Here is a 115,343-nt window from a genome sequence, read left to right as displayed (position 1 = left end):
AAGGGCGACTTCGACCACTACCCGGAGCAGGCGTTCCTCTCCATCGGTGGTCTGGAGGACCTGGAGAAGGCGTACAAGAAGCTCACCGGCAAGTGATCGGTGGGGACGGCGCCGCCGCGTCGTCCCGCGCCGGACACGGCGCGACGTTCGGGGCCGGACCTCCACCACGGAGGTCCGGCCCCGACGTGTCTTCCGGCAGGGCCGGACCTCCGGGTGGGTGTCGCGGACGGCGCGGGCGTCCTGTCGCGCGCCGCCCTTGGCTCCACCCGGCCGTTCGCCGTCACCCTGCCCTGGCAGGGCACGGGCGGGGCCTGCCGCGGCGATGGGTTCGCGCCGCCGCCCAGGCGACCAGGGCGGGAGCGGCGACCAAGGGGGACCACCGCCCTCAGCGGACGAGCTCGACCACGTCCGTCCCGCCCTCGCGGCTGACCTCGACCTGCACGGCCTCCGCCGGCAGCAGGGCCGCTCCGCGGTCGGACTCCACCGCCTGCCACGGACCGTCCGGGGTGGTGCGGTACCTCAGTTCGGCCTGGTAGGAGAGCACGACCCAGCCCTCGTCGTCCGGGAGCCGGACGGAGAGCTGCACCGGGTCGTCGGGCCGGGTCGGGCCGCCGTAGGCGAAGTCGTCGACCTCGGTGAGGTTGTCGTCGGTGAACACGACGGCGTGCGCCTCGCCGTGCTGGACGCGGTTCCACTGCTCGCCGATGGTGGCGATCCTGCCGTCGGTCATGCGCACGATGACGAGGAAGCTGCCGAAGACGCCCCCGCTGTGGTGGTTGATCAGGTCCGCGCGGCCGGAGTCCCGGAGCGCGCGTTGGGTCCTGTCCATCAGGTCCAGCTCGCGCTCGCTGTCGGGGTGGCTGGGCGCTGCCGTGATCCGCTCACAGCTTTCCCCGCCGTTCTCACCGGTCTCGCACCGCCAGTTGTCCGGGCTGTCCAGGGCTTCCTCCTCGGCCAGCCGTTCCTGGTAGGTCAGGGCGGGTCGGCTGGCGACCGGTAGGTAGAAGAAGGTGAGGCTCTCGTTCCAGTTCGAGTCCAGCGAACGGGGCCGGAGGAAGTGCTGCGCCGCGCCCGGATCGAGCGCGGCCGCCCTGCTCTCGGAGGTGAGCACCGCCAGTGGGGGCCGGCGCTCGAGTTCCTCGGGTATCAGGGTGTCCGGAACCTCCGTCGCGGCGACGACGTCGTGCGCATGGCTGTCCGCTGGCAGCTGCCGCAGGATGAGGCCGTCCTCGGCGACCAGTTCCTCCCACTGGCGGGTGACCTCACCTGTGCTCCCGTCGATGTCGGGCCCCGTGGAGAGGTGCAGCGGTTCGGGGCCGGGCAGGCCGATCAGGGTGCGGTCGTCCTCGCCGAACAGGTACAGCTGGCCCTTGCCCTCGTCGCGGCCCACGGAGAGCAGGTGCAGCTCGCCGTCCTCCGGCGACTGTGCGACCAGGCCCAGCATGTCGTAGCTCTCGTCGTCGCCCGGGGGGGCATGGCGCTGGACGAAGATCGCGGCCGGGCCGGACGGGGTGGTGGTCGCGGCCACCAGGTGGGGGTCGCCGCGGCCACCCTCGTCGAGGCCCGCCCTGATGTCCAGGAAGAGCGGCAGTTCATCCCGCCAGGTCGTGCTCGCTCGCGCGACGAAGTCCCGGTCGTCGGCGAGGTCGCCCCGGGTGGGCACGTCGAACCAGCTCCTCGCGACGGCGGGGGCACCCTCGCCGCCCAGCACCTCGGTGGTGGTGAGGTTCATCGTCGTCAGGGCTCCGCCGGTCACGACGAGGGCCGCTGCCAGGGCGACAGCCGTGACGCCGGTCCGCCGCCGCCGACGCCGGCGGGCACGCGCGCCCCCGATGACCTCCTCGGCCAACCGGGTCGGCGGTCGGAGCCCGTCAGTGGTCTCCCGCATGGCCTCCCGGAGCGAGTCCTCGTCGATCATCGCTGTCCTCCCGCTGGAGTGGTGGTCAACCGGGCCGCTCCTGGCCCGTCCGGTCGCAGGGCTTCGCGCATCCGCGCGAGCCCGCGCGAGGTCTGGCTCTTCACCGTGCCGATCCCGCAGCCGAGCACCTCGGCCACCTGCCGCTCGCTGAGGTCGTCGAAGAACCGCAGCACGATGACGGCTCGCATCCTCGGTGGCAGGCTGGCGAGCAGCGGTGCGATCTGGTCGGCCGTGACGACGGCCTCCTCCGGCCCGTCCACCGCGGGAGCGAGCTGGCCTGGTGCCAGCGGTGTCTCCCGCACCCGGCGGGACAGCCGGCGCCAGCGGTTGGCGGCGGTGTTGGCCAGCGCGCCCCTGGCGTAGGCCTCGGGGGAGCCGGTGATGCGGGGCCAGCGGGGGTACATGCGCTCCAGCACGTCCTGGAGCAGGTCCCGTGCGGCCTCCGGGTCCCCGCCGGCCAGCAGGTAGGCCGTTCTGAGGAGCGCCGGGGAACGGTGGACGACGAAGTCGGTGAACTCCGTGTCCCAGTCCTTGTTCTTTCCTGTCACGGACCACCTCGGTGGTTGGCGGAGCACTGTCACCCGACCTGACACCGTGCCGGTCCCGGTGGTTGCGAGGGGAGGTGTTCGACGGGCCCGGCGCCGGGGTTCTGGTCGCCGGGGAGGGAACGGGGCAGCTGGGCCAGCGGTCGTCGACGGCCCGGTGTCCCCGGCCGGCCGGACGGTGTCCACGCCGCGCCGGCGGGAGTGGCGTGGACACGTCGGGTCGCGCCCCGCTCCGGGCGGTCAGCCGGCGAGGGGCACGACGACGGGCTCGCCGTCCTCCGGAATCACCTCGACCCCGGATCGGGGGTGGCGACCTGGACGGCCTCGCTGTCCACGTCTTCGGGCAGTTCGGTGACCGCCACCGCGCCCTGGACGTCCAGCTCACGCCAGTCCCGCTCGCCCCGGGCGTCCTCGGTCCACCACCGGCGGGTCGAGACGTGCGGCTCGGGCTCCGGCCGGGGGTCGATGACGAGGAGGGTGCGGTCGTCCTCGCCGATCAGGAACCCCGAGGGGATGATCTGCTGGGTACCGGGAACGCGGTGGCCGAGATCCTCGCCGAGGACGCGGAGCTCGCCGGTCTCCGCGTCCGGTCCGACCAGGCCGACCAGGGTGCTCACCTGGTCCTCGCCCGTGACGACCCGTTCGCTGGTAGGAGCACGCGTTGGCCGATCACGGCCACCGTTCCGCCAGGTGTGGTGCCCGCCACGGCACCTGGGGACGCCGGGGATCTCTTCCGTCCGGCCCTGCCGCAGGTTCCACGAAGTGGGGAACCCACTCCCGTCACCCCTCCAGCACCTCGGAGGAGGTCGTGCGCTCCGGCGAGGTCACCCGCTGCCGGGTGCCCGTACCGGGGGCCACCAGGATCGTGGCCGACGCGACCCTCGCCCAGGGCCGTGGCTACCGGCGACGCCGTCGCCTCGGCCTCGTGACTGGCACGGTCGGGCTGCCGGCGGTGGAGCTGGCGGCGTTCCTCTGGCCAGCCTCCGCGACCCGGCCCCGTCCCGAAGCCGGGTGGGAGTGTGCGGTCGGAGCCGGCGGGGGCCAGTACCCGCCGCGGTTCCCCAACGTCCATGGGGTGTCTCCTCCGACCGGGACGCGGGGGCGTTCTCCCCGGCGGGCAGGGAGAGTGAGGGAGAGGGCGGCCCTTCGCGCCTTGGTTGTCCCCTGCCTGGTGCGGGACACCGCGCAGCCGGGCGAGTGCCCGCGCGGTCTGGCTCCGTGACCGTGCCCCTGGAGGCCCAGAGGGCCGTGGCGGTCCGTTCTTCCGTCAGGTCCTCGGAGAAGCGGAGCACGATCACCGCCCGCTGTCGGGGCGGCAGCGTGGCCCGCGCGCGTGACCTCGTCGGGCCGGACCAGCTCGGGTTCTGGTCCATGTTCGCCCCCGTCGCCCCTGTCCTCCCACGGCGTCTCCCGGCCCCCCGTCGGGAGAGGTGGCGCCAGCGGTTGGCCGTGGCGTTGGCGAGCGTCGCCCGCGCGTGGGCCCCAGGGGAACCGGCGACGGACCGCCACCTCGGGTACGTCCGGGCGAGGACGTCCTGGAGCGGGTCCTCGGCAGCCGGGGGCGTCCCCGCCGGTGAGCAGGTACGCGGTGCGCGGCAGGGCGCGCGATCCGTGGACGACGAAGCCGTGGAACTCCCGGTCCTGCCGGTGCACCGGCGGCTCCCGTCTCCTGTCAGTGGGTACATCGGGTCAGGACACCGGGAGGGCGGCGGAGGTTGCCTGTCCCGTTGTCTAGACTGCACGCAACCAGCCGATGAAGGAGATGCGCGTGGCCGAGATGACCGTCGAACTCGTCGCTGTCGAGCGTCGCCTCTGGTCCGGGACGGCGACCTCCGTGGTGGCCGAGACGACCGAGGGGGAGATCGGCATCCTGCCCCGGCACGAGCCGCTGCTCGGTCAGCTCGTCGAGGGTGGTGTGTTCCGCGTGACCACCACCGATGGGGAGCGGATCAACGCGGCGGTGCACGGCGGGTTCCTGTCCGTGACCGGGGACCGGGTGAGCGTGCTCGCCGAGGACGCCCAGCTCTCCCACGAGATCGACATCGAGCAGGCGAAGCTCGAGGCGGAGAGCGAGGACTCGGTGATCCGGGCGAAAGCCCGGGGCAAGCTCCGAGCGGCCGGGCAGGCTGTCTGAGAAGCCGAGATACGGGCGGGCCGAGCCGTGTGGGTGATCGAGACCATCGGGGTGGGCCTGTTCGTGGCCGTGGTGGTCCTGGCAGTCCTGATCACCCGGCGGATCCGGCTGTTGCGCCGGATCGGTGGGGTCGACGTGGCCCTGCGGTCGCGCGTGGATGACACGCCCCGGGGCTGGCACCTGGGTGTCGGACACTACCGGGGCGGTGACTTCCGCTGGTACCGCGTGTTGAGCCTCCGCTCCGGGCCGGACCGGGTGTTGCGGCGGACCGGCCTGGAGATCGCCAGCCGCCGCTCCCCGACGGCGCCGGAGGCCTACGCCATGCCACCGGGTTCCACGGTCCTGCACTGCACCGGGGCCGAGGGGGACCTCGAGGTCGAGCTGGCGATGGGGCCGGATGCGTTGACCGGGTTCCTGTCGTGGTTGGAGTCGTCCCCTCCCGGCCGTTCGGTGCCCTGGGCGTCCTGAGCCCCGCACCGCCCGGTGTGCGTTACTCCCGTGGGATGAACCAGCGCGCCGCCGCCCGCCGTGTCGGAGTGGGTGCGGCCGCGTCGCTGGGACCGCGGTCGAGGAGCGCGCCGCCGTCCCTGGTCGGGTGCCGCGCCCCGAGCGATCTCGGTGACGTCACCCGTCCCGGCCTCCTCGGGAGGGCGCGTTCCGGCGGCCGGTGTTCGCCTCCCGTACCGCCCTCGGCGCGGTCAGCTCGCGCCCCGCGCGTCGGGTTCCTCGGGGCGGGCGGTCGCGCGACCGCTGGCGGTGCCGGCCCGCCGTGCCGTGACCCGCCCACGGCGGGGGAGGAGTTCGGGCCCAGGGAGCCGATGCCGCCGCTCCTTCGCCGCTGTCCTCAGGCCTGGCCGCTGCCGGGCTTCCACAGCACGTCCCCGTCGGGGTTGCAGACCCGGGCGAGGATGAACAGGAGGTCGGACAACCGGTTCAGGTAGCGGGCGGTGAGGATGTTGCAGCGTTCCGGGTCGGTCTCCAGCAGCGCCCACACCGCCCGCTCGGCCCGGCGGGTCACCGTCCGGGCGGTGTGCAGCAGCGCGGCCGCCGGCGTCCCGCCGGGCAGGATGAACGAGTCGAGCTTGCCGAGCCGTGCGTTGAAGTCGTCGCACCACCCCTCCAGGCGGTCGACGGCGGCCTGGGTGACGCGCAGCGGCGGGTACCTGGGGTCGGGCACGATCGGGGTGCACAGGTCCGCTCCGACGTCGAAGAGGTCGTTCTGGATCGTGCGGAGCACCTCGGTGACGTCCTCGGGGGGAGCGCCGAGTGCCAGGGCGGTCCCGATCGCCGCGTTGGCCTCGTCGACGTCGGCGTAGGCCACGAGCCTCGGGTCCGTCTTGCGCACCTGGCTCGAGTCGCCGAGACGGCTCATGCCGTCGTCACCGGTCCTGGTGTAGATCCTGTTCAGGTGCACCGACATGTCGGGCAGCCTACGGAGGCGTCGCCCGTCTGGCCAGCGTCGCACGGTCGGACCCGCCACGTCCGGTGGCCGTCGCGGACGGCCGAGGAGTCGACCATTACGCTGGCTGGCCGTGAGTGAGCACTTCCGGGTTCGTGGCGGCGCGCGGTTGGTGGGAACCGTCGACGTGGTCGGCGCCAAGAACAGCGTCCTGAAACTGATGGCGGCCGCACTGCTGGCCGAGGGAACCACCACCATCACCAACTGCCCCGAGATCCTGGACGTCCCGTTGATGGGCGATGTCCTGCGGAATCTCGGGTGCGAGGTGACCATCGACGGCGGGACGGTGCGCATCACGACGCCCGCCCAGCCGGACCACCGTGCCGACTTCGCGTCGATGAGCAAGCTCCGCGCCTCGGTGTGCGTGCTGGGGCCGCTGGTGGGCCGGTGCCGCCGGGCCGTGGTCGCGTTGCCCGGTGGGGACGCGATCGGCTCGCGGCCGCTGGACATGCACCAGGCGGGGCTCCGGAAGCTGGGCGCGCGCAGCGAGATCGAACACGGGTGCGTTGTGGCCGAGGCGGAGGGGTTGCACGGCGCGCAGATCTGGCTGGACTTCCCCAGCGTGGGCGCCACGGAGAACATCCTGATGGCGGCCGTGTTGGCGGACGGCACCACGGTGATCGACAACGCGGCCCGGGAGCCCGAGATCATCGATCTCTGCGCGATGCTCCAGCAGATGGGGGCGAAGATCGAGGGGGCGGGCACGTCGACCCTCACCGTGCACGGCGTCACGGCGCTCCAGCCGACCCAGCACCGGGTGATCGGCGACCGCATCGTGGGCGCGACCTGGGCGCTTGCCGCCGGGGCCACGCGAGGGGACATCACCGTGCGCGGCGTCGACCCGCACCACCTGGACCTCGTGCTGGAGAAGCTGCGGATGGCCGGCGCGGAGGTCACCGTCGGGGACGAGGAGTTCCGGGTCGTCATGTCCGGACGGCCCTCGGCGGTGGACTTCGTGACGTTGCCCTACCCGGGGTTCGCCACCGACCTCCAGCCGTTCGCGGTGGTGCTGGCCGCGGTCGCCGACGGCACGTCGATGATCACCGAGAACGTCTTCGAGGCCCGGTTCCGCTTCATCGACGAGATGGTCCGGTTGGGGGCCGATGCCAGGACGGATGGCCACCACGCCGTGATCAGGGGCGTGGAGCGGTTGTCGAGCGCGCCGGTGTGGGCGTCCGACATCCGGGCGGGCGCCGGTCTCGTGCTGGCCGGGCTGTGCTCGGAGGGCGTCACGGAGGTGTGGGACGTGTTCCACATCGACCGGGGCTACCCGAGGTTCGTCGAGAACCTGCGTGGGCTCGGCGCGGACGTCGAGCGGGTGTCGGAGCCCCCGCAGCGCTGAGCGGCATTCTCCGGGGTCGGACCGGTGCCTCCGGTCCGGGCCCCGCCGGGAGCCGGGCGGGGCGTCTGGGCGCCGGTGAGGGCCGGCGTGGCGCCCCTCAGCCCGAGGGTCGCCCGGGCCGCGGCCTCCAGCACGCGCTCGGTCGGCGCGTGGCCCCACTTCTCACGTTCCCGCGGGCTCTGGTGATGCGGGTCAGGCCGTTCGTGGCGGAGTTGGACCGTTCTCGTGGGTGCGGGTGGGGACGTGCTTGGCCGGAGCGGACTTCGCCGAGCGAACCTCCCGGTGCCGTGACGCTCCCAGGATGACCGGAACGAGCACCCCGGCGGCGACCGCGGTCGCGCCGACGATCCTGGCGGGCCCGGGGCGGGCGAGGCCTCGGGCCCGACCATCCCGGGGCGGTGGTGCGGGGCGAGGCTCCGTGTGTCGAGGTGCGCTCGGTCGGTGGCGACCGGCCAGGTCAGTGGGCGTTCGGTCCCGGCGGTGGTGCGCGGGCAGCTCGCACGGCGTGGCCCACGCTGCTCCCGGGAGTCTCCGCCCAGGCCCGGCCCGTCGTCGTTCGACGGTCGCTCGACCCCCTCGCCGCGTCGCCCGTCGGTTCGGCATGCGTTGGTGCCCGGTCCAGTGATCCTCCGGGTTCGGCGGGCGTCCCGAGGCCCACGGCCGTGTCCGGGTGCCGGTGGCGGACGGTCACGTGCTCGTGCGGTGGCCGCCGCCGTTGACCGGGCCGTGGCGAGGTGACGGCGCTCGAGCCCTCGGGCGCGTTGGACACGGCCCCGGGCGCTGTCCTCACGTGCCCGGGCGGCTGGCGGACCCGATCCGCGAGGCATCCGCCATCCGCCATCCCCCCGAGGCACCAACCGACCAGGCGCGTCGATCGACGCGAGACGACCGCCCTCGGAGAGCCCGGCGGTACCTCTCGGCGGGCCCGTGGCCTCGCCCCGGGAGTGGGATGTCGTGTCCGCTCCCGCCGTCGGGCGGGAGCGCCTGGGGGAGCGGGACGCACCCGACGCGAGTACCCATCCGCGCGGCGTTCCACACGTATTCTTCCCGCATGCATTGCCGGATCGTTTCCTGATCGCGTCCGGTCTGTTTCCCTGGCGGGGAACGCGGCGCCGCTCACGAAACGTGGTCGTTCTCCTTCGGTGCGCAGTCCTCGCGTGCGCGGCCGATCGTAATCAAAACGAGACCCATATAGCACAACGTTCGCACGATGTCAGCCGAATGGGTGAATCTGCTGGTAACGCAGAGTTTTTCCCGTGGCGATCTTTGTCGCTCGCGGGGTGAATCGTGAATCTCGTTCCGATAACGTCGCCTGACCGTGTGAACGGTCGTCTTTGACCGGGGGGATGACGCGGCCTAGGTTCGGAGCGCCGGGTCACCCGGGTAATCGGGAACCCGGCGTCACCTGTTACCAAGTAGGGAGCGGCCCGCTGTGTCTGCTGCGAACGTCAACCGACGAAACTTCCTCCGGGGTGCGGCAGGCGGATTGCTGGTGGTCGGACTCGGCACGGGACTCGCGACCGGTTGCAGTCGAGTGGATCTCGAGGCCACCACGGAGGGCGGGAGCCTGCTCGACGAGCTCCGGAGCCGAGGCAACGTCCGCATGGGATTCGCCAACGAGCGGCCCTTCGCCTACATCGACAGCGAGGGGAACCTCACCGGCCAGGCCTCCGAGGTCGGGAAGACCATCTTCCGCCGGCTCGGGGTCGAGGAGTTCGTCCCGAAGCTCGCCGACTTCAGCTCGCTGATCCCCGGTCTCAACGCGGGCCTGTTCGACGTGATCGCCGCCGGCATGTACATCACCCCCGCGCGCTGCGAGCAGATCCGCTTCACGAACCCGGACTACAACGCCCCCTACAACCTGCTGCTGCCCGAGGGCAATCCCAAGGGGCTGGGCACGGTCGAGGACTTCGTGCGGCGCGACGACGCGGTGATCGGGGTCATCGTGGGCGGCGTCGAGCAGGGCATCGCCCGGGACATCGGGGTGCCGGACAGCCGCATCGTGGTGTTCCCGGACCAGCCCTCCGGTTTCGACGGCGTCCTGGCGGGTCGAGCGGACGCCTTCCTGCTCACCGGCCTCTCGCTGCGCTCCGCGCTGGAGGCCCGCCCCGGCACCCCGCTGGAACTCGGGCCTCCGTTCGTCGCCGTCGTCGACGGGGTGGAGCAGCACGGCGCCGGCGCTTTCGGCTTCCGGCAGGACCAGGGGAACATCGTCAACGACTTCAACCGCGAACTCGCCGACATGAAGAGCTCGGGAGAACTGCTGGAAATCGTCGAGCCGTTCGGTTTCACCGAGGCAGAGATGACTGATCTGACCGCCGACGAACTGTGCAGCGCGCCGGTGTCCTGACGAGAAGGAGTTCGCGCAGATGTCCGCGGGTCTCTGGAACTACATGTTCGAAGGGTTGCTTGTCACCCTTCAGCTCACGATATTCGGGGCGATACTGGGACTGGTGTTCGCCTTCGCGGCCGGGTTGGCCCGGCTCAGCGGGAACAAACTGTTGCGGGGAATGGGATTCGCCTACACCGAGGCTTTCCGGGGGCTCTCGGCACTGGTGGTGCTGTTCTGGTTGATCTTCGTGCTCCCGACGGTCTTCGGGGTCCAGTTGGCGCCGCTGTTCGCCGGTGTCCTCGCGCTCTCGCTCAACATCGGTGCCTACGGCGCCGAGGTGGTGCGCGGGGCGGTGCGGGCGGTACCGCAGGGGCAGATCGAGGCGGCGATCGCGCTCAACTTCACGCCGTGGCAGCGGATGCGCAAGGTCATCCTCCCGCAGGCGGTCGTGGCGATGATCCCCTCCTTCAGCAACAACCTCATCGAGCTGCTCAAGGCCACCGCGCTGGTCTCGGTCGTCTTCCTGTCCGACCTCACCTTCGGTGCGCAGCTGGTGCGGGCCTCCACCGGTAACACCGCTGGCACCTTCGGTCTGCTCCTGGTCGCCTACGGCCTGATCGCCCTGGTCTTCACCACGCTCATGCGGCTCCTCGAACGGCGTGCCGCCGCCTCGCTTGGCCGGACCGTGCCGCCGGGCATGATCGCCCGCATCTTCCGCAGGACGGAGGCCTCCGCATGAACTGGGACTGGCAGATCTTCTGGGACTCCTTCCCCCGGCTGCTCGACGGGCTGGTCATCGCGCTCCAGGCGACCGTCGTCGGCTACCTGATCGCACTGGTGCTCGGCCTGGTCTTCGCCCTGCTGCGGCGCAGCCGGCTGGTCTGGGTCTCCGCTCCGGTGGGGCTGGTCGTGGAGTTCATCCGGTCCACGCCGCTGCTCGTGCAGCTGTTCTTCCTCTTCTACGTGCTGCCGCAGTTCGACGTGCACCTCTCCACCCTGATGACCGGTGCCATCGGACTGGGCGTGCACTACGCCACCTACATCTCGGAGGTCTACCGGGCTGGCATCGACGGGGTGCCCCAGGGGCAGTGGGAGGCGGCGAAGGCGCTGAACCTGCCGGCTCGCCGCACCTGGACGAGCGTGATCCTGCCGCAGGCGATCCCGCGTTCGGCGCCGGCGCTGGGCAACTACGTGATCGCGATGTTCAAGGACACCCCGCAGCTCATCGTCATCACGCTCCCGGAGATGCTGACCACCGCCCAGGGCATCGGGTCGGAGACCTTCCGCTACCCGGAACCCATCACCGTCGCCGGCATCCTCTACCTGGCGACCGCCCTGGTGATGTCGTGGATCGCCCGCATCTTCGAGCGCCGTTTCGGCACCGTCCGCGCGGCCTGATCCGCCGCCAGCCCCACCCCACCGTTCTTCGTGAGACCGAGAGGATTCGACATGACCGAGCCCAGCGCCGCGGCGGCCGGCTCGCCGGGGGAGAAAGCGACCACCGACGACGGGTTCATCGTCTTCGACCAGATCAGCAAGCGCTTCGGGAAGAACGTCGTCCTCGACGACCTGTCGTTCTCGGTCGGGTCCGGGGAGCGGGTGACGCTGATCGGGCCGAGCGGTTCGGGGAAGACCACCATCCTTCGGATGCTCATGACGCTGACCAAGCCAGACTCCGGCACCATCAGGGTGGGGGAGGACTACCTCTACCACGAGGAGCGGAACGGCGAGCTGGTCAAGGCCGGGGAGCAGCACGTCCGCAAGGTCCGAGGTCGGATCACGATGGTGTTCCAGCAGTACAACCTGTTCCCGAACATGCGGGTCCTGCGCAACGTCACCGAGGCCCCGGTGCACGTCCTCGGCCGCTCGCAGGACGAGGCGGAGGAGCGGGCGAAGGAACTGCTCGACATGGTGGGGCTCGGTGACAAGCTCCGGGCGTACCCGTCGCAGCTCTCCGGTGGTCAGCAGCAGCGGGTAGCGATCGCCAGGGCGCTGGCCATGGACCCGGACATCCTGCTGCTCGACGAGGTCACCTCGGCGCTGGACCCCGAGCTGGCCGCCGAGGTGCTCGACGTGCTGCGCGACATCGCGAAGAGCAGTGACATCACCATGCTCTGCGTCACCCACGCGATGAAGTTCGCCCGGGACGTCTCCCACCGGGTGCTCATGTTCGACCAGGGGAAGATCATCGAGGCGGCTCCGCCGGCCGAGATCTTCGACGACCCCAAGCAGGAGCGCACCAGGACCTTCCTGGAGTCCGTGCTCGACGAGACCTGAGCGGGTGCGGGCGTCGGTCAGTCAGCGACGCCGACGCCCGCCCGGTGCAGCAGGAGCAGGGAGTACGCCGCGATGGACTGGGCGTCGGTGATCTCGCCGGTGGCCACCATCTCCCGGAACCGCTCGTGGGTGAACCAGGCTGCACGCATGTCCTGCTCCTCGTGTTCCCGCTGGTGCACGCCGATGGTGAGTTCGGTGGCCAGGAAGACCGCGCCGCGCTGGCTGCTCAGCCCCGGCGCGAGGTCGAGCGTGCCGAGTTCGGTCAGCCGACCCGCCCGCAGGCCGGTCTCCTCGCGGAGTTCGCGTTCGGCCAGTTCCCTCGGCGGGAGTTCCAGTTGGTCCGGGGCGGTGCCCTGCGGGAACTCCCAGCACCGCCGACCCAGTGGGTAGCGGAACTGCTCCACGAGGAACAACCGTTCCCCGTCCTCCGGGATCACCAGCGCGAACGGTGGCTTGTCGATGACCCCGTAGATCCCGACCGAACCGTCTTGGCGCCGGATGGTGTCCTCTCGGATGCTCATCCACGGGTTCGCGTACACCTGGCGGCTGTCGAGCGTGTCCACGGCCGATGATCCTGCCTCCTGGCGAGGAGGGTGCCAAGTCCGGGGGTGGTGCTTCCGCGACCCACGAACCCCGCTCCGCTGTGGAGACCGTGCTCCGGTTGGAGCAGTCCCCGCCACCACTCGTGAACGGTTCCTTGGCCGAACGGGTGAGACCCCTCATTCGAAGGGGTACAGCCCCGCCCGACGAACGCGAAGGCATTCCGCAACCAGCCGGTCGAATGTCAATCTTTCCCTTACGAATAGTCGGTCCTGTTGGAAATTTCCTGACGGATCGACGGGGAGGAGTGGCAATGAACGACTCATGGTCCAGGGCGGTGGCGTTCCTGGGGGCGGTGGCGCTCGTCGCGGCCCTGCCAGGAACGGCACTCGCGACGGAAGGCCCACGCGGGGACGTGCTGGGCACCGAGAACCCCGACGCGGTGCCCGGCCGGTACATCGTGGTCCTGGACGACACGGTCTCCGCCCAGGACGTCGTGGGAACCGCCGGTGATCTGGCCGCCAAGTTCGGCGGCTCCGTGGAGATGACCTACCGGACGGCGCTGCGCGGGTTCGCCGTCAGCCTGGACGACGCCGAGGCGCCGCTGCTGGCCGCCGAACCCGGTGTCGCGCTCGTCGAGCAGGACCAGCGGGTTCGGCTCACCGATGTCCAGGAGGGCCCCACCTGGGGCCTGGACCGCATCGACCAGCGGGAACTCCCCCTCGACGAGGCCTACGAGTACCAGTCGACCGCGGAGGGGGTGTCCGTCTACGTCCTCGACACCGGCATCAACCACGGGCACGTCGACTTCGGTGGCCGAGCCCAACTCGGGTTCGACGCGGTCGACGACGGCCAGGAGGGCGAGGACTGCAACGGCCACGGCACCCACGTCGCGGGAACCATCGGCGGCGAGGAGTACGGGGTGGCCAAGGGCGTCGACCTCTACTCGGTGCGCGTGCTCGGATGCGACGGCTCCGGCACGAGCTCCGGCGTGATCGCGGGCATCGACTGGGTCACCGAGAACGCCGAGACGCCCGCCGTGGCCAACATGAGCCTGGGTAGCGCCGGGGCCACCGCCATCGACGAGGCCGTCGCCAACTCCGTGGCCGCCGGCGTCACCTACGTCGTGGCCGGGGGCAACTCCAACACCGACGCCTGCGGGACCTCACCGGCCCGGGTCGAGGAAGCCGTGACGGTCGGGGCCACCGACGCCGAGGACGGCCGCGCCTACTTCTCCAACTGGGGGGAGTGCCTCGACCTGTTCGCCCCCGGCGTCGACATCACCTCGGCCTGGATCGACGGGGAGGACGCCACCAACACCATCAGCGGGACGTCGATGGCCTCACCCCACGTCGCGGGCGCCGCCGCCCTCCTCCTGGCCGAGAGCCCCGAGGCCACTCCCGAGGAGATCGCGGCGGCCCTCACCGACGCCGCGACGCCGGACGTGGTCGAGGACCCGCAGGCGGGTTCGCCCAACCTCCTCCTCTACACCGGGCAGTGACGGCGAGCCGGCCGGCGGGGCGCGCGCGACGGCGCCGACGGGGCATCTAGGCTGTGCCGGGTGCGTCTCGTGATCGCTCAGTGCCAGGTGGACTACGTCGGCCGGCTCACCGCCCATCTGCCGAAGGCCACCAGGCTCCTGCTGATCAAGGCGGACGGGTCCGTGTCGGTCCACTCCGACGACCGCGCGTACAAACCGCTGAACTGGATGAGCCCGCCCTGCTGGCTGATCGAGGACCCCGACGTGTGGACCGTGCAGAACAAGGCCGGCGAGAAGCTCGTCATCACCATCAGCGAGGTCCTGCACGACAGCAAGCACGAGCTGGGCCCGGAGCCGGGCCTGGTCAAGGACGGTGTCGAGGCGCACCTCCAGGAGCTGCTCGCCGAGCACGTCACCACCCTCGGGGATGGCTGGTCGCTGGTGCGCCGCGAGTACCCGACGGCCATCGGCCCGGTCGACCTGCTCTGCCGCGACGACGCGGGGGCCACGGTCGCCGTGGAGATCAAGCGTCGCGGTGAGATCGACGGGGTCGAACAGCTGACCCGGTACCTGGACCTGCTCAACCGGGATCCCCTGCTGGCGCCGGTGCGGGGTGTCTTCGCCGCGCAGATCATCAGGCCCCAGGCGCGGGTGCTGGCCGAGGACCGGGGCATCCGCTGCGTCACCCTCGACTACGACGCCCTGCGGGGCATCGAACCGGACGAGTTCCGCCTCTTCTGAGCGCGGGGCGTCGGGAACACGGGCGTCCGCATCGGCCCTAGCCTGGGGGGATGCCCGTCCAACCGGAGCCAGGCCACGCCCCCGCGCACCCGGTGCGCGGGCTGCTCGTCTTCGTCGCGGCCGTCGCGGCGACCGCCGTGGTCGGCTCGCTCGCCTCAAGATCCGCGGCCGAGGACTACGCGGCGCTCGAACTGCCGTCCTGGGCCCCGCCCTCCTGGCTCTTCGGGCCCGTGTGGACGGCGCTCTACGTGTTGATCGCCGTCTCGGGCTGGCTGGTGTGGCGGCGGCACGGCGTCACCGGAGCCCGTACCGCGCTCGGGTTGTACGGCGCCCAGCTCGTGTTGAACGCCGCGTGGACGCCGCTGTTCTTCGCCGCCGGACGTTACGGCCTCGCGTTGGTCGACATCGTGGTGCTGTTCCTCGTCGTCGCCGTCCTCGTGGGCCTGTTCGCCCGGCTCCACCGCACGGCGGCTGTGCTGCTGGTGCCCTACCTGCTCTGGGTGGGGTTCGCGGCCCTGCTGAACGCCGCGGTCTGGTCGCTCAACACGTGAGCGCCGCTGACCCGTTCGCGACCGCCGAACCAGGTCGGGACCAGTGGGAACGGTGGACACGGACGGCCTGACGCGCGCCTCCCCGCCCCTCGTGGGTGACGAGCTGTGGGGTTCCACGCCCTGTCCCGCCGTGCTGCTCGGGCGCGACGGCACCCCGCGGGCCCCCAACGGCTTCCCCGCCGCTGACGTGGGTGCCCGGTTCGACCAGGGCAACCGGCGTGGTTGGTCGACGCGCACTCCCGTTTCCTCACCGCTGATCACCCACCCGCACCGGGAGGGCCCCGACGTCGTGGCGCTCTCCCGCTCGATCGCCACCCGCCTCCCCACCGCGCACGCGACCGTCACCGCCTGCCATGCCGACGGACTGCCCGTCATCGTCGGCGGAGCCCCCTGCGGCGCGGACGGCCGCTACGCCGAACCGCTCGGAGCGCACGCCTGGGCCCGGGACGCCCGCGAGGCGGCCGACCTCCTCGCGGCGCGGCGGCCACCACCGCCGACCTCCCCCGCCACCCCGTCGACGACCTCCCGCGCCTGGTGGCGCGGGAGTGCACGATGGTCGCGCGGCGTGCCACGGGCCTCGTCCGGACCACCTGCGCGCGGCTGGAGGATCTGTTCCCGGCTGTCACCGAGCACACCGAACGGCAGCGCCAGCACACCGCCGAGGACGTGGGTCCACATCATCGGCTTCCTGGTGACCGCGCCCTACCTCGGCGGTGACGAGCTCTTCCACGGTTTCCTCGACTGGGCGTCGGACGTGCTCGCCGCGCGCGACGTCCCCCTCACGTTCCTGGTGACGACCCTCGACCCGCTCGCCACCGAACTCCGGGAGCCCCCCGCGCGGCGGCCATCCCCAGCGGCGGTGGATCCAGGTGGGACGGCGGACGAGCCCGAGCCGGTGAACCGACGGGCCGCCCTCACCGCCTCCCCGGCCGCCCGTGCGCGCCCCCGTCCGGGCGGGGGCTGGAACGGGCCGAGAGGTCTCGCCCGCCGGCGCGGCCCTCGACGGGCTGGCCGCGCGCGGGGACCAGCGCGGACGCGCACCCAGCGGAGTCCTCCACTTCCCGTACGGGACCGAACGCGCTCCCCGCGCGAGCCGGGGGACCACGGTTGGCCGTAGTGGACCCACCGGCGCCGACGACCGGCTAGCGTGCGGACGTGCCTGTGCGTCGAACCGGTCCCGCCTCCTCGTTCCTGGGAGCGGCCGTGCTCATGTCCCTGGTGGCGGCCGGCTGCGGAGCGGCACCCGACCTGACCAAGACCGTCTCGGCCAGGAGCACGGTCCCGATGGAACCCGCCCCGGTCGATCCGGGGGTCGCGGCGGAGTGGACCGGACCACAGGACCCGGCGTTGACCCTGGACGCCCAACGGCGGGTCGATCCGTGCGCGCTGGTCGACCCCGCGGCCCTCGCCCCGTTGGCCGACGACCTGACCCTGTCCAACTCCGGCTGGGACCGCTGCTACGGGTACAAGCTCCTGGAGGAACGTTCCCTGAACGTGTCCCTCCAGCTCGGGGACAACGCGCTCCTCTTCGCGCAGGAGGCTGCCGAGGACATCGCCGGCCTCCCCACCTACCTGCAGTCGATGAGCAGCGGGTCCGGCGGGAACTGCACGGTGCGGCTGCTCACCAGCGAGGGCGAACACCCCCGCGCGCTGACCGTGCTGGTCGACGGCCCCGGCGAGGATCTGTGCGACCAGGGCGGCGAACTGGCCCGCGTGGCGGTCGAACGACTCCGTGAGGGTCCCCCGCTGTTGGACACCCCGGACGGCACCCTGCTGGAACGGGACCCCTGCGCCCTGCTGGCCCCGGACGTGGTGGAGGACGTCCTGGGACCCGATCAGGAGTCGCGGCCGGACGGCCTGTACCGGTGCCGCTGGGGAGCCCCGGCGGGCCCGTCCCTCCTCGTCGAGTTCGCGCAGGGGTCGGACCCCGCCGACGACGACGTCACCGAGGAGGTGGAGGTGGCCGGCGCGGTCGCCTACCGCGAACGGTCCGAAATCGTCTACCCCCAGTGCGAGATCAGCTGGTTGCACCGAACCACCGGCGGCGGCGCGTACGAGTCCGAGATCGTCCGGGTGGTGATGGACGACGTCCTGCGGGACGGGGCCGACGTCTGCGCCGGCGCGCTCGCCGCGGCCCAGGAGGTCAGGCCAGAGCTGCCGCCCTCGGCCTGACTCACGGGGTGTTCCCCGCCCACCCCGCCCATCACCCGTTCGTCGGATCTTCACCACGGCCCCACGCCAACGGGTGCGCAATGGGGGGTGTCCGGAAGATGATCTGTCACGACCGCGACGTGTCCGGCGCGCGAACTGGGCTGACGGCCCGCGACGCTCCCCGGTCCCTGGGAGGATGCACCATGCCGAACCCCGTGCCAGGCCAGGACAACAGCGTGGCGGGGGTGTCCGGGGGCGGCTGCGGGACGGTCACCGGCGAGTCGGTGACGGGGCCGGGAGCGCGGCGCTTCACCTCCGTCGACCCCCGCACCGGGGAGACCGTCGGCCACTACCCGCTGCGGACACCCGAGGAGGTCGAGGACACCGTCGCCTCGGCGCGCGCCGCCGGCGAGTGGTGGTCCGGGCTGGGGTTCGGCGGCCGTGCCGCCCGGCTCGCCGCCTGGCGCCGCCACCTCGTCCGCCACTTCGACGAGCTGGCGCACCTCGTCTGCGCCGAGACCGGGAAGCCGGTCGACGACGCCCGGGTCGAGGTGGCGATGGCCGTCGAACACCTCAGCTGGGCGGCTCGGCACGCGGAGCGGGTGCTGGGGCGCCGGCGGGTGCCGTCCGGGTGGCTGATGAACAACCAGGTCTCCACGGTCGAGTACCTCCCGCTCGGCGTCGTCGGCGTCATCGGGCCCTGGAACTTCCCCGTGCTCACCCCGATGGGCAGCATCGCCTACGCGCTCGCCGCCGGGAACACGGTCGTGTTCAAACCCAGCGAGCTCACGCCCGGGGTGGGGCGGTGGCTGGCGGCCTCACTCGCCGAGAGCGTGCCGGAGCGCGAACTGCTCCACACCGTCACCGGGGCTGGCGACACCGGCGCGGCGCTGTGCGCCTCCGGGGTGGACAAGATCTCCTTCACGGGCTCGGCGAGCACGGGCCGGGCCGTCCTCCACGCCTGCGCCGACAGCCTCACACCAGTCGTGCTCGAATGCGGGGGGAAGGACGCCCTCATCGTCGGGGAGGGCGCTGACCTGGGACGCGCCGCCGACGCCGCCGTGTGGGGCGGGCTGTCCAACGCCGGCCAGATCTGCGTGTCGGTGGAACGGATCTACGTGGTGGAGGCCGTCGCGGAGGAGTTCCTCCGACTGCTCGTCGAACGGGTGGCCCGGGTGCGACCCGGCGGTGAACCCCACGCCGACTACGGGCCGATGACCGACCCGGCCCTGGTCGAGGTCGTGCGCCGCCAGCTCGCCGAGGCGCTGGAGCGGGGAGGCAGGGCGCTGGTCGGCGGCGTGGAGTCCGTACGGCCGCCGTACGTCGAGCCGGTGGTGCTGGTCGACGTGCCGGAGGAGGCGCTGGTCAGTTCGGAGGAGACCTTCGGGCCGGTCCTCGTCGTCCACCGCGTTCCCGATCTCGACACCGCCGTCGCCCGGGCCAACTCCGGACGCCACGCGCTGGGAGCGGCCGTCTTCGCCGGTCCGGCCGGAGCGGACCTCGCGCCCCGGCTGCGAGCGGGCATGGTGGCGGTGGACGGCGTCCTCACCTTCGCCGCCGTTCCCGCTCTCCCCTTCGGGGGTTCCGGCGAGTCGGGTTTCGGCCGGGTGCACGGGGAGGACGGCCTCCGCGGTTTCGCCAGGGCGCAGTCGGTGGTGCGGCGGCGGTTCCGCCCCCTGCTGAACCCGATGACCTTCACGGGGCGGGCCAGGGCCGTGCGGCGGCTGGGCCGGCTCCTGCGCCTGCGCTACCGGCGGTGACTCCCGGCGGCGCCGTCGTCCCGTGTCCGCATCCGCCCCGGCCGGCCACCCGACCCGACACCTCTGGCACCGGTAGGGTCACCGTGGTGACGGCCGTCACCCGGTCAGGGGGCGGGCGTGGGGCCTGCCCGGACGAGCCGGGCGGGTCGACAGGGAGGTTCGACGCGTGAAGAAGATCCTCAACGATCCCTCGACCGTGGTGACCGACGCGCTCCGAGGTCTGGCCCTGGCTCATCCCGAGCTGCTCAGGGTGAGCACCGACCCCGCCGTGGTCACCCGGGTGGAGCCGACCCCGCCGGGCGCCGTCGCGGTCGTGTCCGGAGGCGGCTCGGGGCACGAACCGCTGCACTCCGGGTTCGTCGGCCCGGGCATGTTGGCGGCCGCCTGCCCCGGCCCGGTGTTCACCTCACCCACCCCCGACCAGGTGGTCGCCGCGGTGCGGGAGGTGGAGGCGGGCGGGGGCGCGCTGCTCGTGGTGAAGAACTACACGGGCGACGTGCTCAACTTCGAGACGGCCGCCGAGCTGCTCGAGGCCGAGGGCGTCGAGGTGCGGACGGTGGTGGTCGACGACGACGTGGCCGTCACGGACTCCTCCTTCACCGCGGGGCGGCGGGGAGTGGGGGGAACCGTCCTCGTCGAGAAGATCGTCGGTGCGGCCGCCGCCCGGGGGGACTCCCTCGACCGGTGCGCCGAGATCGCGGGCCGGGTGAACTCCCAGGTGCGGTCGATGGGGCTGGCGCTGTCGCCCTGCGTCGTGCCCCACGTCGGCCGGCCCAGTTTCGAGTTGGGCGAGGACGAGATCGAGATCGGGATCGGCATCCACGGTGAACCGGGGCGGGAGCGCATCCCGCTCGAACCCGCGGACGGCCTGGTCCGCCGGCTCCTGGAGCCCGTGCTCGACGACCTGCCGTTCGCCTCGGGGGACGAGGTCCTGCTGTTCACCAACTCGATGGGCGGAACTCCCCCGCTGGAGCTGTACCTGGCCCACGGGATCGCCGAACGCCTGCTCGCCGAACGGGGGATCAGGGTGCGCCGCAGCCTGGTCGGCCCCTACGTGACCAGCCTTGAGATGCGGGGCATCAGCGTGAGCGTGCTCCGGTTGGACGACGAACTGACCGCGCTGTGGGACGCCCCCGTGCGCACCACCGCGCTGAACTGGGGGTCCTGATGGGGTGCGGGGTGGACGAGGTGGTGGCGGCCTTCCACCGGGTCGCCGAGGTGATCACCGCGCACCGCGACGAACTGGTCGACCTCGACCGGGCGATCGGGGACGGTGATCACGGCGAGAACCTCACCCGAGGCTTCACCGCGGTCCGCGCGAGCTTGGACGAGGGTGAGCACGGCAGTCCCGCCGAGGTGCTCAAACTGGTGGCCAGCACCCTGATCTCCACGGTCGGTGGCGCCGCCGGCCCCCTCTACGGCACGGCCCTGCTCCGAGCCGCCAAGGCGGTGCCCGACCGGGTGGAACTCGGCCCCGAGGACGTCGCCGCCGCGCTCGCCGCCGCCCTGGAGGGCGTCGTCGCCAGGGGACGCGCGGAGGCGGGCGACAAGACCATGGTGGACGCGCTGGTCCCGGCGGTCGCGGCGGCGGAACGTGCGGTCGGCGACGGCGGGGACACCCGAGCCGTGCTGGCCGCCGCCTCCGCCGCGGCCGAGACCGGCGCGCGGGAGACCGCCCCCCTCGTCGCCAGGAAGGGACGGGCGTCCTACCTGGGAGAACGCAGCGCCGGTCATCTCGACCCCGGTGCGCGCTCGACCGCCCTGGTGCTGGGCGCGTTCGCCTCGCCCGGCCCCAGCCCCAGCCGAACCCCGGGGAAGGAGTGCGAGGGATGAGAGTGGCGGTGGTCCTCGTGTCCCACAGCCGGGCACTGGCGGAGGGACTGGCCGAACTCGCCGGCCAGATGGCACCGGACGTGCGGCTGGAGGCCGTGGGCGGGCTGCCGGGAGGAGGCCTGGGCACCGACTTCGACGCGGTCTCCACGGCCGTCGCGGACGCCGACCAGGGGGCCGGCCTCGTCGTGCTCTACGACCTGGGCAGCGCCCGGATGACCGCCGAGCTGGCGGCGGAGAGCGTGGGCGATCCAGACCGGGTCCTGCTCGTCGACGCGCCCTTCGTGGAGGGCGCCGTTGCCGCCGCCGTGGCCGCCCAGAACGGCGGCGAACTCGCCACGGTCGGCGCGGCGGCGGTGGCGGCGGCACCCGGCCCGGAAGCGCGGGGACCGGCCCTCACCGGGCCGGCGGCCGAAGGGGCGGTCGAGACCGCTGAGGTCCGGGCCGAGACGTTCGTTCTGCGCAACGAGGTCGGGCTCCACGCGCGGCCCGCCGCCCTGCTCACCAGGAGCATCGCCGGCCTGGACGCGGACGTGCGGGTGCGCTTCGGTGACGGGGAGGTGGACGCCGCCAGCGTGCTGGCCCTGATGGGACTCGGCGCCGGCCGGGGGGACACCGTGACCGTGTCGGCCACCGGACCGGACGCCGAGACCGCGCTGAGGCGGGTGACGGACCTGGTCGAGCGGAACTTCGACGAGTGAACCGCGCCGATCCGCCGAGGGAGTCGACGCGAGGTCATCCGAGGGGGAACCGTCCGACGCACGCCTACGCGCCGGGCCGGGAGCAGGTCGCTCAGCCGAGGTCAGCCGCAGCATCCCCCGCCGCAGCAGCCTCCCCCGGCCGGCGTCGCAGCGGCGGCCCCGGCCGGCGCTGCGCCGCCCCCTCGGGCCAGGGCCACCGTCGAGAGGAGTTTCACGGTGTCGTCGTGACCCACCGGGCAGCGAGCCGGGTCGGAGGCGGCGCTCATCGGCCGCTGGACCTCGAAGGTCGTGGCGCACTCACGGCAGCGGAACTCGTAGCTGGGCACGCCGCCATCATCGCAGAACGGAGCCGGTCGAGGCTCCTGCCGGCGTCCCCGCCCCTCAGCCGGTCACGGTGGCCGAGGACTCGGTGCGGGCGCCGGGGCGACTACCGTGGTCGTCCGTGCCGCGCCGCAACCGATCCCCGAAGTCCGCCGTCCGAGGTCGGGCCACCGCCGCGCGCCCGTTGTCGGCGGGGGTGGGGTCCGCCCAGCGGGTCTCCGGGCCCGACGGTGACTGGATGGTGCGCACCGTTCCCGGTTCCCAGGCGGTGAAGACCTACCGGTGCCCGGGCTGCGACCACGAGATCCGCGCCGGCATCCCCCACGTGGTGGCCTGGCCCGCCGACGAGTACGGCAGCGCCGAGGAACGTCGGCACTGGCACAACGGGTGCTGGCAGGCGCGCGGCAGGCGGGGCCCGACCCGGCGGTGGTGGTAGGGAACGGGTGTTCGTGACCCGTGTCCCGGTGGCCCGGATCACCCCGGCCACCGCGGCCGGTGATGGCACGATCGAGTGTTGATGAGTACACAGATCCGGGCGGGCACGGTACTGCCCGCACGCCGGGAGCCGCTCACCCTGCACACCGCCGACGACCTGCGCCTGGTCGGGGAGCTCGCGATGCCCGAGCGGAGGGCCCCGGTGGCGACGCTGGTCTGCCTGCACCCGCTGCCCACCCACGGCGGGATGATGGATTCGCACGTCTACCGCAAGGCCGCCTGGCGGTTGCCCGCGCTCGCCGACATCGCGGTGCTGCGGTTCAACACGAGGGGAACGGAGAGCGCGGCGGGGCGGAGCGAGGGCGAGTTCTCCCACGGGGACGCCGAGCGGCACGACGTGGTCGCGGCCCTGGAGTACGCCGAGTTCGAGGACCTGCCCAACGTCTGGTTGCTGGGCTGGTCCTTCGGTACCGACCTCGCGCTCATGCACGGCTGCGACCCGCTGGTGCGGGGTGCGATCCTGCTGTCCCCGCCCCTCCGGTACAGCCGCGAGGAGCACCTGCGGGTGTGGGCCGAGTCGGGCAAGCCGGTGCACGCGCTCGTGCCCGAGTTCGACGACTACCTGCGCCCGCCCGCCGCCCACGAGCGCTTCCAGGCGATCCCCGGGGCCAGGGTGGTGCCCTTCGAGGGAGCCAAGCACCTCTGGGTCGGTCGCGCCGACGACGTCCTCGACGAAATCGTCTCCATCGTGGCCCCGGACGTGCCGACCCCACTGCCCCGCAGCTGGGACGGGCCGTACGAGACCCACCAGTTCACCGTCCACCAGTCCTGACCCGCCCGTCGGATCGGCCGCTCCGGTCGCTGCGTCCGCGTCGCCGGGGGGAGGATGGCCGGCGTACCGACGGAAGGGACCGAGGATGACACCGCCCCTGGTGCTGCTGCACGCCTTCCCCGTGGACGCCCGGATGTGGGGCGGCGTCCGCCCGCTGCTCGGGCCCGGCCGGCGGGTGTTCGCCCCCGACCAGCGGGGACTGGGCGGTCGCCCCCTGACCCGGGACGGCGACGTGCCCCAGCCCGATCTCGACGTCGTCGCCGACGACGTCCTCGCCGAGCTGGATGCCCAGGGGGTCAGGCGCGTCGTGGTGGGTGGCTGTTCGATGGGCGGTTACGTGGCGATGGCGCTGCTGCGGCGTGCCCCGGGGCGGGTCGCCGGTCTGGTGCTGGTGGGCACGCGGGCCGGCGCCGACGGTCCCGAACAGCGCGCCAACCGGCTGCGGGTGGCGGACCGGCTCGAACGCGAGGGCGCGACCGGCTGGTCGGCCGAGTCGGCCGTGGAGGGACTGCTCGGGCCGACCACGCGGGCGTCCCGGCCGGAGGTGGTCCGCGCGGTCCGGGGTTGGGCGCGCGAGCAGTCGCCGGCCGGCGTGGCGTGGGCGCAGCGGGCCATGGCGTCTCGGCGGGACTCGCGCGCGCTGCTGGCCGCCGCCACGGTGCCCGTGCTCGTCGTGGCGGGCCAGGAGGACGGCGTGGTCCCCGTCGGTGAGCACCGCGCCCTGGCGGGAGACATCGCGGGCTCCGCGCTGCGGGTGGTGCCGGGAGCCGGGCACCTCGCCCCCGTCGAGGACCCGGTCGGTTTCGCCGGATGCCTCGTCCCGTGGCTCGACGAGGTGGCGTCGGCGGGGGAGTGAGCCGTTCCTCCGACCAGGGAACTCCCACCCGCCTCGGGTGGTGTGCTCGTCGACGGCCCCCGGTGGTGGTCGCCGCCGCTGGGAGGTGGGAACGCACGGAACGGATGGTCGGGCCTGGGGGCGGGCGGTGGGAGGAGGACCTCCAGCTGGCGCGCTCGGAACGCCGCGAGGGGCCCCGGAACCGGGACCCCTCGCGGTGGTGGTGCGGCCTGTCGCGCGGCTACTGCTGCTTGGGAGCGGGCAACACGGTGGTCTCATCCCCGTGCCCCTGGCTCGCCTCGGCTCCCTGCTCCTCGGCGGGCTGCTGCTCCGGTTCCCGCTCGTCCTCCGGCGTGGGCAACCGCATGATCCTGGTGCCGTCGTCCGAGGTCACCGCCGCGTCGGCGTCGGAGCTCCCGGTGGCCGGGGTGGCCGGCTCCTCCCCGGTGGCCCGCTCGTCCTCGGCCCGGGGGATCGCCATCACCGTGGTGCCCTCGTTGTCCGCACCGGCCCCGTCGGCCGGCGTGGCCTCGGCGCCGGTGGCCGTCTCCGCCGCGACCTGGTCGTTCGCTGGGGGTGGGGCCGGCGTCTCCTGGGTCACCTGTGCGTCGGTGGCCTGCTGGGGGGCAGGGGGCGCCGGCGGGTGGGGCTGTTCCAACCGCACCTGCGAGACCGCGTCCTGCGGAGCGGAGGGCACGTTCACCGGCACCGACGCCGACTGGTCCCAGACCCGGGTCCGCTGGTGGGGGTGGCGCTGGATGACCGTCTCCTCCGCCCCGTTGTGCTGCTGGTGCGGCGGCTGCTTGGCGGGCGCCCAGCCGGGCACCGGCGGGCCGGCGGGCACCGGGTGGAAGTGGGGCCGGGGGAAGTGCTGCGTGGGCGGGTCGTGACGTGACTGCGAACCGGCCGGCAGCGCGGGCGGCTCGACCGGCTGCTGGTCCTCGTCGGCGAGGTCGAGCAGGGGGCCGGCCTCGACGAAGACCGCCCGGATCGCCTTGAGCTGCTGGGCCAGCCGGCCTCGCGTCTGGCGCAGGGTGTCGACCTGGCGCTGGGCCTGGCCGATCCGCCGGTTGGCCTCCTCCGTGGCCTCCCGCACCCGGCGGTGCGCCTCGTTCGTGCTCTCCTGGAGCCGCCGGTTGGCCTCCTCGGTGGCCTCCCTGACCCGCCGCTCGGCCTCCGCCTTGCTGTGGGCCTCCTGCTCGGCCAGCGTGCGCATCGCCTCGTTGCGGCGGGACGACATCGCCATCTCGAAGTCGTCCTCGACCTGCTTGCGCCGGGCGTCGGCCTCGGCGTCGGCCGCCTGGCGGGTCTGCTCGGCCTGCCGCAGGTACTCCTGGGCGTCGTGCTCGCCCTTCTGCCGGATCGACTCGCCCTCCTGGCGGAGCCGCTGGGCCTCCGCCTCGCCCTGCCGGCGGATGTTCTCGGCGTCCTGCCGAATGCGGTCCGCGTCGGCCTCCCCCTGCTGGAGGACCTCCTGCGCGGCGGCACGGATGCGCTCACCCTCCTGGTTGGCCTTGTCCAGGGTGGCGCGGTGCTCCGCCTCCATCTCGGCGCGACGCGTGTCGTTCTCGGCGATGAGCCGCTCGTACTGGTTCCGGAGGCCGGTGGCCTCCTTCTCGGCCTTGGCCTGCATCTCGGCCGCGTCGGTCTCGGCGCGGGCGCGGATCTCGTTGGCCTCCTCCTGCGCCAGCCGGAGCATTCGCTGGAGGCGTTCGCTCATCCCCTCCAGACTGGTGGGGGGCTGGCTCATCCGCTCCAGTTGGGAGTGGAGGCTCTCGATCTCGGAGCGGGCCGCCTCCAACTGGCGGGCCAGGTCGCCCGCCTGCGACAGGGCCGCGTTCCGGTCGGCCGCGAGGATGCGGAGATCGGCGTCCAACCGCTCGAGGTGCTCGTCGACCTGAGCGCGGTCGTAACCACGTTTGGCGACGTCAAAGCCGGAGCCAAGGGGTAGTAGGTCACGGTCGTCGGCAAGGCCCATGAGTGTCACGCTACCTGGATGGCCGGAGGGTTCGGGGTATCTCCCCGCCATTGTGGTTCACGTGTCCCGAGTTCGCCGGACGACGAGACCGCACGGGTTGACCGGTTGGCCAACCAAGGCGCATCCTGGGGTAGTTCCTGCAGGAACGGAGGTGGAGACCATGACTGGAAAGTGGTCACGTTGGCAGGACTGGGCAGCGTTCGCGCTCGGTGTCTACACGGTCATCTCGACCATCTGGCTGGACGTCACCGCGGGCACGGCGTGGACCATGATCGTGCTCGGCGCGCTGCTGGCGATCAGCGGTCTGTGGTCGCTCTCGGCGCCCGGTTCGGTCGCCAGCGAGTGGACCCACATGCTCTTCGGGGTCCTGTTGTTCCTGGCGCCCTGGGTCATCGGGTACACGGACCAGGGCGGCGCGGCGTGGACCTCGTGGATCGTGGGTGTGCTGGCGGTCCTGGTGAGCGCGGCGGCGCTGCCCGAGGCGAACACCGCTCACCGGGGGGTGATGGCCCACTGAGTGGATGCCGCCGGCCACACCGGCGGCGGTGTCCCCGCGCCCGGCGTGCCCATAACGTGTCCAGTGCCGAGAAGGCGGACCCGTTGTGGGCACGACCGGCGTATGGGGAGGGACAACGGTGAGCGTGGCGGACGCGGCGGCAGGCTCGACGAGGAGCGGCAGGGTGCGGCGGACAGGCCAGCGGGACGGTGTCGGGGCGCGGGAGCGCATCCTGACCGCCGCCGGCGAGCTGTTCGCCGAATCGGGTTTCGACGCCACGCCCACCTCGCGGATCGCCGAACGGGCGGAGGTCCCCAAGGGGCTGGTGCACTACTACTTCCGCCGCAAGCAGGACCTGCTGGCGGCCCTCATCGAACGCCTGCCAGACGTGCGGGTGGACCTGACCTCGGTCGTCGTCCCCGGGGACGTCGCCACCAGCCTGCGCCAGTTGGTGGCCGCGCTCGACCGAGGTCTCGACGCGTCACCGCTGCTGTCCCACCTGCTCTGGCGGGAGACCGACACCCATCCGGCCGTCCGGGACGCGCTGGATGCGCGGCTGCGCGGGATCGTCTCCCAGATCCGGGAGGTGCTCATCGCCGCGCGGGAAGCGACCGGGGGGCCGGCGGCGGAGACGGCGCTCGTCGGGGAGGGAAGGGTCGGGGCCCGGGAGGGGAGCGACGACATCGAGAGCGCGGCGGCGTTGCTGGCGCTGGCGGTCAGCTACCGCCACTCGGTGGCCCGGCACACCCAGCCGGCGGACGTGCTGGACCGGGAGTTGGACTTCGTCGCGCGGGCGCTGGAAAGCGGGTGAACACCGAGCGCGGAGAGGGGACGCGCCCGGTCGACCGTCGGGCGGTCCCGTCCGGGGTGCGCGGTCCTCGTCGGCACGCCGGCGGTCCCGGCCGGACGGAGTAGGTCACTGATCGAGGTGGAGTAGTGGTGGCCGCCCGGCCCTGGGCCGTTCGAGTGAGGTCCTGCTGGGGCGCATGGTGAAATATTCACGTTGCATGCACGATTCGTGTCCGAAGCCCACGTCAGGTGGGCCGCTCGGACGGAGTAGTCATGCGCATACCGAGTACCGGACGTGATCCCGCCGCCAGGTGGCGGAGACGAACGACGGCCGTCGCGCTGGTGGCCCTGCTGCCCGTGACCGCCTCCGGAGCGGCCGACGGTGAGGAGCGGGCCGGCACCACCGTCACCCTCCCCGGCCTCTCCGAGGAAGTGGAGATCCTCGTCGACGAGTGGGGGATCCCGCACATCTTCGCCGCCAACACCGACGACCTCTACCTGGCGCAGGGGTTCAACGCGGCCCGCGACCGGCTCTTCCAGATCGACCTGTGGCGGAAACGCGGACTCGGCGAGCTGTCCTCGGACCTGGGGCCCGACTACGTCGAACAGGACAGGGCCGCCCGGCTCTTCCTCTACGACGGCGACATGGAGGCCGAGTGGGCGAGCTACGGACCGGACGCCGAACGCACCGTGACGGCCTTCGTCACCGGGATCAACGCCTACGTCGACTGGCTGGAGGAGAACCCCGACCAGCTCCCACCCGAGTTCGCCGAACTCGGGTACGAGCCCTCCCGGTGGGCCCCGGAGGACGTCGTCCGGATCCGCAGCCACGGGCTCACCAGGAACCTCACCAGTGAGGTCGCCCGGGCGCGCGTCGCGTGCGCCGAGGGCACCGACGCCGACCTGGTGCGCCGTGGCCTCGAACCGGACTGGACCACCGAGGTCCCCGACGGGCTCGACCCCTGCGCCATCGGGGACGAGGTGCTCGACACGTTCCGGTTGGCAACCAGCGGGGTCGCGTTCTCCGACGGGGAGGTGCGGGTCCTCGAGGCGGAGGACCCGACCGTGGTGGGCAGCAACAACTGGGTGGTCGCGCCCGAACGGACGAGCACCGGGCGCCCGATCCTCGCCAACGACCCGCACCGCGCCTACTCCGCCCCGGCCCTCCGGTACGTCACGCACCTGTCCGCACCCGGGCTGGACGTGATCGGCGCCGGTGAGCCCGCACTGCCCGGCGTGTCCATCGGGCACAACGGCACCGCGGCCTTCGGCCTGACGATCTTCTCCATCGACCAGGAGGACCTCTACGTCTACGAACTCGATCCCGCCGACCACGACCGGTACCGCTACGGGGACGGGTGGGAACGCGTGGAGGTCGAGGAACAGCGGATCGAGGTCGCCGGAGAGGACGCGGTGACCGTCGAGACGCGGCACACCCGGCACGGTCCCCTCATCCACGTCGACGAGGACCGCGACCTCGGGTACGCGGTGCGAACGGCGTGGAGCGAACCGGGGATGTCCCCCTACCTCGGCAGCCTCGCCTACCAGGGGGCCCGGAGCTTCGACGAGTTCGAGGAGGCGATGCGGACGTGGGGAGCGCCGACGGAGAACCAGGTGTACGCCGACGTCTCCGGTGAGATCGGTTGGGTGCCCGGCGGCCTCGCGCCGGAACGCTCCGGCTACGACGGTCTGCTGCCCGTCCCGGGAGACGGCCGCTACGAGTGGACGGGTTTCCACGACGGGGCCGAGCTGCCGCGTTCGCGCAATCCCGCCGAGGGGTACGTGGCGACCGCCAACGAGATGAACCTGCCACCGGACTTCCCGCACGAGGAGTACGGGCTGGGGTACGAGTGGACCAACCCGTTCCGGTTCCAGCGCATCACCGAGGTGCTCGCCCAGGACACCGACCACGGTCTGGCCGACTCGGCCGCCCTCCAGCTCGACCAGCTGTCCCTGCCCGCGCGACGGATCACCGCGCTGCTGCCCGGGCTGGAGCCCGGGGACGCGATCACCAGCCGAGCCCGCGACCTCCTCGTCGGGTGGGACCACGTGGAGACCGCGGACTCGGGCCCGGCGGCCCTGTTCGAGGTGTGGTTGTCCCGGCACCTCGGTCCGGAGTTCGTCCGCCTGGCCGCTCCGGAGGCAGCGGAGATCATCGAACAACCCGACACCCTGGTGTTGGTGGAGGAGCTGGAGAACCCGGGCCGCTGGCTCGACCAGGAGGAACGCGACGAGCTGCTGCTCACCACGCTGCGCGCGGCCTACCGGGAGACCGGTGAGCTGTTGGGCGGCAACGACCGGCGGTGGGAGTGGGGGCGGTTGCAGCACACGCTCTTCGCGCACCCCGTCGGACGGGGCGGCGCGGAAGACGACCCGGCCAGCCTCGACGTGGGGCCCTTCCCCCGGGGCGGCTCCAAGGACACCGTGAACCAGTCCTCCTACCGGGTCTCCGACTTCCGCCAGACCAACGGCCCGTCGTTCCGCATGGTCCTCGACGTCGGCGAGTGGGACCGCTCCCTCGTGATCAACGGGCCAGGCCAGTCCGGTGACCCGGACAGCCCGCACTACCGCGACCACGCCGAGCCGTGGCGCGACGGCGAGTTCGTCCCCCTGCTCTACAGCCGGGCCGAGATCGAACGGCACGTGGGCGAACGGATCGTCCTGCTGCCCGGCTGAGCCCGGTCCCGCCCTGGGGTGAGCGGCGGCCAGTGGGAGGTGCGGTTCCACCGCCGGTCACCCCGGTCACGGGCCGGTCCCGCCGGTCCGGTTTCCTCCTGCTGGGTGATTTCCGGACCGGATCGCCGACGGGGCTCGCACCGACCGGCCCGCCGTACGGGTGACGGCCCTTCCCCGGTGGTCGGACGGGGAGGGGCCCCGGGCCGGTGCCGCCGCGCCCTCCCCGGTCACGGGAGCGCGGACTTGGGAGGTTCGACGAGTTCGATCAGGACACCCCCGGCCGCCTTCGGGTGAACGAAGTTGATGCGCGAACCCCCGGTGCCCCGCCTGGCCTCCTCGTAGAGGAGGCGGACGCCCTTGTGGCGCAGCGCCGTGCTGATCGCGTCGATGTCCCACACCCGGTAGGCCAGTTGTTGCAGGCCCGGGCCCCGCCGGTCGAGGAAGGACGCGATCGGCGAGTCCGCGCTGAGCGGGGCCAGCAGTTGGAGCGCCGCGCCGTCCCCCGCGTCCCCCGCCGCCCTGAGCATCGCCTCCCTGGTGCCCTGTTCCTCGTTCGACTCGATGTGCACGACCCTGAGACCAAAGGTGTCGCGGTAGAAGGCGATGGCCTCCTCGAGGTCGGCGACGGCGACACCGACGTGGTCGATGGCGGTGACGAACTGGCTGAGTTCCTCCGGCATTCCAGGAGGGTATGTGGCGCGGATCTCGATTACGGTGCCAGTGTGACCTTCTCGATCGTCGCCAGGGACCCGGTGACCGGTGAACTGGGCGCCGCCGTCGCCAGCGGTGTCCTCGCCATCGGCGCGAGGGCGCTCGCCGTCGAACCAGGGCTGGCGGCGGTGGTCGTGCAGGGCGCCGCGGGCGCCGACCAGCTCCACGCCGTCCTCGACCGGCTCCGCGAGGGGAACGAGCCGGAAGAGGCGGTGCGCGCGGCTGGGCTCAGCGCGGAGATGCAGTGCGGTGTCGTCACCCCGTCGGAGAGCACCAGTTGGACCGGCGACGCCTGCCCCGGTGCCGCCGGAGGCGTCGCGCTGCCCGAGGTCGCCGTCCAGGGCAACCTGCTGACCTCCACGGAGGTGTGGGAGGCGGCCCGCGAGACCTTCCACACCACCACCGGTCCGCTGCACCGCCGACTCGTCGCCTCGCTCCGCGCCGGGCAGCAGGCCGGGGGCGACGCCCGGGGGCAGCAGTCCGTGGCGCTCGTCGTCCGCGCCGCCGGGGGGACCGAACCGCTGCCGCTGGACCTCAGGGTCGACGACCACCGCGACCCGCTGCGCGAACTCGGCCGCCTCCTGGACGTCCACCACGCCCACGACCTGATCGCCAGCGGCTCGTCCGTGCTGCACGAGGACATCGACATGGCGCGCCGCCTCGTCGACGCCTCGGCCCGGTTGCCCGGCGACGCCCTGCTGGCCGGCTGGGCGGCGGTCGGCGCCTTGGTGCACGGCCTGCCGGAGGCGGCGCTGCTGGTGAACGCGGCCCGCTCGCAGACCCCGAGGTTCGCCGCGCTCTGCGCCCTGCGCGCCTCCCACGGGGGGCCGCTGGCCCCCGCCTGGAACAAGCTGGCCGAACTGGGCTGAGGCGGGGCCGTCCCCTCGGGCCGGCCGCCCCTCGCCGTGGCCACGAGCCCGTCCGCCGCTGCCGTTCCCCGGCTTCCGGCCACCCCTCCCCCGAGGCGCGCACCAACGGGGCCGGCCCCACCCGGTGCGCCCACCGCCTCCCGTGACGACGTGTGTGGTCGCCGTCACCCCTCGTCGGTCCTGGCGGGGCCGGTAGGGTCCGGATCAGTCGTAGGCGGAGGAACGAGGGAGAACATCCGTGACCGGTTCCGTCATCGTCGCCGGAGCCCGCACCCCGATCGGGCGGCTGCTGGGTTCGCTCAAGGATCAGTCCGCCGCCCAGCTGGGCGGCGTCGCCATCAGGGCCGCGTTGGACCGGTCGGGAGTGACCCCCGACCAGGTCCAGTACGTGATCATGGGACAGGTGCTCACCGCGGGAGCCGGGCAGATCCCCGCCCGGCAGGCGGCGGTCGCCGCGGGCATCCCGATGGACGTGCCCGCCCTGACCATCAACAAGGTCTGCCTCTCGGGGCTCGACGCCATCGCCCTGGCCGACCAACTCATCCGAGCCGGTGAGTTCGACGTGGTGGTGGCCGGCGGGCAGGAGTCGATGTCCCAGGCACCCCACCTCCTGCCGAACTCCCGGACCGGGACGAAGTACGGGGACGCCGTGCTCCGCGACCACATGGCCCACGACGGCCTCTTCTGCGCCTTCGACCAGGTGGCGATGGGGGAGTCGACCGAGCGGTACAACTCCCGGTACGGCCTGGCCCGCGCCGAGCAGGACGCCTTCGCGGCGGCCTCGCACCAGCGCGCCGCCGCCGCCACCGCCGCCGGGGTCCTCGCCGAGGAGATCGTCCCCGTCGAGCTCCCGGGACGTCGGGGCGCACCGGGCGTGGTCGTCGATCGTGACGAGGGCATCCGCCCGGACACCACCGCCGAGGGCCTCGCGGCGCTGCGGCCGGCCTTCGCCACCGACGGGACCATCACGGCGGGCTCCGCCTCCCAGATCTCCGACGGGGCGGCGGCCGTGGTGGTCATGAGCCGGGCCAGGGCGGAGGAGCTCGGCCTGGAGTGGATCGCCGAGATCGGCCCGCACGGGGTGGTCGCCGGCCCGGACGCCAGCCTCCACGAACAGCCTTCCCGGGCGATCGCGGCCGCCTGCCGGCGAGCCGGTGTCACCCCGGCCGATCTCGACCTCGTCGAGATCAACGAGGCGTTCGCGGCGGTGGGCCTGGTATCGGCGAGGGAGCTCGGCGTGGACCTGGACCGGGTCAACGTCAACGGGGGTGCCATCGCCCTCGGCCACCCGATCGGGATGTCCGGTGCCCGACTGGTCCTCCACCTGGCGCTCGAACTCCGGCGGCGCGGTGGCGGCCTCGGCGCCGCCGGTCTCTGCGGCGGGGGCGGGCAGGGGGACGCGTTGCTGCTGCGCGTCCCGGAGGCGGACCGGGCCGAGCGATGAGCCACGCCGAGGTGGACGACCTGGTCCAGCGGGCGCGCGCGGGACAGCCGAGGGCACTGGGTCGGCTCATCTCCCTGGTGGAGGACGCCAGCCCTCGGCTGCGGGACGTGGCGGCCGAGCTCACGCCCCACACGGGACACGCCCGAGTGATCGGGCTGACCGGTCCACCGGGAGTGGGGAAGTCCACGTCCACCTCGGCGCTGGTCACGGCCCTACGAGCCCAGGGGAGGACGGTGGGGGTCTTGGCTGTCGACCCCTCCTCCCCCTTCTCCGGTGGTGCGCTCCTGGGTGACCGGGTCCGCATGCAGGACCACGCGCTGGACCCGGGGGTGTTCATCCGCTCGATGGCGACGCGAGGTCACCTCGGCGGGCTCGCCTGGGCCACGCCGCAGGCGCTGCGCGTCCTCGACGCCGCCGGCTTCGACGTCATCCTCGTCGAGACGGTGGGCGTCGGGCAGTCGGAGGTCGACGTCATCTCCCTGGCGGACACCACCCTGGTCCTGCTGGCTCCCGGCATGGGCGACGGCATCCAGGCGGCGAAGGCGGGCATCCTCGAGGTCGCGGACGTGTTCGTGGTCAACAAGGCCGACCGTGAGGGCACCGACCAGACCGTCCGCGAGCTCAAGCACATGATCTCCCTGGGCCGCCGGGAGAAGGAGGGGCCGAGTTGGCGTCCGCCGATCGTGCGGACCGTCGCATCCCGGGCGGAGGGGATGACCGAGCTCGTCGCGGCTGTCGACGAACACCACGACTGGATGCGGGAACACGGAGAGCTCAGTGCCCGGCGGCGGCGGCGAGCCGCCAGTGAGGTCGAGGCGATCGCGGTCGAGGAGTTGCGGGGCCGGCTGGGGGATGTGCGGGGCGGCTCCGCGCTGGTCGACCTCGCCGACCGGGTGCTGGCCGGGCGGACCGACCCCTACACGGCGGCGGACGAGCTGGTCGCGGGCCTGCGGCCACGGCGATGAGCCGCCCGCGCGTTCCGGACGTGTGACATCCCGGTTCCGGCCGGACCGAAGACGCGAACGGGCCGGCCGGGCGGTGCTCGCCGGCGGGTGGCGGCGGTAGCCGCCCTGCTCAGATCCGCGGTCGAGCACCCGCTCTCCCTCGCTTGCGCGGGGCTTACAGGGCGCCAGCCACTCCTGCGGCGAGGGTCGTCGGCTCACCCCCGCTTGCGCGGGGCTTACCCTGCGGCCCTCGCCGCGCGGATGACGCGGTCCGGCTCACCCCCGCTTGCGCGGGGCTTACCGACCCGGAGCAGGTCGGGGAGCGTGCGGATGCGGCTCACCCCCGCTTGCGCGGGGCTTACCCCGCCGGCTCCTCGTCCCGGTCGGCCGCCGGCGGCTCACCCCCGCTTGCGCGGGGCTTACCCCAGCGGATGGCGGACATCCGAATGGAAGGCCGGCTCACCCCCGCTTGCGCGGGGCTTACACGTGGTCGGCCAGCACGCGCATCAGGCCGCTCGGCTCACCCCCGCTTGCGCGGGGCTTACCGCTGCCTGACCACCGGCTGACCGTGGTGCCCCGGCTCACCCCCGCTTGCGCGGGGCTTACAACTACCACCACCGCTGATGCGCCTCGAGGAACGGCTCACCCCCGCTTGCGCGGGGCTTACGCCCACCCGGCGAACCGCACCGGACCGAACGCCGGCTCACCCCCGCTTGCGCGGGGCTTACGGCGCCGCCTGCCGGGACACCGACCCCGAACTGGCTCACCCCCGCTTGCGCGGGGCTTACGTGTACCGTCGGATGTCCATCGCACCCACGGCCGGCTCACCCCCGCTTGCGCGGGGCTTACGCTGCCGCGCTGATCGGCCACATGGGTGTCACCGGCTCACCCCCGCTTGCGCGGGGCTTACAACTCGGGCAGGCCCTCGGGGAGCGACGCCGGCGGCTCACCCCCGCTTGCGCGGGGCTTACTTCTACGGTGGCCCGTTCGGCCGCCGCCCACGCGGCTCACCCCCGCTTGCGCGGGGCTTACCCTTCGCGACCAGCGCGAATGGAGCGCCGTTATCATTTCTTGACCTTGCGGTCTCGATGATCAGCCTACTCCCGCTCAGTCCCGTCGCGTGGTGGCACGCCGCCCAGAACGGATCGCCGCCGGCGCGGCCAGTCGGCTGCTCCTCCACCATCGTCCACGTCGCCCCCTGTTCCCGGTGCTCGTTCACGAGCTCACGGCGTCGTGCTCCTGGCCGACGGGTGCCACCCACTCCATGACCGTCGTGGAACCGGCGGCCGGACCCGGGTGCGGCGTCCTCCCGTCCTCGACCGTCCGGGCCCGTGCCAGGTCGTTCCTCCTGCCCACGACGGGTAACCAGTCCAGGCTCGCGAGCGGGTCCGCGACGCGCAGCGCGGGGTCGTCCATCGCGAAGGTCCTGGCCGGTCCGGGCCCGGTCGTCCTGGTCTCGAACCGCACCGTCACCCTGCCGACCCCCGCTCCCTGCACCCACCCGTGCCCGTGCTCGGGGTGGCGGACGTCGTCACCCGCCGCCCAACCACGGCCGCCACGGTCACGACCGCCCGGGAGCGGGGCCGTGTCCGGTCGAGGGGTGGGTCCGGCGTCGGTCGCCTCGTCCGGTCCGGTCTCCTCGTCCGGGTGCGGCTCAGGGACGGCGGTTGGCGGCGCGGGGAACAGGGACTCCTGCTCCGCCGTCGTCAGCCCAGCCAGGGACACCCCCACCAGCCGGACAGGTGTGCCGGGAGGAACGGCGGAGCTCACCAGTCGTCGGGCCATCGCGGAGAGCGACGACAGGTCCGAGGTGGCGGCGCGGACGGTCTCCGAACGGCTGACGGTGGCGAAGTCCGCGCTGCGGACCTTCACCGTCACCGTCCTGGCGGCGCGGTGCGAGCGCACCAGCCTCTGGTGCGCGGCGCTCGTCATCGAGACGGCCGCGCTCTCCAGCGCGCCGCCGTCCACCAGGTCCGTGTCGAAGGTCGTCTCGGCGCTGACCTGCTTCACCTCGGCGCGTTCCGCCACCGGCCTGGGATCCCTGCCGTGGGCGAGGTCGTGCAGCTCCCGGCCGACGGCCGTCCCGAGCAGCGCGGTGACGGTGGCGGGATCGAGGTCGGCGAACTCACCGAGCGTCTGCACCCCGATCCGCCGCAACTTGCCCTCGGAGACCGGGCCGATCCCCCACAGCGCCCGGACCGGAAGATCACGCAGTACCGCGCGTTGCTCCTCCGGAGTTACCACGAGCAGACCGTCGGGTTTGGCCAGATCCGAGGCGATCTTGGCCACCGACTTGCCCGAGCCGGCCCCGATCGAGGCCACCATGCCCACCTCGGAGTGGATGCGGGCACGCAGCTCGGCCAGGACGCGGCGCACCTCGTCGGCCTGGGCCCCGGCCAGCGAGCCGGGTTCGATGAACGCCTCGTCCAGCGAGACCTGCTCCGCCACCGGGCTGAACCGGCGCACCAGGTCGAAGACCCGGGCGCTGACGGCCTGGTAGACGGTGAAGCGAGGCGGGATGACGGTCGCCACCGGGCAGAGCCGCCTGGCGTGGGCCATCGACATCGCCGACCGCGCGCCGTAGGCCCGGGCCTCGTAACTCGCTCCCGCCACGGTGCCCCGAGGCCCCGCACCGCCGACCAGCACGGGCGACTCCCGGAGGGTGGGGCGGGTCAGCTGCTCGACGGAGGAGAAGAACGCGTCCATGTCGAGGTGCGCCACCCACCGCCCGCTCCCGCTCGCCGTCACCACCGGTCCATTACACCCCCTGACCCCGACGGTGCCCCTCGAACGGGCCGGGCGGATCGATCCGGGGACGGGCCGGGCGGGTCGGTTTCGGCGGTGCTCCGAGGTGCGCGCCGGCCGGTGCCGGTCGCGTCGCGCCGCACCGTTGGAAGGGGCGGGCGCGTTCCCTGTCCGGGGGTGTCGGCCGCGCCCGGTCTCAGTCCTCGGGGGGAGGTGGCGTCTCCCCTGAGCCTCTGGGGATCAGCCGCACCGGCAGGACGACCCGTTGCGGCGGTGAACCGTCCCCCGCCATCCGGGAGAACAGCAGCTCCGCGCCCGTTCGTCCCAACTCTGGCACGTCCTGGCTGATGACCGTGATCGGCGGAGCCATCAGGTCGGCCAGCTCGAAGTCGTCGAAGCCGACCAGGGCGGGGCGGTGGGAACGGCCTCGGAGGGCGCGCAGCAGACCGACGGTGATCCGGTTGTTGCCGGCGATGACCGCTGTCGCCCTGGCCGCGCCGCCGCTGATGCGGGAGAGGCCGCAGGTCAGCGTGGTCTCGTCGTGCGGCCCCATGAAGACGAGCCGTTCGTCGAAGGGGAGGCCGGCTGAGGCGTGCCCCTCCCGGTAGCCGCGCACCCGTTCGCCCGCCGTGTAGATGTGGGGCGAGTCCCCGAAGAACGCGATCCGCCGGTGGCCGTGCCGCACCAGGTGGGCCACCGCCTCGGCGACACCGCCCTGGTTGTCCACCAACACGGTGTCGGCGGCGATGTCCCCCGGCGGCCGGTCCAGGAACACGATGGGGGTGCCCGCCCGCATCTCCGGTACGAGGTAGCCGTGCTGGACCCCGGAGGGGACCAGCAACATCCCGTCGACCCGGCGGGAGCAGAACTCCAACGCCAGTTCGCGCTCCCGGACGTGGCTCTCGTCGGAGGAACCGGCGAGGACCTGGTGGTCGTGTTTCCTCGCCACCTCCTCGACCGCTCTCGTCACCTGGGAATAGAAGGGGTTGGCCACGTCCTCCAGCAACAGGCCGAGCGTTCCCGTCGCCGAGCCGCGACGCAGATTCCGGGCACCGAGATTACGGCGGAATCCGAGTTGATCGATTGCCGACAGGACGATTTCCGCAGTGGACGGATGTACTCCGGGCTCGTTGTTCACCACCCGGGAAACGGTTTTGATGCTCACGTCGGCCAGTCGTGCCACGTCGTTCATGGTCGCACGTCGGTGGCGTCGTAATCCCTCGGGCAAGGTCGTCACAGCTAGCTCATCTCACCCGGTAGACGCTTCGCTGTCAACAGTTCGACGGATCACCGGCCGGCTGGGCCCATTCCCGGCGACCGTTTACGCCAATAGCACAGCTTTATCGATTAAGTAGCTGCCGGGTTATGGCTGAGTGGGGCCTGAAGGGAAACCTCGCATTGCGTCAAGTCGTCACGCCAGCGGGTCGGAGAAAGTAGGGCGGTCAGCCGAATTCGTCCGACGCTGTCCTCGATAGCGGGAGCAATGTCGCCGGCCGGGGTGGGCCGACGGCGACCCGGTCGCCCGGTGACGTGGGGCACTGAGCACACTGGGGACCGCCGGGGTCGTCGCCCGGCGCCACCGAGCCCCAGGAGGAGTGCAGTGTTCACCACGCCGGTCGGTCGCTTCCGCCTCGCAGCCCTGGCGGAGGCCGCCTCCTGGGTCGGGCTGCTCGTCGGCATGTTCTTCAAGTACGTCGTGGTGCACAACGACGTGGGGGTGGCGATCTTCGGCCGGGTCCACGCGGTGCTCTTCATCCTCTACGTCGTCGTGGCCCTGGTCACCGCCCGCGCGTTGAGGTGGAACCTGGTGACCCTCTTCTGGGCGCTGGTGGCGAGCGTGCCCCCGCTGGGAACCGTGCTGTTCGAGCGCTGGGCCACCAGGAAGGGGAAGCTGGCCGACCCCGGCGCGGTCAGGGCGCCCCTCGACGAGCGTGCCGCCGCGTGAGGCGACTCACCCCTCGGCCGGCTCGCGGCTGAAGTCCCCGTGCGCCAGCCGGACGCCGGTGAGCAGCTGGGTCAACTGGGTCATCTCCTGCTCGTTCAGGCCCCGCATCCCGAAGTTCACCGAGGTCACGGCGGTGGTGGCCGCCTCCATCCGTCCCCGCCCCGCGTCGGTGATCTCCACCAGCGTGGTCCGCCGGTCGGTGGGGTGCGGTGTCCTGCGCACCAGCTTGTCCCGTTCGAGCCGGTCGACGATGTTGGTGACGCTGGTGGGGTGCAACTGGAGCCGCTCGCCCATCACCCTCATCGGGAGGGCCCCCCGCCGGGAGAAGGTCAACAGCACCAGTGCCTCGTACCGGGCGAAGGTGAGGCTCAGGGGACGCAGCGCACCGTCGACCGCCGACTGGAGGAGCTGCTGCACCCGCATCACGCTGGTGACCGCGGCCATCGTGCTCGAGGGCCCGATGCGCGAGGCCCACAGTTCGGCGGCGCGCGCGATCGGATCGAACGGAAGTGGTTGCTGGGCGGTCATGACAACTGACGCTAGCAGCGTCGGAGGTGGGCCCGACCGCTTGGCGGGTCCCGGACCCACCGGGTAGCCCGGGAACGGAGGCGCCGGAACCGCCGGCGCCCGAACAGGAGGTGCGTGCTCATGTTGGTCGCCTTCAGCGTCAGCCCCACGGGTGGTGCCAGGGGGGAGGAGAGCCCGGAGAGCGTCAGCGGCGCGGTGAGCGAGGCGGTGCGGATCGTGCGGGACTCCGGACTCCCGTACGAGCTGTCCTCGATGTACACCACCGTTGAGGGGGAGTGGGACGAGGTCATGGACGTGGTCCGACGCGCCACCGACGCCGTGCTCGCGCGGGCGCCCCGCGCGTCCCTGGTCATCAAGGCCGACATCCGCCCCGGTTTCACCGGGCAACTGCGGGCCAAGGTCGAGCGGGTGGAGCGCCGGTTGGCCGGGGAGGGCTGACCCGGGACGGCCGCCCCCGCCGCTCGGGCTGTGATCACCGCCGGTCGTCGGCACACTGATGACGGCGCACCGGGGTCCGTCGATCGACGCGGGCACGAGCGGAGGTCAGGATGTCGGAACGCGGAACGGGGCGGGACCCCCGACCAGACGACCCCGAACCCGGCCGCCGGCGCTGGCGGGAGCGCTACGAGGCCGCCGCCGCCTCGGGCCGGGTCCCGGACGTCGACGTCACCACCCTGTCCGGAGTTCCGGTGCACCCCGTCTACGGCCCCCCGGAAGGGGGCGTCGTCCCCGGTTTCGACCGCATCGGTTGGCCCGGGGAGTTCCCGTTCACCCGGGGGCCTCACACGACGGGGTACCGGGAGAAGCCCTGGACGATCCGCCAGTTCGCGGGTTTCGGCACCGCGCGCCAGACCAACGAGCGGTATCGGACGATCCTGGCCCAGGGGGGCGGCGGTCTCTCCGTCGCGTTCGACATGCCGACCCTCATGGGCCGAGACTCCGACGACGAGCGCGCGCGGGGCGAGGTCGGGCACTGCGGGGTGGCCGTCGACTCCGCCGCCGACACCGATCTGCTGTTCGAGGGCATCCCCCTCGACCAGGTCACCACCTCGATGACCATCTCCGGGCCGGCGGTGCCCGTCTTCTGCATGTACCTGGTGTCGGCCGAGCGACAGGGCGTGGACGTCGGGGCGCTCAACGGCACCCTCCAGACCGACATCTTCAAGGAGTACATCGCGCAGAAGGAGTGGCTCTTCGGGCCGGAACCACACCTCCGGCTGATCGGTGACCTCCTGGAGTACTGCGTGCGGAACACCCCCGACTACAAGCCCCTCTCGATCTCCGGCTACCACATCAGGGAGGCGGGGGCGACCGCCGCGCAGGAACTCGCCTTCACCCTCGCCGACGGGTTCGGGTACGTGGAACTCGGTCTCGCGCGCGGACTGGACGTCGACCGGTTCGCCCCCGGCCTCAGCTTCTTCTTCGACGCCCACATCGACTTCTTCGAGGAGATCGCGAAGTTCCGCGCCGCGCGGCGCACCTGGGCCCGCTGGCTGCGCGACGTCTACGGTGCCACCACCGAGAAGGCGCAGCGGATGCGGTTCCACACCCAGACCGCCGGCGTGTCGCTCACCGCCCAGCAGCCGGACAACAACATCGTCCGGACGGCGGTCGAGGCGATGGCCGCCGTGCTGGGCGGCACCAACTCCCTGCACACCAACGCCCTCGACGAGGTGCTGGCCCTCCCCGGTGAGCGCGCCGCGCGGATCGCCCTCCGCACCCAGCAGGTCATCGCCGAGGAGACCGGGATCACCAACGTCGCCGACCCCCTCGGCGGCTCCTGGTACGTGGAGACCCTCACCGACAGGTTGGAGGAGGAGGCGGAACGGATCTTCGGCCGGATCCGGGACATGGCGGCCAGCGCCGTCCCGTCGGGCGAGCACCCGATCGGCGAGATGACCTCGGGGATCCTGCGCGGCATCGAGGACGGCTGGTTCGCCGGGGAGATCGCCGACGCCGCCTTCGCGCACCAGCGGGCACTGGAACGGGGTGACCGGCGGCTGGTCGGGGTGAACCGCCACGTCGAACCCACCGAGGGGGATCTGGAGATCCTCCGGGTCAGCGACGAGGTCGAACGCGAGCAGCAGCGGGTCCTGGCCGCGAGGAAGACGGCCCGGCGGCAGCGCGTGGTGGCGGAGGCGCTCGCCGAGCTCGTCAGGGCGGCGCGCGGCGAGGACAACCTGATCGAGCCCATGTTGGCGGCGGTGCGGGCGGAAGCGACCCTGGGGGAGATCTGCGGTGCCCTCCGCGCCGAGTGGGGCGACTACACCGAACCGGCCCGGTTCTGACCCGGCCGCCTCCGGGAACCGGATCGCTGACCTCGCGGCGGGGGATCCGCGCTCCGTGCCAGGATGGGGGACGTGACGAGGCCAGATCCACGCCAGACCGCAGCTCTGTCCGCCGCGCTGTCCGGTGCGGTCGATCTTTCCGCAGTGAAGGCCAGAGCCGACGCGGCCAGGCAGCAGACCCAGACCCCGGCGTCCCCGGCAGGGGGCCCCGGTGCCGGGAACGGGACCCCCGGCACCTCCTCCCCCCACGTCATCGACGTCACGGAGGCCGACTTCCAGACGGCGGTGCTGGAACGCTCCCTCCAGGTCCCGGTGGTCGTCGACCTCTGGGCCACCTGGTGCGGGCCGTGCAAACAGCTGTCGCCGGTGCTCGAGAAGCTGGCGGCTGCCGCGAACGGCGCCTGGGTGCTCGCGAAGGTCGACGTTGACGCCAACCCGCGCATCGCCCAGGTGTTCGGGGTCCAGTCGGTGCCGACCGTGGTCGCCATCGCCGGGGGACAGCCTGTCGACGCCTTCGCCGGCGCCCAGCCCGAGCCCCAGATCCGCGAGTGGATCGGCTCGCTGCTCGACGCGCTGCGCGACAAGCTGCCGGGCATCAGCGCCGCCGAACAGGGTGCCACCCCGGCGGAGGAGCCGACCGAGCCGGAGGTTCCGGAGGACCCCCGGTTCACCGAGGCCGAGGCCGCGTTGGACAGGGGTGACTTCGACGCGGCCGAGCGGGCGTACCAGCACATCCTGGACACCGAGCCCGCCAACGAGCAGGCCAGGGACGCGCTCAACCAGGTCCGCTTCCTCGCCAGGGCGCAGGCTGCCGACCCGTCCTCGGTCGAGCGTGCCGCCGCCGCGCCCGACGATGTCGACGCCCAGTTGGCGGCGGCCGACTACGAGCTGTCCGCCCAGCAGGAGGTGGCGGCGTTCGACCGGCTGATCGAACTGGTCCGGCGGACCAGCGGCGAGGACCGCGACCGGGTCCGGACACACCTCGTCGAGCTCTTCGAACTGTTCCCCGCCTCCGACGAGCGGGTCGTCGCGGCGCGGCGAGCGCTCGCCAGCGCGCTGTTCTGAGCGTCGTCGCCAAGGGTGTGGTGGTTCGCCGAGGAGGATGAACCACCACACCCCGGCCCGTGCGGCGGAGGTGGCGGTGGCGACCGGCGCGCGCAGCGTCGCCCGGCGGCCCCCGTGGCAGGTGTGCGCGAGGACGCCCTCCGCACGAGGTCGGCCGCCTGCCGGACGCCCACGCCACCGCTCCCCGGGCGAGCCCGTCGAGGACCAAGCCGCCCGGGCGCGGCCGCCGACCCCGGCCCGCCAAGCCGGTTCGCGGGTGGCGGCGAGGAAGAAGTCGGGACCCGGGCGGACGTCCCGGTGCGGGGCGTGGGAGCCGGTGGCCATGGGCTGGACCCGTCGGTCACCCCCGGCGCCGGAGCCTGATCACCCGCTGAACTCGTCGAGGCAGGTGTCCATCCCGTCCTCGAAACCGATGCGCAACGACTCCACCCGGGCGAAACCGGCGGGAATGCTCTCGCCGTCGATGTCCGCGGCGATCAGGCTCCCCTCCGTGAGCAGCTCGGCGATCGCCTCGTCCAGGTCGCCGGGGGAGATCCGGACCCGACCTGGTCGCGGCGCGCCGTCCGGCAGCAGTTCGCCGGCCCACGCGCCGACCAGGCAGGCCGTGCGCAACCCGGCCTCGTCCCCGCGCAACGGCAGCCCCTGCCATGCCTGGACCCAGAGCGCGTACCGGGAGGCGATCTCGGCGAACGCGGCGAAGTCGCCGATACCGCTGTCGCCCTGCCGCCTCGGTGCGGTCCCGATCACCTGGAGCGCCGCCAGGTCCAGGGAGATCACGTCCTCCGCCTCGCAGAACGCCACCGGAGCGGTGTTCCCGCACGACACGCCCTGGTAGTCCAGCGCCGGCCCGTCGCCGAACCGGGCGAACACCTCGCGGAGGGAACCGGCGACGTGTTCGACGTTCTCCTCCACGATCGGCAGTTCACCGGAGTTGGCGTCGCCCTCCGCGAACTCCAGCTGCGTGATGCGCCCCTCCAACTCCTCGATGTCCATCTCCGCGCAGCGGGACGGCCCGTCGGTGAAGCCGAAGGTGAACGCCGAGACCCGGTCGAAGGCACTGCCGTGGGCCCGGGGTGCGAGGTAGTCCGTCCCCGCCTGGTCCCTGATGAAGAACAGGGTCGCGAGGATGGCGTTCAGTCCCTCGCCGGTGGAGATCTCGAAGAACGGGGACTCCCCGTCGGCGACGTAGCGGAAGTAGGCGCCCGCGTAGCAGTCCGCCTGCTGCTCGGCGAGGATCGTGGGCATCGCCGGCCCCATCTGACCCGCCTTGTACTGGACCGCGTGCCCCATCTCGTGGGCGATGACCGTGACCACCGCCATCTCGCTGAAGGTGTTGCGGAGCTCGGGGAGCAGGACGCCCCGGTCCCAGGCGATCGAGTCGTCCGACGGGCAGTAGAAGGCGTTGGGCACGCCCGTCGTGTCCATGCCGCACACCAGAACGCCCTGCCCGTTCGCGTCGTAGGACAGCAGCGTCGCCACCGGTTCGAAGGTCAGCCCTGGGAAGGTCGCGGGGAACTCGACCTCCCAGTAGTCGTACAGGTCGGTCACCGCGGCGAGCGCCAGTTGGTCCAGCGGGCCCCCGTCGCTGTTCAGGGCGGTGGCCCTGATGGGGGGAGTCGAGGCCCTCGGGCCGCTGGGGCCGCTCGTGATGGGCAGCCCGGCCGCCTCGTCCGGGCTGATCCGCTCCAGGGCCGACGCCGTCCCGACGACCTCCCGGTGCCCGCAGGCCACCAGGACCACCAGGCCCACGACGAGCGCGGCCACGATCCTGGCGGGGGACGGCGTTCTGGATGAGCTGGCCACTGCCACGCTGCTCCTGTCAGAGGTTGGGCCACGACGGGAGGCGGTTCCGACCCGGCTCGGTGGCACAGGCGGATCTCCCGGGCCAGCAGGCTACTTTCCCGGGTCGGCGTCCACTGTCGGTTTCGCGCTTTTCGCCGCCCAGCGGGACCGTGCGTCACCGCCGCCGAGCGGTGCGCGATCGACGTCCCTCGCCAGCCGAGGGGGCGGGACGCGCGGCCGGGAACCCGAGGGTCCGAGCGGATCAGTCGGAGGGGGCCAACCAGACGACACCGCTGGCGGGCAGCCGCGGCACGACCGACACCGGTCCGCCGTGCCACGGGCTGTCCTGCGCGACGAGGGCCCGGGTCGCGGGCCCTCGGCCGGGAGCGGTCGAACGCGCCTCGCACCCCCGTCGACCCGTCGCGGGACGGCCGGGGCGTTCGGCGCCCGGGATGGCGGCGGGTGGCGGCGTCCGACCCCGCAGGGCGCCTCGGCGGCCCCTCATCGGAAAGAGATTCACTGGGTACTGCCCGTGACTGGATGCTGGGTAACGCGCGCTCGGCGGTTCGGTGCCACGGGATGGGGCCGGGCCCGGTCGCTGCTGGACAACGGGCACGGCGCGTCGCGGGCTCCGGTCGGCCAAGGCCGGGGGTTGCCCAGGGCGCCCCGGCTCGTCAACCGCGTTCGACTGACCCCCTAGGGCTGGGGTTGATCACGGACAGTCACCCACAGGGAGCACGAAACCTGCGGCGCGCCCGGCGAGGCGTTGTGATGGGTACGCACCGGTCCGCTCGAGCGAGGTCGGGAGGTACGGCATGGACGTGGCGATCATCGGGGCCGGCGAGATGGCACGTGGGCTGGCCGGTCGGCTGGCCCCGGCCGCCCACTCCGTCACGGTGTACGGGCGCACGACCCGCGCCGCCGAGCGGCTCGTGACCGCGGTGGCGCGGGACGACCACGCGGTGCGACCCGCGACCCTCGGCGACCCCGTCACCGCCGACCTGCTGGTTCTCGCGGTCCCCTTCGCGGCGGCCCCCGCCATCATCGCCCAGTACGGGGAGCACCTCCCCGGCCGCGTGCTGGTGGACGTGAGCAACCCGGACCAGGGGCTGCCCGGGGCGGGTGCGTCCCCGGAGCCGGGTCCGGCGTCGGCGGCGGAGGAACTGGCCCGGCTGGTCCCCGCGGGCACCGTGGTGGTGAAGGCGTTCAACACCGTCACCGCCGGCGCGCTCCTCGGCCCGGGCCTGGTGGACGTCTTCGTCGCCACGGACGACGAACAGGCCCGGGTCGATCTCTTCACCCTGGTCCGGGCGGCGGGGATGCTGCCGCTGAACGCGGGCGGCCTGCGCGGGGCTCGGGAACTGGAGGGGATGGGGCGGCTGCACCTGGTCGTCCGCCGGGCACTCGGTACCGCCGCGCACAGCTCCTTCGCCCTGCGGATGGTCGGCTGAGCTCGAGCTCGTGCCGGCCCTCTCCGGCCGAGCTGGCCGGAGCCCGTCGAGCCGGGCCGACGCCGAACGGTGGTGGAGGTCAGTCCACCCTCGGCACCGGGCCGGTCGCCGCGGCCCGGGAGGACGCCGCCGGGTCGTCCGTGGACGCCCTCCCCGCGTCGTCCACGGCCCTGGCCGGTGCCTCCACCCGGCCGACCTCGGCGCCGCTCGCCGTGTCCACCCAGCTCAGGTGGCTGACCGGCTCGCGGTCCTGGGGGGTCGCCGTGACCGTGGACTCCCGTTCCGTGTCCTGGGACACCGTGTCGTGGGTCGCCGACCCGCCGGCGGCCGCCGCCCGCGCCGCCTTCCGCCGTGACCAGAGGCCGCCCGAGCGCAACCAGTTCGCCGCCGGTTCCTCGACGAGGCGGGTCAACGCCCAACCCAGGACGACCGCCACCACGAGCATGGCACCCGACTGGGCCATGGGCGGCCAGCCCGCCTCGGACAGCTGGTACATGACGCTGTAGCCGATGTTGTGGTTGACCAGGTAGACGCAGTAGGAGATCCCGGCGAGCCAGATGATGGGCCGCATCACCGGGTGGTAGTAGTCCTTGCCCCGGGCGGCCAGCGCGATGCCCACGGTGGCGATCGCGACCCACAACGTCGAGTCGATGTCGTCGTGGTGGAACTCGTGGGCCCACACCGCCGCCGGCACCAGCAACAGCGTCGCCCAGTTCCCCCGCCGGTTACCCCAGAGCCACAGGGCGGCGCCGGCGGCGAACAGGTGCGCCCGGTAGGCGCCTCCGGCGGACAGCAGGGAACGGACCTCCTGGGCCAGACCCGGCTCGGTGAGCGTCAGCTTGGCCACCACCGGCAGGGTGATGGCCGCCGCCAGCACCAGGTGCAGACGCCACCCGTGCCCCCACCGACGCGGCCACAGCAGCGCCGCGACGCAGAACATGATGATCTGCACCGGCACGGTCCAGTAGCTGCCGTCGGTCCTGGCGATCCCCTCGACGAAACCCGGGGGGAGCACCAGCATGGTGCCGATCATCGAGGTGAAGCTGCGCTGGAGCGACTCGGGGCCGATCAGGTGGGTGATGATCTGGGTGAGGAGGGTGGCGACCAGGAAGGCCGGGAGCATCCGGGCCAACCGGTTCCGGAGCAGTGTTCCCGGGCCCTTGGAACTCAGCGTCTGGCAGACGAAGTAGCCGGAGATCATCATCATGATCGCCGCGCCCGACTGGATGCTGAACTCCCACGGGCGCCGCTCCAGTTCGGACACCAGGAACGGTCCGCCCCAGGTCGCGTGCTGGACGATGACGAAGATGATGGCGAAACCGCGGAGCAGGTCCCAGCTGGTCTGCCGGCGCTTGGGGCGGTCGGTGCCTGCGGCCGGTGCGGCCGGGACGCTGGCCATGCTCTCACTCCCCAGAGGATGTGGTCACGGGTTGTCAACTGCCACCGTCGTGGCGCGTCCGCCCGGCCCGTCGCCCTGGGGGCGGGCGGCCGTGGTGGAGCAGCAGCACGAGGGACGTCAGCAGCCGCCGGGTGGCGTTCTCGCCAGCCGCGGATCTTGTGGTGCCGTGTGGCGGCCGAAGTTACCGCATGACCGGAGGCCCTGACGCGGAGGCCAGCCAATCGCGACCCCCTCGTTATCGCTGTTCACCCCCTGGTGGGTGTCGAATCCCCCAGGTTGGGGTGTTCGCTCGCTGTCAGTCGCGGTGCGCGGCGCACCTCGCACGACCGGGTGGCGGGGCCGCGCGGCATCGCGGTCGAGGGCTCCCGGGGGGAGGACCCGGGGCCAACGCGCGGGCCGCGCGGTGGGCGGCTCGTGGGGGTGCGCGTTCGACGCCCGCACCAGGGGCCCGGCCCGTGCGGTAGGCTGACCGGGAACGCGGCGAACCGCCTCGGCTGAGGCAGGCTGATCACGCGCCGGGACCCGTGGGACGTTGTCCACCCGCGAACGGCGCGGACCCGATGTCGACTGCCTGGACAGCATGGTGCGGCCCCGCGCCGAGTGCGCCATGAGCGCTGGCGTAGGATGCCCTGCGGTGCCGAACGCCGACAGGCCAGGATTTCTGACAAGGTAAGGTTTTCGATTATGCCTCCCAAGCAGCGTAAGACGTTCGAAGCGACGTTGGAGCTCGAAGCTGGCAACGCTGCCATGGTCGACCTCGGTAAGATGCTCGGCCCGACCGGCGCGAACACCCGCCAGATCAAGCTCGAGTACGACGAGGCCACCTCGGCCCAGCGTGGCGAGATCGCTCCCGTGGTCATCACGGTGTACGAGGACCGCAGCTACTCCCTGCGGTACAAGACCCCGCCGACGAGCTTCCTGATCCGCAAGGCCCTGGGGGTCACCACGGGCCACGCCAAGCCGGGCCACGGCTCCGGTGGCTCCCTGACCCAGGAGCAGGTTCGGCAGATCGCCGAGCGCAAGATGCCCGACCTGAACGCGACCAGCATCGAGGCCGCCATCAAGGTCGTCACCGGTTCCGCGCGGTCGATGGGCGTCTCCGTCGCCGACTGACCTGTCGTTCGGTCCAGCCTGAGCGACGACGTGCCGCACACAGCCCGTCCGGGTACTCCCGGGCGGGCTGTGTGGTGTTCGCCGGGGGGGCGGCGCGATGGTCGTCCTGCTCGCGGGCGTCCCGGGTTCCCCGCCCGTTCGTCCCTCGTCCGGTCGATGTCGCCTGGCCTCGGGCGCGGACCGACGGGAGGCGTCGGTGCCGCCCCGCACCGGGGTGGCCGGGGCTCGAATCCAGGGGCGGGGCGGCCAAGCCCCTCGTCCCGGGGTCGACTGACCTCGGGGCGGGTCCCCGATGTCGCCGTTCCGCGTCGGTCCGTTCGCCGGCTCGGCTACCTCCCCGCGCCCTGGGCCACCCGGCCCGGTCCCGCGGCTTCCGGTGGTGGACCCCGCGTGGTCGGTGGCCGCCGTGTCGAACGGTGCGAGTGGGCGGCGTCGACGTCAGTCGAACACCGCGCGCCGTGGGGCGCGGCGCGGCGGGTGGGCTTCGTCCTCGTCCGGGCGTGCGCCGACCGCCACGGCCGGGGCATGCCTTCGGCTCACTTCCCGATCCACCGACGGGACGAAAGTTGGGAGCGCTCCCAGGTGTCGGTCGCGCCGGGTAGGCCGGTGTAGGGAGCCGTCGGCCGAGCGGGTGCCGCCCCGCGCGCCGGGGTGCGCGACCGAACGGAGCAGGGAAAGGCTCGTGCTCGGCCGGACAGCGGAGCCCTCTCACCCGTCTGTCGCGGGCGGTAAGCGAAATATCACTTTGCGCGACATTCGGGGTTTACACCGTGTTGCGCAAGAATTACGATCAGGGCCTGGGAGCGCTCCCATCACGACACGTCTCATCGACTCGACGCCCCGCGTCCGACGAGGTTTCACGTGAGGAGTAGCCGTGACGAACGGCCCGTTACGCAGACGTACGTGCCTGACCGCAGCGATCTCGCTGTTGACGGTGACCGCGCTCGGAGCCACCCCGCCCGCGCTGGCCGACACCGGCGGAGCGGAACCGAGGACCGGCCAGTTCAACTACGGTGAGGCACTCCAGAAGTCGATCTGGTTCTACGACGCGCAGCGCTCCGGGGTGCTGCCCGCCGACAACAGGGTCAGCTGGCGCGGCGACTCGGCCGTGGACGACGGCTCCGACGTGGGCCTCGACCTCAGCGGCGGGTTCTACGACGCCGGGGACCACGTGAAGTTCGGCTTCCCGTTCGCCTACACCATGACGATGCTCGCCTGGGGAGCCGTCGAGGAGCCCGACGCGTACGCCGAGTCGGGCCAGCTGGAACACCTCAGGGACAACCTGCGCTGGGGGACCGACTACATCCTGCGGGCGCACCCGGAACCCGACGTGCTGTACGGACAGGTCGGCGACGGCCATCTCGACCACTCCTTCTGGGGGCCGGCCGAGGCGATGACGATGGAACGGCCCGCCTTCCGGATCGACCCCAGCTGCCCCGGCTCCGACCTCGCCGGGGAGACGGCGGCGGCCCTCGCCGCGTCCTCGCTCGTGTTCGCCGACTCCGACCCGGCCTACGCGGAGACCCTCGTCGAGCACGCGCGGCAGCTGTACGACTTCGCCGACACCCACCGTGGTGTCTACTCCGACTGCATCACCAACGCGCAGGACTTCTACAACTCCTGGGGCGGCTACCAGGACGAGCTGGTCTGGGGCGCCATCTGGCTCCACCGCGCCACCGGCGAGCGGTCCTACCTGGACAAGGCTCGTCAGGAGTACGAGCTGTTGCCGGACCCGAACGGCTGGAAATCCTACGGCTGGACGCAGTCCTGGTCGGACAAGGCCTACGGCAGCTACGTGCTGATGGCCCAGCTCACCGGCGAGCAGCGGTACGTGGAGGACGCCAACCGGTGGCTGGACTTCTGGACGGTCGGGGTCAACGGTGACCGGGTCGACTACTCCCCGGGCGGGCAGGCGGTGCTCGACACCTGGGGCTCGCTCCGATACGCGACCACGACGGCCTTCGCCGCGCTGGTGCACAGCGAGACGGTGAGCGACCCGGCGCTGCGCCAGCGGTACCACGACTTCGGTGTCCGCCAGGTCGACTACGCCCTCGGCGACAACCCCCGCCAGTCCAGCTACGTGGTCGGTTTCGGTGAGAACCCGCCGGTCAACCCCCACCACCGCTCCGCCCACGGGTCCACCACCGACGACATCGACGTCCCCGCGACCAACACCCACGTGTTGTACGGGGCGCTGGTCGGCGGCCCGGCCCTGCCAGACGACCAGTACGTGGACGACCGCACCGACTACGTCTCCAACGAGGTCGCCCTGGACTACAACGCCGGGTTCACTTCGGCCCTGGTCAAGCTCTACGCCGAGTACGGCGGCGACCCGCTGCCCGACTTCCCGCCCTCCGGTGGCGGCACGGGCTGAGGACACCGGTGGCCGGTCGGCCGCCCTCCTGACTCCGGTGCGGAACGTGCTGCGCGCCCACGCGTTCCGCACCGGACCCCAACCCCCAGTCGCGGTCATCCAGCACGAGAGCGCTCATTCGATCCGGCGGCGGAGACGAACCGGTTGACCGCGACTGCGGGGACCCGTCTGCCCGGAGGGAGGCGCTCGCCCGGGAGCGCCCGTTCCCGGTGAAGGTCCAGTGACGAGTGGAGGACATCCCTGCCATGACAGCGTCCACGTTACGGCGGAGGTCGGTGAGAAAGGCGCCCGTCCTCGCGGCGGCGGCCCTCCTGACCACCGCGATGGTGCCGGTGACCTCGGGGGCGGCCTTCGGCGGCGCCCCGGCCGACGACCTGCCGGCCGACGTCGAGGTCGAGCCCCGCCAGCCCTCCGAGTACGAGGCGGCCTTCCTCGACCAGTACGAGAAGATCAAGGACCCGGCCAGCGGCTACTTCCGCGAGTTCGACGGGCTGCTGGTGCCCTACCACTCGGTCGAGACGTTGTTGGTGGAGGCACCCGACCACGGCCACCAGACCACCTCCGAGGCGTTCAGCTACTACCTGTGGCTGGAGGCGAGCTACGGCAGGGTGACCGGTGACTGGGAGCCGTTCAACGCGGCCTGGGAGTCGCTGGAGCGCTTCGCCATCCCGGGGACCGAGGACCAACCGACGAACTCCTCCTACGACCCCGGGAGCCCCGCGACTTACGCGGCCGAGCACCCCTCGCCCACGCAGTACCCCGCACTGCTCCGCCAGGACGTGCCGGTCGGTGAGGACCCGCTGGCCAGCGAGCTGAGCGCCACCTACGGCACCGACGAGATCTACGGCATGCACTGGCTGCTCGACGTGGACAACGTCTACGGCTACGGCTTCTGCGGCGACGGGACCGACGACGAGCCGGCCTTCATCAACACCTACCAGCGCGGTTCGGGCGAGTCGGTGTGGGAGACCGTTCCGCACCCCTCCTGCGAGACCTTCGAGTTCGGCGGGGAGAACGGCTTCCTCGACCTCTTCACCGACGACCAGGCCTACTCCCCGCAGTGGCGCTACACCAACGCCCCCGACGCCGACGCCAGGGCCGTCCAGGTCGCCTACCTGGCGCAGACCTGGGCCGAGGAGCAGGGGCAGGCGGGAGCGGTCGCCGACACCGTGGCCGACGCCGCGAAGATGGGTGACTACCTGCGGTACTCGATGTACGACAAGTACTTCAAGCAGATCGGCGACTGCACCAGCGAGACCGGGTGCCCGGGAGCGCAGGGCAAGGACAGCGCGCACTACCTGCTGTCCTGGTACTACTCGTGGGGCGGGGCCCTGGCCGACGCCCAGTACCCGTGGGCGTTCCGCATCGGCTCCAGCGCCTCCCACCAGGGCTACCAGAACGTCCTGGCCGCCTGGGCGCTGTCCGAGGTCGACGGGCTGATCCCCGAGTCACCGACCGCCCAGGAGGACTGGGCCACCAGCCTCGACCGCCAACTGGAGTTCCTGCGGTGGCTCCAGTCCGCCGACGGTGGCATCGCCGGCGGCGCCACCAACAGCTGGCAGGGCGACTACTCCGACCCTGGAGCGGACCACCCCACCTTCTACGGGATGGCCTACGACTGGCAGCCGGTGTGGAACGACCCGCCGAGCAACAACTGGTTCGGTTTCCAGGTGTGGGACATGGAGCGGGTGGCCCAGTACCACCACATCACCGGCGACGAGCGCGCCGGCGAGATCCTCGACAACTGGATCCCCTGGGCCATCGAGCACACCACGGTCGGAACCGGGGGCGACTTCGGGGTGCCGAGCAACCTCTCGTGGAGCGGGGAGCCCGACACCTGGGACGCCGCCAACCCGGGTGACAACGCGTCGCTGCGGGTGAGCGTGGTGGACCAGAGCCAGGACGTCGGCGTGGCCGCGGGTCTGGCCAAGACGCTGCTCTACTACGCGGCCGCCACCGGCGACAGCGCCGCCCTGGCGACCGGGGAGGGGCTGCTCGACGCGCTGTTGGCGAACCAGACCGACCTCGGTATCGCCACCGAGGAGACCCGGGAGGACTACTCGCGGTTCGATGAGACCGGGGACCAGCAGCTCTACATCCCCAACGGCTGGACCGGCACGATGCCCAACGGGGACGTGATCGACTCCGACTCCACCTTCGGGTCCATCCGCAGCTTCTACCAGGACGACCCCGACTGGCCGCAGGTGCAGGCCTACCTGGACGGCGGACCGGCGCCGACCTTCACCTACCACCGGTTCTGGGCGCAGACGGACATCGCGACCGCCTTCGCGACCCACGCCGAACTCTTCGGCTGACCCGTTGACCGGGGCGCCATCCGCTCAACGGCGAGCGGGTGGCGCCCCACTCCGTCCTGGGTGGCCTGCCGGGGTCGACCTGGTCCGGGTCGGGCGCCGGCTCACACCGAGCCGCGCAACACCAGCTCGTTGGGGAGGATGACCGGTTCGCTGGTCGTGCTCCCGCCCTCGATGAGGGTCAACAACATGCGGGTCATCTCGCGCCCCATCAGTTCCGTCGGCTGTCGTACCGAGGTCAGTGGGGGGTCGGTGTGCCTGGCCGTCTCGGAGTCGTCGAACCCGATGATGGCGACGTCGTCCGGGACCCGTCGCCCGGCCGCCCGCAGCGCGCGCAACGCGCCGACGGCCATCATGTCGCTCGCGGCGAACACGGCGTCCAGCTCGGGGTCGCGTTCGAGCAGCTGGCGCATCGCCCGTTCGCCGCTCTCCTGGCTGAAGTCGCCGAAGGCGCACAGGTCACGGGGGACTCCCCGCCGCCCGCGGAGGGCCTTGCGGTAGCCGGCGAGCCGGTCCACCCCCACCGACATGTCCTGCGGTCCGGTGATCGCCGCGATGCGGCGGCGACCGCGCTCGTAGAGATGGGCGGTCGCGGCGCGCGCGCCCTCGACGTTGTCGGAGTCGACGTAGGGGAGGGAGGGGTGTGAGAGCTGCGGACGGCCGGACATGACCACCGGCGTGCCGTTCTCCATCAGCCGCCACGGCAGCGGATCGTCCCCGTGCACGGAGACCAGGACGGCCCCGTCGACGTGACCGTTGCGGACGTACTGCTCGACCTGGGCGTGTTCCCGGGCCGTCCAGGCCATCACCAGCACCAGTTGGAGACCGCTGGCGGACAGTTCCTTGCTGACACCCCGCAGCAGACTGCCGAAGAAGGGCTCGGTGAAGACGCGGGACTCCGGTTCGGAGACGACGAAGGCCACCGAGTCGGCGCGACGGGTGGCGAGGCTCCTGGCGGCCCGGTTGGGAACGTAACCCAGTTGCTGCACGGCCTCCAGCACCGACGCTCGAGCGGCCTCGCTGACCTGGGGGGAACCGTTGACCACACGGGAGACCGTCCCCCGGGACACCCCCGCGGCCGCCGCCACCTGTTCCAGGGTGGGACGGGCACTCCCGTTCCCGCTGCGTGTGGCTTCCACCACTGATGTACCTCCCCGACTAGCGCCTACCCAAGGGGCCGTTCCGAGCCCCGCTGGCCAACCGACTGGTGGTGGGCCAGCGAGGTGCTCCCCGCCCCGCCCCCGTGGTGGGTGTGAGCGCTCCTACCGCCGATGGTAGGCCACCCGGACCACTGGAACCGAGACGACGAACGCCCTGGTGGTGGAGTGGTCACGGTGCGTGAGGCCCCGCGTCGAGCCTACTCGTGAGAGCGCTCCCGGGCTAGTTGGCGCCGGGGCAAGCGACGAGCGCCACGTTGGAGGGTGACCACAAAGGACCACTGGTTCGTTTGTCTCTCCATCGAGGACTTTTCGAGCAGGTCAGCGTGCGGTTTCGATGGGTGGGTCGACCCCGGAGCGTGATCTTCAGGTCACGGGCCTGCAACAGTGCTTGACAGTGGGGCGTGTCACTCGAAGACTGGTCAAGCGAATTTGGGAGCGCTCACATGAGGTGTGGCGCCGTCGTTCCTCGAGCAGGTCGACCGTCGCACCCACCAACAGGGAGTTCGAGGTGCGTGATTCAACGATGCGTCACTTATCCAGGACAACGCTGACCGTTTCGGCCGGGATGGCGGCCGTGCTGACGCTGGCCTCGTGCGGTGGTGGCGGGGGAGGTGGTGGCGGCGGCGACGGTGAGATCGAGCTGACCATCGCGACCTTCGGCTCGATGGGCTACGAGGCCCTGCTGGAGGAGTACGAGGAGCAGAACCCGGGCATCACCATCGTCCAGCAGCACACCGGACGGTCCCCCGCCCACCACCAGAACCTGTTCCAGAAGCTCGGCGCCGGATCGGGACTGTCCGACATCGAGGCCGTGGAGGAGGGGCACATGGCCCGGGCCCGGGGTGCCTCCTCCCGCTTCAACGACCTCACCGAGATCGGTCCCGAGGGGCTCGAGGACCGCTGGCAGGAGTGGAAGTACGCCGGCGGTCAGGACGCCGAGGGCCGGTTGATCGGCTATGGGACCGACATGGGCCCGCTGGCGATGTGCTACCGACAGGACCTCTTCGAGGAGGCTGGCCTGCCCTCCGACCCGGAGGAGGTGGCTCCCCTCTTCGAGACCTGGGAGGCCTACTTCGAGGCCGGCGACGAGTTCACCTCGGCCGACATCGGCTCCGCCTGGTTCGACAACGGCAGCCAGGTCTTCAACGCCATGAACAACCAGCTCGAGTTCGGCTACTACGACGCCGAGGACAACCTGATCGTCGAGAGCAACGAGGACGTCCGGCACAACTGGGACCGGATGACCGCGGCGGTCGAGGGCGGCCAGTCCGCCGGGCTGGCGGCGTTCAGCAACGAGTGGGAGAGCGGGTTCGCCGACTCGGCGTTCGCGACCAAGACCTGCCCCGCGTGGATGATGGGGCCGATCAAGGAGCACTCCGGCGAGGAGCACGCCGGGCAGTGGGCCATCAGCCCGACCTTCCCCGACGGCGGCGGCAACTGGGGCGGCACCTACCTGACGGTGCCCACCCAGAGCGAGCACCCCGAGGAGGCGGCGGAGCTGGCGGCCTGGCTCACCGCCCCCGAGCAGCAGATCCGCGCCTTCGTGGCGGAGGGCCCGTTCCCGGCGCAGGTCGAGGCCCTCGACATGGAGGAGCTGCTGGAGCACCGCGACGACTACTTCGCCACCCCGGACGTCGGACCGCTCTTCTCGGAGGCGGCCAAGCGGATCGAGCGGGCGCAGTACAAGGGCCCGAGCGACGGCGACCTGCAGGACAACGTCTTCGGACCGGCCATCCAGACCATCGAGCAGGGACTGGCCAGCCCGGACGAGGCGTGGGAGCAGGCGGTACGCGGCGCCAACGAACTGGAGGGCTGACCGCGACCTCCCGGACGGGGCGCCGTGACGGCGCCCCGTCCGCTCCACGACCGTCATCCGTCCGCCGCGTCCGCGCAGCCCCTACCGAGGAGGGGAGTTGGCCGATCTGCGCTCCGAGACCGCCGAGGCGTCCCGGAAACCGTCTCCACCGCCCGGAGGCCGTTCAGGCTCCGGTAAGAACGACCTGACCCTGCGACAGCGCCTCTACCGCTTCGACGTCAAGTCGGCGCCCTACTTCTACATCGCGCCGTTCTTCATCGTCTTCGGCCTGGTCGGCCTGTTCCCGCTGCTCTTCACCGCCTACGTCTCGCTGTTCGACTGGGACATGCTGGCGGACGAACAGCAGTTCGTGGGGCTCGACAACTACGCCAGGCTGATCGAGTCGGACCAGTTCTGGAAGGCGCTGGTCAACACCATCAGCATCTTCCTGCTGTCCACCGGTCCGCAGCTGGTGATCGCGGTGCTGCTGGCCGTGCTGCTGGACGCGAGGATCCGCGCCCGCACCGGCTTCCGCGTCAGCGTGCTGATCCCGTACGTGGTGAGCCTCGTCGCCCTGGGCATCATCTTCAGCAACCTGTTCGGGCACAACTACGGTCTGATCAACAACGTGCTGGAGTTCTTCGGTTTCGACCGGATCAACTGGCACAGCGACCGCTTCGCCAGCCACGTCGCCATCGCCACGATGGTGAACTGGCGGTGGACCGGGTACAACGCGCTCATCATCCTGGCCGCCATGCAGGCCATCCCCCGGGACCTCTACGAGGCCGCGGTCGTCGACGGGGCCGGGCCCTTCCGCCGGTTCTTCAGCGTCACGATGCCGCTGCTGCGGCCCACGCTGATCTTCGTCGTGATCACCTCGACCATCGGTGGTCTCCAGATCTTCACCGAGCCCAAGCTGTTCAGCGACATCCCGGGCTCGAACAACGGCGGGTCGGACAACCAGTTCCAGACCATCACCCTGTTCATGTACCAGGCCGGATTCGAGCGTTTCGACCTCGGGTACGCCTCGGCGATCGCCTGGACGCTGTTCCTGCTGATCGTCGTGATCGCGCTGATCAACTTCCTGATCACCCGCCGGATCGCCTCGACCGGGGAGGAACGTCGATGAGTACCCAGACCGCTCCCCGGCCACCGAGGACCCGACGCCGCGCGTCCGAGGGAGGAGAACACGCCTCCCTGATCAGCCGGCCGCGCTTCCTGACCTACGGCCTGCTGCTCGCGTTCGTCCTCGGGTCGGTCTTCCCGCTCTGGTGGTCGTTCATCGTCGCCAGCCACGAGAGCTCCGTGGTGCGGGAACGCATCCCGCCCCTGCTGCCCGGTGCGAACTTCTTCTCCCACGCCGCCGAGGTGTTCGACACCGTTCCCTTCTGGCTGGCGTTGGGCAACAGCCTGATCGTGGCCACCACGGTGACGGTCTCGGTGGTGCTCTTCGGGACCCTCGCCGGCTACGCCTTCGCCCGGCTGCGGTTCAGGGGGAGCGGCGCCCTGTTCGCCTTCGTGGTCGCCACGCTGGCGGTACCCACCCAGCTGGGCATCATCCCCCTCTACATCGCGATGACCTCCTACGGCTGGCAGGGCCAGCTCGCCGCCGTGATCGTCCCGAACCTCGTGACCGCGTTCGGCGTGTTCTGGATGCGCCAGTACCTGGTCGGAGCGCTGCCCCACGAACTGCTGGAGGCCGCGAGGGTCGATGGGTGCAGCATGATCAGGACCTTCTGGCACGTGGTCCTGCCGATCGCCCGCCCCGCGGCCGCGATCCTCGGCCTGTTCACCTTCATGCACTCCTGGAACGACTTCCTCTGGCCCCTCGTGGTCCTGGACGCGCAGAACCCGACCGTGCAGGTGGCCCTGGAACGGCTCCAGGCCGGCTACTACACCAACTACTCGCTGGTGCTGGCCGGGACGACGCTGGCCACGATCCCGATCCTCCTGGTCTTCGTCATCTTCGGGAAGCAGATCGTCGCCAACATCGCCCAGGGAGCGGTGAAGGGATGAGCGGGCCCGCGGGGCCCGACCGCCGACCGGACGCGCCTCCGGTCGGCGCCTTCCCCGCGGGGTTCACCTGATCTCTCCGCCGCAGACACACCAGCGAGCAACACCGAGCCAAGGACGGAGGCGAGGGGCGCTCCCCGGCGATCGGCCGGGGACGGCGCGCCCCCACAACGAGATGACGGAACACACTGCCCAGGACCCGGCCGCGAGTTCGGCCGCCATCACGTTCCCGGAGGGATTCCTCTGGGGAGCGTCCACCGCGTCCTTCCAGATCGAGGGCTCCACCACCGCCGACGGGCGCACCGACTCCATCTGGGACGTCCTCTGCAGGAAACCCGGCGCGGTGGCCAACGCGGACACCGGTGACCCGGCGGCGGACCACTACCGCCGGGTGTCCGAGGACGTCGCGCTGATGGCGGATCTCGGACTGGCCACCTACCGGTTCTCCGTCGCGTGGCCGCGGGTGCGACCGGACGGTGGGTCGGTCAACCAGCGGGGCCTGGACTTCTACCGGGGTCTGGTCGACGAGCTGCTGGAACGCGACATCGTTCCGTGGATCACCCTCTACCACTGGGACCTCCCGCAGGCCCTGGAGGAACGGGGCGGGTGGACGAACCGGGACACCGCCTACCGCTTCGCCGAGTACGCCGACACGGTGGTCACCGCGCTCGGTGACCGGGTGCCCTACTGGACCACGCTGAACGAGCCCTTCTGCGCGGCGTTCCTCGGGTACGCCTCCGGAGAGCACGCCCCGGGGCGGACCGAGCCGGACGCCGCGGTCGCCGCCGTGCACCACCTGCTGGTGGCCCACGGTCTCGGCACGGCGCTGATCAGGGCGCGGCGGCCCGACGTCAAGCTGGGCATCACGCTGAACCCCGCGCCCATCGTGCCGGCGGACCCGGACGACCCGGTGGACGTCGCCGCCGCCAGGCGGGTGGACCTGGTGCGCAACCGCGTCTTCCTCGAACCGCTGTTCCGGGGCGAGTACCCGGAGGACGCCCACACGCAGTTCGACCAGTTCGGGTTCTCCGAACTCGTGCGGGACGGTGACCTGAAGCTCATCTCCCAGCCGATCGACCTGTTGGGCGTGAACTTCTACCACGACGAGGTCGTCTCCGGGCACGGCGGGACGGAGGCGCCCTCGCTGGACGGACGTCCCACACCCCTCGTGGGCGCGGCCCCCTTCAGCAATCCCGAGCGCGACCTGCCCAGGACCGCGATGGGTTGGCCGGTCGACCCCCGGGGGCTGACCGACCTGTTGCTGCGACTGCACCGGGAGTACCCGGGCGTTCCGCTCTACGTCACGGAGAACGGCGCGGCCTACCTGGACACGGTGGCGGAGGACGGCCAGGTCCATGACGAGGACCGCACCCGGTACCTCGACGGGCACCTGCGAGCCGTGCACGACGCCATCGAGCAGGGCGTCGACCTGCGCGGGTACTGCTGCTGGTCGCTGCTGGACAACTTCGAGTGGGCCTGGGGCTACGACCAGCGGTTCGGTGTCGTCCACGTCGACTACAAGACGCAGGAACGGACCGTCAAGGACAGCGGCAGGTTCTTCGCCCGCGTGATCAGGGCCAACGGGATACCCGGCTCCGGCGACTGAGGACAGGCGCGGCCGGGCCGGCGCGGGGGCGCCCGAGGGTCATGACCCGGGTGCCCCCGCCCGCCATCCACCGAAGTCGGCGGACCGGGGAGGCCGCCACCCGGAACACACCGCCCCACCGCTCGTCCGCTCCCTCCGGCTCGCGCCGGCTCCCGGTCGGCGAGTTCCACGGGCGAGGGCCAGCGCCCCTCCCGCCACCCGGCGGGAGCTCCCGGTCGGGCCGGTCCCGAGCGGGACCGACCAGCCGCCGGAGCGCCGCCGGAGCGCCGCTGGACGTCCCGTGGACCGCGCTCGGTGCCGGAGGTGCCGCCCGGACGCCGTCCCCGGCACGGGCCGGGTCCTCCCGGCGCACCCGCCGCGCCGACGCCCCGCGCGCCCCGAGCCCGGTGCGGCCGGGGGCCGCCCGAGGTGCCCGGGACCCGGTGGCGGTGGCGACGACCGCGTCCAGGGCGTTCCCCCGATGATCGTCAGTCGGGGTGACAACCGGTTCCCGACTCCCTCCTCCGGAGGAATCCTCCCGTGCCCGGGGGGAGCCGCTCGCGCGCACCGCGCGGGAAGTGTGACCGCTCCGTGTCACCAATCGGGTGCCCTGCGTGCCCGTTCGCGAGATCATCAGGGCCAGGTTCACGGTGCCGCCGCGCGGCACACCCCGGTCCCGAGCCCCAACCGCCGCCCGGGGGCCTCGCCGATGGGAGTCCTGATGACCACGACAGCACGCCTCGGGACCGGGCAGCGGCCCGGGGTCCTCGTCGTCCTGCTGCTCGGTTCGACCCTGAGCGTGATGGCGGGCGCCATCCTGGGGCCGGTGATCGAGGTGCTGCGCGCCGACCTGGCCGTCACGGGAACGGCGGCGGGCCTGGTGCTCACCGCCCACTCCCTGGCGATCGCGCTCGCGAGCCCCCTGGTGGGATGGGTCATGGACCGCTGGGGGGTGCGCCGCCCGTTGGTGGTGGGGCTCCTGGTGTACGGCTTGGCCGGGGGAGCCGGGCTGGTGGTCGAGTCCTACACCCAGCTGCTGGTCACCCGCCTGGTCTTCGGTCTGGGGGCGGCGGCGGTCTTCACGGGGACGACGGTGGCGGTCCTCATGCTCTACCAGGGGACGGCCCGCGACCGCGTCGTGGGATGGCGGTCGACGGCCGTCAGCATGGGGGGTGTGCTCTGGCCGCTGATCGGGGGAGCCGCGGGCGCGGTCTCCTGGCACGGCCCGTTCGCCGTCTACCTCGTCGGAGTCCCGATCGCGATCGCGACCCTGGTGGTGCTCCCGGAGGTGCCCGCGCCGGCCCGGGGCGGTGGAGGTGGAGGACTGGTCTCGCTGCTGCGTGTGCCGCGCCTGATGGCGTACTGCGGGCTGCTCCTGGTACTGGCGATGTTGATGCTCGTCGTCGCGGTCTTCCTGCCCCAACGGCTCGCCCAGGTCGGCGTGCACAACCCCTTCGTCGTGTCGGTCTTCAGCGCGGTCCTCGCGGTCGCGATGAGCCTCGTGGGCCTGGGGTACGCCCGGATCCGGGGACGCCTCCGGTACCCGGCGATGCTGCGGGTCGCGGTGGTGGGCTGGAGTGGCGGCTTCCTCTGCCTCGGCCTGACCGACTCACCGCCGCTCATCCTGCTCGCCGTGATCGTCTTCGGTCTGGGCATGGGGCTGGCGATGCCCGCCCTCACCGTGCTGATCGCGGATGCCGCACCGCCAGCCGCACGGGCGCAGGCCGCTTCGTTGACCGGGACCGCCACCTTCGCGGGCCAGTTCGCCGCGCCGCTGCTGTTCGGTCCCCTGATGGAGGCGACCTCGATCAGGGCTGGTTTCCTGTCCGCCGCCGGCCTGTCGGTGATCCTGGTGGTGGGCCTGCTGTTCCTGCCGGCGGAGGCGCGGCAGGTGGAGGCGGCGGGCGAACCGGCGGAGGCCGCCTCGGCGACCCCGCGCGGCGCGGCCTCGGGAGAGGCGGGGAGCTGACGGAGCTGGGCACGAGGGGCGGTGGGAGCTCCGCTCCCGCCGGGGTGACCGGCTCGGGGCGCGCTTCCAGCCCTCGTCCGGGGCATGGCGTCCCGCCACCGGCGAGAACCGGGAAGGCGGAACGGTCCACCGGCCCAGCTGTTTGTCCGGCATTTGGAGCAATGGAATTCCTCGGGTGGGGGAGTATTCGTTCCGGCGTCCCCGGGAAGGAACGGAGAATTCGGGCGGAACGCACTCGAGGGCATCACGTGGTGGCTCCGCCCGACTCTCCGCCCGCCCCGAACCGGCACTGCCGGGAGTGGCGGGGGAATTCGGTTCCCCGGGCGTCGGCCCGGCGGCGAACACACCTCGCGCGGTGGCGTGAGGCCTCGACCTGCCAGCCGCCGGCCCCTCCGCCATCGAGATCCGCGCAGGCGGAGGGCGCCAGGTCATCGGTGGTCGACCGGTGGTCCGCGCCGTGCGGGTCCTGCCGGAAGCAGGCGTACCACCGCCCGAAACTCCTCCTTCTGGGTGAAACGCGGCCGAATGTCGACGAGGAGTGCGCCATTATCTTCCGCTTGTGGAGAATCGCACGCCGAGGCGCAAAGAGGGCCGATCGCGGCCACGTCTCCCGGGTGTGACGCGAGTGGGGGAGTAGCGTGTCCCTCTCCGGTTTCCGGTGTGACCGGATTCCGGTGGCCACCCGCGCCGGAGAACCGGGAAAACGAGGAAAGAGGCCGGCGTGGCTGGCCGGAAAGGGAGTGCGCAGTGCGGGTCCCACCGTTCGTGACCGCCGTGCTCGGCACCGCGCTCGCGGTGTCCCTCACGGCCTGTGGTTCGAACTCGGACTACCTGCCGACCCGGGCCGAGGCCGAGGACCTGGGTGAGGAGAGCCAGCAGGTCGCCGAGGAACTCGCGGCCGAGCTGGGCATCCCGGACGTCTCCGGTGAGTCGGACGACCTGTACGTCTTCCTGCCCAAGTCGTTGGACAACCCGTACTGGGACGACGCCAGGGCCGGGATGGAGGACGCTGCGGAACGGCTCGGGGTCCGGGCGGAGTTCGTCGGCCCCCAGACCACCGACGTCGGCCAGCAGGTGCAGATGTTCGAGGCCGCCCTCGCCCGGCAGCCCAAGGGCATCGCGATCTCGCCGAACGACCCGGCGTCCGTCCTGGGCACCATCGCCACCGCGCGGGACATGGGCATCGAGGTCATCGCCTGGGACTCGCCCGTGCCCGACAGCGAGGCTCGTGGCTACATCGGGACCGACAACACCAACGCCGGGCGGACCTTCGGTGAGCAGCTGCTGGAGCAGATCGGCGGGGAGGGCGAGATCGCCGTGATCGTCGGCTCGCTCGGCGCGGTGAACAGCCAGCAGCGGCTGACCGGGTTGCGCGAGGTCGTCGAGGCCGACCCCGACGTGGAGATCGTCGCGATCGAGGAGTCGGGCGACGCCATCGCCGAGGCGACCAGCAAGACCGAGGCGATCCTGGCCGCGCACCCCGACGTCGCGGCGATCGTCGGCGTCAACGGTGGCGACGCGCCCGGAGCCGCGACCGCCCTCCAGCAGACGGGGCGGTGCGGCGAAGTGCTGGTCGCGGGCTTCGACGCGATCCCCCAGGCCAGGGACCTGATGCGCAACGACTGCATCCAGCTGCTCGTCTCCCAGCGGCCCTACGGGATGACGGCGGCGGCCCTCCAACTGCTGGTCGCGATGGCCCAGGACGCGGACGTGGACGAGACCGAGCTGGACACCGGCGTCGTCGCCATCACCAAGGAGACGCTCCCCGACTTCGAGCGGACCATCTCGTGAGCGCGGCACCCGAGGCGGAACCGCCCACGGACGACCCACCGGCCCCCGGCGTCGAACCCCTGGTGCGGATGACCGGGATCGTGAAGACCTACCCGGGCGTGCGCGCCCTCGACTCGGTGGACCTGGAGGTCCGGCCCGGCGAGGTGATGGGCCTGGTCGGTGAGAACGGGGCCGGGAAGTCCACCCTGCTCAAGGTGCTCGCCGGCGTGGTGAGCCCCGACGAGGGCGAGGTGCTCGTCGAGGGGCGTCCCGTCCGGATGAGCGGCCCCCGGGACGCCCAGCGGCTGGGGCTGGCGGTGATCCACCAGGAACTCACCCTCGCCCCGCACCTCTCCGTCGCCGAGAACATCCTGGTCGCCGCCGAGCCGACCCGGTTCGGGATGCTCGACCGCCGGGAGATGGAACGGCGGACCGAGGCGGCGCTGTCCGAGCTGGGCATCCAGCTCGACCCGTGGGTCGAGGTGGAACGGCTGTCCCTGGCCAGGCGGCAACTCGTCGAGGTCGCCCGCGCGCTGGCCGCGAAGGCACGGCTCATCGTCATGGACGAACCGACCTCGGCACTCACCGAGGACGAGGTGGACCGGCTCCTCGCGGTCGTCAGGAGGCTGCGGGACTCCGGCGTCTCGATCGTGTACGTGAGCCACCGGATGCGGGAGATCTTCGAGGTCTGCGACCGCATCACCGTGCTGCGGGACGGGCGGCACACCGGTCTGTCGCGCGCGGACGACACCGACCCGGACGCCCTCGTCGCCAGGATGGTCGGCCGGGAGATCACCCAGCTCTACGGGGAGCGGTCCGACCAGGCCCGGGACGAGGTCGTGCTCGAGGTCCGCAACCTCTCCTCCGGGGATCGGGTGCGTGACGTCTCCCTGGCGGTGCGCGCCGGGGAGATCGTCGGCCTGGCCGGCCTGGTGGGCTCGGGGCGGACCGAGACCGCGCGGGCCGTCTTCGGCGCCGACCCCCACCAGGGTGAGATCCTGCTGCGGGGCCGGCCGGTGCGCTTCGGCCACCCGAAGGAGGCCCTGGCGGAGGGGGTCTGCTACCTCTCCGAGGACCGCAAGGCCACCGGGCTCTTCCTGGAGATGTCGGTCCGGCGCAACATCGCCGTGACGGTCCCGAGGACGATCGCGCCGAAGGGGTGGTTCCGGCCTCGGGCGGAACGCGACGTGGCCGACAGGTTCCGCACGTCGTTGCGGATCGCGTGCCCCAGCGTCGACTCCCTCGTCGGAGGGCTCTCCGGCGGGAACCAGCAGAAGGTCGCGCTGGCCAAGTGGCTGGCGACCGAGCCATCGGTCCTCCTGCTCGACGAGCCGACCCGGGGAGTCGACGTCGGGGCGAAGGCGGAGATCTACCGGATCATCCGGGAACTCGCTGCGGCCGGCGTCGCGGTCCTGATGATCTCCAGCGAGCTACCCGAGGTGATCGGGATGAGTGACCGGATCGTGGTGCTCTCCGCCGGACGGACGGCGGGCGAGCTGACCGCGGACGAGGCCACGGAGGAAGCCATCGTGGCGCTGGCCACCGGAATCGGCACCCCGGCGACGGGCTGAGGAGCGAACACCATGTCCACGACCACGACGCCCACCGCCGACCCGGACCGGACCGGCTCCTCCGGCGCCAGCACGCGCCGAACCGACTCGCCGTGGCTGCGGCCCTTCCGGGGCAGGGAGTCGGGGCTGCTGCTGGTGGTGCTGGGGATCCTGGCCTTCCTGGCGATCAGGACCGACACCTTCGTCACCGTCGACAACCTGCTCGTGGTGGCCAGGCAGGCCGCCCTCGTCGCGATCATCGCGGTGGGCATGACCTTCGTGATCGCCACCGGCGGCATCGACCTCTCGGTGGGCTCCGTCGTCGCGCTGACCTCGGTGGCGACCGGGTTCTGGGTGATCTCGGCGGACCTCCCCTACATCGTCGCGATCCCGCTGTCCCTGGCCACCGGTCTGGCCTGCGGGCTGCTCAACGGCGCCCTGATCGTGCTCACGAAGGTCCCGCCCTTCATCATCACCCTGGGCATGTTGGGCATCGCCCGCGGCGTGGCCCTGGGCTTGACCAGCGGTTCCACCCAGACGGGCTTCGCTCCGCCCTTCCTGGGCATCGGGCAGGGGTCCTGGTTGGGCCTTCCCGTGCCGGTGTGGGTGGCGCTGGTGGTCGCGGTCGTGGCGCACCTGGTCCTGACCAGGACGACGATCGGGCGGCACGTCTACTTCACCGGGTCGAACGAACCCGCCGCGGTCCTCTCCGGGATCCGGGTCCAACGGGTCAAGATGTTCGTCTACGTGGTCGCGGGCTCGCTGGCCGCCCTGTCGAGCCTGTTGGAGACCGCGCGGCTGTCGGTGGCCCAGCCCAGCACCGGAGTCGGTTACGAGTTGACCGCGATCGGTGCCGTCGTCATCGGCGGCGCGAGCCTGTTCGGCGGCCGAGGAACGGTGCTCGGCGCGGTGCTCGGCGCGGTGTTGCTCAGCCTGATCACCAACGGCCTGATCGCCCTCCAGGTGAGCGCCTACTGGCAGCAGGCGATCCAGGGAGCGGTGATCATCCTCGCGGTGGCGCTCAACGAGTGGCGGGGCCGGCGGGCCGTCGCCGCCGGGCGGGCGGGGGACACGTAGGCGGTCGGCCGAGGCCGCCGTCCTCGGACCACGGCGCCCCCTCGGCGGCCGTGGCCGGGTTGACCCAGGCGGCGGCGTTCCTCCCCGCTTCGGCCAGGCGGGGCTCCGGCGCACGACCGGGGGCGGCCGTGGGCTCGTGCCACCCGGTCGCCCCGCGCGACGACGTCGTTCCCGTGAACAGGGTTCCGGCACTCCGTCGGGCGTGCTCGTGAGCCACGAGCATCCGTCGGGGCCTCCCCCGGGTGAGCCGGGTGGGAGCGATCAGCGGTCCGCGCTGGCCCGAGCCGCCGCGTCCGCCGCCCGGCGGCGCGGCGGGTGGTCCCGCCCGCCGTACTCCCCCGACCGGGTGAACAGGTGGGGCTGTTCCTCACCCGGTCAGCTCGAACGCGCGGCTGGGCTTCGGTCGCGGGGGGCGGTGCCCCTACGGTGGCGGAACCGCGCGGGCGCGTCGTCCCAGACCGAGGAGAGCGTCGACCGGGCCGCGTTCCCCGTTCTCGGCACACGGTCTCCGCCTCCGCTCCGCCGGCGCCGCGCCCGTCCGGGGAGGTGGGCCGCCGTGCCCGGGCGGCCCTGCCGCGCCGCGAGGCGCCAGCACGACGAAGGAGAGAGACACGCGTGACGAGCAAGCGAGTGGCCGTCATCCCCGGCGACGGCATCGGGCCCGAGGTGACCAGCGAGGCGATCGCCGTCGTCGAGGCGACCGGGGCTCCGGTCGAGTTCGAGGAGTTCGGCATCAACTCGGGCCGGTGGCACCGAGGGGAGGACCTCATCGGAGAGGAGGAACTCGAGCGCCTCGACACCAGCGCGGGCATCCTGCTCGGGGCCGTCGGCGACCCGGCCGTCCCCTCCGGCGTGTTGGAACGCGACATCCTGCTCAGGCTGCGGTTCCGCTACGACCTGGGAGTCAACCTGAGGCCGGTCCGCCTCCTCCCCGGTGCCAGGAGCCCGTTGCGCGCGGCGAACGCCGAGAGCGTGGACATGGTCTTCGTGCGGGAGAACACCGAGGGGCCCTACGCGGGGACCGGGGGGTCGTTCCGCGTCGACACCCCCGACGAGTTGGCGCTCCAGGACTCGGTGAACACCAGGAGGGCCGTGACCAGGGCGGTGCGGTACGCCTTCGAGCTCGCCGCGGCGCGACGCGGTCACCTGACCTGGATCCACAAGACGAACGTGCTGACCCACGCCGGGAGGCTGTGGGCGAAGGTCGTCGAGGAGCAGCACCAGCGCTTCCCCCAGGTCGAGGTGGCCTACCAGCACGCCGACGCGACCTGCATTCACCTGGTCCAGGACCCGGGGCGTTTCGACGTGGCCGTCACCGACAACCTGTTCGGTGACCTGGTCACCGACCTCGGTGGGGCGGTGGCGGGCGGCATCGGGTTCCTGCCCTCGGCCAACATCGCCCCGGACAACCAGCACCCGGGGTTGTTCGAGCCGGTGCACGGGTCCGCACCGGACATCGCGGGGCTGGGGGTGGCCAACCCCACGGGGTCGATCCTGTCCGCGGCCCTGCTGCTGCGCGAGATCGGGTTCGAGGAACAGGCCACCGCCATCGAGAAGGCGGTCAACGCGGCGGGAACCGCCGGGCGGCTGTCCGGCAAGACCCGGGAGATCTCCTCGGCCGTGGTCGAGCACCTCGACCGCTGACCGCCGGGCCTGCGGGCGGCACCCTCGGCCCGCACCCCGCCGCGATCGCGGGTGGACGGTGCCGTGAGCTGGCCAGCCCCGGTTGCCCGGGGACGACAGGGACTCGGTGGGAGACCCGGGGGTCGCGGTCGGCCCGTGGCGGGGCCCCTCGCGACTCCCGGGTTGGAGTCACCCGGTGCGTACACCAGTTATCACCTAGGGTGACCAATTTCGGGGTGGAGTCTCGACCGAGGGTGATCGGTGCTCACAGGGTGCTGCGTGATCGGATGAACGCGCATACTGTGAGTGCCGACATCGACACGGAGGTCAGCATGGAACAGGGCCCGCCCGGCGTGGACCTCTCCCAACCCAACCCCGCGCGCATGTACGACTACGCCCTCGGGGGGGCGCACAACTTCGCGATCGACCGGGACGCCTTCGACCGGCTCGCGGAGATCGACCCCGACGCGCCGCTGGTCGGGAGGACGAACCGCGCCTTCCTCCGCCGCGCCGTGCGCTACTGCCTCGACCAGGGCGTTCGGCAGTTCCTCGACCTCGGCTCCGGCATCCCCACCGAGGGCAACGTGCACGAGATCGCGCAGACCGCCGCCCCCGACGCCCGCGTGGTCTACGTCGACAACGAGCCGGTCGCGGTCAGCCACACCCGGCAGATCCTGCGCGACAACGATCGCGCCGACATCGTCCCGGCCGACATGCGTGACGTCCGAGGGGTACTCGCGGCGCCCGAGACCCGGCGGCAACTCGACCTCGACCAGCCGGTCGCCCTGATGATGGTCGCGGTGCTGCACTACGTGTCCGACCAGGACGATCCCGCCGCGATCATCGCCGCCTACCGGGACCGCCTCCCCCCGGGCAGCGTGCTGGTGCTCTCCCACACCACCTCGGACCAGGCGAACCCCCACCTCGTGGCCGAGCTGAGACGTCTGTTCGGCGACTCACCCAACCCGGTGACCCATCGCACGAAGGCGGAGGTGCGGGCGTTGTTGGACGGCACCCAGCTGGTGGAACCGGGCCTGGTCTGGACACCCCTGTGGCGGCCGGACGGCCGGGAACTGCTCGACGACGAACCGCACCGCTCGGGCACCTACGCGGCGGTCGCGGCGCTCTGAGCCCGCGCACGGCCCCACCCGTCAAGCCCCCGCCCGGGGCGACCGATGGTTGCGGGAGGACGGCGGTCGAGGAGGTGCCCGTGGTGCGGCTCAGGTGGTACCGGGCGGCTCCCCCGCCCGACCTCCCCGTCCGTCAGGTGCACGGCTTCCTCTTCGCGCCGGACGGGCGCGCGTTTCTCCGGGTCGACGGCGCCCGGCACGGCCTGCCCGGTGGCAAACGGGAACTCGAGGACGCGGGCCCGGCCGCCACCCTGCGCCGGGAGACCTGGGAGGAGGTCACCCTGGAGATCGGGGCGCCTCGCTACCTCGGGTACCAGCTCGTGGTGGACGGCGGCACCCACCGCTACGCGCAGGTCAGGATGGTGGCGCTGATCACGCGGATCCACCCGGTGGCGCCGGACCTGGACAACGGGCGGACGTACCGCCGCCTGCTGGTGGACCCCCGCCGGGTCGGTGACCTGTTGGGATGGGGGCGTCGGGGCAGCCGGCAGGCGGCGGCCGCCAGGCAACGAGCGGTCGTCGAGTTCGCGCTGCCCACCCTCGACCTCCCGCCCGACGGCGAGGTCTGAGGCCGGGACGCCCGACCGGGTTCGCGGTGTCGCGGGTCGGGAGGCCGGCGGGCACCCCACCCCGAGCGCGGGGTGGTCCCGACCAGGCGCCCCGCGACGCCAGCGCGCCCCGGCTCCAGCCCGGAGCGGAACGCGCCCCGTGGGCGGACCAGGGGGTGCGGCGCCCGCCATCTCGATGGCGCGCCACCCCCCGCCGGTGCGTGTCCCGGGTGCCAGGGCGCCCGCCGCGCGGCGTCCTCAGCCGGTGGGAGGGCGCGCACGGCCGGCGCTGGCGGGGCCGCGCCGCACCGCCGCCGCCGCCGCCGAACCGCCGACCACCCGGAGCCGTCCACCTCCACGCCGGTGGCGGAGTAGCCGCCGCTCAGCCCGCCCCCAGCCCGTAGACCCGCCGCGCCGTCCCCCCGAACACCGCCGCGCGTTCGGCCGCGCCCAACTCCCGGGTGAGCTCCTCCGCGGTCGCCACGACCGTGCCGTACTCCGCCGCGAGCAGGCAGACCGGCCAGTCCGAACCGAACAGCACCCGGTGCGGTCCGAAGGCGTCCAGGGCGACCGTGACGTACGGGCGGAGGTCCTCCACCGACCACCGCTCGTGATCGGCCTCCGTGACCAGCCCGGAGAGCTTGCAGCAGACGTTGGGCGAGCGGGCGAGGCGGCGGAGGTCCGACTCCCAGTCCCGCACCGCGCCACGGGCGATCGCCGGCTTGGACAGGTGGTCCAGCACGAAGGTCAGGTCCGGCGACGCGGAGACGGTCTCGACGGCGGCCGGGAGCTGCCGGGGCAGGGTGAGCAGGTCGAAGACCAGGCCCGCGTCGGCCACGGCCCGCAGCCCCCGCCGCACCTCCGGCCGGCACAGCCACCGCTCGTCGACCTCGTCCTGGACTCCGTGGCGGACCCCGACCAACCGGCGGCCACCCGGCAGGCCCCGGAGCCGTTCCAGCTCGTCCGCCACACCACCGCCGGCCAGGTCGACCCAGCCGACCACGCCGGACACGAGGTCGTCCGAGTCGGCCAGGGCCAGCAGCTCCTCGGTCTCGCCCGGGTCCGGAACTGTCTGCACGAGCACCGTCGCGGTCACACCGCGCGCCTCGGCGACGGGCCGGAGGTCGCCCAGGGTGAAGTCCCGGTGGATCGCCGCCATCCCGACCGGGTCGATCCACGGCTGCGGGCGGTCGCCCAGCCGCCACACGTGGTGGTGGGCGTCCACCCGACCCGCCGGCGGGTCGGCCGGGGGAGCGGCGCGCTCCGCCTCGCCGTGGCGGCCACCTCGTCCCGGGCCGTCCACGACGGGCTCGCCGGGTCGTGCACCCGCCTCGGTCGTTCCGGAGCCGAGCACCGTGTGCCGGGCCGCCCCGAGACCCGGCCACGGCCGGGCGGCGGCCTCCTCCCCCGGGCCGGGCGCCTCCGCCGCCTCCCCGGACGCGATGGCGTCCAACTCGGCCCACAGCCCGGCCGGGACAGGGGTGGCGAGCAGGTCCACGTTCTCCCGCACCTCCCGAGCCGATCGCATGCCGACCAGGACGCTGCTCACGGCGGGGTCGCGGAGCGGGAACCGGAGCGCCGCCGCGACGAGGGGCACGTCCCAGCGCCGGCACGCCGCCGCCAGCCGCCGCGCGCGGCGCAGCACCGGTTCGGGGGCCGGTGCGTAGTCGAACGTCGCACCCGGCCTGGGGTCGGCGAGGATACCGCTGTTGAACACCCCGCCCACGATCACGTCGACTCCGCGCCGGGCGCAGGCGGGCAGCAGGTCGGTCCCGGCCGTGCGGTCCAGGAGGCTGTAGCGGCCGGCGACGAGCACCGCGTCGATGTCGGTCTCGCTGACGAACCGGCTGAGCAGCGGGGTGTGGTTCATCCCCACCCCGATGGCCCGTACGACCCCCTCGGACCGCAACCGCTCCAGCTCCGGGTAGGCGTGGTCGAGGGCGTCCCGGGCGAAGTCGTCGGGGTCGTGGATGAGGACCAGGTCGAAGCGGTCCAGGCCGGTCCGTTCGAGGCTCTCGGTGAGCGAGCGGCGCACCCCGGTCGCGGAGTAGTCGCGCACCCGGCGCAGCGCGGGCTCCCCGGCGAACATGGACGTCTCCCGGGCACCGCCGTCCGCGACCAGCAGGCGACCCACCTTGGTGGACACCGCGAACTCGTGACGCGGCAGATCGCTGAGGAACGCGCCGAGCCGGCGTTCGGCCCGGCCCGCGCCGTAGTGGGGCGCGACGTCGAAGTAGCGGAGCCCGCACCGCCAGGCGGTCTCGAGCGTCCGCTCCGCCTCCTCGTCGGACACCTCCGCGTAGAGCCCGCCCAGCGCCGCCGCCCCGAAACCGACCCGGCCGATCCCCGAGCTCCGGAGCCGCCAGCCTCCCCGGCTGGCCGTCCTCGCCTCACCACCCGTCACCGGGAGCCGCCCCTGACGCGGGGGCGTGGACGCAGACCCGCCATCCCACCGTCCACCTCCAGGGCCGTCCCGGTGGTGGAACCCGCGAGTGGGCTGGCCAGCGACGCGACGGCGAAGGCCACCTCGTCCGCCGACACGAGCCGGCCCAGTGGTTGCCGAGCCTCCAGGGCCGCCCGTTCCGCCACCGGGTCCTCGGCCGCGTCGAGCAGCCGAGCCACCCACGGGGTGTCGACGGTCCCCGGGTTCACGCAGTTCACCCGGACCCCGTCCGCGAGGTGATCGACGGCCATCGCCCGCGTCAGCGCGAGGACGGCGCCCTTCGAGGCCGAGTACAGCGCGCGGTGCGGGAGCCCGGCCGTCGCCGCGATCGAGCAGGTGTTCACGATCGACGCGGCGGGGGAGTGGCGCAGGTGGGGGAGCGCCGCCCGGGAGACACGGGCGACCCCGGTCACGTTGACGTCGAACACCCGTGCCCACTCCGCGTCCGGGTTGTCCTCGACCGTGCCGGCCGCGCCGATCCCGGCGTTGTTCACGAGCACATCCAGCCGGTCGTGGCGGGCCACGACCGAGGTCACCGCGGCCCGCACCGACTCGTCGTCGGTGACGTCGGCGTGCACGGTCGTCAGGGGTTCCGGTGCGCGGCCCGCCCTGTCGAGCGCGATCACGGTGGCGCCCCGGGCGGCGAGGAGCTGGCCCGTCGCCAGCCCGATGCCGGAGACCCCTCCGGTCACCACGGCCACCAGTCCGGTGAAGTCCTGCGGGAACGTCGACTGGGACATCTCACTCCTCCATCAGGAAAACCTGTTCGGCCGGCGCCCACCACTCGCCGGGTCCCGCGCTCGCCAGCGGACGCTGGCAGGGGTCGGTCAGCCGCCACCACCGCTGGGTGACCGGGTCCTCGGCCATCGACGCCAGATCGGCCGCCAGGTCCGTCCCGTGGTACTCGAAATAGGAGAACAACAGGTCGTCCCGCAGGTGGATCGAGTAGTTGCGGATGTTGGCGTGCCGGATCCGATCGAGTACGGCGGGCCAGACCTCCTCGTGCAGGCGGCGGTACTCGGCGAGCATCTCGGGGCGAACCCGGATGACCTGGGCGACTCGTCGCATCCGCACCTCCGGTGGCCCGCCCGACGTCACGGGCGGGCTGCTCGATCGTGATGGCGAGGCGGCCCCCGGCCCTCGGAGCCCGATCGAACCCGGGACAGCGGGGACCAGCGACCGTCGTGGTTCGACGCTACAAGCCGTGTCGAGAGACATCCGGTGTCTGTCCGGCCTTGGCCAGGACCGGACACCCGCCGATCAGTGGCCGGACCCGTGGTGGACCCGGGATCAGGTGTTCCAGCTCGCCAGTGGAAGGGGCAAAGACATCTGATGAGTGGGTGGGGGTCCGGTGGCGGGGTAGGGCAGGGAGGTCCGGGCGGGTGGGCAGGGACGCGGACGCGCCGGGGCGGAGGCCGCAGGGGACGGCAATGCTCATTCGAATGTGAGAGGAAAGTGAGGAAAGTGAGCGTGCCGGCATTCGCCCTTTTCGTCAGCGGTGCGCTGGTCACGTGACCGCCACGCCACCTGGGAACACCGCTCGTGACGAACTCCCCGATCACGGGACTCCGCGTCCTCATCGGGGCCGACCGCGTTCGGCGGGCCGCGCCCGGGATCCGGAACGAAAACAGCGGTGTGGTCGGTGGGAACCCGACCACACCAGCGGCCACTCCGGGTGGTTCCCCGGCGGGCTTCCCCCTATTCGGATCCCGGTTTCCGGGGGCCGGCGGCACGGCGCAGTTCTCCGATGGACCGTTCGGCGGAGCTCGACAATGTCGCCGGATGCGAATTGATCGCGCGCACGACGAGGTCGCGTGCCCGGGCGCGTTCGCGGTCCGGGCACGCGACCAGTAGGGGTGGAGAACGACTCGGTGGCGGAAGCGAATCCGCGTTGGCCGTACCGGGACGGTCACCGGTCCGCCGAAAAGAGGGCGGGTGGGGAAGTTGCCGGCATCAGCTCGGCGATGTCGGGTGGTGGCGCCTTTTCGCTGGTCGGGCTCGCGTGGCCGTGTCCAGGAGCCGCGCATTGCCCCCGGTCCGCCCGGGCGACTTCCGGCATTCCGGGCGGATCCGATCTCCGGTCCGGGCTGGCGAGTTCGGACGGGTGGTGCCGGCGTCGGATCGTCAGGGCCGGCGGGGTTCGGGTATGCGCGGCCATTCCGGAAGCCACAACGCGCTGGGCGGGGACGTGATCCGGTAAGGCGAGTTCCGTTCCCCCGGATCGGGGAGGCACAGCAGCTCGATCGCCGTGTCCGCGAAAGTGCCCTCGTACTTCCACACCACCCTTCCCGCGGGCCGGTCACGGCCGTCTCCGCGTTCGTCCCGGAACCGGCAGGCCGTGGCGTCGTCCTCGCCCCGGATATGAATCCAGTCGATGTAGCCCGGCCAGCCAAAGGACGCCATCAGGGTGTGGGGCACCTCGGCATCTCCCGGCGCCGGCATGAACAGGAAGCCACGGTCCATCATTCGTTTCAGCAGGTCATCCACGGTGGGCATCCTTTCCATCCGCCTTCCCGCGTGGCGCGACCCGACGGCTGTCCCGATCTGTGCACCAATCCGCCGCAGGGCTGCTGACCAGCGGGTTCGGTGCTCTCGGATGGTTGTTGACCGTCGTGTTCGGCCGTTGTCCAGTGCCTGAAGACGGCAGCACGGAACCAATTCGGGAGGAAGTCCGCCCCCGAAACGATCTTTTCCTTTTCGTCGTGGTTGGCGAACTCGGCCTGTTCGAACCGGTCGCCGTGCTGTCATCCGATGTTGCTTCGGTACGCGCCCACCCGCCCCGCGAACCCTCCCCGGCGGCGGCTCGCGGCGGTGCCTTTGTGACCGAAGCCGGGGTGTGGAACGTGTCGGACAGTGCGCTGATAACGCATCGTGAGCGCGTGATAGCGAGAATAGCACGGAAGTTCTTATTCGCACACAACACGTAAGAGGTCGGGTGTCAGCTAGTCCGAAGTCACTCGCCGGGGGAGGGCAAACCATGCCGTGAACAGTGCGATTAACCGGAAACCCGTGGCCCCCTCGCGAGGTGCTCGACAGTGTTCCGTCCGCGCCGCAAACGCCACCGCCCGCCGTTCTCCCGATAAAAAGCGTCCGCCGGCACCCGCAGTGGGAGCCCCCGGCTCGTCGGCAATCCCGCGCTATCCGGGCCCGTGGTCGACCGGGCGGACCAGAACGACGTGTGCCACCCGGTGGAATGGGGGTGCGGTGAAACGGGCGCCGTTTGGGATGGTGTGCGCTGCCGCCCAGAGCCCTGCCGATCGGGGGTCCCGTCCCGAGAATGGGTCGCCGCTCGGTGGGTCGAAAGGTGCGGACCGCGACGGCGACCGGTCCGACCCCCATCAGATCCAGAACCGTCCATCACGAAATGCGCTGGGCGAAGCGGACATCGTCACCTGGGCCGCGAACCGGGCCGCCGCCTGCTCCCTTCGCTTTGCTGGCCGGCATCCCGGCACGGCCCGGCGAGTGCGGGAAAACCCACATCGACTCCGGGGCCTCCCCAGCCCTGGGCACGGAATTCGGCCGAGGATCAACCCGCCCGGGCTCCTCGGCCCCGACCGGGGCCGGTGGATTCGGTGACGCTCCTGGCCCGGGTGTGCTCGTTGTCCTCTCCCGGCTCGAGGAGAACACGCGATCGACGAGCTCACCCGGATCCGCATCGGCGTCAACGGGTGCGCGGGGAAAAGCGTGGTGGCGGAATAGGGGGCGGCCGAATGGGAGCGGCCAGCACCAGGTGGTTCCAGTCGGACGTCGTCGAACGAGGGCCCCCGTCCGACGAGAACGCTGTCGGAGGGGGCTGGGCCCCCACAGGGCGGCGGGGCGGGCCACGGGTCGGGGTCGAGGGGAGGGGCGGGCCCCGGCGAGGGGCCCCGGACCTCCCGGCCCCCGGGCGGACCGTGCGGGAACAGGTCCTGTGGAGGAGCCGCGACAGGACCGGCGACCCGGGAGGTCAGCTCGCGGGCTGCTGGGGCGCCGGCGAGCCAGGATGTGCCGGCGGCGTGGCGCTCCCCGCGAGTGTGGATCTCGTGGTTCCGCCCCGAGGGCGTTCCCACCGGCACCGGGCTGGCCGTGTCGGCCGGCCTGGGACGAGCGGATGACCGTCGGCGGCGGAGGGGGCACCCGGGGAGCCGATCCGCCACGACCCCGGCACCCGGTTGAGCTCGCATCGGAGCGGCCACCGGTGCGCCGTCCCCGGCGCGGTCGGGGGCGAGGACCGGCAGCGTCCCCGACCGGACACGGCCACCGGGACCGCCGAGGCGCGGAGGTCACCCGCCGGTGGTCGTCGCCCCCTCGTCCTCGGTCAGCGCTCGGTGAGCGACGAGGGTCCCGCCGGCCAACGCGGCCGGCATGACCAGGAGTGCCGCGAAGGGCACCAGGAGCAGCAGGTAGGTGGGCAGCGCGAACCCCCACGCGCGCATCCGGTTCCGCCGCAGGCAGCGGTGACGCTCCCCGAGGGTGCGGCCACGGCGACCGAAGGGGACGGCCGTCATCTCCAGCCCCAGCAGCCAGCCGTTGACCAGGACACCCAGCACGAGGGCCAGCACCGAACCGACGACGGGGATGAGGCCGATGAGGAACAGGGGTATCGCGACCAGGACCGCGATGAGCACCAGTAGCGCTGTCTCGCCCAGTCCCACCGAGAAGGAGCGCCACCAGGACGCCTCCTCCGACTCGGGAACGCCTCCCAGGTCGTCCTCGACGCGCTCGGCGATCGCCTCGTAGAACGGTCCGCCGATCGCCAGCGCGATCCCGGTGAAGCTGAGCATCGACACGGTCAGCGCCAGGGCCACCACCGCCACGCCGGCGGCGACGCGCACCAACGCCCGAAGGGGAGCCGCCCAGTCGTCGGCGAACGGCGTGACCAGCGCGGCGAGGTCCCCGGAGTAGTACACCAGGGCGGCGATGGCGCCGAGCAGGAGCACCGAGGTCAGCAGGGCGGGCAACGCGCCGAGCAGCAGAAGGCGTGGTGTGCGCGTCACCAGCCCGAACCCGCGCCCCAGCATGCCCACGCCGCTGAGGAAGTTCCGAACTCCGTTGATCATCGGCGGAGCATAGGACAGCGGTCGCGGAGCGCCCGTGAGGTTTTCCCCGGACCGCTGCCGAGCGGTTCGAGCCCTGGTGTCAGTCCCTCGCGAGGTCGCGGGCACGGCGGTCCAGCAACGCCGCCGACTCCTGGTCGGACAGCGCCATCCCCCCGACGCGTTCGGCCGCCAGCCGGTAGGGGGCGGCGCGCCCCGCTCCGTCGAGGACGGTGGTCCCCGCGGCGAGGTCCAACCTGACCAGCGGGGGTACCCGCTCCGACTCCAGCAACTGGAAGTCCCCGACGGCGAGGAGGGCGGCCAGCCTCGCGGTCGGCACGACCTGGACGCGCACGTGGGGGAGCTTCACCAGCTCCAACAGGTGCCACAGCTGACCGGCCAACACGGCGGGGCCGGCCCGGCCCAGGTCGGGACCCGGACGCACCGCCGGCTCGCCGAGGAGGACCCGCAGGGTGGGGGGGCGTGGCCGGTGCAGGATCTCCTGGCGTTCGAGCCGGGCGGCGACCTCCGCCTCCACGACCGACGTCGGAGTGCCCCGTGCCGTCAGCCAGGCGCGCGCGTACTCCGCCGTGCGCACCACCTCGGGTACCAGGAACGCCGAGGCCTCGACGATCGAGCTGGTGTCCGCATCGGACGGCTCCGTCCCGTCCGGTGGGTTCGGCGCGGCCCACCGCCGGCGTTCCCGGCGCCGTTCCGCCAGTTCCAGGAGTTCCGCCGTCACGCTGACGAACTCCCCGGCCCCCACCCCGACCTCCGTCAGGTAGGCGGCCGCCTGCGCGGCGGTGGGCAGCGTGTCCCCGCGTTCCCACCCGCCGACGACGCCGACGGGGACACCCACCCTCGTCGCCACGGTGCGGGGGGACATCCCGGCGGCCAACCGGGCCTGCCGGAGGCGGGCGCCCACCGCCCGGGAGCGGAGTGACCGCCCGCTGCTGCTGGCCATCCGGCAACGCTAGTCAGCTGCGTCCTGACACCGGAACGGTTCAGCCTCGGATTGACTCCTTCGGTGGATCCCCTCGGCGGGCGACCGGCGGCTCACGGCCGCCGACCGGCCCGGCGGAAAACGGTTCGATCGGCGGGCAACCCCCTCAGTACCGTGCGAGGACGACCGCCCGCACGTTCCCAGGAGCCCGCGAATGCCCGCTTCCGCACTACCGAACGTGACCCGCCCCGACTCCTGGACGGTGGTGGTCAGGGAACGCGACGTGCGCGGCGAGGACACGACACGCGCCGCCGACGCCGTCGTCGCCGAGTGGGACGCCCACGACTGGCCAGCGGGGCTGCTCAGCAGGGCGTGCCTGCGCAGCGTCACCGGCAACACGCTGCTCGAGTACGAGCAGTGGGCCGACCCCCGGCCGGGGGGCACGGGGGCCGAGGACACGCGCCCCCCGGAACCCGCGCGAGCGGGAACCGCGTACCAGCTCTACCGCAGCAGCGTGACCGACCTCCGCGAGCCCACCGGCTGCGCCGTCACCGTCGTGGTCGACCTTGGCCAGGCCGATCCGGCCGCGGCGAGGAAGTGGGTCGACGAGATGTTCGACGGCGCCTCCGAGCACGAGACCGGGCATGACGCGCCCCTGCCCGGACTGCTCGCCGCCCACTTCCACGTCAGCCTCGACGGGAGCCGCGTCCTCAACTACGCGGAGTGGACCTCTCCCGAAGCCCACCGCTCCGCCATCCCGGGCCCCGAGGCCGACGACCCCCTTGCCGCCGACGTGGGGCGGCCGGGGGTGCGGGTGATCCGGTTCCTCCCCCACGGCCTCCGGGAGTCCCGAGCCTGACCCGGCGGGCGCCCATGTCCGCCGTGCCGGTGACGATGCTCCTCGTCCACCCGGCCGAGTGGCACTCGCAACCCCCGCCGGGGCCCTCGCGTCCACCGGGAGACCGGACACCCGGACCACGGCGAGTTCGCGTCCACGCCCAACCCCGGGAGGGGGACCCGCCGAGGCGCTCGGCGGGTGGACCGGACCCCGGGTCGAGACGATTGAGGACACCACCGCGATGCCACACGACCTGTCCCGCCGTTCCCTGCTCGCACTGGCCGCGCTCGTCCCCCTGGCGGGCTGCGCGTCGACCGGAGCCGGGCCGGAACCCGCGGGCGGGGCCGTGCCCTCCCCACCAGCCCCGCCTGCCCCCTCGCCCTCGCCGGAGGAGCGGGAGGCGGCCTTCGAACGCGTCGAACGGGAACACGACGTGCGGCTGGGGGTGTACGCCCTCGACACCGGGAGCGGCCGCGCGCTGGTCCACCGCCCCGACGAACGTTTCGCGTACTGCTCCACGATCAAGGCAGTCGCGGCCGGGGCCGTCCTGCTGGTGAGTTCCGACGAGCGGATGGGCCAGGTGATCCCCTACCAGCAGGGGGACCTCGTCACCCACTCACCCGTCACCGAGGCGCACGTCGGGTCCGGGCTGGGCCTGGACGCGCTGTGCGAGGCAGCCGTGCGGTACAGCGACAACACCGCGGCCAACCTGATGCTCACCGAACTCGGCGGACCGGCCGGTTTCCAGCGGAGGCTGCGCGAACTCGGCGACGAGGTGACCCGCAGCGACCGGTACGAGACGGAGCTCAACGACGCCGTCCCGGGCGACGACCGCGACACCAGCACGCCCAGGGCGCTGGCGACGACCCTGCGGACCCTGCTGCTGGGGGACGTGTTGACCGACGAACGGCGCGCGGTGTTGGAGGACTGGATGTCGGGCAACGCCACCGGTGACGAGCTGGTGCGCGCGGGCGTTCCCTCGGACTGGCGGGTCGTGGACAAGTCCGGCGGCGGCTTCTACGGGACCCGCAACGACATCGCGGTGGCCTTCCGGCCGGACGCCCCGCCGATCGTCCTCGCCGTGCTGACCAGCCGGACCGAGCGGGACGCGGGAGGGCGGGCCGAGGCCGTCGCGGCGGCGGCGGCCGTGGTGGCCGACACCCTCGGCTGACCGCACACGGCCCGAGGGGGTCGGAGCCTCACCGCCGCCGCCCGCCCCCTGTGAGGACCTTTTCCGCTCGGCGTAACGCGGCGACCCCGGCCGGTAACAGGCGCTGCCTAGCGTGGCTCCCGCCAGCCGCGAGAGGAGACCGCCGTGCCGGTGACGACGGACGCCACTGCCCACCCGTCCGGTGACCGACGCCTGGAGCGCTGGGACCCGGAGGACCACGAGTTCTGGGAGCGGACGGGCCGGGACGTCGCCAGGCGCAACCTGCTCTTCTCGGTGCTCTCCGAGCACGTCGGGTTCTCGGTGTGGAGCGTCTGGTCGGTGATGGTGCTCTTCATGACGCCGGAGATCGGCTTCCACTTCACCTCGGGCGAGAAGTTCCTGCTGGTCTGCACGCCGACGCTGGTCGGTGCCCTGCTCCGGTTGCCCTACAGCGGGTGGGTGTGCCGCTTCGGCGGCCGGAACTGGACGGTCGCCGCCACGGCGGTCCTGCTCGTCCCGACGCTGCTGGCCGCGATCCTCGTGCAGCGGCCGGAGACCCCGTTCTGGGTCTTCCTCGTCGTGGCGGCGGTGGCGGGTGTCGGCGGCGGGAACTTCGCGTCCTCGATGACCAACATCAACGCCTTCTACCCCGAACGGCACAAGGGGTGGGCGCTCGGGCTGAACGCGGGTGGCGGGAACCTGGGGGTCGCCGCCGTGCAGCTGGTCGGCCTCGCCGTCATCTCGGTGGCCGGGTCGACCAGCCCCGCCTACGTCGCCGCCGTGTACCTGCCCGTGATCGTGCTGGTCACCCTGGCCTGCGCGCTGCGGATGGACAACCTGCCCGGGCTCCGCGCCGACCGCGACGCCCAGCGGGAGGCGGTCCGCGAACCCCACACGTGGCTGATCTCCCTGCTGTACGTGGGAACCTTCGGGTCCTTCATCGGCTACGGCTTCGCCTTCGGTCTCGTCCTCCAGACCCAGTTCGGGTTCAGCGCGGTGGAGGCCGCCTCCCTGACCTTCGTCGGACCTCTTCTCGGTTCGCTGAGCCGCCCGGTCGGTGGCTGGTTGTCGGACCGGTTCGACGCCGCCCTGGTCACGTTCTGGACCTTCCTGGCGATGGCGGCCGGCACCGGGCTGCTGGTCCTGGCCTCGTCCCAGGGGTCGTTCCGGCTGTTCATCGGGGCATTCACGGTGTTGTTCGTGCTGACCGGCGTGGGGAACGGTTCCACCTACAAGATGATCCCGGTGGTGTTCCGGGCGCGGGCGACCAGCCGGGCACCCGGGGCGGCGCCCGGGACGGAGGCGAGGTGGGTGCGCCGGATCACCGGTGCGGTGATCGGCATCGCTGGTGCCGTGGGCGCGCTGGGGGGCGTGCTGATCAACCTGGCGTTCCGCGCGGCCTACGGCGGGGAGGCGGGCACCGGGACCGGCGCGTTCCTGTCCTTCCTCGCCTTCTACGGACTGTGCGTGCTGGTCACCTGGGTGGTGTACCTGAGGGCTCCCCGGACCAGGAACGGCGCCCTCGCCCCCGAGCGGGGAGCCCCGGCGGCGGTGGGGGGTGGAGCGTGACCTCCACACCACCCGCGTCGGTCCCGCCGCCCGTGGTCGCGGCCACCGCCACCCACTGCCCCTACTGCGCACTCCAGTGCGGGACGGAACTCGTCGAGGAGGGCGGGGGAGGCGGGGGACGCCCCACGATCGGGGTGCGCCCCACCGACTTCCCCGTGAACCGCGGTCGGCTGTGCCAGAAGGGGTGGACAGCGCCGCGGCTGCTCTCCGCCGGCGACCGGCTGCTGGGTCCGCTGGTGCGGGACCACCGAGGCGGTCCGTCGCGGGCCACCGACTGGCCGACCGCTCTCGACCGCGTCGTCGCCGGGATCCGGGCCGCCGTCGACCGCGCCGGAGCGGACTCGATCGCGGTGCTGGGAGGGGGCGGGCTGACGAACGAGAAGGCCTACCTGCTGGGGAAGTTCGCCCGGGTCGCGTTGGGCACCAGCCAGATCGACTACAACGGTCGGTTCTGCATGTCCTCGGCGGCGGCCGCCGGGAACGCGGCCTTCGGCGTCGACCGGGGACTGCCGTTCCCGGTCACCGACCTGGAGGCGGCGGAGGTGGTCCTGCTCGTCGGGGCCAACCCCGCCGAGACGATGCCGCCGCTGATGGCCAGGATCGCCGCCGCTGACCTCGTCGTGGTGGACCCGAGACGGACTCCCACCGCCGAACGGGCGGCGCTGCACCTGCGGACGCGGCCCGGGACCGACCTGGCGCTGGCCCTGGGCCTGCTGCACGTCGCCGTCGTCGACGGGCACGTCGACCGGAGCTACGTCCGGGACCGCACCACCGGCTTCGACGAGGCATGGCGGCACGCGGTCGCCTGGTGGCCCGAGCGGACCGAACAGGTCACGGGCGTGCCGGTGGCCGACCAGCGGGCGGCGGTGCGGCTGCTGGCCGCGGCGTCCCGCCGCTACGTGCTCACCGGGCGGGGCGCCGAGCAGCACAGCACCGGGACCGACACCGTCAGCGCTGTCATCAACCTCGCGTTGGCGTTGGGCCTGCCCGGCCGGCGGGGCAGCGGCTACGGCTGCCTCACCGGACAGGGCAACGGGCAGGGCGGCCGGGAGCACGGGCAGAAGGCGGACCAACTACCCGGGTACCGCTCGATCGAGGACCCCTCGGCTCGGAACCACGTCGCCGGGGTGTGGGGGGTGCGCCCCGAGGACCTGCCCGGGCCCGGCCGCAGCGCCTACGAACTGCTGGACGCCCTCGGCGGGCCCGACGGGCCGAGGGCACTGCTGGTCTTCGGCACGAACCCGGTTGTGTCCGCCCCGCGAGCCGGGCACGTCACCGAACGCCTCGCCGCCCTCGACCTGCTGGTGGTGGCCGACTTCGTCCCCTCGGAGACGACCCGGATCGCCGATGTCGTCCTGCCCACCACCCAGTGGGCGGAGGAGGACGGCACGATGACCAACCTGGAGGGGAGGGTGCTGCGACGCCGGGCCGCGGTGCCACCGCCCCCCGGGGTCCGCACGGACCTGGAGGTGCTCAGCGCCTTGGCCACCCGGCTCGGCCAGCCCGCCGGGCGGTTCCCCACCCGACCGGAGGTCGTCTTCGCCGAACTGGCCGCGGCCTCCGCCGGCGGCCGCGCCGACTACTCGGGGATCGACTACGACCGGCTCGACCGGGGTGAGGCGTTGCACTGGCCGTGCCCCCGCACCTCGGGCGCGCCGCACCCCGGCACCCCGAGGTTGTTCCTGGACCGCTTCGCCCACCCGGACGGTCGGGCCCGGTTCCGGCCGGTCGCCCATCGCCCGGGAGCGGAGCCGCCCGACGATGGCTACCCGCTGTACGGCACGACCGGGCGCGTGCTCGCCCACTACCAGTCGGGGGCGCAGACCCGCCGCGTCCCGGAGCTCGCGTCGGTGGAACCCGTCCCCTACGTCGAGGTCCACCCCGACACCGCCGGCCGCGCCGGGCTCGCCGCCGGGGACGTGGCCCACGTCGTCACCCGGCGCGGTCGCGTCACCGCCACCGTGCGCCTCGTTCCCCACCTGCGGGCCGACACCGTGTTCCTGCCCTTCCACTTCCCCGAGGAGGGACGGGCCAACCTGATCACCAACCCCGAGCTCGACCCGGTGAGCCGGATGCCCGAGTTCAAGGTGTGCGCCGTCCGGCTCGAACGAGCGGGCGGAACCACCTCGCCCGGACCGGGTGGCCCCGGCGGCTCGACCGGAGCGGAGGAGGTCCGATGAGCAGGATCGTCATCGTCGGGAACGGGCCGGTCGGTCACCGGCTCGCCGACCGGACGGCCCGAGGCGGTGAGCACCACCGGATCACGGTGCTCGGAGCGGAACGGTGTCCCGCCTACAACCGGGTGCTGCTGCCCTCGGTGGTCGCGGGGACCCTGCGCGGGGACGACACCCGGTTGCCGCCGCCGGGGCCGGCGGTCGTCGTGCGGGTGGGGGAGCGGGTCACGGACGTGGACCGGGACCGCCGCCGTGTGCGTTCCTCCTCCGGCGCGATCCACCACTACGACGTGCTCGTGCTGGCCACCGGGGCGCGACCGGTCTGGCCCGAGGCCCCGGGGCTGACCGGTCCCTCCGACCAGCCGGGGGCGGCGGTGGTCGCCCTGCGCACCCTGGACGACGTCGAGTACCTGGAACGCCGCCTTCGCACCGGGCTGCCCGTGACCGTCCTCGGCGGCGGGACGCTGGGGCTGGAGACCGCTCGGGCGTTGGCCGCCCGGGGAGCGAGGGTCGACCTGGTCCACCGGTCCCGCTCCCTGATGGAACGCCAGCTCGACGACGTGGCGGGCGCCGTCCTGCTGGCCTCGACCCGTGCCCTGGGCATCACCGTCCACCTCGGCCACCAGCCGGTGGGCTACCGCGACGGGCACCTCGTCCTCGACGACGGCCGGGAGATCCACTCCGAACTCGTCGTCGTCGCCGTCGGCGCCAGCCCGAGGACCGAGCTGGCCACCGGGGCGGGGCTGGTGGTGCGTCGCGGTGTCGTCGTCGACGACACCCTGACCACCAGTGACCCCCACATCCGGGCCGTCGGTGACTGCGCCGAACACGACGGCGTGCAGTACGGGTTGCTGGCCCCCGGCTTCGACCAGGCCGACGTCCTGGCCTCCCTGCTCACCCGCCCGGCGCCCGTCGCCGCCTACCGGGGTTCCAGCGCGGTGACGAGGCTCAAGGCGCGGGACATCGACCTCACCGCGCTGGGTGACAGCAGGGCGTCGGAGCCCGCCGACCTGGTCACGATGGCCGATCAGCGGCGGGGCCGCTACGCCCGGCTGGCGGTTCGTGACGACCGGGTCACCGGGGCGATCCTGATCGGGTTCCCGCGCGCGGCGGCCACCCTCGGGCAGCTCTACGACCGGGGTGATCCACTGCCGGACGACCCGTTCCACCTGTTGCTCGGTGAGACCACCGGCGGCGTCCAGGGCCAGGAACTCGCCGAGCTGCCCGACACCGCCGTGGTGTGCCGGTGCAACGCCGTCTCGAAACGGGCGCTGGTCACCGCCTGGCGGGTGGGTGCCAGGGATGTCCCGGCCCTGAGCAGGGTGACCCGCGCGGGCACGGGCTGCGGTGGTTGCGCCGCCACCCTCACCGGCCTGTGCCGGTGGCTGGAGCGTGCCGCGCCGGCCGCCGCGCCGGCGGGGGCGGCCGAGGGGGAGAACGGCGGGGCCGCGGCGGAGCCGGAACCCGGTGGGACGGCCCGGGCGCCCGGCCAACCCGAGTCCCGCGACCAGGACGTCCCGTCGTGCCAGGTCCCGCTCGCAGCCGCTCCCGCCGCGCGCCGCCCGTCCCCGGCGTCAGGCGCCGGGGACCTGGTCCGCGCGGGTGCCGCCCCTCCCGCTTCCACCGCACGCCCCGACCTGGACGAGGAAGGTGTCGCATGACCCGCACCCTGGTTGTCGTCGGCCACGGCATGGTCGGTCACCGGTTCGTGACCGCGTTCCGCGCCCGCGACCACGAACGTCGCTGGCGGGTGATCGTCCTCGGTGAGGAGCGCCATCCCGCCTACGACCGCGTCGGCCTGTCGTCCTACCTCGACGGGCGGGGCCTCGCCGACCTGCGCCTCGACGACGGGGAACTCGCGGGGGACACGGCCGTCGATCTCAGGTTGGGGGTCGTCGCCGAGTCGATCGACCGGGCCACCCGCACCGTGTGGACCTCCGCCGGCACGCCGGTGCGCTACGACGCCCTCGTGCTGGCCACCGGTTCCCGCCCCTTCGTGCCCCCGGTCCCCGGGCACGACCTGCCGGGGTGCTTCGCCTACCGCACCGTCGACGACCTCGATCGGATCAGGGCCGCGAGCGGGGAGGCGAGGGACGGGGTCGTCGTGGGCGGCGGCCTGCTCGGGTTGGAGGCCGCCAACGCGCTTCGACTGCTCGGGCTGCGGACCCAGGTCGTGGAGATGGCGGACTGGCTGATGCCGTTGCAGGTCGACGAGGGAGGCGGTCACACCCTGGGGCGGCTGGTCGAGCGGCTCGGCCTGGTCGTCCACACCGGTAGTGGGACGGGCGCCGTCGAGGCGGGCCAGGACGGCAGGACCCGGGCGGTGCGCCTGACCGACGGAACCGAGGTCCCGGCCGATCTCGTCGTGTTCTCCGCCGGCATCCGGGCGCGTGACGAGCTGGCCAGGGCGGCGGGCCTGCCGGTCGGGGAGCGCGGTGGTGTCCTCGTCGACGAGACCTGCCGGACCGAGGACCCACGGGTGTGGGCGGTCGGTGAGTGCGCCGCCGTCGCGGGGCGCACCTACGGCCTCGTGGCACCCGGTTACGCGATGGCCGAGACGGTGGTGGACCGGCTGCTCGGGGGTTCGGCCACCTTCGGCGGGGCCGAACCCGCCACCAAGCTGAAACTGCTCGGCGTGGACGTCGCCAGCTTCGGCGACGCGCACTCGACCACCCCGGGCGCCCTGGACGTCGTGCACGCGAACGCCGCCAGCGGCACCTACACCAAGCTGGTGCTCAGTGACGACGCCAGAACCCTGCTCGGTGGGGTGCTCGTCGGAGACGCCGGCGCCTACCCCACGTTGCGGGCCCTGCTCGGGCGACCGCTGCCCGCCAGCCCGGAGGAGGTGCTGGCGCCGGTCGGGGGCGGCGGGCTGAGCGCCGACGCGGTTCCCGACGACGCCACCGTCTGCTCCTGCCACAACGTCAGCAAGGGAGACGTCACCGCCGCCATCACCGAGCACGGGTTGACCGACGTCGCCGGGGTGAAGCGGTGCACCCTCGCGGGCACGGGGTGCGGGTCCTGCGTGCCGATGCTCGGCGGCCTGTTGGCCGGGTGCGGGGTGGAACCGGACCGGGCGCTGTGCGAGCACTTCCGGCACACCAGGGCCGAGCTGTACGAGATCGTGCGGGCCACCGGCATCACCACGTTCTCGGAGCTGGTCCGCACCCACGGGGCTGGCAGGGGCTGCGACGTCTGCAAGCCGGTGGTCGCCTCCATCCTCGCCGGTCTCGCGGGTGGCCACGTGCTCTCCGAGGACCAGGCGGGCCTCCAGGACACCAACGACCGCTTCCTGGCCAACATCCAGCGCAACGGCACCTACTCGGTGGTGCCGAGGATCCCCGGCGGGGAGATCACCCCGGAGAAGCTGATCACGATCGGCGAGGTGGCCAGGGACTTCGGCCTCTACACCAAGATCACCGGCGGCCAGCGGATCGACCTCTTCGGGGCCAGGGTCGAGCAGCTCCCGTTGATCTGGCGGCGGCTGGTGGACGCCGGGTTCGAGTCGGGCCACGCCTACGGGAAGGCGCTGCGCACCGTGAAGTCCTGCGTCGGTACCGACTGGTGCCGCTACGGGGTGGGGGACTCGGTGGCGATGGCCATCCGGCTGGAACTGCGCTACCGGGGCCTGCGGGCCCCCCACAAGATCAAGGCCGGGGTGTCCGGTTGCGCCCGGGAGTGCGCGGAGGCCAGGTCGAAGGACTTCGGCGTGATCGCCACCGAGAAGGGGTGGAACCTCTACGTCGGGGGCAACGGCGGCTTCACCCCCCGGCACGCGGAACTGCTGGCCGCCGACCTGGACGACCGAGCGCTCATCGCCCTCGTGGACCGATTCCTCATGTTCTACATCCGGACCGCGGACCGCCTGCAACGCACGGCGGCGTGGATCGGGGCGATGGAGGGCGGGTTGGAGCACCTGCGCGCCGTGGTGGTGGACGACTCGTTGGGGATCGCGGAGGAACTGGAGGCGGCGATGGAACGTCACGTGGGCGAGTACGCCGACGAGTGGGCGGGGGTGCTGGCCGATCCCGAGAAGGTGGCGCGGTTCGTGTCCTTCGTGAACTCCCCAGACGTGCCCGATCCGACGATCCGGTTCACCACGGAACGCGGGCAGATCCGCCCGGGCGCCACGGACGGGCCCGTGCCGCTGCCCCTGCCGGTGATCCGTCCCGAGGCGGTGCGCGCATGAGGTGGCGCGAGGTGTGCCGGTGGGAGGCGCTGCGACCAGAACTGGGTGCTCCCGTGCTGGTGGACGGCCATCTCATCGCCCTGTTCCGCACGGAGGACGGGGAACTGTACGCCCTGGGCAACGTCGATCCGGTCAGCAGCGCCAGCGTGATGAGCCGGGGGATCGTCGGGGACCGAGCGGGGGAACCGGTGGTGGCGTCCCCCATGCACAAGCAGGTCTTCTCCCTCCGGTCCGGGCGTTGCCTCGATGTCACCCACCCGGAGTTGGCCCTGCCCACCTACGCTGTTCGACGACAGGGCGACGTCGTCGAGATCGGACTTCCGTGACCCCACCGCGCGACCCTCCACCGCCACTCGCCGGCTACACCGTCGGGGTGACCGCGGCCCGGCGTGCGGAGGAACTGGGTGCGCTCCTGGAACGGCGGGGAGCCCAGGTGGTGCACGCCCCGGCCATCAGGATCGTCCCCCTCGCCGACGACGCGGACCTGGTGGCGGCGACCCGACGATGCCTGTCGGGCCGACTCGACGCGGTGGTCGCCACCACCGGTATCGGCTTCCGGGGCTGGGTCGAGGCGGCCGACGGGTGGGGCCTCGGCGACCGGCTGATCGACCGGTTGCGGGGCGCGCGGCTCCTCGCCCGTGGCCCCAAGGCGCGGGGGGCCGTCCGCGCCGCCGGTCTGCCCGACGCCTGGTCGCCGGCGTCGGAGTCCTCCGGCGAGGTGCTCGCCCGGCTGCTCGCCGAGGGAGTGGCGGGCGCCAGGATCGCCGTGCAACTGCACGGGCAACCGTTGCCGCACTTCGTCGACGCCCTCCGCGGCGCCGGTGCGGAGGTCATCGAGATCCCCGTCTACCGGTGGACGCGGCCCGTCGACGTGGAGCCGTTGCGGCGACTCGTCACGTTGGCCTGCGCGGGGGAGGTGGACGCGCTGACCTTCACCAGCGCCCCGGCGGCCGCGAGCACGCTCAGCACCGCCGCCGAGATGGGGAGGCAGCGGGACCTGCTGGCCGCGCTGCGGGGCCGGGTGCTCGTGGCCTGCGTCGGGCCCGTGACCCGCGCCCCGCTGGAGGACCACGACGTGCCCGCCGTGATGCCCGAGCGGTACCGGCTGGGAGCGCTGGTCCGTGAACTCGCCGACGGGCTCGCCGCCCGCTCCCCCCGGCTGCCCGTGGCCGGGACCGAGCTCTGGCTGCGCGGGCGGGCCGTCGTCCTGGGCGGTGCGCTGCGGCCGGTGCCTCCGAGCGCCATGTGCCTGCTGCGGGTCCTCGCGCGGCGGCCGGGCCGGGTGGTCCCCCGGGGCGAACTGGTCGACGCGCTCCGAACCGCCCCCGGCGGCAGCCAGGACATCGACGAACACGCGGTGGAGACGGCGATGACCAGGCTGCGGGCCGCGCTGGGACGGGCCGATGTGATCCAGACGGTCATCAAACGGGGGTACCGGCTGTCCTACGACCCCCTCCAGGACGCCCCGCGCTGCCCTGGGGGTGCGGCCGAGCGCCCCGGGGCGCGCCGCTGAGGACCCGGGCGCCCCGTCCGGCTGACGACCTGGCACGGGGCCCGGCTCGGTTGGCCCGGCCCCCGCCCCGCGTGCCCTCCTCGCTCACACCGGCACCGTGCGCCTACCCATCGCCTCCACGGGCCGGCAGGCCGTCCGGTGCGCGATACCGGTGCGGTGGGCGATGGCCGCCGCCTCGGTCCGGTTCGACACCCCCAGCTTCCGCAGGATGCTGAGCACGTGCGACCCGACGGTGGCCCTGCTGATGAACAGCTCCACCGCGATCTTCGAGTTGGGCAGCCCCTCGGCGAGCAGCGCCAACACGTGCTGCTCGCGTTCGGTCAGCAGGTCAGCCGGCGCCGGCCCGCTCCGGAGCACGTTGACCAGGCTGGAGGCCTGGGTCGCGAGCACCTCGGGGGACAGGAACAGCTTGTGCTGCGCGGCCGAGTGCAGCGCGGCGGTGAGCACCCAGGGAGTGTCCGCCGTGGTCACCACGCCGGCGAGCTGGGACCGGAGCACGGCGTCGAAGTCCGTCGCGCCCTTGGGGTAGACCATGACCACGGGCGCGGGCTGGCCCTCGACCGCGGTGCGCGCCCTCAGGTCGACGAGGTCGTCGCCGTCCAACGCGTCGGAGTAGAGCAACCAGGCCGCGACCTCCGAGTTCGCCGAGTGGCGCAGGGATTCCCGCAGCGTCTCGTGCACCGCGTGGATCGAGATGTTGAAGCGGCCGAGGCCGAGCGCGATCATGAACTGGAGCTGGGTGTCGTTCTGCAGCCTGTCCCTGCTGCCGGTGATGATGTCGATGCTGAGCATGGGAAGCCTCCCGTTGCGAGTGGTCCGTGGCTGACGGAGTTGGTCGGGGGCGGTCTCGCCGCCCCCCGTCAGCCCGTGGCGCTTCCGCGTGCGTTCATCTGGGTGATGTCCATGCCGTTCCAACCTGTCGAGTTCGCCCCTGCGCACCCCAGCGAACCGGACCGCCGTTGAGTCGGCGTTGAGGATGCGTTGAGTGGTGGTGGCGTGACGTCCGGAACCGGGGGACCGCGCACCTCGCGAGCGGGCACGGGCACCGCCGACCCCGGACCGGGGTGGGGTGCCGGGTCGCGCCCGGGTGAGCCCGACGCTCGCGTCCCGGGCGGGGACGTTGGGAGGCGCGCGCCCGCCGACCTCGAACCTAGCGGCTACCCTCCGTGGCGACATCCGCCAGATCACCTAATGTCAGCTGTCCGGGGCTGGCCGGCCGATCGATGCCCGGTGCGCCTCGGCGCGGCGGACGCGCCGCCCCTCAGCAGGCCGCGCTGGGGCGCTCGCGGCGCGGATCGCACCGCTGACGCACCCGGGCGAGGATCTCGGTGGCGGTCCGTTCCCGCCGATCGGCCCGCAGCTGACGCCAGAGCGTGACGGCCCGGGTCGCGGTCTCCTCGGCCGAGGAGTAGGCACCGGCGCGTTCGTGGGCCTCCGCGAGCCGGGTGAGGGCCATCGCCTGGAACGACTGGTGTCCGATGTCGACGCACCGGCGGTGGGCCGCCCCGAGCAGTGACAGGGCCTGGTCGTGGTCGCCCAGCCGGCTTCTGGCCTCCCCCGCGAAGCCGAGGAAGGTGATCTCGGCCAGCATCGTGTGCAACGACCGGGCCAACTCGACACCCCGCTCGGCCCGGCGGAGTGCTCTCGCCACCTCCCCCAGCCGCAGGTCGTGCTGTGTTCGCCCGTGCAGGTAGCGCAGTTCGCACCGGGGGTCGTCGACGGCGACCAACCGCGACTCGACGATGTCGAAGAGCTCGTCGGCCTCCGCCGTCCGGCCGGCGGCCGTGAGCGCGCCCGCCTCGCAGCAGAGGCCCTCCACCACCAGCGTCGGGGCGACCCCATCGACCCGTTCCGCCAGGGCCGTGAAGGCCCGGAACTCCCGCAGCGCGCCGAGCTGGTCGCGGAGCCCGGCGTGGCAGTAGCCCAGTGAGAGCCTGACCTGCAACATCTCCGTCGGTTCCAGGCTGCCGGCGTGGCGGCGGAGAACGTCCTCCAGGAGTCGGCGGGCCTCCGAGAAGTCCCCGAACTCGCCGATGGCCGCCGCCACCGCGAGCCGCGCCCTGGGCAGCAGGGGATCGTCCCCGGGCAGGGCGTCGGCGACCAGCCGCCACAGCGCGGTCAGCTCACGTTGTCGACCGAGGGATTCGAAGTAGGGCCGCACCGAGTCGAGGAGTCCCACGGCCTCCTCGAGCAGCCCGTGCCCCACCAGGTCGGCGACGACGCCGGACAGGGTGCGCTTCTCGCCGAGCAACCACTCCCACGGGGCCTCGACGATCGTCCGCACGGTCTCCTCCGGGACCGGTCGCGCCGTCACCGCCCTCGGACGCGGCAGGGTCGGGTACACGCCCGCCCGGTCCGCCGCGCGCTCGGCCACCTGCCGCACCCCGGCCACCAAGCGGCGCAGTACGTCGCGACGTTCGTCCACGTCCCGTTCGAAGAGCCGTTCCCTGGCGTAGTCCCGCAACAGGGAGTGGAACCTGTACACGGGCCACCCGTCGTACCCGGGGGCGTCGATGTCCAGGAGGTACCGGGAGACCAGCTCGTCCAGCGCCCGGTCCGCCTGCCAGGGGGCGAGCAGGCGGAACATCCAGTCGGACACCGTCTCGGTGTGCAGCACGCCCAGGGTGTCCAGCGACCGGGCGGCCACCGGGGTCAACGCGTCGTAGGTCGCGGAGATGGCGGCCCTCACCCCGGTTCCGCCGTCCTCCGCGCTGTCCAGCCGGGTGCGTTCCGCGCGCAGACCCCGCAGGAACGCCGCCAGCGGGAGGTGCGGGGTGGAGGCGAGCTTGCCGGCCACCACCCTGATCGCCAGGGGAAGGCCCTCGTACCGGGCGACGATCTCGTGCGCGGCCCCGCTCTCCCGCGCGGCCCGGTGCCGGCCGATGGTCAGCCCCAGCAGTTCGTAGGACTCCTGGTTCGACAGCGGGCCGAGCTGCACGTACCGCATCCCCGCGAGCCCGGTCAGGCGGAACCGGCACGTGATCAGCACGGAGCAGCCCGCCGTACCCGGGATCAGCGGTTCCAACGACTCCGGTCTCTCCCCGGCGTCGTCGAGTACGAGCAGCACCCGGCGATCGGCCAGCCGGGACCGGTACAGCGACGCCCGTTCCTCCAGGGAGGCCGGCAGCAGTCCCGGCGGTACCCCGAGGGCGCGGAGGATCTCGCCCAGCAGCTCGATGGGCTCCTTGGGGTGGCCGGAGCCACCCCCGAGCCGGATGTAGAGCTGTCCGTCCGGGAACCACGAGCGGAGCTGGTGCGCCGTGTGCAGGGCCAACGCCGTCTTGCCCACGCCGGGTGGCCCGCAGATCGCCGCGACGGGCACCGCGGTGCCAGGAGCGGACTCCGCCAACACCGACCGAAGGGTGCGGAGTTGCTCCGCCCGCCCGGTGAAGTCGGCGATGTCCGCGGGAAGTTGGTACACGGGCTCGGACACCGGGAAGGCGTCGACCTCGTCGGTGGGGCGCCGGGCGCTGCCGACGCCCCTGGCGGGGGGCGCGGGTTCGGTGGGAGCGTGCTGGTGGCCGGCGGTCAGGATGGCCTGGTGCAGCTCGACCAGGTCGCGGCTCGGTGAGACGCCCTGCTGGTCCCGCAGCATCCCGTAGAACTCCCGGTAGGCCTCCAACGCCTCCGTGCGCCGGCCCGACGCGTGCAGCACCCGCATGAGCTGGCCCCAGCGCCGTTCCCGCCAGGGGTTCTCGCTGAGCAGGCGCCGCAGTTCCACCGTCAGCGTCACGTGCTCCCCGGTCGCCAGGTCGGCCTCGATCCGGTGGTCGAGGGCGAGGTCGCGGCGCTCGCCGAGCGCCCGGCGGGCCGCGGTCACCGACGGGGACGGGACGACGTCCGCCAGCGGCTCACCGGACCACAGGTCCAGTGCGTCCCTCAGCAGGGCGGTGGCGAGCGCGGGGTCCCCGGCCTCCAACTCGGCCACCCCCTCGGCCACCTGGTGGCGGAAGACCTCCGAGTCCACGTCCTCGGGAGGGCAGCGCAGGCGGTATCCGGCCGGTTCGCGCACCAGCAGGGTTCCGCCGTCCGCACCGAGGAACCGGCGAAGCCGCATCACGTAGTTGCGCACCAGGTCGTTCGCCCGGGTGGGTGGTGTCTCGCCCCACAGCTCGTCCACGAGGCGGGACGTCGAGACCGGCAGGTCGCGGTTGATCAGCAGCACGGCCAGCAGCGACCGCCACTTCGGAGCGCCGACCGGGACCCAGGAATCGTCACGGCGGACGCGCAGTGGGCCGAGCACGCGGAATCGCATCGGTCCTCCCGTCCGTGAAACAGGGCATGGTGCGGTGCGCTGAATGCGCCGATCGTATGACGTGGGCTTCGTCCGGGAGGTTCCACTTCTCACGATCGTGGAGAACGGCTCGCGCCGTCGGCGCCGTGCGGCCACGCCCGGCTCGCCGTCGCTCGATCCGGGGGTTCCCGAGGGGCGAGACGCGGCCGAGCACCGCGAGGAGGACCATGATCAGCCCTGGTCAGGGGCGGTGTCGGTGTCGGTGTCGGTGTCGGTGCCGGGGGCCGGGTGGCCGGGGGTGCCCCGGCCACCCGGCGGTGAGGACGTCGTTCCGATCTCAGGCCGCCGTGCTCCTCGAACGCACCGAGCGCGGGGGGCTTCGCCGATAACGGATTCGGGCGTCCCCGGAATTCCGGGAATTCTCCCGCTCCACCCCGGGGACCCGGCTCACCCCGACCCGCGCGAGTCGGTGCCCAGCAGCGGCAACGCGATCGTCGCCACCTCGTGGGCCTCCTCGGCCACCTGTCCGTAGTCGGTCGTCCGTTGCCGCACGGGTCTGCCGATCCCGGTCGCCAGCTCTCGGAGTTCGGTGATGCTCTTGCGGGAGCCGTGCCGCGATCCCGCCATGCGGCTGATCGTCTCCTCCATCAACGTGCCCCCGAGATCGTTCGCGCCACCCCGCAACAGCTGGCGGACCCCGTCGTCGCCGAGTTTCACCCAGGAGCACTGCACGTTGTCGATCCGGCCGTGCAGCACCAGCCTGGCGACGGCGTGCACGGCCCTGTTCTGCTCGGCCGTCGGGCCCGGCCGGGCGAGGCCCGCCAGGTAGATCGGCGCGTTGGTGTGCACGAAGGGCAGGGGGACGAACTCGGTGAACCCGCCGGTGTCGTCCTGGATGGCGGCCAGGGTCCGCAGATGGGCGACCCAGTGCTCCGGGGTGTCCACGTGGCCGTACATCATGGTCGCCGACGAACGGAGACCAACCCGGTGCGCCGTGGTGATCACCTCGATCCAGGTGGCGGCCGGGAGTTTGCCCTTGGTGAGGACCCAGCGCACGTCGTCGTCGAGGATCTCCGCGGCCGTGCCGGGTATCGAGTCCACACCGGACCGCTTCGCCTCGACGAGCCACTCCTCGATGGACATGCCGGTGCGACTGGCGCCGTTGACGACCTCCATCGGGCTGAAGGCGTGCACGTGCAGCCCGGGTGCGCGGTTCCGCACCGCCGAGGCGATGTCGAAGTAGGCCGTCCCGGGGAGGTCGGGGTGGATGCCTCCCTGCATGCACACCTCGGTGGCGCCCAACCGCCAGGCCTCCTCGGCCCGGTCGGCGACCTGCTCCAGGGACAGGGTGTAGCTGTCCGCGTCGCCGCGCCGCTGCGCGAAGGCGCAGAACCGGCAGCCCGTGTAGCAGACGTTGGTGAAGTTGATGTTCCGGTTCACCACGTAGGTGACCTCGTCACCTACGGCGTCCCGTCGCACGTCGTCGGCGAGCCGGCACACCTCCTCGAGTTCCGCTCCCGTCGAGGTGAGCATCGCCAGCGCCTGGGCGTCGCTCATCGCGGCGGGGTCGTCCTCGGCGACCCGCAGCGCGGCACGCACGTCCCCGTCCAGCCGAGGGGGCGCCCCGGCCGCCGACCGGTCGAGCCTGGCCCGCAACTCGTCCCAGTCGCCGTAGACGCTGTCGAAGTCGTCGCGCCGGTCCCGGCTGCGGCCGGCGGTGTCGATGGTGTCGTGCAGGTCGGTCCGGCCGGACTCGGCCAGGCCCAGCTCGGGCTCCTGCCAGGGCGCCCCCCGCGGGATCGCGCCCTCCCTCGCCAGGCCGTCCTCGTCGGCGAGCGCGTCGACATGGGCCCGGAGACGCGGGTCCAGCCAGGGCTCGCGGAGGTAGGGCGGGTAGGCGGTCAGCCGTTCCCGCAGGACGAAACCCGACTCCGCGCAGCGCTGGGCCAGCTCGTCGATCTCCGGCCAGGCCCGCTCCGGGTTGACGTGGTCCGGGGTCAACGGGGAGATGCCACCCCAGTCGTCGATCCCGGCGCGGAGCAGGAGGGCGTACTGCTCGTCCACCAGGTTCGGCGGGGCCTGGATGCGGGCGGAGGTGCCCAGCACGAGTCGGGCGACGGCGATGGTGGCCGCCAGGTCCTCGACCTCCGCGTCGGGCACCCCGCGCATCGCGGTGTCCGGCTTGGCGCGGAAGTTCTGGACGATGACCTCCTGGATCCCGCCGTAGGCCCGCGAGATCCGCCGCAGCTCGAAGAGCGACTCCGCCCGTTCCTGGTCGTTCTCCCCGATGCCGATGAGGATCCCGGTCGTGAACGGGACCCCGCTCCGCCCGGCGTCCTCCAGGGCGCGCAGGCGCACCGCCGGTTCCTTGTCCGGGGAGCCGTAGTGGGGGCCGCCCGGTTCGGACCACAGCCTGGTGGCGGTGGTCTCGAGCATCATGCCCATCGAGGGGGCCACCGGCTTCAACCGCTGGAACTCCTCCCAGGTCAACACGCCCGGGTTGAGGTGCGGCAGCAGGCCGGTCTCCTCCAGCACCGCGATGGCGCAGGCGCGGAGGTAGTCCACGGTGGACGACCACCCGCGTTCGGCGAGCCACTCCCGGGCCGCGGGCCACCGCTCCTCCGGGCGGTCGCCCAACGTGAACAGCGCTTCCTTGCACCCCAGCCGCGCGCCGTCCCTGGCGAGGGCGACCACCTCGTCCCGTTCCAGGTACGGAGCCGCGACCCTGCCGGGCACGGTCGCGAAGGTGCAGTAGTGGCACCGGTCGCGGCACAGCCTGGTCAGCGGGATGAAGACCTTCCGCGAGTAGGTGACCACTCCCGGCCTGCCGGCCGCGGCCAGCCCGGCGTCCCGGACGCGGGCCGCGCTGGCCATCAGGTCCGTCAACGCCTCGCCCCGGGCCGAGAGCAGCACCCGTGCCTCGTCCACGTTGAGGGTGACCCCGTCCCGGGCACGACGCAGGGCCCGACGGAGTGCGGAAGAGCTCACCGGCAACGGCATGACACCACCTTCTTCCGGCGCCGCCCCAGCGCCGCCGGTTCGCCTGATCCGCTGGGAGGTCCCAGCCTGCACCCGCCGCCCTGGCTTGCCAAGTGATCGGTCGGCGTGCCGGCCGATCAGGTGGCCCGCCGGTGCTGCCGGGACCGTCCGAATCAGACCCAGAGCACCGCGATCGCGGCGTTCACGAAGGTCAGCGCTCCGGTTGCCAGGAACATTCCCGTCGAGGGGGTGGTCCGTCGGCGCGCCAGCAGGATCAGGACGACCACGGCGAGGGCGACGAGCAGTTTGATCCCGATCTTCATGTGGTCGACCGGGAGGTCCTGCGCCTCACGGAGCCCGACGAGGGCCGCTCCGGTGACGAGCTGGACGAGACCGCCCCACCACATCACCTCTCCGGGCTTGTGGTCCCCGGCGCGCCACTGCACGAGGAAGCCTCCCAGCAGCAGGGCCAGACCCACGAGATGGGCCAGAACGAAGAGGAGCCGCACGACGTCCATGGGGTGATCCGTTCCGTGGTGGTGGCGACGACCCCGCCTGGGTCCGCACCCGAGCGGCGGATCAGCCGCCACGTTGTGGTCAGTTCGGTGGCACGAACGTACCAACAGGATGAATCGGGCCCCTCGCACGAGGTCGCCAGATCGTGGTCGGTGTCACTCGGTGACGGTTGGACAGACGTCAGGGGCGGTCGGAGCACCGTGTGCTCCGACCGCCCCTGGTCGTGGAGGTGACGCCGGGCGTCAGCTACCGATGTTGGCCGGGCCGGCCTCCTGGGCCGCCTGGGCGCCCTCGGCCGAGCGGGTCTCGATGCGCTCGGTGATGTCGGCGTCGCGGGACTGCGTGGCCAGCGTCATGGTGCGGGCGGAAGCCTGCACCGGAGCCAGCTCGGTGCACTGACCCAGCGACTCACCGCGGACACGGTTGTCCGTGCCGCGCGGGGCGGGGTCGTTGTCGGTGCAGCTGAGGTCGCCGCGGACGATGTTGTTGCTCACGTACCCGTCGGCGCTGTTGCCCTCGAAGGACAGCCCACCACCGAACACGTTGGTGCCGCAGCCGCCGTAGGGCTGGGCGGCGCCGACCTGGAGGATCTGGCTGTTGCCGACGAAGGCGGCGTCGCCGTCGACCTCGGTGGAGCAGAGGACGCTGCCCTGCTCGGCCCCGCTGACGCGGAAGTCGCCGGTCACGACCGAGTCGTAGACGTCGGTGAGCAGGCTGCCCTCGGAGCTCAGGCTGCCCTCGACCCAGCTGGACTCGACCAGCACCTCGCTGTTCTGGGTCGCGACGTCACCGGTGATGTCCGAGTCGAAGCTGTAGAAGAAGCCCGAGTCGGTGGCGGTGGCACCGCTCAGCTCGCTGTCGTAGGCGTAGGTGCCGAAGGCGTTGGCGAGGGTCACCGAACCCGACACCGACGAACCGGCGGCGTCGAGGAAGCCGTTCTCCCGCACCGTGACCGAGCCGTTGATGGTCACGTCCTGGAGCAGCAGGTCGGAACCCTCGAAGACGGTGACGTCGCCGTTGATGACGGTGCCGGTCAGGTCGCACGACTCACCAGCGGGGACGACCAGGTTGTTGGGCACTGTCACGGCGCCGGCGGTGCCCACGCAGTGGGTCGTCAGCGCGGCGTGCGCGGCGGGGGCCGCGAGGAAGGTGGCCGCCCCGGCCAGGGTGGTCGTGAGGGCCGCGACGGCGGCGGTGCGCCGACGGGCGGGCTTCACACCCCGTCCAGTGGCCGTGTTCTGCTGCGCCGACGGAATTGCCGAGTTCGCGAGGTCCACGCTGTTCTCCTTGTTATACGCCTGTGAGCACCGGGTACAAATGTATGGGCGGGGCGCGGCAGGTCAACAAGACGGCAAAAAGGTTTGTCTGCCTGTGGCCAGGCTGTAACGGATTTGACCGACCGGAGTTATCGGTTCGTGTCCGACTTGGTGCACCGCGACGCATCTGTCTGGGACGGGCTCGTCGCTCCGCGTGCGCGGGACCATCGCCTGCCCGGGTGGTCGACCTGGAGGAGCCGCGGCCCCGGCGCCAGGGCGGGTGGCGCCGAGGTCCGCGAGAGTGCCGGGTCCGCGCAGCTCCCCGAGGGTGTTCCTCCTGTCGAGCTCCCGTCGTCGCCGTGCGGCGCGCCATGATTCCTGGTTCCGCTCCGTGTCCGCGTTCACCCGTTCGGGGAACGGGTGACTCCCCGGCGATCCAGTGGGTGAATTGCTCACCTCGCGCGGGTGGCGGGAGGAGAGGTGGCGCGCAGCGGGTTGACCGGGTGGTGAGCCGCGGTTGGCGCGCCCGCCCGGTCGAAACCCCTCCCATTCACCGCCGCCATCGCGGGAATGGAAAAAAGCGGAACAATCGCCGGACGAACGGTTCGGCCTCCCGTGGAACCGTTCGGGAGTGCCATTGCCCGGCCGCCCGGCCGCCGGAATGCTCGACAGGATGCCGCCCGGCTGCGGCACCCGGCCGGCCGGCCTGGCTCCGGCGGCGGATTGTGGCCGTCCCGGACCGCTCCTAGTGTCGGAGGGCACGGGTGGCGGGCATGGGCGCTTCGCCTGCCGGGAGGGGAGCCGGCCCAGCTCCTCCGGTCCACCCCGAGCGCCGCCGAACGCACCCGTGGGGGGAACCATGAGAGGTCGACCCGGACTCGTGCTGGCCGCACTGGCGGCGGTCTTCCTGGCCGCGATCCCCACGACCAGCGGAACCGCCGGCGCGGAGCCCGGGAACTCGGAGGCCGCGGCGCCGACCGCCGTCGTCGAGGTCGCCGATGACTGGAACCCGCCGGCCCACCTGCGCCAGCCCCTCCAGGAGGTGTGGGACCACGTCGAGGCCACCTACCCGGACCTGCACGGCTTCCGCAACTACGGCTGGGACCAGGTCATGGCCAACGGCGGATACCTGAACTTCTGCGTGCGCTGGGACTCCTCGCGGCCGGTGTCCGAGGAGCTCCGGGACCGCATTCACGAGACCCTGCGTCGGCAGTACCGGAAATGGACGGACGTGATGCTCGACAACGGCCAGGGGCACAACGCCTGGCCCTACACCGAGGTGCCCGTCACGGTGGTGGGGTGGGCCGTCCGGGACAGGGACACCCTGCGATGGGATGACGACTCGGTCGACATCTACGTCAACGACATCCGCGAGGGCGCTCCGCAGTGCGCCGAGGAGTGCGGCCGGTTCTTCAACCAGGACGGCGACTACTCCCGGTGCCCCGGAGGAACGGCGCGGCACTACGACCAGTCGCTGTGGCTGACCGAGGGGATGAGCGGTGGCGCGGGCGGTGACTGGGGACAGCGCATGGGCAGCGAGTACTTCGTCGACTCGCTCGACGCGGAGAACGTCACGATCCTGTTGCACGAGATCGGCCACACCTTCGGCCTGGACGACTTCTACGACTGGACGCCGACCGGCGTCAGCGAGTTCATCATGCGGGCGGGCAGTTCGCCGCACATCACCGAGTTCGACGGGTGGATGCTCCGCGACTTCTGGCGGAACGTGAAGCACCGGTACGGCCTCTGACGGCCACGCCCCCACCCCGCCTCGGGCCGCCCAGCGGATCGGGTGGGCAGGGCCTGGCTGAGTCGAAGCCGGCACCGGCCGGTTACCTCGTCAGCGCGGCAGGGCCACCAGCTTCTCGGGGTTGACCACCTCGTACACCCCCAGCACCAACCCGTCCCGGATGGCGAAGGACGTCACCCTGCCCCCCGGTTCGTCGCGACCGCCCCAGCCCGAGCCGGCGGCGAGCATCATTCCGAGGTCGCCGTTGACCAACACCGCCCTGCCGGCCGTCACCGGCAGCGTGCCGTGCCGGCGCAGCAGGCCGAGGAACAGTCGCGCCACCTTCTCCGCGCCGACGACCACCCGGAGCGCCGTCCTGGCCCGACCGCCACCGTCGCTGATGAACCTGACGTCCGGGTGGAGGAGGGAGGTGACGGCGACGACGTCCCCGGAGCGGAGCGCCACGAGGAAGCGGTCCAGCACCTCCCGCTGTTCGACGAGGGCCGCGCGGGGAGGCGGGTCGGCGGCGGCCATCGTCCGTCGACCACGGACCGCGTGCTGCCTGGCCGTGGCGGGAGCGCAGCCCAGCGTCGCCGCCACCTCGTCGAAGGGCACCCCGAAGGCGTCGTGCAACACCACCGCCACCCGCTGCTCCGGCGTCAGCTCGTCGAGGACGACCATCGCCGCCATCCGCACGCCGTCCGCTCGCACCACGGAGGCCAACGGATCGTCCTCCCCGCCCTCGAGGGTGGTGACCAGGGGCTCCGGCAGCCACTGGCCCACGTAACGCTCCCGGCGCCGCTGGGCGGACCGCAACCGGTCGACGCAGAGCCGACCGACGGTGGTGGTCAGCCAGCCGCGCAGGTCCCGCACCTCCGCGAGTTCCGCATCCCCCAGCCGGGACAACCGGAGCCAGGCGTCCTGCACGGCGTCCTCGGCGTCGGCGCGGCTGCCGGTGAGGCGGTAGGCGACACCGACGAGGTGGGCCCGGTGGGTGCCGAAGGCCCGGGCCAACTCCTGGTCCCGCCCGTCGACCCCTCGCACCGCGTCCCCACCCACGGGCGGATCGTAGTACCGACGACCCGCTCCGCGACGGACGGCGGGTGAACGAGCCGACCGCGCGGCGCCGGGAGTCCCCGAGGGCAGGGGCCGGGCGCTTCGGGGTGGCCGAGCCGACGACGGTCTCGTCCTCGCAAGGGGAGTGGTACTCGTTGACCTCGGAAAAGGCGAGCGCGGACATCCCCGGCGCGCTGCTAGAGTCGCAGCGTGGCCACTGTGGGAGAGGACGCGGACGCGCAGGGTGGTGTGCCGGACCCGACCGGCGCGGGTGCGCTCCTGGTCCAGGTGGGCGCCTACGCGGCCGGCTTGTTCGCCGAGAGGGCGGCCGCGCTGGGCCTGTCCGCGCCCCAGGTCAAGATCCTGCGAGCCGTGGACGCCGCACCGGGGCTGAGCCAGCAGGCGCTGGCGGACCTGCTCGGAATCCTGCCCAGCCGGGTCGTCGGTCACGTCGACGACCTGGAAGCCAAGGGCTTGGTCGAGCGCCGGCGGAACCCCGAGGACCGCCGGCTCCACGAACTGCACCTCACGGTGGCGGGAGCGGCGCGCATGGACGACGTCGACCGGATGGTCGCCGACCACGAGAGCGCGCTGTGCTCCTCCCTGTCCTCCGAGGAACGCCGGGTGCTGGCCGGGCTGCTGACGGCGATCGCGATCAGGCCATCCGGTGAGCAGGCGTCAGGAGGCCGGGGCACCACCAGGACGGCGGCCGACCGGGGCCACGCGACCCGCTGATCCGCGTCCGCTCCCCAGTGAACAGGACGAACGGGGACAGCGGAACCGGTCCCACCACGGGGATGGCGGAGCCGCCCGTGATCGGGGCCATCCCGCCGCACCCCTCCGCGCCTGGGGTGGCTCACGGCGAAGGCGCGACACGGCAGGGCGCACCCGGTGGCGCGCGTCGGCTCCGCCACCGGATGACCGGACGGCCAGCCGCCTGGCCCACCGCTCGGCTCGACGGCCACCCGGGCCAGCGGGAGTTCCTGGCGGACCTCGTCGTGGTCGCGGTCGCTCCGGCGGACCGGGAGGACGAGAACGCTGCGCCCGCGACGCGGCGGCGTTCCGCCGCGTGAGCCGACCGACCACGCCGGTGCGCACCGGAGCCCCCGGTCCCTGGCCCGGGGCGGCGGGTCCGGCGGTCCCCGACCCGGGGCGGCCCGGTGCCGCGAGCGTTCCCCGGCCGGTCGTCCCGGCCTCGTCCGACCGGGGTCAGCGCCGGGACCAGTCGTGCCGGTCGGCCCCGGTGCGCAGCGCGCGCAGGCGTTTCCGGAGTTCCCCCGCTGCCCACTCGTCGTCGGCCCTGGCGCTCAACCAGCAGGTCATCAGCACCTCGCGGATGTCCGCGAGCCGCTGGTAACCGGGCCAGCGGCGGATGTCGTAGCCGTAGGCGTCCGAGAAGGCCCGGTACTCGGCCTCGGTGTGCCAGCCGAACCTGTCCGCGAAGAGAGCCGTCTGGAGCAGGTCCCACTCACGCGGACCCGTCGCCGCGTACTCGAGGTCGAGGAGCAGCGGTCGGCCCGCACCGTCCACCACCGCGTTCCCGGTGTTGGCGTCACCGTGCACCACCCCCGTCGGCAGCGCGAAGTCGAGGTCGGCCCAGTCGGCCCGAGCCTGGCGCACCCGCCCGCGCAGGTAGTCCAGGTCCTGCTCGTCGAGCGGGGCGGACGCCAGCCAGTGGTCGACGCGGGCGAAGGGGTTGAGGGCTGGCAGGTCCAGCTCCGGCGGTGCCGTGAGCTCGTGGAACCGGCGGAGCAGCGTGGCGAGCTGCCCGGTCGTGGCCGGGGCTGTGACCTCGACCGCCTCCCAGCAGGTGACGACCCGACCCAGCACCATCATCGGTTGGTCGAGGTCGAGCGGGACGGCGGCCGGGAAGTCCCGGGTCCGCAGCCACCGGGCGACGGCCACCTCCCGGCGTGCCGCCGGGAGCAGGGCCACGGACCTGGCGATCCGGACGACGACCGGCCCGACGCGGTAGACCGCGTTGTCCCCGATCCGCACGAGCCTGGCGTCGGGGGCGGACATCCCCGTTCGCCGGCACACCTCCCGCAGGACCGTTCCGGCGGTGTCCGGGCTGAGCGGCTGGTTGCTGCTGTGGAGGTCGGGCGGCACCCGACGACCGTAACCCGGGTTCCGGCGGCGCCGAGGGGACCGTGGCCGAGGACGGTGGGAGGCGTGCGATGCTCCAGGAGGAGTGCGATGGCCCGGCGGAGGACGGAGATCGGTGTGGGCGAGTTCGACGAGTTGACGACGCCCGTGGTCGCGGCCCCGATGGCCGGTGGCGCGAGCACCCCGGACCTCGTCGTGGCCGTGAACTCGGCGGGTGGCCTCGGGTTCCTCGCGGGTGGCTACCGCTCCGCCCAGGAGATGCTCCACCAGGTGAGCGAGGTGCGGGGCCGCACCGACCGGGCCTTCGGTGTGAACCTGTTCGTGCCCGGCGAGGACCGGGCCGTCCCGGCGGAGCTCGACGAGTACCGGCGGCGGCTGGCACCCGAGGCCGCCAGGGTGGGTGTCGAACTGGGGGAGCCGCGCTGGGATGACGACGGTTTCCCCGCCAAGCTCGCCGCTCTCCTCGACGATCCCGTGCCGGTCGTGTCGTTCACCTTCGGGCTGCCGGACGCGAGCGCCGTCCGTGCGCTGCGCCGGGCCGGCAGCCTGGTGGTCGTGACCGTCACCTGCGTGGAGGAGGCCCGTGCGGCGGCCGAACGGGGAGCCGACGCGCTGTGCGTGCAGGGAGCCGAGGCAGGTGGGCACCAGGGGTCCTTCGACGACACCGAGGAACGGGTCCAGCCGCTGGCCTCCCTCCTGGCGGCGGTGCGAGCCAGTGTCCCGCTGCCCCTGCTGGCCGCCGGCGGCCTCGCCTCGCCGGCCGCGGTGCGGGCCGCGCTCGGTGGGGGAGCGGTGGCCGTCCAGGTCGGCACCGCCCTGCTCCTCGCCGACGAGAGCGGCGCGAGCGCGACCCACCGGGCCGCTCTCGTCGATCCGGAGCCGAGGACGACGAGGGTGACGAGGGCGTTCAGCGGTCGTCGGGCGCGTGGCCTGGTCAACCGCTTCCTCGCGGCCCACGACGAGGCCGCGCCGGCCGCCTACCCGCAGGTGCACCGCATGACGGCGCCGCTGCGGGCGGCGGCCGCCCGCGCGGGGGACACGGGCACGACACACCTGTGGGCGGGCACCGGCTTCCGGTCCGCCAGCGCCCGCCCGGCCGCCGCGATCTGCCAGGAGCTGGTCGGCTGACCCGTCACGGGGCGGACGGTCGTCGTCGCCAGCAGCGGGAGTGCGGTGTCCACCCCAGCCCACGGCGTTCGGCGCCCCGCCGCCCGTCCTCGGCGCTCCCCTCCACGGGTCATGAGTACTGGTCGGCGAAGTCCACGGTGGGTGCCACCGGGGTGATGACGTCCACCAGCACGCCGTTGGGGTCCCGGGTGATGAAGTGGCGCTGCCCGAAGTCCTCGGTGCGGAGATCGAGCAGGCAGGGGAGTCCCGCCCGTTCCACCAGGCGCGCGTACTGGGCGTCCACGTCGTCGACTTCGATGTTGATCAGCACGCCGGTCGCGGTCGCGCCCCGGTGGCTCTCCGGCAACGTGGGGTGGTCGGCCGCGAGGAGGGCGAGCTCCTGGTGTGGCGCGCCGCGGTGGCGCAGGCTCACGTACCAGTCCGACTCGAAGGTGATGTCGAAGTCGAGGTGGAGGGTGTAGAAGTCGAGGCTCTCCCGCAGGCGGGTGGTGCACAGCACCGGATAGCAACTGGTCAGCGTCATGGTTCCCGTCCTTCCCTTCACATACCCTCGGTATGTGACCTGGGGGACGCTAGGACGCATACCCTCGGTATGTCAAACTGGCGTACCGGAAGGAGACCGATGGGAGCGACGACGTCGAGCAAGGCCCGGCAGCGCGAGGCGACGCGGCGGGCGCTGATCACCACGGCCCGCGCGCTCTTCTCCCGACGGGGATACGCGGAGGTGGGGCTCAACGAGATCGCACGGGAGCTCGCGCTGACCAAGGGCGCGCTCTATCACCACTTCGGCAGCAAGGCCGGCCTGTTCCGAGCCGTGGTGCGCCAAGCGCAGGAGGAGGTCGCCGACCGCGTCGTCGCCGCCGCCGAGCGGCAGGGTGACCCCTGGGAGGGTCTCCTCGCCGGCTGTCGCGAGTTCCTGGTCGCCAGCTCCGCCCCCGAGGTGCGGCGCGTCATGCTCGTCGACGGTCCCGCGGTGCTCGGCTGGGAGGAGTGGCGCGCCCTGGACGAGGAATCGTCGGCGCGTCACCTCGACGAGGTGCTCGACCAGCTGATGACCGCGCGCGTCATCGACCAGCAACCACGGGAACCACTGGTGCGCCTGCTCTCCGGCGCCATGAACGAGGCCGCGCTCTGGCTGGCCCGCGCCGACTCCCCGGCCCAACTGGAGGAGACCGTCGCCGCCCTGCGCCGACTGCTCGGATCGCTGCGTTCCTCCCCGGGCGGGTCACCCACCCGCCAGCCCCCGGTCGGAAGGACGGGCAGCGCCGAACAGCGGGCCTGACGGCGGCCTGGCGCAGTGTGCCTGGGAGTGCCGGGGCACGGGCGCCAGCACGGCCCAGGTCGGCGTTCCGCGCTCACCTCCCGGTCGCGGCGTTCACGACCGGGAGGCCGAGCCGCGGCGCGATCAGCAGGAGTCGTACTGGTACGTCGGCGACCCCGGCGGGGTGACGTTCACGTCCCGCAGGACCACCGAGACGCTGTCACCGATCTCGGCGCAGGTCGACTCGAAGTGCTGGCGTTCGTACTCGATGGCGATCAGGTTGTCGCCGAACACCTGCCGGTACAGCTGGCACTCCCGCCACATGCCGCAGTTCTCGGCGATCGCGAAATCGAACCCGATCTCCTCCAGCGACACCGCGCGCGGCAACTCCACCGTGTTCTTCTGGGCCGCGGCCATCCCCAGGTCGTGGGTGACCTCAGTCAGCCGGGCCGCGAAGTCCACCGCCTCGTCCTGCCCGAAGGCGACCAACTCCTCGACCGGCGTCCCGTCGAAGCGCATCCACGAGTCGAGGTTGTCGAACTCCACCGCCGAGAACCCCTTGTCGGCGCAGGTCTCCAACATCGGCCGCAGGTGCTCGACCGCGTCGATCCGGTTGCCCTCGGTCGAGATGTCGACGAGGTACTCGCCGCCCCAGTTCGGGTCGTCGCCCAGTTCGAGGAGCACCAGGTGGGACGGCCAGTTCGACAGCTCATCGGGTCGTGTCCCGGACCAGTCCGGTTGGGTCTGGAAGGCGTTGACGTAGCAGATGCCGTAGACGTCCTGCGGGACGGAACCGTAGTACCAGTCGCGGGACACCACCGTCACGTCCTCCGGTAAGGGGTACTCACCGCCGATCTGGTAGTCGAAGGAGGCGTTGACCGGCGGCGCGGCCCACCCCTGGGCGTCCTCCCGCGCCACCGTCGTCGATTCCGGCTCAGCCGGCTGCCCGGCGGCGGACCCGTACGCGCAACCCGTGGCGAGCAGGCACAGCGCGAGGGTGGCCGCGGTGGAGTGTCGGGACATGCTCTCGTCTCCTCGCAAGCGACTCGTGCGGTCGTCCCGCGCCGAGCGGGACCTCCCAGCCCGGCGCGAGAACGGGGCGGAGCGTACGACAGGTTGATCTTCCTGCCTACCGCCAGCCGGGCCCGTGGTGTGCGACGGCACACCCGGCCGGCCGCCGGCTCTCGGGACACCGGACGTGCGAGGCACCCGGCCCGAACACTCCCGCTTCCTGGCCGACCAGGGCCGAACCGGGGGCGGGGCGGATGCCGGGGGCGAGCGAGCATGTCCCATCGCCCCCTCGTTCGGACCAACGTGGCCACCCTGACGGTCCCGCCCACCACCAGGGCGTCGGCAAAGACTTCGGTCCCACCGCAGCGACTTCTCCCGGTAGGCCACCCACGCTGGAACCGACCGACCGGGACCGGGACGGGTGGCCAGCCGGAGCGGAGGGCAGCGCCGGGGCCCCTCACCCGGCGCCATGCTCCGAACCAACCCTGGGGGCCAGATGCGCGTGCTGTTCGCAGGTCTTTCCTCGATCGGCCACTTCTTCCCACTCCTTCCCCTCGCGACGGCGATCAGCCGGCGCGGACACCACGTCGGCTATGCCATCGACGCCGGGCTGCACGGACGGGTGGCGGCGTTGGGGCTGGAACCGGTCGCGGCGGGGATGTCCATGCCGGCGGCGTTCGAGGAAGCCGCCCACCACGTGTTCGGGCGACCCGTCCGCATCGCGGACCTGCGCCCGGAGCAGATCCCGGGCTACCTGGCCGTCGTCTTCGGCTCGGTGCTCCCGCGCCGCTACGCGGATGACCTGGAGGTCGCACTGCGACGGTTCCGCCCGGACCTCCTCGTCTACGACGCGGTCTGCCCTGGAGCTGGGATCGCGGCAGTGGCGGTGGGCGTTCCCGCGCTTGCCCACGGACTGGGTCACCGCACGCTCACCCAGCTCTCACCCGAGTACGTGAGCAGGGTTCGGGACTTCGCGGCCGAACGGAAGCTGCGTCTCGACCTGACCGACCCCAACCCTCTCGGACATCCCTACCTCGATATCTACCCGCCCTCGATGCAGGACCCCGACTTCGTGGCCGGCGCGAGACGAGTCGAACTCCGTCCCGTCCCCCACGTCGACGATGCCCACCCGCTGCCGCCCCTACCGGCCTCCACCGGTCACCGCCCCCGGGTCTACGTCACCTTCGGCACCGAGGCCGGGGCGGAGGGCGCCTCGGCCGCGATCCGCGAGACGGTGGCGGGTCTCGCGGTACTCGACGCGACGGTCCTCGTCGCGACCGGTCCGAAACTCCCCGTGGACGTGCTGGGGGCCCCACCGGACAACGTCATCGTCCGTCCTTGGGTGGCGCAGGCGGCCGTACTGCCCCACCTCGAACTCGTCGTGAGCCATGCCGGTTCGGGAACGATGCTCGGCGCGCTCGCCGAGGGCCTGCCCCAACTGCTCCTCCCGCGAGGAGTCGACCAGTTCGTCAACGCCGACGCCGTCCTCGCGGCCGGCGCCGGTGAACGGCTGCTGCCCGAGGAACTCACCGCCTCGGCGGTGGCGGCCTCGGCGCGACGCCTGCTCGCCGAACCGACGTTCCGCGCGTCGGCGCGACGGGTCGCGGACGAGATCGCCGCGATGCCCGGCCCGGACGAGATCGCCGACCACTTGCCCGACATCCTCGCTGAGCTGACCGCGTGACCGCGTGACCGCGATCGCAAGCCAACCGTCCACACCCGCGAAGGAGCGTCCACGATGGACGAGGTGCCGTCGAACCGGCTGATCAACCCCAAGGTCCTCAGCGGCGACCCGGGCCCGCCCCGCATCACCCCCGAGGACGCCCGGTACGAGGACCTCGCGCTCCGAGTGAGGAACGAGCGGTTCGAACACCGTCCCCGCTACTTCCGCGTCCCCCGGACGACCGAGCAGGTCGTGACCGCCGTCACCGAGGCAGTGCGGGCGGGGGACCGGATCACGATCCGCAGCGGAGGCCACTCGATGGAGAACTCCGTCGGCGAGGCCAGCGACGGCGTGATCATCGACCTGTCCGCCATGAACGGCGTCTACCACGATCCCGGGAGGAGGGCCTTCGTCGTGGAATCCGGTGCCACGCTGGGCGAGATCTACCGGGTCCTCTACCTGACCTGGGGGGTCACCATACCGGGAGGCTGGGGGCACTCGGTCTGCGTCGGCGGCCACATCCAGGGCGGGGGATACGGGGTGCTCTCCCGCAGCCTTGGCTCCGTCGTCGACTACCTGTTCGCCGTCGAGGTCGTCGTGGTCGACGCCGACGGCACGGCACGCGCGGTCATCGCCACCCGGGACCCGGCCGACCCCCACCACGAGCTGTGGTGGGCGCACACGGGCGGCGGCGGTGGCAACTTCGGCGTCGTCACCCGGTACTGGCTGCGAAGCGCCGTGACCCCGGGTGACGACCCGGCCCAACTCCTACCCCCACCGCCCGCCACCCTGCTCACCGGTGTGCGCCGCTGGACCTGGGACGGGCTGACCCGCGACGCCTTCCACCAGCTGATGGACAACCACGGGCGGTGGCACCAGGCCAACAGCTCCCCCGGCTGCCGGTACGCCGCACTCGCCTCCCGACTCGTGGTCACCGGGCGGGGCGACCAGGAGGACGGCGAAGCCGTCGTGGTCGCCGCCATGATCGACGGGGGACCGCCCGACGCTCGCCGCATGCTGGCGGACTACCTCGACGAGGTCGGCGACGGAGTGGGCGGTGAGCAGCACATCGGACAGGCGACACCGTGGCTCTACACGATGATGCCCCCTGTGCCCGATGGCGACGCCCACCGGGGAGCGGAGTACGACCGGTACAAGGGCAAGGCCGGGTATCTCCGGCGGGGCTTCACCCGCCAGCAGATCGACACCGTCTACGACTACCTGACCAGCCCCCGGGCCGGAGTCGAACTCGCCAGGCTGTGGCTGCTCGCCTACGGCGGCCAGATCAACGCGGTCGACCCGGCCGCGACCGCGCTCGCCCAGCGCGACTCCGTCCTCAAGGCCGTGTACATCGCCATCTGGTCCGACGCGGCGGACGACGCCGAGAACCTCGACTGGATGCGGAGGTTCTACCGGGACGTCTACGCCGAAACCGGAGGTGTTCCCGTTCCCGGTGAGGTCCACGACGGTACGTACATCAACTACCCCGACACCGACCTGGCCGACCCGGCCTGGAACACCTCCGGCGTGCCCTGGCACTACCTGTACTACAAGGACAACTACGAGCGGTTGCGACGGGTGAAGCGCGACTGGGACCCACGCGACGTGTTCCGGCACGCCCTGTCCGTCCGCCCGGCCGACCCGCCCGGCGAACCCGCACCCACCCCTTGAACCACCCGGGGGGTCAACTCGTGATCCGCCAGCTCCTCGCGTGCTCGTACTGGTCGTACAGGCGGGAGAAGATCCCGCCCGTGTTCCGCAGATCCGCCGGTGTCCCGACCTCCGCGATGCGCCCCCTGTCGAGGGCCACCACCTGATCGGCCGTGGCCAGCGTCCCGGGGCGGTGGGCGATCACGATGACCGTCCGTTCGGGGTCCACCGACAGGTTCGCGATGGCCTGGCTGACGGCACTCTCGTTCTCGGGGTCGAGCGCCGAGGCCGCCTCGTCGATGAGCACCACCCGGGCCCGCTTGAGGAAGGCCCTGGCGATGGAGACCCGCTGACGTTCGCCACCCGAGAGCTGGGTGCCGCCCTCCCCCACGCGGGTCCGCCACCCCGCCGGCAACCGTTCGATGACCTCGTCGAGGCGGGCGTTGCGAGCAGCCTCCTCCAACTCCGCCCGGCTCGCCTCCGGCCGGGCCAGCCGGAGGTTCTCCTCGATCGTCGTGTCGAACAGGTAGACGTCCTGGAAGACGATCGCGACGTCGTTCAGCAGGACCGGGTGGTCCAGCTCCCGGACGTCCACGCCGCCCACCAGCACGCTGCCGGAATCCACGTCGAAGAACCGCGCCACGAGCCGGGTGATCGTCGTCTTCCCCGACCCGGAAGGCCCCACCAGCGCCGTGGTGGTGCCCGGCCGGCACCGGAAGGAGACATCGGTCAGGGCGGGTGTGTCCCCGTAGGAGAAGGTCACCCGGGAGAACTCGATGTCGGCGCTCCGGAGAGAGCGCACCGGGTTCGGGTGGTGGGGGAGGGCGGGGATGCGCAGCACCTTCTCGACCCGCTCGGCGAGGTAGTCCATCGCTCCGATCCCGGACGCGTGGTCGATCATCGCCCCGAGCGGTTCCAGGAAGCGGATGGCCAGGATCAGCAGTGCGAGGGAGTCCGCCACGGACAGCGTGCCGGACAACAGGAACTGGACCCCGAGAACCAGCACCACCACGTAGCCGATCATCACGACCCCGCTGTAGGAGAGGTCGGGGAACAACATCCGGTCCAGGCCACGCCGGTACTGCGAGCGGTGGTCGTCCAGCGCCTCCCGCATCCGCGCGCTGCCCGTGGAGCTGGTGCCCGCCGCCCGGAGCACCGGCTGCGCCTGGCCGAACTCGATGGCGCGTCCGGCCACCTCGTTCGCCGCGATCTCCATGTCGACCGACACCCGGGCAACGGTCCGACGGGAGACCCGCATCACGGCCAGGGCGAGCGGGAGGGTGGCCAGCAGCACCAGCGCCAGGCGCCAGTCCACGGCGAAGGTCACCCCGATGACGGTGACGGGCACCAGGACGCAGGTGATCGCCGGTGCGGCGACGGTCACCGTCAGCTGGGACAGGACGCCCGTCACGTTCGTGACCGTGCGGACGAAGGTCGCCTTCCTGTCCGAGGTGAACCATCCCAGGGGAAGGGTGGTGACGTGGCGCATCAGGTGGTGCCGGAGCTGTTCGGCCAGCTTCATGCTCGCCGTGAACCCCAGAGGCGTGGCCACCACGCTCAGCACCGCGTACAGGGCCAGTCCGAGTCCGCCAACGACGAGCCACGGGGCGGCGGCCGCGAAATCTGGCTCCGGGCGCAACACCGCGCGCAGGATCGGGATCAGCAACCCGAGCAACAGCCCCTGCAGCACGGCGAGGACCGCCGTCATCAGCCACACACGGACCATCAGGCCGGGATGGGGCCACAAGCGGTAGAGCCTGCGAATCACCTGCTGTCTCCGTTCTGCTGGGCACGCCACATCCGGGCGTACAGGCCTCGTCGTCCGAGGAGTTCCGCATGGGTGCCGTTCTCGACGACGCGGCCCGCCTCCAGCACGAGGATCTGGTCGGCGTGCTGGATCGTGTGCAGCCGGTGGGCGATCACGACCACCGTCTTCCCCGCGACGAGCCGGGCGAGCGCGTCCTGCACCGCGGCCTCGCTGTCCGGGTCGAGCGAGGCCGTCGCCTCGTCGAGCACCACGATCGGTGCCCGCGAGAGGATCGCCCGCGCGATGGTCAACCGTTGACGCTCGCCACCGGACAGACCGCCCGTCCCCGACTCCAGCACCGTGTCGTACCCCAGCGGGAGCCGCTTGATGACCTCGTCGATCTGTGCTGCTTCCGCGGCCTCCCTGACCTCCTCGTCGGTGGCACCGGGGCGCCCCACCCTGATGTTCTCGGTGACCGTGTCCCGCAGCAGGGTGACGTCCTGGAACACCAGGGACATCGACGCCAGCAGGGTCCTGGAGGAGATATCCCGCAGGTCCACGCCCCCGATCCTGATGGCGCCGGCCGTGACGTCGTAGAACCGGGGAAGGAGGCTCGCGATGGTGCTCTTCCCCGCGCCGGACGGCCCCACGATGGCGGTGACCGTGCCGGGCTCGCAAACCGTGTCGATCTCCGCCACGGCGTTGGTGACTCCGTCATAGGAGAAGGACACCCGGTCGAACTCGATGCGGTACCCCTCGGGTTGGCGGGGGTGGTCGGGTTCGGGCAGCGGTGGGTGCCTGAGCAGGCTGTCGATGTGGCCGGCGGCCATCCGTGCCATCCGGAGACCCTGGGCACCGTGGATCATCGGGCTGAAGGAGGTGGGCAGGCCCACTCCCACCACGAGGAAGGGGAGGAGGTCCGCCACGGGGAGCCAGCCGGCGGCCACGAAGGCCAGCCCGGCGGCCATCACCACCCCGAAGACCGCCATCTCGGATCCGAGCACCCGGTTCACCGCGGAACTCCTGCGGTGGCCCGCCATCCAGGCCCGGTAGGCCGCGGTGTGTTCGGCCATCGCGTCGGCGAACCGGCCCAGGACCCGTCCCTCCGTGCCGCCGAAGGTCTTGACCACGCCGATGCCGTCGACGTACTCCACGCTCGCCGCGCTGATCTGGCCCTCCGCCGCGATGAGACGGGACATGTGCTCGGGCAGCGAACGCATCGACATCCGGTAGGTGATCAGCGTCAGCACGGGCACGGCCAGGGTGACCAGGGCCATCCGCCAGTCCACCAGGAAGAGGTAGGTCGTTCCGACGACCACCGCCACCGCCGCGCCGAGCAGGCCGCCCAGCGCGTGGGCGAAGAGCTCGTGCATCTCCTCGAGGTCGTCGGTCATCGCCTTCTTGACCCGCCCCGACCCCGCCGCGCGGAACCAACCCAGCGGGACGGTGCCGAGTCGCCCGACGATCCGCACCCGGAGGCTGTGCAGCATCTGGGCGTCGGCCTTGTGCCCGACGTGGGTGGACAGGCCGAGCAGCAGGAGCCGGAGGAGCGCGCCGCAGGCGCCGGCGATGGCCCAGGCCCACACCGTGCTCGCCACCGGACCACCGGTGTTCCCCAGTACGGTTCGCGCGATCTCCGCGACGGCCACGAACGGCAGGAAGCCCGCGGCGGCCGCCACGGCGGAGAACACCGCGCAGGTGATGAGGTGGCGTCGCACCGGGCGGAGCATCCGGGCCGTGTCGCGGATCGGAAGCAGACGGGGCTCGTTCGGTTCGGCCCTCGGCTGCTGCTCATCAGATGCCGGGGCGCCGGCGGGCTCGAATTGCTCCGCCGTCGTCTCCGTGCTTTTCATGAGGATCCCTCGCTCCGCTCGTCCTTCACCTTCCCGTCCCGCGGCTCTCGACATCCTCCGTTGGTGGCGAGTGACGCGGGCGGCACCCGGGTCGGCCAACAGTCGCGGAGGGCACGGATCAGCGACTCCATGTCCTGCGACGAACGAATGACCGACGGTCAGTCACCAGTGAGGTTAGTCTAAGCTAAGACCACGCGACCACGGGGTCCCGTGACACCGGTGCCGACGCGTCGGCCGCGTGGGCTCGCCGGGCGAGCCCGGCGAGCGGTGGCGGGGCCTGTGCTGGGCGTGCGTCAGACCGGCTCGCGGGGAATCCACGGCGGCGGCGCGTCCTTGGTGTTGAGCCCCTTGTCGACGAAGGCGATGTTGCGGTAGCAGTGCACGCCCGAGACATACCGTTCGGTCATCGACGGCGTGTGTTCGTCCAGCGAGCGGTACTCGAGCAGGTTCAGCCCGTCGAGAAGCGCCTTGACCCGCTCCACCGAGGTGCCGGTCACCCCGCTGCCGGGCGGGCCGCCACCGAAACCCTCCCAGTACGAGGTGTGCATGTCCTCGATGACGTAGATCCCACCCTCCCTGACGTGGGGGAAGAGGGCGTCGAAGGAGGTCGACACGTGCTCGTTGACGTGGCTGCCGTCGTCGATCACGACATCGAAGGGCCCCAGTTCCTCGGCGAGCCGCCCCAGGAACTCAGGGTCGTTCTGGTCGCCCCGGATGGTGCGCATCCTCGGACCGCGGATGGTCGACTTGTCGTGGATGTCGAGTCCGTAGACGAGGCCCCTGCGGAAGTAGCGTTGCCACATCCGCAGGGATGCCCCACCCGCCGTGGGGTCGTCGTACCCGCCGACGCCGATCTCAAGGAGGCGCACCGGCTCGTCCGCCAACCGCCGGAAGTGCTCGGCGTAGTGCTGGGTGAACCAGTGGAGGAAACCCCACTTGTCGGAGCCGAACCGCACCGCGAGGTCGTCCAGGCTCACGGGAGCCGACAGGCAGCCGGAGAGCACGGCCTGGATCGCCTCGGCATAGGGCCGCTGCGCCTGGAACATCAGGTAGCTGTCCTCGCGCGGGTCCCGCCCAGGAGGGGTGAGCAGGGATTCGACCTGCCTGGTGGTCCCGGATGGCCTGGTGGCGGGGCCGTACAGCGCGGTGACGAGGTCGGCGATCTCGAAGCGGACCAGCGCACCGGGGTCCCCGGCTCGCCCGGCGGTCACCTCCAGCTCTCCCCCGTCGAAGGAGAAGGTGTGTTCCGACCTGCCCTCGCCCCGTCGTAGTTCGAGCACCAGCGTCGCGGTCACCCCGCTCGGCGGTGCGCACCGGCTGACGATCTCGTCGATGACCAGCGGTACCACCGTCTCCAACGTCAGTTCGTCGACCAGCGCGCCGATCTCGTCGGGGGGTCCCGCCGCGGCGCGCAGCAGGGCTTCGACCGTGTTGCCCGGGGCTTTCCTCTGCATCGGTACTCCAGGGATCGTCGTGGCTGGGGGCGGCCGACGTCCGCCCTCGGCAGCCGACCGCCTGGTTACAGGCTGATGGTCGCCACGGCCGAAGTCCCTGCGGTGGGACCGAAGACTATGCCGAAGGTGCCGCTCCGAGGCGGTGGCGCGAACCAGGGCGGTCCCCCGCGGTCCCCTCCCGCTGCCGTGGTCCACCCGCGCCCACCGGTCCACGGCCGTGTCGTGGTACCGCTCCGCCCAACTGGGTGGCCGACGCCGGTCCCCGTCCTGATCTCGCCTGGGTCCGGGGCGGTCGGTCACGGAAGGAGGCAACCATTAGCCCCGATCGTGTGATGGTCCGGGTGATCCACGATGAGTAATCTGATGACGACCACGACTCGTGTGGTCCAGAACGTGGTGAGGATTCGGTGGATCGCGTCCCGATCTGGGAAATCGAGCTGCCACGGTCGTTGGACTCGAATTGCCAGCCGATCCGATTGACCCCATTGTTCGCGGAAACAGCTGACCGACGGGCGACGGGGGCGGAATGGCCGTGAGAAACGATTCCACGCTG

94 protein-coding genes and 1 CRISPR repeat array (2 of these 95 running past the window's edge) are annotated in these 115,343 nt (G+C 72.5%); of the genes, 61 read left to right on the top strand and 33 right to left on the bottom strand.

Translation table 11 applies throughout. The features are described 5' to 3' along the window. Nucleotides 1-96: the end of a F0F1 ATP synthase subunit beta gene (atpD, locus tag ACOJVX_RS20350; protein WP_026418624.1), read on the top strand. 1,338 nt of this gene lie to the left of the window's left edge; the window shows 96 of its 1,434 coding nt (coding positions 1,339-1,434); the start codon falls outside the window, past its left edge; it ends in the stop codon at nucleotides 94-96. A gap of 289 nt (nucleotides 97-385) precedes the next feature. On the opposite strand, the gene ACOJVX_RS20345 is transcribed toward atpD, so the two are convergent. From ACOJVX_RS20345 to ACOJVX_RS20330, 4 genes are all read right to left on the bottom strand, one after another. After that, a complete protein-coding gene (locus ACOJVX_RS20345) occupies nucleotides 386-1,918 on the bottom strand; it encodes a hypothetical protein (RefSeq protein WP_422647017.1) in 1,533 nt (510 codons plus the stop codon). After that, nucleotides 1,915-2,466 (bottom strand): SigE family RNA polymerase sigma factor, encoded by a 552-nt coding sequence (locus tag ACOJVX_RS20340; protein ID WP_026418622.1) that lies wholly within the window; start codon nucleotides 2,464-2,466, stop codon nucleotides 1,915-1,917. Before ACOJVX_RS20340 ends, ACOJVX_RS20345 begins: the two co-directional genes overlap by 4 nt. 281 nt (nucleotides 2,467-2,747) lie before the next feature. Further along, nucleotides 2,748-3,080, bottom strand: a complete 333-nt coding sequence (locus ACOJVX_RS20335) for a hypothetical protein (RefSeq protein ID WP_026418621.1) — start codon at nucleotides 3,078-3,080, stop codon at nucleotides 2,748-2,750. Between the two features lie 207 nt (nucleotides 3,081-3,287). Continuing rightward, nucleotides 3,288-3,836 (bottom strand): sigma factor-like helix-turn-helix DNA-binding protein, encoded by a 549-nt coding sequence (locus ACOJVX_RS20330; RefSeq protein ID WP_422647016.1) that lies wholly within the window; start codon nucleotides 3,834-3,836, stop codon nucleotides 3,288-3,290. A 395-nt stretch (nucleotides 3,837-4,231) separates the two neighbouring features. Here ACOJVX_RS20330 and ACOJVX_RS20325 point away from each other — a divergent pair, with 395 nt between their 5' ends. Both ACOJVX_RS20325 and ACOJVX_RS20320 read left to right on the top strand, forming a co-directional pair. Next, nucleotides 4,232-4,597: a F0F1 ATP synthase subunit epsilon gene (locus tag ACOJVX_RS20325; protein ID WP_026418620.1), complete on the top strand. Its 366-nt coding sequence runs from the start codon at nucleotides 4,232-4,234 to the stop codon at nucleotides 4,595-4,597. A 27-nt stretch (nucleotides 4,598-4,624) separates the two neighbouring features. Further along, nucleotides 4,625-5,065: a DUF2550 domain-containing protein gene (locus tag ACOJVX_RS20320; RefSeq protein ID WP_026418619.1), complete on the top strand. Its 441-nt coding sequence runs from the start codon at nucleotides 4,625-4,627 to the stop codon at nucleotides 5,063-5,065. A gap of 376 nt (nucleotides 5,066-5,441) precedes the next feature. Here the strand turns inward: ACOJVX_RS20320 and ACOJVX_RS20315 are convergent, their stop codons facing one another. Beyond that, nucleotides 5,442-6,017, bottom strand: coding sequence for a cob(I)yrinic acid a,c-diamide adenosyltransferase (locus ACOJVX_RS20315; protein ID WP_026418618.1), 576 nt, complete (start codon nucleotides 6,015-6,017; stop codon nucleotides 5,442-5,444). A gap of 112 nt (nucleotides 6,018-6,129) precedes the next feature. On the opposite strand from ACOJVX_RS20315, the gene murA reads away from it, so the two are divergent. The 5 genes from murA (at nucleotide 6,130) to ehuA (ending at nucleotide 12,007) form a co-directional block, all read left to right on the top strand. Continuing rightward, the gene (murA, locus tag ACOJVX_RS20310; RefSeq protein WP_026418617.1) at nucleotides 6,130-7,398 is read left to right on the top strand and encodes a UDP-N-acetylglucosamine 1-carboxyvinyltransferase; all 1,269 of its coding nucleotides are present in this window, start codon (nucleotides 6,130-6,132) and stop codon (nucleotides 7,396-7,398) included. Between the two features lie 1,534 nt (nucleotides 7,399-8,932). Then, entirely contained in the window at nucleotides 8,933-9,748 is an 816-nt protein-coding gene (gene ehuB / locus ACOJVX_RS20305) for an ectoine/hydroxyectoine ABC transporter substrate-binding protein EhuB (RefSeq protein ID WP_248783850.1), read from the top strand. A gap of 19 nt (nucleotides 9,749-9,767) precedes the next feature. Continuing rightward, nucleotides 9,768-10,469: an ectoine/hydroxyectoine ABC transporter permease subunit EhuC gene (gene ehuC / locus ACOJVX_RS20300; RefSeq protein WP_026418615.1), complete on the top strand. Its 702-nt coding sequence runs from the start codon at nucleotides 9,768-9,770 to the stop codon at nucleotides 10,467-10,469. Continuing rightward, nucleotides 10,466-11,128 carry an ectoine/hydroxyectoine ABC transporter permease subunit EhuD gene (gene ehuD / locus ACOJVX_RS20295; protein WP_030105501.1) on the top strand — a complete coding sequence of 221 codons (663 nt, stop codon included), beginning with the start codon at nucleotides 10,466-10,468 and terminating at the stop codon, nucleotides 11,126-11,128. The genes ehuC and ehuD overlap by 4 nt, the downstream gene beginning before the upstream one ends. A 51-nt stretch (nucleotides 11,129-11,179) precedes the next feature. Beyond that, entirely contained in the window at nucleotides 11,180-12,007 is an 828-nt protein-coding gene (gene ehuA / locus ACOJVX_RS20290) for an ectoine/hydroxyectoine ABC transporter ATP-binding protein EhuA (protein ID WP_026418613.1), read from the top strand. 17 nt (nucleotides 12,008-12,024) lie between these two features. Here the strand turns inward: ehuA and ACOJVX_RS20285 are convergent, their stop codons facing one another. Next, on the bottom strand, nucleotides 12,025-12,570 hold the full coding sequence (locus ACOJVX_RS20285; RefSeq protein ID WP_026418612.1) for an NUDIX domain-containing protein: 546 nt from the start codon (nucleotides 12,568-12,570) through the stop codon (nucleotides 12,025-12,027). Between the two features lie 290 nt (nucleotides 12,571-12,860). Here ACOJVX_RS20285 and ACOJVX_RS20280 point away from each other — a divergent pair, with 290 nt between their 5' ends. From ACOJVX_RS20280 to dhaM, 9 genes are all read left to right on the top strand, one after another. Further along, the gene (locus ACOJVX_RS20280) at nucleotides 12,861-14,048 is read left to right on the top strand and encodes a S8 family peptidase (protein ID WP_026418611.1); all 1,188 of its coding nucleotides are present in this window, start codon (nucleotides 12,861-12,863) and stop codon (nucleotides 14,046-14,048) included. A 60-nt stretch (nucleotides 14,049-14,108) separates the two neighbouring features. Beyond that, on the top strand, nucleotides 14,109-14,768 hold the full coding sequence (gene nucS / locus ACOJVX_RS20275) for an endonuclease NucS (protein ID WP_030105500.1): 660 nt from the start codon (nucleotides 14,109-14,111) through the stop codon (nucleotides 14,766-14,768). Between the two features lie 50 nt (nucleotides 14,769-14,818). Continuing rightward, the gene (locus ACOJVX_RS20270) at nucleotides 14,819-15,319 is read left to right on the top strand and encodes a TspO/MBR family protein (protein ID WP_030105499.1); all 501 of its coding nucleotides are present in this window, start codon (nucleotides 14,819-14,821) and stop codon (nucleotides 15,317-15,319) included. Between the two features lie 43 nt (nucleotides 15,320-15,362). Further along, nucleotides 15,363-16,436 carry a hypothetical protein gene (locus tag ACOJVX_RS20265; RefSeq protein WP_418154476.1) on the top strand — a complete coding sequence of 358 codons (1,074 nt, stop codon included), beginning with the start codon at nucleotides 15,363-15,365 and terminating at the stop codon, nucleotides 16,434-16,436. Between the two features lie 38 nt (nucleotides 16,437-16,474). Next, on the top strand, nucleotides 16,475-17,491 hold the full coding sequence (locus ACOJVX_RS20260; protein WP_155886105.1) for a hypothetical protein: 1,017 nt from the start codon (nucleotides 16,475-16,477) through the stop codon (nucleotides 17,489-17,491). Nucleotides 17,492-17,673: 182 nt separating this feature from the next. Next, the gene (locus ACOJVX_RS20255) at nucleotides 17,674-19,230 is read left to right on the top strand and encodes an aldehyde dehydrogenase family protein (RefSeq protein WP_422647015.1); all 1,557 of its coding nucleotides are present in this window, start codon (nucleotides 17,674-17,676) and stop codon (nucleotides 19,228-19,230) included. A gap of 166 nt (nucleotides 19,231-19,396) precedes the next feature. Then, complete coding sequence (dhaK, locus tag ACOJVX_RS20250) at nucleotides 19,397-20,398, top strand: dihydroxyacetone kinase subunit DhaK (RefSeq protein WP_026418606.1); 1,002 nt, start codon at nucleotides 19,397-19,399, stop codon at nucleotides 20,396-20,398. Next, nucleotides 20,398-21,063 carry a dihydroxyacetone kinase subunit DhaL gene (dhaL, locus tag ACOJVX_RS20245; RefSeq protein ID WP_051313901.1) on the top strand — a complete coding sequence of 222 codons (666 nt, stop codon included), beginning with the start codon at nucleotides 20,398-20,400 and terminating at the stop codon, nucleotides 21,061-21,063. Before dhaK ends, dhaL begins: the two co-directional genes overlap by 1 nt. Beyond that, complete coding sequence (gene dhaM, locus ACOJVX_RS20240) at nucleotides 21,060-21,761, top strand: dihydroxyacetone kinase phosphoryl donor subunit DhaM (RefSeq protein ID WP_026418605.1); 702 nt, start codon at nucleotides 21,060-21,062, stop codon at nucleotides 21,759-21,761. Before dhaL ends, dhaM begins: the two co-directional genes overlap by 4 nt. Before the next feature lie 101 nt (nucleotides 21,762-21,862). Here the strand turns inward: dhaM and ACOJVX_RS20235 are convergent, their stop codons facing one another. Beyond that, nucleotides 21,863-22,087, bottom strand: coding sequence for an FmdB family zinc ribbon protein (locus ACOJVX_RS20235; RefSeq protein ID WP_081715388.1), 225 nt, complete (start codon nucleotides 22,085-22,087; stop codon nucleotides 21,863-21,865). Nucleotides 22,088-22,203: 116 nt separating this feature from the next. Here ACOJVX_RS20235 and ACOJVX_RS20230 point away from each other — a divergent pair, with 116 nt between their 5' ends. From ACOJVX_RS20230 to ACOJVX_RS20220, 3 genes are all read left to right on the top strand, one after another. Further along, nucleotides 22,204-22,518, top strand: a complete 315-nt coding sequence (locus ACOJVX_RS20230) for a hypothetical protein (protein ID WP_026418604.1) — start codon at nucleotides 22,204-22,206, stop codon at nucleotides 22,516-22,518. Between the two features lie 81 nt (nucleotides 22,519-22,599). Then, the gene (locus ACOJVX_RS20225; RefSeq protein ID WP_026418603.1) at nucleotides 22,600-23,349 is read left to right on the top strand and encodes an alpha/beta hydrolase; all 750 of its coding nucleotides are present in this window, start codon (nucleotides 22,600-22,602) and stop codon (nucleotides 23,347-23,349) included. A gap of 85 nt (nucleotides 23,350-23,434) precedes the next feature. Beyond that, entirely contained in the window at nucleotides 23,435-24,205 is a 771-nt protein-coding gene (locus ACOJVX_RS20220) for an alpha/beta fold hydrolase (RefSeq protein ID WP_026418602.1), read from the top strand. Between the two features lie 220 nt (nucleotides 24,206-24,425). On the opposite strand, the gene ACOJVX_RS20215 is transcribed toward ACOJVX_RS20220, so the two are convergent. Further along, entirely contained in the window at nucleotides 24,426-26,162 is a 1,737-nt protein-coding gene (locus ACOJVX_RS20215; RefSeq protein ID WP_422647014.1) for a chromosome segregation protein, read from the bottom strand. Between the two features lie 160 nt (nucleotides 26,163-26,322). On the opposite strand from ACOJVX_RS20215, the gene ACOJVX_RS20210 reads away from it, so the two are divergent. The 3 genes from ACOJVX_RS20210 (at nucleotide 26,323) to ACOJVX_RS20200 (ending at nucleotide 30,123) form a co-directional block, all read left to right on the top strand. Next, complete coding sequence (locus tag ACOJVX_RS20210) at nucleotides 26,323-26,679, top strand: SPW repeat protein (RefSeq protein ID WP_030105491.1); 357 nt, start codon at nucleotides 26,323-26,325, stop codon at nucleotides 26,677-26,679. Nucleotides 26,680-26,842: 163 nt separating this feature from the next. Next, nucleotides 26,843-27,469 carry a TetR/AcrR family transcriptional regulator gene (locus ACOJVX_RS20205; protein ID WP_026418600.1) on the top strand — a complete coding sequence of 209 codons (627 nt, stop codon included), beginning with the start codon at nucleotides 26,843-26,845 and terminating at the stop codon, nucleotides 27,467-27,469. A 251-nt stretch (nucleotides 27,470-27,720) separates the two neighbouring features. After that, on the top strand, nucleotides 27,721-30,123 hold the full coding sequence (locus ACOJVX_RS20200; RefSeq protein ID WP_418152850.1) for a penicillin acylase family protein: 2,403 nt from the start codon (nucleotides 27,721-27,723) through the stop codon (nucleotides 30,121-30,123). Between the two features lie 227 nt (nucleotides 30,124-30,350). Here the strand turns inward: ACOJVX_RS20200 and mce are convergent, their stop codons facing one another. After that, nucleotides 30,351-30,803, bottom strand: a complete 453-nt coding sequence (gene mce / locus ACOJVX_RS20195; protein ID WP_026418598.1) for a methylmalonyl-CoA epimerase — start codon at nucleotides 30,801-30,803, stop codon at nucleotides 30,351-30,353. A gap of 42 nt (nucleotides 30,804-30,845) precedes the next feature. Between mce and ACOJVX_RS20190 the strand changes: the two genes are divergently transcribed. The 3 genes from ACOJVX_RS20190 to meaB all read left to right on the top strand — a co-directional run bounded on the left by ACOJVX_RS20190 (nucleotide 30,846) and on the right by meaB (nucleotide 34,112). Further along, nucleotides 30,846-31,703: a DUF1028 domain-containing protein gene (locus ACOJVX_RS20190; RefSeq protein WP_051712938.1), complete on the top strand. Its 858-nt coding sequence runs from the start codon at nucleotides 30,846-30,848 to the stop codon at nucleotides 31,701-31,703. Between the two features lie 238 nt (nucleotides 31,704-31,941). Then, nucleotides 31,942-33,147, top strand: a complete 1,206-nt coding sequence (locus ACOJVX_RS20185) for an acetyl-CoA C-acetyltransferase (protein ID WP_026418597.1) — start codon at nucleotides 31,942-31,944, stop codon at nucleotides 33,145-33,147. Further along, nucleotides 33,144-34,112 (top strand): methylmalonyl Co-A mutase-associated GTPase MeaB, encoded by a 969-nt coding sequence (gene meaB / locus ACOJVX_RS20180; RefSeq protein WP_030105486.1) that lies wholly within the window; start codon nucleotides 33,144-33,146, stop codon nucleotides 34,110-34,112. Before ACOJVX_RS20185 ends, meaB begins: the two co-directional genes overlap by 4 nt. A gap of 129 nt (nucleotides 34,113-34,241) precedes the next feature. Continuing rightward, nucleotides 34,242-35,123: direct repeats of the CRISPR family, unit length 29 nt; unit sequence CGGCTCACCCCCGCTTGCGCGGGGCTTAC. Nucleotides 35,124-35,306: 183 nt separating this feature from the next. Here meaB and ACOJVX_RS20175 read toward each other — a convergent pair. After that, nucleotides 35,307-36,842, bottom strand: a complete 1,536-nt coding sequence (locus tag ACOJVX_RS20175; RefSeq protein ID WP_418152844.1) for a DNA polymerase IV — start codon at nucleotides 36,840-36,842, stop codon at nucleotides 35,307-35,309. 190 nt (nucleotides 36,843-37,032) lie between these two features. Next, on the bottom strand, nucleotides 37,033-38,028 hold the full coding sequence (locus ACOJVX_RS20170) for a LacI family DNA-binding transcriptional regulator (protein WP_026418595.1): 996 nt from the start codon (nucleotides 38,026-38,028) through the stop codon (nucleotides 37,033-37,035). A 408-nt stretch (nucleotides 38,029-38,436) separates the two neighbouring features. On the opposite strand from ACOJVX_RS20170, the gene ACOJVX_RS20165 reads away from it, so the two are divergent. After that, complete coding sequence (locus tag ACOJVX_RS20165) at nucleotides 38,437-38,781, top strand: DUF3817 domain-containing protein (RefSeq protein ID WP_026418594.1); 345 nt, start codon at nucleotides 38,437-38,439, stop codon at nucleotides 38,779-38,781. Nucleotides 38,782-38,787: 6 nt separating this feature from the next. Here ACOJVX_RS20165 and ACOJVX_RS20160 read toward each other — a convergent pair whose 3' ends face one another. Next, a complete protein-coding gene (locus tag ACOJVX_RS20160) occupies nucleotides 38,788-39,309 on the bottom strand; it encodes a MarR family winged helix-turn-helix transcriptional regulator (protein ID WP_026418593.1) in 522 nt (173 codons plus the stop codon). A 120-nt stretch (nucleotides 39,310-39,429) separates the two neighbouring features. On the opposite strand from ACOJVX_RS20160, the gene ACOJVX_RS20155 reads away from it, so the two are divergent. The 3 genes from ACOJVX_RS20155 to ACOJVX_RS20145 all read left to right on the top strand — a co-directional run bounded on the left by ACOJVX_RS20155 (nucleotide 39,430) and on the right by ACOJVX_RS20145 (nucleotide 42,662). After that, nucleotides 39,430-39,747 carry a thiamine-binding protein gene (locus ACOJVX_RS20155; protein WP_026418592.1) on the top strand — a complete coding sequence of 106 codons (318 nt, stop codon included), beginning with the start codon at nucleotides 39,430-39,432 and terminating at the stop codon, nucleotides 39,745-39,747. A gap of 110 nt (nucleotides 39,748-39,857) precedes the next feature. Then, complete coding sequence (locus ACOJVX_RS20150; RefSeq protein ID WP_418152839.1) at nucleotides 39,858-41,597, top strand: acyl-CoA mutase large subunit family protein; 1,740 nt, start codon at nucleotides 39,858-39,860, stop codon at nucleotides 41,595-41,597. 63 nt (nucleotides 41,598-41,660) lie between these two features. Beyond that, on the top strand, nucleotides 41,661-42,662 hold the full coding sequence (locus ACOJVX_RS20145; RefSeq protein WP_211237508.1) for a tetratricopeptide repeat protein: 1,002 nt from the start codon (nucleotides 41,661-41,663) through the stop codon (nucleotides 42,660-42,662). A gap of 363 nt (nucleotides 42,663-43,025) precedes the next feature. Here ACOJVX_RS20145 and ACOJVX_RS20140 read toward each other — a convergent pair whose 3' ends face one another. Then, complete coding sequence (locus ACOJVX_RS20140; RefSeq protein ID WP_422647013.1) at nucleotides 43,026-44,465, bottom strand: neutral zinc metallopeptidase; 1,440 nt, start codon at nucleotides 44,463-44,465, stop codon at nucleotides 43,026-43,028. A gap of 794 nt (nucleotides 44,466-45,259) precedes the next feature. Here ACOJVX_RS20140 and ACOJVX_RS20135 point away from each other — a divergent pair. Continuing rightward, a complete protein-coding gene (locus ACOJVX_RS20135) occupies nucleotides 45,260-45,895 on the top strand; it encodes an NADPH-dependent F420 reductase (RefSeq protein ID WP_026418588.1) in 636 nt (211 codons plus the stop codon). 79 nt (nucleotides 45,896-45,974) lie between these two features. Here the strand turns inward: ACOJVX_RS20135 and ACOJVX_RS20130 are convergent, their stop codons facing one another. After that, on the bottom strand, nucleotides 45,975-47,294 hold the full coding sequence (locus ACOJVX_RS20130) for an acyltransferase family protein (protein WP_026418587.1): 1,320 nt from the start codon (nucleotides 47,292-47,294) through the stop codon (nucleotides 45,975-45,977). A 684-nt stretch (nucleotides 47,295-47,978) separates the two neighbouring features. Between ACOJVX_RS20130 and ACOJVX_RS20125 the strand changes: the two genes are divergently transcribed. The 3 genes from ACOJVX_RS20125 (at nucleotide 47,979) to ACOJVX_RS20115 (ending at nucleotide 53,096) form a co-directional block, all read left to right on the top strand. Beyond that, a complete protein-coding gene (locus ACOJVX_RS20125) occupies nucleotides 47,979-48,407 on the top strand; it encodes a 50S ribosomal protein L11 (protein WP_026418586.1) in 429 nt (142 codons plus the stop codon). Nucleotides 48,408-49,281: 874 nt separating this feature from the next. Next, a complete protein-coding gene (locus tag ACOJVX_RS20120) occupies nucleotides 49,282-50,781 on the top strand; it encodes a glycoside hydrolase family 9 protein (protein WP_026418585.1) in 1,500 nt (499 codons plus the stop codon). A gap of 275 nt (nucleotides 50,782-51,056) precedes the next feature. Further along, nucleotides 51,057-53,096 (top strand): glycoside hydrolase family 48 protein, encoded by a 2,040-nt coding sequence (locus ACOJVX_RS20115; protein WP_026418584.1) that lies wholly within the window; start codon nucleotides 51,057-51,059, stop codon nucleotides 53,094-53,096. A 101-nt stretch (nucleotides 53,097-53,197) separates the two neighbouring features. Here the strand turns inward: ACOJVX_RS20115 and ACOJVX_RS20110 are convergent, their stop codons facing one another. Next, complete coding sequence (locus ACOJVX_RS20110) at nucleotides 53,198-54,232, bottom strand: LacI family DNA-binding transcriptional regulator (protein ID WP_026418583.1); 1,035 nt, start codon at nucleotides 54,230-54,232, stop codon at nucleotides 53,198-53,200. A gap of 544 nt (nucleotides 54,233-54,776) precedes the next feature. On the opposite strand from ACOJVX_RS20110, the gene ACOJVX_RS20105 reads away from it, so the two are divergent. From ACOJVX_RS20105 to ACOJVX_RS20055, 11 genes are all read left to right on the top strand, one after another. Beyond that, nucleotides 54,777-56,069, top strand: coding sequence for an extracellular solute-binding protein (locus tag ACOJVX_RS20105; RefSeq protein WP_417853578.1), 1,293 nt, complete (start codon nucleotides 54,777-54,779; stop codon nucleotides 56,067-56,069). Between the two features lie 184 nt (nucleotides 56,070-56,253). Then, nucleotides 56,254-57,177 carry a carbohydrate ABC transporter permease gene (locus ACOJVX_RS20100; protein WP_162182577.1) on the top strand — a complete coding sequence of 308 codons (924 nt, stop codon included), beginning with the start codon at nucleotides 56,254-56,256 and terminating at the stop codon, nucleotides 57,175-57,177. Further along, complete coding sequence (locus ACOJVX_RS20095; RefSeq protein ID WP_026418580.1) at nucleotides 57,174-58,064, top strand: carbohydrate ABC transporter permease; 891 nt, start codon at nucleotides 57,174-57,176, stop codon at nucleotides 58,062-58,064. Before ACOJVX_RS20100 ends, ACOJVX_RS20095 begins: the two co-directional genes overlap by 4 nt. Nucleotides 58,065-58,236: 172 nt before the next feature. Continuing rightward, nucleotides 58,237-59,667 carry a GH1 family beta-glucosidase gene (locus ACOJVX_RS20090; RefSeq protein ID WP_418152829.1) on the top strand — a complete coding sequence of 477 codons (1,431 nt, stop codon included), beginning with the start codon at nucleotides 58,237-58,239 and terminating at the stop codon, nucleotides 59,665-59,667. A gap of 700 nt (nucleotides 59,668-60,367) precedes the next feature. After that, nucleotides 60,368-61,615 carry an MFS transporter gene (locus ACOJVX_RS20085; protein WP_103057090.1) on the top strand — a complete coding sequence of 416 codons (1,248 nt, stop codon included), beginning with the start codon at nucleotides 60,368-60,370 and terminating at the stop codon, nucleotides 61,613-61,615. Nucleotides 61,616-62,362: 747 nt separating this feature from the next. Continuing rightward, nucleotides 62,363-63,406, top strand: coding sequence for a sugar-binding protein (locus ACOJVX_RS20080; RefSeq protein WP_337661800.1), 1,044 nt, complete (start codon nucleotides 62,363-62,365; stop codon nucleotides 63,404-63,406). Then, nucleotides 63,403-64,956 (top strand): sugar ABC transporter ATP-binding protein, encoded by a 1,554-nt coding sequence (locus tag ACOJVX_RS20075; RefSeq protein WP_051313880.1) that lies wholly within the window; start codon nucleotides 63,403-63,405, stop codon nucleotides 64,954-64,956. The genes ACOJVX_RS20080 and ACOJVX_RS20075 overlap by 4 nt, the downstream gene beginning before the upstream one ends. A 12-nt stretch (nucleotides 64,957-64,968) precedes the next feature. Further along, nucleotides 64,969-66,012 carry an ABC transporter permease gene (locus ACOJVX_RS20070; protein ID WP_035291908.1) on the top strand — a complete coding sequence of 348 codons (1,044 nt, stop codon included), beginning with the start codon at nucleotides 64,969-64,971 and terminating at the stop codon, nucleotides 66,010-66,012. Between the two features lie 615 nt (nucleotides 66,013-66,627). Further along, nucleotides 66,628-67,656: a 3-isopropylmalate dehydrogenase gene (locus ACOJVX_RS20065; protein WP_035274340.1), complete on the top strand. Its 1,029-nt coding sequence runs from the start codon at nucleotides 66,628-66,630 to the stop codon at nucleotides 67,654-67,656. A gap of 266 nt (nucleotides 67,657-67,922) precedes the next feature. Continuing rightward, a complete protein-coding gene (locus ACOJVX_RS20060; RefSeq protein ID WP_248784469.1) occupies nucleotides 67,923-68,765 on the top strand; it encodes an SAM-dependent methyltransferase in 843 nt (280 codons plus the stop codon). An 80-nt stretch (nucleotides 68,766-68,845) separates the two neighbouring features. Further along, entirely contained in the window at nucleotides 68,846-69,334 is a 489-nt protein-coding gene (locus ACOJVX_RS20055; protein ID WP_418152820.1) for an NUDIX domain-containing protein, read from the top strand. Nucleotides 69,335-69,695: 361 nt separating this feature from the next. Here ACOJVX_RS20055 and ACOJVX_RS20050 read toward each other — a convergent pair whose 3' ends face one another. The 6 genes from ACOJVX_RS20050 to ACOJVX_RS20025 form a co-directional block, all read right to left on the bottom strand. Continuing rightward, a complete protein-coding gene (locus tag ACOJVX_RS20050; protein WP_422647012.1) occupies nucleotides 69,696-71,717 on the bottom strand; it encodes an aldo/keto reductase in 2,022 nt (673 codons plus the stop codon). Next, complete coding sequence (locus tag ACOJVX_RS20045) at nucleotides 71,714-72,496, bottom strand: SDR family NAD(P)-dependent oxidoreductase (protein ID WP_026418573.1); 783 nt, start codon at nucleotides 72,494-72,496, stop codon at nucleotides 71,714-71,716. The genes ACOJVX_RS20050 and ACOJVX_RS20045 overlap by 4 nt, the downstream gene beginning before the upstream one ends. Before the next feature lies 1 nt (nucleotide 72,497). Beyond that, nucleotides 72,498-72,824 (bottom strand): L-rhamnose mutarotase, encoded by a 327-nt coding sequence (locus ACOJVX_RS20040; RefSeq protein ID WP_026418572.1) that lies wholly within the window; start codon nucleotides 72,822-72,824, stop codon nucleotides 72,498-72,500. A gap of 1,056 nt (nucleotides 72,825-73,880) precedes the next feature. Further along, nucleotides 73,881-74,243, bottom strand: coding sequence for a hypothetical protein (locus tag ACOJVX_RS20035; protein ID WP_155886102.1), 363 nt, complete (start codon nucleotides 74,241-74,243; stop codon nucleotides 73,881-73,883). A gap of 1,775 nt (nucleotides 74,244-76,018) precedes the next feature. Beyond that, on the bottom strand, nucleotides 76,019-76,795 hold the full coding sequence (locus ACOJVX_RS20030) for an EI24 domain-containing protein (RefSeq protein ID WP_026418570.1): 777 nt from the start codon (nucleotides 76,793-76,795) through the stop codon (nucleotides 76,019-76,021). Between the two features lie 79 nt (nucleotides 76,796-76,874). Next, nucleotides 76,875-77,735, bottom strand: a complete 861-nt coding sequence (locus ACOJVX_RS20025; protein ID WP_030105464.1) for a helix-turn-helix domain-containing protein — start codon at nucleotides 77,733-77,735, stop codon at nucleotides 76,875-76,877. 193 nt (nucleotides 77,736-77,928) lie between these two features. Here ACOJVX_RS20025 and ACOJVX_RS20020 point away from each other — a divergent pair, with 193 nt between their 5' ends. The 8 genes from ACOJVX_RS20020 to ACOJVX_RS19985 all read left to right on the top strand — a co-directional run bounded on the left by ACOJVX_RS20020 (nucleotide 77,929) and on the right by ACOJVX_RS19985 (nucleotide 89,147). Next, nucleotides 77,929-78,573, top strand: a complete 645-nt coding sequence (locus ACOJVX_RS20020) for an antibiotic biosynthesis monooxygenase (protein ID WP_155886101.1) — start codon at nucleotides 77,929-77,931, stop codon at nucleotides 78,571-78,573. A 220-nt stretch (nucleotides 78,574-78,793) separates the two neighbouring features. Next, the gene (bla, locus tag ACOJVX_RS20015; protein ID WP_422647011.1) at nucleotides 78,794-79,723 is read left to right on the top strand and encodes a class A beta-lactamase; all 930 of its coding nucleotides are present in this window, start codon (nucleotides 78,794-78,796) and stop codon (nucleotides 79,721-79,723) included. A 144-nt stretch (nucleotides 79,724-79,867) separates the two neighbouring features. After that, entirely contained in the window at nucleotides 79,868-81,271 is a 1,404-nt protein-coding gene (locus ACOJVX_RS20010) for an MFS transporter (RefSeq protein WP_418152811.1), read from the top strand. Further along, complete coding sequence (locus tag ACOJVX_RS20005; protein WP_418152810.1) at nucleotides 81,268-83,451, top strand: molybdopterin oxidoreductase family protein; 2,184 nt, start codon at nucleotides 81,268-81,270, stop codon at nucleotides 83,449-83,451. The genes ACOJVX_RS20010 and ACOJVX_RS20005 overlap by 4 nt, the downstream gene beginning before the upstream one ends. After that, nucleotides 83,448-85,106: an FAD-dependent oxidoreductase gene (locus ACOJVX_RS20000; RefSeq protein ID WP_422647010.1), complete on the top strand. Its 1,659-nt coding sequence runs from the start codon at nucleotides 83,448-83,450 to the stop codon at nucleotides 85,104-85,106. Before ACOJVX_RS20005 ends, ACOJVX_RS20000 begins: the two co-directional genes overlap by 4 nt. After that, on the top strand, nucleotides 85,103-87,634 hold the full coding sequence (gene nirB, locus ACOJVX_RS19995) for a nitrite reductase large subunit NirB (protein WP_026418565.1): 2,532 nt from the start codon (nucleotides 85,103-85,105) through the stop codon (nucleotides 87,632-87,634). The genes ACOJVX_RS20000 and nirB overlap by 4 nt, the downstream gene beginning before the upstream one ends. Further along, complete coding sequence (nirD, locus tag ACOJVX_RS19990; protein WP_026418564.1) at nucleotides 87,631-87,960, top strand: nitrite reductase small subunit NirD; 330 nt, start codon at nucleotides 87,631-87,633, stop codon at nucleotides 87,958-87,960. Before nirB ends, nirD begins: the two co-directional genes overlap by 4 nt. A gap of 47 nt (nucleotides 87,961-88,007) precedes the next feature. Further along, entirely contained in the window at nucleotides 88,008-89,147 is a 1,140-nt protein-coding gene (locus ACOJVX_RS19985) for a uroporphyrinogen-III synthase (RefSeq protein WP_245588767.1), read from the top strand. A gap of 84 nt (nucleotides 89,148-89,231) precedes the next feature. Here ACOJVX_RS19985 and ACOJVX_RS19980 read toward each other — a convergent pair whose 3' ends face one another. The 5 genes from ACOJVX_RS19980 to ACOJVX_RS19960 form a co-directional block, all read right to left on the bottom strand. Next, nucleotides 89,232-89,939 carry a helix-turn-helix transcriptional regulator gene (locus tag ACOJVX_RS19980; RefSeq protein WP_051313876.1) on the bottom strand — a complete coding sequence of 236 codons (708 nt, stop codon included), beginning with the start codon at nucleotides 89,937-89,939 and terminating at the stop codon, nucleotides 89,232-89,234. Nucleotides 89,940-90,408: 469 nt separating this feature from the next. Continuing rightward, complete coding sequence (locus ACOJVX_RS19975; RefSeq protein WP_026418563.1) at nucleotides 90,409-93,402, bottom strand: AfsR/SARP family transcriptional regulator; 2,994 nt, start codon at nucleotides 93,400-93,402, stop codon at nucleotides 90,409-90,411. 426 nt (nucleotides 93,403-93,828) lie between these two features. Further along, entirely contained in the window at nucleotides 93,829-96,381 is a 2,553-nt protein-coding gene (locus ACOJVX_RS19970; protein ID WP_422647009.1) for a bifunctional FO biosynthesis protein CofGH, read from the bottom strand. A 152-nt stretch (nucleotides 96,382-96,533) separates the two neighbouring features. Further along, nucleotides 96,534-96,878 (bottom strand): hypothetical protein, encoded by a 345-nt coding sequence (locus ACOJVX_RS19965; protein WP_016696902.1) that lies wholly within the window; start codon nucleotides 96,876-96,878, stop codon nucleotides 96,534-96,536. Nucleotides 96,879-97,118: 240 nt separating this feature from the next. Next, the gene (locus ACOJVX_RS19960; protein WP_422647008.1) at nucleotides 97,119-98,153 is read right to left on the bottom strand and encodes a hypothetical protein; all 1,035 of its coding nucleotides are present in this window, start codon (nucleotides 98,151-98,153) and stop codon (nucleotides 97,119-97,121) included. Between the two features lie 838 nt (nucleotides 98,154-98,991). On the opposite strand from ACOJVX_RS19960, the gene ACOJVX_RS19955 reads away from it, so the two are divergent. Continuing rightward, nucleotides 98,992-99,882 (top strand): hypothetical protein, encoded by an 891-nt coding sequence (locus ACOJVX_RS19955; protein WP_026418562.1) that lies wholly within the window; start codon nucleotides 98,992-98,994, stop codon nucleotides 99,880-99,882. Between the two features lie 90 nt (nucleotides 99,883-99,972). Here ACOJVX_RS19955 and sigJ read toward each other — a convergent pair whose 3' ends face one another. Further along, complete coding sequence (gene sigJ, locus ACOJVX_RS19950) at nucleotides 99,973-100,920, bottom strand: RNA polymerase sigma factor SigJ (RefSeq protein ID WP_016696899.1); 948 nt, start codon at nucleotides 100,918-100,920, stop codon at nucleotides 99,973-99,975. Between the two features lie 207 nt (nucleotides 100,921-101,127). Here sigJ and ACOJVX_RS19945 point away from each other — a divergent pair, with 207 nt between their 5' ends. Then, the gene (locus tag ACOJVX_RS19945) at nucleotides 101,128-101,652 is read left to right on the top strand and encodes a MarR family winged helix-turn-helix transcriptional regulator (protein WP_245533403.1); all 525 of its coding nucleotides are present in this window, start codon (nucleotides 101,128-101,130) and stop codon (nucleotides 101,650-101,652) included. Nucleotides 101,653-101,834: 182 nt separating this feature from the next. Further along, nucleotides 101,835-101,990, top strand: a complete 156-nt coding sequence (locus ACOJVX_RS19940; protein ID WP_155886100.1) for a hypothetical protein — start codon at nucleotides 101,835-101,837, stop codon at nucleotides 101,988-101,990. 136 nt (nucleotides 101,991-102,126) lie between these two features. Here ACOJVX_RS19940 and ACOJVX_RS19935 read toward each other — a convergent pair whose 3' ends face one another. After that, complete coding sequence (locus ACOJVX_RS19935; protein WP_422647007.1) at nucleotides 102,127-103,026, bottom strand: phosphotransferase family protein; 900 nt, start codon at nucleotides 103,024-103,026, stop codon at nucleotides 102,127-102,129. Nucleotides 103,027-103,113: 87 nt separating this feature from the next. On the opposite strand from ACOJVX_RS19935, the gene ACOJVX_RS19930 reads away from it, so the two are divergent. After that, complete coding sequence (locus ACOJVX_RS19930) at nucleotides 103,114-104,151, top strand: nitronate monooxygenase (RefSeq protein WP_051313875.1); 1,038 nt, start codon at nucleotides 103,114-103,116, stop codon at nucleotides 104,149-104,151. Nucleotides 104,152-104,260: 109 nt separating this feature from the next. Here the strand turns inward: ACOJVX_RS19930 and ACOJVX_RS19925 are convergent, their stop codons facing one another. Beyond that, complete coding sequence (locus tag ACOJVX_RS19925) at nucleotides 104,261-104,674, bottom strand: VOC family protein (protein WP_016696894.1); 414 nt, start codon at nucleotides 104,672-104,674, stop codon at nucleotides 104,261-104,263. Nucleotides 104,675-104,773: 99 nt separating this feature from the next. On the opposite strand from ACOJVX_RS19925, the gene ACOJVX_RS19920 reads away from it, so the two are divergent. After that, the gene (locus ACOJVX_RS19920; protein ID WP_016696893.1) at nucleotides 104,774-105,433 is read left to right on the top strand and encodes a TetR/AcrR family transcriptional regulator; all 660 of its coding nucleotides are present in this window, start codon (nucleotides 104,774-104,776) and stop codon (nucleotides 105,431-105,433) included. Nucleotides 105,434-105,556: 123 nt separating this feature from the next. On the opposite strand, the gene ACOJVX_RS19915 is transcribed toward ACOJVX_RS19920, so the two are convergent. Continuing rightward, nucleotides 105,557-106,435 carry an endo alpha-1,4 polygalactosaminidase gene (locus tag ACOJVX_RS19915; RefSeq protein WP_422647006.1) on the bottom strand — a complete coding sequence of 293 codons (879 nt, stop codon included), beginning with the start codon at nucleotides 106,433-106,435 and terminating at the stop codon, nucleotides 105,557-105,559. A 484-nt stretch (nucleotides 106,436-106,919) separates the two neighbouring features. Here ACOJVX_RS19915 and ACOJVX_RS19910 point away from each other — a divergent pair, with 484 nt between their 5' ends. Continuing rightward, nucleotides 106,920-108,107, top strand: a complete 1,188-nt coding sequence (locus tag ACOJVX_RS19910; RefSeq protein ID WP_422647005.1) for a glycosyltransferase — start codon at nucleotides 106,920-106,922, stop codon at nucleotides 108,105-108,107. Nucleotides 108,108-108,161: 54 nt separating this feature from the next. After that, entirely contained in the window at nucleotides 108,162-109,757 is a 1,596-nt protein-coding gene (locus ACOJVX_RS19905) for an FAD-binding oxidoreductase (RefSeq protein WP_103056314.1), read from the top strand. Nucleotides 109,758-109,770: 13 nt separating this feature from the next. Here ACOJVX_RS19905 and ACOJVX_RS19900 read toward each other — a convergent pair whose 3' ends face one another. The 3 genes from ACOJVX_RS19900 to ACOJVX_RS19890 all read right to left on the bottom strand — a co-directional run bounded on the left by ACOJVX_RS19900 (nucleotide 109,771) and on the right by ACOJVX_RS19890 (nucleotide 114,790). Then, entirely contained in the window at nucleotides 109,771-111,462 is a 1,692-nt protein-coding gene (locus ACOJVX_RS19900) for an ABC transporter ATP-binding protein (RefSeq protein WP_245588766.1), read from the bottom strand. Nucleotides 111,463-111,500: 38 nt separating this feature from the next. Next, entirely contained in the window at nucleotides 111,501-113,336 is a 1,836-nt protein-coding gene (locus tag ACOJVX_RS19895) for an ABC transporter ATP-binding protein (RefSeq protein WP_422647004.1), read from the bottom strand. A 293-nt stretch (nucleotides 113,337-113,629) separates the two neighbouring features. Next, entirely contained in the window at nucleotides 113,630-114,790 is a 1,161-nt protein-coding gene (locus tag ACOJVX_RS19890) for a class I SAM-dependent methyltransferase (RefSeq protein ID WP_026418556.1), read from the bottom strand. A gap of 532 nt (nucleotides 114,791-115,322) precedes the next feature. Between ACOJVX_RS19890 and ACOJVX_RS19885 the strand changes: the two genes are divergently transcribed. Next, nucleotides 115,323-115,343: the start of a phytoene/squalene synthase family protein gene (locus tag ACOJVX_RS19885; RefSeq protein WP_162182575.1), read on the top strand. The gene runs 870 nt beyond the window's last position; 21 of the gene's 891 nt are visible here — the first part of the coding sequence; it begins with the start codon at nucleotides 115,323-115,325; the stop codon falls past the right edge of the window.

This window comes from Actinoalloteichus caeruleus, assembly GCF_049311605.1.
Classification (GTDB): Bacteria; Actinomycetota; Actinomycetes; order Mycobacteriales; family Pseudonocardiaceae; genus Actinoalloteichus_B; species Actinoalloteichus_B caeruleus.
This window is presented reverse-complemented; position numbering and strand designations above follow the sequence as displayed.

Bases quoted from the DNA above. Each gene is read 5' to 3' on its own strand.
- ACOJVX_RS20130 (WP_026418587.1), bottom strand. From the start codon at position 47,294: ATGGCCAGCGTCCCGGCCGCACCGGCCGCAGGCACCGACCGCCCCAAG.
- ACOJVX_RS19970 (WP_422647009.1), bottom strand. From the start codon at position 96,381: ATGCCGTTGCCGGTGAGCTCTTCCGCACTCCGTCGGGCCCTGCGTCGT.
- ACOJVX_RS20020 (WP_155886101.1), top strand. From the start codon at position 77,929: ATGCCCGCTTCCGCACTACCGAACGTGACCCGCCCCGACTCCTGGACG.
- ACOJVX_RS20025 (WP_030105464.1), bottom strand. From the start codon at position 77,735: ATGGCCAGCAGCAGCGGGCGGTCACTCCGCTCCCGGGCGGTGGGCGCC.
- ACOJVX_RS20200 (WP_418152850.1), top strand. From the start codon at position 27,721: ATGCGCATACCGAGTACCGGACGTGATCCCGCCGCCAGGTGGCGGAGA.
- dhaL (WP_051313901.1), top strand. From the start codon at position 20,398: ATGGGGTGCGGGGTGGACGAGGTGGTGGCGGCCTTCCACCGGGTCGCC.
- mce (WP_026418598.1), bottom strand. From the start codon at position 30,803: ATGCCGGAGGAACTCAGCCAGTTCGTCACCGCCATCGACCACGTCGGT.
- ehuC (WP_026418615.1), top strand. From the start codon at position 9,768: ATGTCCGCGGGTCTCTGGAACTACATGTTCGAAGGGTTGCTTGTCACC.
- nirB (WP_026418565.1), top strand. From the start codon at position 85,103: ATGACCCGCACCCTGGTTGTCGTCGGCCACGGCATGGTCGGTCACCGG.
- ACOJVX_RS20045 (WP_026418573.1), bottom strand. From the start codon at position 72,496: ATGTCCCAGTCGACGTTCCCGCAGGACTTCACCGGACTGGTGGCCGTG.
- ACOJVX_RS19915 (WP_422647006.1), bottom strand. From the start codon at position 106,435: ATGTCCCGACACTCCACCGCGGCCACCCTCGCGCTGTGCCTGCTCGCC.
- ACOJVX_RS20030 (WP_026418570.1), bottom strand. From the start codon at position 76,795: ATGATCAACGGAGTTCGGAACTTCCTCAGCGGCGTGGGCATGCTGGGG.
- ACOJVX_RS20040 (WP_026418572.1), bottom strand. From the start codon at position 72,824: ATGCGACGAGTCGCCCAGGTCATCCGGGTTCGCCCCGAGATGCTCGCC.
- ACOJVX_RS19940 (WP_155886100.1), top strand. From the start codon at position 101,835: ATGACCGGACGGCCAGCCGCCTGGCCCACCGCTCGGCTCGACGGCCAC.
- ACOJVX_RS20150 (WP_418152839.1), top strand. From the start codon at position 39,858: ATGTCGGAACGCGGAACGGGGCGGGACCCCCGACCAGACGACCCCGAA.
- ACOJVX_RS20315 (WP_026418618.1), bottom strand. From the start codon at position 6,017: ATGTCGGTGCACCTGAACAGGATCTACACCAGGACCGGTGACGACGGC.
- ACOJVX_RS19905 (WP_103056314.1), top strand. From the start codon at position 108,162: ATGGACGAGGTGCCGTCGAACCGGCTGATCAACCCCAAGGTCCTCAGC.
- ACOJVX_RS20330 (WP_422647016.1), bottom strand. From the start codon at position 3,836: ATGGACCAGAACCCGAGCTGGTCCGGCCCGACGAGGTCACGCGCGCGG.
- ACOJVX_RS20345 (WP_422647017.1), bottom strand. From the start codon at position 1,918: ATGATCGACGAGGACTCGCTCCGGGAGGCCATGCGGGAGACCACTGAC.
- ACOJVX_RS20225 (WP_026418603.1), top strand. From the start codon at position 22,600: ATGAGTACACAGATCCGGGCGGGCACGGTACTGCCCGCACGCCGGGAG.
- ACOJVX_RS19895 (WP_422647004.1), bottom strand. From the start codon at position 113,336: ATGAAAAGCACGGAGACGACGGCGGAGCAATTCGAGCCCGCCGGCGCC.
- ACOJVX_RS20220 (WP_026418602.1), top strand. From the start codon at position 23,435: ATGACACCGCCCCTGGTGCTGCTGCACGCCTTCCCCGTGGACGCCCGG.
- ACOJVX_RS20125 (WP_026418586.1), top strand. From the start codon at position 47,979: ATGCCTCCCAAGCAGCGTAAGACGTTCGAAGCGACGTTGGAGCTCGAA.
- ACOJVX_RS20155 (WP_026418592.1), top strand. From the start codon at position 39,430: ATGTTGGTCGCCTTCAGCGTCAGCCCCACGGGTGGTGCCAGGGGGGAG.
- ACOJVX_RS20215 (WP_422647014.1), bottom strand. From the start codon at position 26,162: ATGGGCCTTGCCGACGACCGTGACCTACTACCCCTTGGCTCCGGCTTT.
- ACOJVX_RS20210 (WP_030105491.1), top strand. From the start codon at position 26,323: ATGACTGGAAAGTGGTCACGTTGGCAGGACTGGGCAGCGTTCGCGCTC.
- ACOJVX_RS19975 (WP_026418563.1), bottom strand. From the start codon at position 93,402: ATGCGATTCCGCGTGCTCGGCCCACTGCGCGTCCGCCGTGACGATTCC.
- ACOJVX_RS20270 (WP_030105499.1), top strand. From the start codon at position 14,819: ATGCCCGTCCAACCGGAGCCAGGCCACGCCCCCGCGCACCCGGTGCGC.
- ACOJVX_RS20160 (WP_026418593.1), bottom strand. From the start codon at position 39,309: ATGACCGCCCAGCAACCACTTCCGTTCGATCCGATCGCGCGCGCCGCC.
- ACOJVX_RS19930 (WP_051313875.1), top strand. From the start codon at position 103,114: ATGGCCCGGCGGAGGACGGAGATCGGTGTGGGCGAGTTCGACGAGTTG.
- ACOJVX_RS19920 (WP_016696893.1), top strand. From the start codon at position 104,774: ATGGGAGCGACGACGTCGAGCAAGGCCCGGCAGCGCGAGGCGACGCGG.
- ACOJVX_RS20070 (WP_035291908.1), top strand. From the start codon at position 64,969: ATGTCCACGACCACGACGCCCACCGCCGACCCGGACCGGACCGGCTCC.
- ACOJVX_RS20060 (WP_248784469.1), top strand. From the start codon at position 67,923: ATGAACGCGCATACTGTGAGTGCCGACATCGACACGGAGGTCAGCATG.
- ACOJVX_RS19900 (WP_245588766.1), bottom strand. From the start codon at position 111,462: ATGGTCCGTGTGTGGCTGATGACGGCGGTCCTCGCCGTGCTGCAGGGG.
- ACOJVX_RS20255 (WP_422647015.1), top strand. From the start codon at position 17,674: ATGCCGAACCCCGTGCCAGGCCAGGACAACAGCGTGGCGGGGGTGTCC.
- ACOJVX_RS19910 (WP_422647005.1), top strand. From the start codon at position 106,920: ATGCGCGTGCTGTTCGCAGGTCTTTCCTCGATCGGCCACTTCTTCCCA.
- ACOJVX_RS19890 (WP_026418556.1), bottom strand. From the start codon at position 114,790: ATGCAGAGGAAAGCCCCGGGCAACACGGTCGAAGCCCTGCTGCGCGCC.
- ACOJVX_RS20105 (WP_417853578.1), top strand. From the start codon at position 54,777: ATGCGTCACTTATCCAGGACAACGCTGACCGTTTCGGCCGGGATGGCG.
- ACOJVX_RS19955 (WP_026418562.1), top strand. From the start codon at position 98,992: ATGAGAGGTCGACCCGGACTCGTGCTGGCCGCACTGGCGGCGGTCTTC.
- ACOJVX_RS20090 (WP_418152829.1), top strand. From the start codon at position 58,237: ATGACGGAACACACTGCCCAGGACCCGGCCGCGAGTTCGGCCGCCATC.
- meaB (WP_030105486.1), top strand. From the start codon at position 33,144: ATGAGCCACGCCGAGGTGGACGACCTGGTCCAGCGGGCGCGCGCGGGA.
- ACOJVX_RS19965 (WP_016696902.1), bottom strand. From the start codon at position 96,878: ATGGACGTCGTGCGGCTCCTCTTCGTTCTGGCCCATCTCGTGGGTCTG.
- dhaM (WP_026418605.1), top strand. From the start codon at position 21,060: ATGAGAGTGGCGGTGGTCCTCGTGTCCCACAGCCGGGCACTGGCGGAG.
- ACOJVX_RS19980 (WP_051313876.1), bottom strand. From the start codon at position 89,939: ATGCTCAGCATCGACATCATCACCGGCAGCAGGGACAGGCTGCAGAAC.
- ehuA (WP_026418613.1), top strand. From the start codon at position 11,180: ATGACCGAGCCCAGCGCCGCGGCGGCCGGCTCGCCGGGGGAGAAAGCG.
- ACOJVX_RS20085 (WP_103057090.1), top strand. From the start codon at position 60,368: ATGACCACGACAGCACGCCTCGGGACCGGGCAGCGGCCCGGGGTCCTC.
- ACOJVX_RS20170 (WP_026418595.1), bottom strand. From the start codon at position 38,028: ATGAACGACGTGGCACGACTGGCCGACGTGAGCATCAAAACCGTTTCC.
- ACOJVX_RS20280 (WP_026418611.1), top strand. From the start codon at position 12,861: ATGAACGACTCATGGTCCAGGGCGGTGGCGTTCCTGGGGGCGGTGGCG.
- ACOJVX_RS20145 (WP_211237508.1), top strand. From the start codon at position 41,661: ATGGGGGACGTGACGAGGCCAGATCCACGCCAGACCGCAGCTCTGTCC.
- ACOJVX_RS20095 (WP_026418580.1), top strand. From the start codon at position 57,174: ATGAGTACCCAGACCGCTCCCCGGCCACCGAGGACCCGACGCCGCGCG.
- ACOJVX_RS20135 (WP_026418588.1), top strand. From the start codon at position 45,260: ATGGACGTGGCGATCATCGGGGCCGGCGAGATGGCACGTGGGCTGGCC.
- ACOJVX_RS19925 (WP_016696894.1), bottom strand. From the start codon at position 104,674: ATGACGCTGACCAGTTGCTATCCGGTGCTGTGCACCACCCGCCTGCGG.
- ACOJVX_RS20000 (WP_422647010.1), top strand. From the start codon at position 83,448: ATGAGCAGGATCGTCATCGTCGGGAACGGGCCGGTCGGTCACCGGCTC.
- ehuD (WP_030105501.1), top strand. From the start codon at position 10,466: ATGAACTGGGACTGGCAGATCTTCTGGGACTCCTTCCCCCGGCTGCTC.
- bla (WP_422647011.1), top strand. From the start codon at position 78,794: ATGCCACACGACCTGTCCCGCCGTTCCCTGCTCGCACTGGCCGCGCTC.
- nirD (WP_026418564.1), top strand. From the start codon at position 87,631: ATGAGGTGGCGCGAGGTGTGCCGGTGGGAGGCGCTGCGACCAGAACTG.